The 108,843-nt window shown below is 38.2% G+C and carries 145 protein-coding genes and 4 tRNA genes; 42 read left to right on the forward strand and 107 right to left on the reverse strand.

The features are described from left to right. Positions 1–142 precede the first annotated feature (142 nt). The 4 genes from J2X77_RS04595 to J2X77_RS04610 are packed head-to-tail and all read right to left on the reverse strand — an operon-like array spanning position 143 to position 2,948. Positions 143–556 carry a YARHG domain-containing protein gene (locus J2X77_RS04595; RefSeq protein WP_310079335.1) on the reverse strand — a complete coding sequence of 138 codons (414 nt, stop codon included), beginning with the start codon at positions 554–556 and terminating at the stop codon, positions 143–145. Continuing rightward, positions 556–1,056 (reverse strand): hypothetical protein, encoded by a 501-nt coding sequence (locus J2X77_RS04600; protein WP_310079337.1) that lies wholly within the window; start codon positions 1,054–1,056, stop codon positions 556–558. The genes J2X77_RS04595 and J2X77_RS04600 overlap by 1 nt, the downstream gene beginning before the upstream one ends. Then, positions 1,053–1,694, reverse strand: a complete 642-nt coding sequence (locus J2X77_RS04605) for a DUF2306 domain-containing protein (RefSeq protein ID WP_209574627.1) — start codon at positions 1,692–1,694, stop codon at positions 1,053–1,055. Before J2X77_RS04605 ends, J2X77_RS04600 begins: the two co-directional genes overlap by 4 nt. 9 nt (positions 1,695–1,703) lie before the next feature. Next, a complete protein-coding gene (locus J2X77_RS04610; RefSeq protein ID WP_209574629.1) occupies positions 1,704–2,948 on the reverse strand; it encodes an ABC transporter permease in 1,245 nt (414 codons plus the stop codon). A gap of 185 nt (positions 2,949–3,133) precedes the next feature. Between J2X77_RS04610 and queA the strand changes: the two genes are divergently transcribed. Together queA and J2X77_RS04620 are read left to right on the forward strand one after the other, a co-directional pair. Beyond that, complete coding sequence (queA, locus tag J2X77_RS04615) at positions 3,134–4,183, forward strand: tRNA preQ1(34) S-adenosylmethionine ribosyltransferase-isomerase QueA (RefSeq protein WP_209574631.1); 1,050 nt, start codon at positions 3,134–3,136, stop codon at positions 4,181–4,183. Positions 4,184–4,262: 79 nt separating this feature from the next. Continuing rightward, positions 4,263–4,946, forward strand: a complete 684-nt coding sequence (locus J2X77_RS04620; protein WP_209574633.1) for a 2-C-methyl-D-erythritol 4-phosphate cytidylyltransferase — start codon at positions 4,263–4,265, stop codon at positions 4,944–4,946. Between the two features lie 6 nt (positions 4,947–4,952). Here the strand turns inward: J2X77_RS04620 and J2X77_RS04625 are convergent, their stop codons facing one another. From J2X77_RS04625 to J2X77_RS04665, 9 genes are all read right to left on the reverse strand, one after another. After that, a complete protein-coding gene (locus tag J2X77_RS04625; RefSeq protein WP_209574636.1) occupies positions 4,953–5,108 on the reverse strand; it encodes a lmo0937 family membrane protein in 156 nt (51 codons plus the stop codon). 80 nt (positions 5,109–5,188) lie between these two features. Beyond that, positions 5,189–5,956 (reverse strand): MBL fold metallo-hydrolase, encoded by a 768-nt coding sequence (locus J2X77_RS04630; RefSeq protein WP_209574637.1) that lies wholly within the window; start codon positions 5,954–5,956, stop codon positions 5,189–5,191. After that, a complete protein-coding gene (locus J2X77_RS04635) occupies positions 5,953–6,225 on the reverse strand; it encodes a hypothetical protein (protein ID WP_209574639.1) in 273 nt (90 codons plus the stop codon). Before J2X77_RS04635 ends, J2X77_RS04630 begins: the two co-directional genes overlap by 4 nt. 86 nt (positions 6,226–6,311) lie before the next feature. Then, entirely contained in the window at positions 6,312–7,439 is a 1,128-nt protein-coding gene (locus tag J2X77_RS04640; protein WP_209574641.1) for a glycosyltransferase, read from the reverse strand. Between the two features lie 6 nt (positions 7,440–7,445). Then, entirely contained in the window at positions 7,446–8,396 is a 951-nt protein-coding gene (locus J2X77_RS04645) for a glycosyltransferase family 2 protein (RefSeq protein ID WP_209575127.1), read from the reverse strand. A 98-nt stretch (positions 8,397–8,494) separates the two neighbouring features. Next, on the reverse strand, positions 8,495–9,097 hold the full coding sequence (locus tag J2X77_RS04650; protein ID WP_209574643.1) for a DUF4199 domain-containing protein: 603 nt from the start codon (positions 9,095–9,097) through the stop codon (positions 8,495–8,497). A gap of 4 nt (positions 9,098–9,101) precedes the next feature. Further along, positions 9,102–9,776 carry a hypothetical protein gene (locus J2X77_RS04655; protein WP_209574645.1) on the reverse strand — a complete coding sequence of 225 codons (675 nt, stop codon included), beginning with the start codon at positions 9,774–9,776 and terminating at the stop codon, positions 9,102–9,104. Positions 9,777–9,781: 5 nt separating this feature from the next. Beyond that, a complete protein-coding gene (locus J2X77_RS04660; protein ID WP_209574647.1) occupies positions 9,782–11,050 on the reverse strand; it encodes a dihydroorotase family protein in 1,269 nt (422 codons plus the stop codon). Positions 11,051–11,265: 215 nt separating this feature from the next. Beyond that, complete coding sequence (locus J2X77_RS04665; protein ID WP_209574649.1) at positions 11,266–11,835, reverse strand: UbiX family flavin prenyltransferase; 570 nt, start codon at positions 11,833–11,835, stop codon at positions 11,266–11,268. A gap of 316 nt (positions 11,836–12,151) precedes the next feature. Between J2X77_RS04665 and J2X77_RS04670 the strand changes: the two genes are divergently transcribed. The 17 genes from J2X77_RS04670 (at position 12,152) to J2X77_RS04750 (ending at position 18,611) form a co-directional block, all read left to right on the forward strand. Beyond that, entirely contained in the window at positions 12,152–12,343 is a 192-nt protein-coding gene (locus J2X77_RS04670) for a hypothetical protein (RefSeq protein WP_310079345.1), read from the forward strand. Between the two features lie 182 nt (positions 12,344–12,525). Beyond that, positions 12,526–12,831 (forward strand): hypothetical protein, encoded by a 306-nt coding sequence (locus J2X77_RS04675; RefSeq protein ID WP_310079347.1) that lies wholly within the window; start codon positions 12,526–12,528, stop codon positions 12,829–12,831. A 40-nt stretch (positions 12,832–12,871) separates the two neighbouring features. Further along, a complete protein-coding gene (locus tag J2X77_RS04680) occupies positions 12,872–13,102 on the forward strand; it encodes a hypothetical protein (protein ID WP_310079349.1) in 231 nt (76 codons plus the stop codon). Positions 13,103–13,105: 3 nt separating this feature from the next. Further along, positions 13,106–13,756, forward strand: a complete 651-nt coding sequence (locus J2X77_RS04685; protein WP_310079350.1) for a hypothetical protein — start codon at positions 13,106–13,108, stop codon at positions 13,754–13,756. A gap of 5 nt (positions 13,757–13,761) precedes the next feature. After that, complete coding sequence (locus J2X77_RS04690; protein ID WP_310079352.1) at positions 13,762–14,232, forward strand: ASCH domain-containing protein; 471 nt, start codon at positions 13,762–13,764, stop codon at positions 14,230–14,232. Further along, entirely contained in the window at positions 14,229–14,579 is a 351-nt protein-coding gene (locus tag J2X77_RS04695) for a hypothetical protein (RefSeq protein WP_310079354.1), read from the forward strand. Before J2X77_RS04690 ends, J2X77_RS04695 begins: the two co-directional genes overlap by 4 nt. A 284-nt stretch (positions 14,580–14,863) precedes the next feature. Next, on the forward strand, positions 14,864–15,310 hold the full coding sequence (locus tag J2X77_RS04700) for a hypothetical protein (RefSeq protein WP_310079356.1): 447 nt from the start codon (positions 14,864–14,866) through the stop codon (positions 15,308–15,310). Continuing rightward, a complete protein-coding gene (locus tag J2X77_RS04705) occupies positions 15,307–15,492 on the forward strand; it encodes a hypothetical protein (protein WP_310079358.1) in 186 nt (61 codons plus the stop codon). The genes J2X77_RS04700 and J2X77_RS04705 overlap by 4 nt, the downstream gene beginning before the upstream one ends. A gap of 14 nt (positions 15,493–15,506) precedes the next feature. Beyond that, positions 15,507–15,875, forward strand: a complete 369-nt coding sequence (locus J2X77_RS04710) for a hypothetical protein (protein ID WP_310079360.1) — start codon at positions 15,507–15,509, stop codon at positions 15,873–15,875. A 63-nt stretch (positions 15,876–15,938) separates the two neighbouring features. After that, on the forward strand, positions 15,939–16,424 hold the full coding sequence (locus J2X77_RS04715; RefSeq protein ID WP_310079362.1) for a hypothetical protein: 486 nt from the start codon (positions 15,939–15,941) through the stop codon (positions 16,422–16,424). Positions 16,425–16,481: 57 nt separating this feature from the next. Next, positions 16,482–16,751 carry a hypothetical protein gene (locus J2X77_RS04720; protein WP_310079364.1) on the forward strand — a complete coding sequence of 90 codons (270 nt, stop codon included), beginning with the start codon at positions 16,482–16,484 and terminating at the stop codon, positions 16,749–16,751. A gap of 1 nt (position 16,752) precedes the next feature. Then, positions 16,753–17,058 (forward strand): hypothetical protein, encoded by a 306-nt coding sequence (locus J2X77_RS04725; RefSeq protein WP_310079366.1) that lies wholly within the window; start codon positions 16,753–16,755, stop codon positions 17,056–17,058. After that, positions 17,055–17,450 (forward strand): hypothetical protein, encoded by a 396-nt coding sequence (locus J2X77_RS04730; RefSeq protein WP_310079368.1) that lies wholly within the window; start codon positions 17,055–17,057, stop codon positions 17,448–17,450. Before J2X77_RS04725 ends, J2X77_RS04730 begins: the two co-directional genes overlap by 4 nt. Then, positions 17,447–17,743 (forward strand): hypothetical protein, encoded by a 297-nt coding sequence (locus J2X77_RS04735; protein WP_310079369.1) that lies wholly within the window; start codon positions 17,447–17,449, stop codon positions 17,741–17,743. The genes J2X77_RS04730 and J2X77_RS04735 overlap by 4 nt, the downstream gene beginning before the upstream one ends. A 20-nt stretch (positions 17,744–17,763) precedes the next feature. Next, positions 17,764–17,958, forward strand: a complete 195-nt coding sequence (locus tag J2X77_RS04740) for a hypothetical protein (RefSeq protein WP_310079371.1) — start codon at positions 17,764–17,766, stop codon at positions 17,956–17,958. A gap of 57 nt (positions 17,959–18,015) precedes the next feature. Continuing rightward, entirely contained in the window at positions 18,016–18,246 is a 231-nt protein-coding gene (locus tag J2X77_RS04745; RefSeq protein ID WP_310079373.1) for a hypothetical protein, read from the forward strand. Then, entirely contained in the window at positions 18,243–18,611 is a 369-nt protein-coding gene (locus J2X77_RS04750) for an HNH endonuclease signature motif containing protein (protein WP_310079375.1), read from the forward strand. Before J2X77_RS04745 ends, J2X77_RS04750 begins: the two co-directional genes overlap by 4 nt. On the opposite strand, the gene J2X77_RS04755 is transcribed toward J2X77_RS04750, so the two are convergent. Genes J2X77_RS04755 through J2X77_RS04765 form a run of 3 tightly spaced genes read right to left on the reverse strand, consistent with a single transcriptional unit; the run spans position 18,599 to position 19,665 of the window. Next, the gene (locus tag J2X77_RS04755) at positions 18,599–18,910 is read right to left on the reverse strand and encodes a hypothetical protein (RefSeq protein ID WP_310079378.1); all 312 of its coding nucleotides are present in this window, start codon (positions 18,908–18,910) and stop codon (positions 18,599–18,601) included. The two genes, J2X77_RS04750 and J2X77_RS04755, sit on opposite strands and share 13 nt — an antisense overlap. A gap of 60 nt (positions 18,911–18,970) precedes the next feature. After that, the gene (locus J2X77_RS04760; protein WP_310079380.1) at positions 18,971–19,393 is read right to left on the reverse strand and encodes a hypothetical protein; all 423 of its coding nucleotides are present in this window, start codon (positions 19,391–19,393) and stop codon (positions 18,971–18,973) included. Positions 19,394–19,395: 2 nt separating this feature from the next. Then, the gene (locus tag J2X77_RS04765; RefSeq protein ID WP_310079382.1) at positions 19,396–19,665 is read right to left on the reverse strand and encodes a hypothetical protein; all 270 of its coding nucleotides are present in this window, start codon (positions 19,663–19,665) and stop codon (positions 19,396–19,398) included. A 34-nt stretch (positions 19,666–19,699) separates the two neighbouring features. Here J2X77_RS04765 and J2X77_RS04770 point away from each other — a divergent pair, with 34 nt between their 5' ends. Then, positions 19,700–20,386, forward strand: a complete 687-nt coding sequence (locus tag J2X77_RS04770) for an SOS response-associated peptidase family protein (RefSeq protein WP_310079384.1) — start codon at positions 19,700–19,702, stop codon at positions 20,384–20,386. On the opposite strand, the gene J2X77_RS04775 is transcribed toward J2X77_RS04770, so the two are convergent. Then, entirely contained in the window at positions 20,355–20,564 is a 210-nt protein-coding gene (locus J2X77_RS04775; RefSeq protein WP_310079385.1) for a hypothetical protein, read from the reverse strand. The two genes, J2X77_RS04770 and J2X77_RS04775, sit on opposite strands and share 32 nt — an antisense overlap. Positions 20,565–20,621: 57 nt before the next feature. Between J2X77_RS04775 and J2X77_RS04780 the strand changes: the two genes are divergently transcribed. Beyond that, positions 20,622–21,089, forward strand: a complete 468-nt coding sequence (locus tag J2X77_RS04780; RefSeq protein ID WP_310079387.1) for a hypothetical protein — start codon at positions 20,622–20,624, stop codon at positions 21,087–21,089. Further along, positions 21,076–21,300 carry a hypothetical protein gene (locus J2X77_RS04785; protein ID WP_310079389.1) on the forward strand — a complete coding sequence of 75 codons (225 nt, stop codon included), beginning with the start codon at positions 21,076–21,078 and terminating at the stop codon, positions 21,298–21,300. The genes J2X77_RS04780 and J2X77_RS04785 overlap by 14 nt, the downstream gene beginning before the upstream one ends. Positions 21,301–21,352: 52 nt before the next feature. Here the strand turns inward: J2X77_RS04785 and J2X77_RS04790 are convergent, their stop codons facing one another. The 11 genes from J2X77_RS04790 to J2X77_RS04840 all read right to left on the reverse strand — a co-directional run bounded on the left by J2X77_RS04790 (position 21,353) and on the right by J2X77_RS04840 (position 33,830). After that, entirely contained in the window at positions 21,353–21,589 is a 237-nt protein-coding gene (locus J2X77_RS04790) for a hypothetical protein (RefSeq protein ID WP_310079391.1), read from the reverse strand. Positions 21,590–21,756: 167 nt separating this feature from the next. Beyond that, complete coding sequence (locus tag J2X77_RS04795; protein ID WP_310079393.1) at positions 21,757–23,235, reverse strand: hypothetical protein; 1,479 nt, start codon at positions 23,233–23,235, stop codon at positions 21,757–21,759. A 112-nt stretch (positions 23,236–23,347) separates the two neighbouring features. Next, positions 23,348–23,974, reverse strand: coding sequence for a hypothetical protein (locus J2X77_RS04800; RefSeq protein ID WP_310079395.1), 627 nt, complete (start codon positions 23,972–23,974; stop codon positions 23,348–23,350). After that, positions 23,958–24,113, reverse strand: coding sequence for a hypothetical protein (locus tag J2X77_RS04805; protein WP_310079397.1), 156 nt, complete (start codon positions 24,111–24,113; stop codon positions 23,958–23,960). Before J2X77_RS04805 ends, J2X77_RS04800 begins: the two co-directional genes overlap by 17 nt. 5 nt (positions 24,114–24,118) lie before the next feature. After that, entirely contained in the window at positions 24,119–24,454 is a 336-nt protein-coding gene (locus J2X77_RS04810; RefSeq protein WP_310079399.1) for a hypothetical protein, read from the reverse strand. Continuing rightward, positions 24,454–25,137: an N-acetylmuramoyl-L-alanine amidase gene (locus J2X77_RS04815; RefSeq protein WP_310079401.1), complete on the reverse strand. Its 684-nt coding sequence runs from the start codon at positions 25,135–25,137 to the stop codon at positions 24,454–24,456. The genes J2X77_RS04810 and J2X77_RS04815 overlap by 1 nt, the downstream gene beginning before the upstream one ends. Before the next feature lie 11 nt (positions 25,138–25,148). Further along, on the reverse strand, positions 25,149–28,223 hold the full coding sequence (locus J2X77_RS04820) for a phage tail protein (RefSeq protein WP_310079402.1): 3,075 nt from the start codon (positions 28,221–28,223) through the stop codon (positions 25,149–25,151). A gap of 1 nt (position 28,224) precedes the next feature. Next, positions 28,225–32,157 carry a hypothetical protein gene (locus tag J2X77_RS04825; RefSeq protein WP_310079404.1) on the reverse strand — a complete coding sequence of 1,311 codons (3,933 nt, stop codon included), beginning with the start codon at positions 32,155–32,157 and terminating at the stop codon, positions 28,225–28,227. Further along, positions 32,150–32,662, reverse strand: coding sequence for a hypothetical protein (locus J2X77_RS04830; RefSeq protein WP_310079405.1), 513 nt, complete (start codon positions 32,660–32,662; stop codon positions 32,150–32,152). The genes J2X77_RS04825 and J2X77_RS04830 overlap by 8 nt, the downstream gene beginning before the upstream one ends. Further along, the gene (locus J2X77_RS04835) at positions 32,652–33,083 is read right to left on the reverse strand and encodes a hypothetical protein (protein WP_310079406.1); all 432 of its coding nucleotides are present in this window, start codon (positions 33,081–33,083) and stop codon (positions 32,652–32,654) included. The genes J2X77_RS04830 and J2X77_RS04835 overlap by 11 nt, the downstream gene beginning before the upstream one ends. 162 nt (positions 33,084–33,245) lie before the next feature. After that, the gene (locus J2X77_RS04840) at positions 33,246–33,830 is read right to left on the reverse strand and encodes a hypothetical protein (RefSeq protein WP_310079408.1); all 585 of its coding nucleotides are present in this window, start codon (positions 33,828–33,830) and stop codon (positions 33,246–33,248) included. Between the two features lie 563 nt (positions 33,831–34,393). Between J2X77_RS04840 and J2X77_RS04845 the strand changes: the two genes are divergently transcribed. The 3 genes from J2X77_RS04845 to J2X77_RS04855 are packed head-to-tail and all read left to right on the forward strand — an operon-like array spanning position 34,394 to position 35,758. After that, positions 34,394–34,735, forward strand: coding sequence for a hypothetical protein (locus J2X77_RS04845; RefSeq protein ID WP_310079409.1), 342 nt, complete (start codon positions 34,394–34,396; stop codon positions 34,733–34,735). A 25-nt stretch (positions 34,736–34,760) separates the two neighbouring features. After that, positions 34,761–35,264 carry a hypothetical protein gene (locus J2X77_RS04850; RefSeq protein ID WP_310079411.1) on the forward strand — a complete coding sequence of 168 codons (504 nt, stop codon included), beginning with the start codon at positions 34,761–34,763 and terminating at the stop codon, positions 35,262–35,264. Next, entirely contained in the window at positions 35,264–35,758 is a 495-nt protein-coding gene (locus J2X77_RS04855) for a hypothetical protein (RefSeq protein ID WP_310079413.1), read from the forward strand. Before J2X77_RS04850 ends, J2X77_RS04855 begins: the two co-directional genes overlap by 1 nt. A 30-nt stretch (positions 35,759–35,788) precedes the next feature. Here the strand turns inward: J2X77_RS04855 and J2X77_RS04860 are convergent, their stop codons facing one another. The 58 genes from J2X77_RS04860 to J2X77_RS05135 form a co-directional block, all read right to left on the reverse strand. Further along, positions 35,789–40,078: a tape measure protein gene (locus J2X77_RS04860; RefSeq protein WP_310079414.1), complete on the reverse strand. Its 4,290-nt coding sequence runs from the start codon at positions 40,076–40,078 to the stop codon at positions 35,789–35,791. 220 nt (positions 40,079–40,298) lie between these two features. After that, entirely contained in the window at positions 40,299–40,787 is a 489-nt protein-coding gene (locus tag J2X77_RS04865; RefSeq protein WP_310079416.1) for a hypothetical protein, read from the reverse strand. Between the two features lie 43 nt (positions 40,788–40,830). Beyond that, positions 40,831–41,352 (reverse strand): hypothetical protein, encoded by a 522-nt coding sequence (locus J2X77_RS04870; protein WP_310079418.1) that lies wholly within the window; start codon positions 41,350–41,352, stop codon positions 40,831–40,833. A gap of 8 nt (positions 41,353–41,360) precedes the next feature. Then, a complete protein-coding gene (locus J2X77_RS04875) occupies positions 41,361–41,792 on the reverse strand; it encodes a hypothetical protein (RefSeq protein ID WP_310079420.1) in 432 nt (143 codons plus the stop codon). Continuing rightward, complete coding sequence (locus tag J2X77_RS04880; protein ID WP_310079422.1) at positions 41,779–42,225, reverse strand: hypothetical protein; 447 nt, start codon at positions 42,223–42,225, stop codon at positions 41,779–41,781. The genes J2X77_RS04875 and J2X77_RS04880 overlap by 14 nt, the downstream gene beginning before the upstream one ends. Position 42,226: 1 nt before the next feature. Continuing rightward, positions 42,227–42,556 (reverse strand): hypothetical protein, encoded by a 330-nt coding sequence (locus J2X77_RS04885; protein WP_310079424.1) that lies wholly within the window; start codon positions 42,554–42,556, stop codon positions 42,227–42,229. Beyond that, positions 42,550–42,834: a DUF6706 family protein gene (locus J2X77_RS04890; RefSeq protein ID WP_310079779.1), complete on the reverse strand. Its 285-nt coding sequence runs from the start codon at positions 42,832–42,834 to the stop codon at positions 42,550–42,552. Before J2X77_RS04890 ends, J2X77_RS04885 begins: the two co-directional genes overlap by 7 nt. A 32-nt stretch (positions 42,835–42,866) precedes the next feature. After that, the gene (locus J2X77_RS04895) at positions 42,867–43,910 is read right to left on the reverse strand and encodes a major capsid protein (RefSeq protein WP_310079426.1); all 1,044 of its coding nucleotides are present in this window, start codon (positions 43,908–43,910) and stop codon (positions 42,867–42,869) included. Between the two features lie 63 nt (positions 43,911–43,973). Beyond that, positions 43,974–44,522 carry a hypothetical protein gene (locus tag J2X77_RS04900; RefSeq protein ID WP_310079427.1) on the reverse strand — a complete coding sequence of 183 codons (549 nt, stop codon included), beginning with the start codon at positions 44,520–44,522 and terminating at the stop codon, positions 43,974–43,976. Positions 44,523–44,524: 2 nt separating this feature from the next. Continuing rightward, positions 44,525–45,130 (reverse strand): hypothetical protein, encoded by a 606-nt coding sequence (locus tag J2X77_RS04905; RefSeq protein WP_310079429.1) that lies wholly within the window; start codon positions 45,128–45,130, stop codon positions 44,525–44,527. Positions 45,131–45,411: 281 nt separating this feature from the next. Beyond that, positions 45,412–45,744, reverse strand: coding sequence for a hypothetical protein (locus J2X77_RS04910; protein ID WP_310079431.1), 333 nt, complete (start codon positions 45,742–45,744; stop codon positions 45,412–45,414). Positions 45,745–45,827: 83 nt separating this feature from the next. After that, positions 45,828–46,109, reverse strand: a complete 282-nt coding sequence (locus J2X77_RS04915; RefSeq protein WP_310079433.1) for a hypothetical protein — start codon at positions 46,107–46,109, stop codon at positions 45,828–45,830. Positions 46,110–46,571: 462 nt separating this feature from the next. After that, complete coding sequence (locus J2X77_RS04920; protein ID WP_310079435.1) at positions 46,572–47,021, reverse strand: hypothetical protein; 450 nt, start codon at positions 47,019–47,021, stop codon at positions 46,572–46,574. Between the two features lie 225 nt (positions 47,022–47,246). Further along, positions 47,247–47,477, reverse strand: coding sequence for a hypothetical protein (locus J2X77_RS04925; protein WP_310079437.1), 231 nt, complete (start codon positions 47,475–47,477; stop codon positions 47,247–47,249). 14 nt (positions 47,478–47,491) lie between these two features. After that, positions 47,492–47,713, reverse strand: coding sequence for a hypothetical protein (locus J2X77_RS04930; protein ID WP_310079439.1), 222 nt, complete (start codon positions 47,711–47,713; stop codon positions 47,492–47,494). A 9-nt stretch (positions 47,714–47,722) separates the two neighbouring features. Beyond that, the gene (locus J2X77_RS04935) at positions 47,723–47,926 is read right to left on the reverse strand and encodes a hypothetical protein (RefSeq protein ID WP_310079440.1); all 204 of its coding nucleotides are present in this window, start codon (positions 47,924–47,926) and stop codon (positions 47,723–47,725) included. Further along, the gene (locus J2X77_RS04940; RefSeq protein WP_310079441.1) at positions 47,917–48,057 is read right to left on the reverse strand and encodes a hypothetical protein; all 141 of its coding nucleotides are present in this window, start codon (positions 48,055–48,057) and stop codon (positions 47,917–47,919) included. Before J2X77_RS04940 ends, J2X77_RS04935 begins: the two co-directional genes overlap by 10 nt. A gap of 206 nt (positions 48,058–48,263) precedes the next feature. Beyond that, the gene (locus tag J2X77_RS04945; RefSeq protein WP_310079443.1) at positions 48,264–48,776 is read right to left on the reverse strand and encodes a hypothetical protein; all 513 of its coding nucleotides are present in this window, start codon (positions 48,774–48,776) and stop codon (positions 48,264–48,266) included. Between the two features lie 158 nt (positions 48,777–48,934). Further along, the gene (locus J2X77_RS04950) at positions 48,935–49,801 is read right to left on the reverse strand and encodes a P63C domain-containing protein (protein ID WP_310079446.1); all 867 of its coding nucleotides are present in this window, start codon (positions 49,799–49,801) and stop codon (positions 48,935–48,937) included. A gap of 126 nt (positions 49,802–49,927) precedes the next feature. Beyond that, complete coding sequence (locus J2X77_RS04955; protein ID WP_310079447.1) at positions 49,928–50,164, reverse strand: hypothetical protein; 237 nt, start codon at positions 50,162–50,164, stop codon at positions 49,928–49,930. Positions 50,165–50,193: 29 nt separating this feature from the next. After that, positions 50,194–50,266 (reverse strand) — tRNA-Met (locus tag J2X77_RS04960). A gap of 122 nt (positions 50,267–50,388) precedes the next feature. Beyond that, positions 50,389–50,796, reverse strand: coding sequence for a hypothetical protein (locus J2X77_RS04965; RefSeq protein WP_310079449.1), 408 nt, complete (start codon positions 50,794–50,796; stop codon positions 50,389–50,391). 25 nt (positions 50,797–50,821) lie between these two features. Next, positions 50,822–50,942, reverse strand: a tRNA-OTHER gene (locus J2X77_RS04970). A 429-nt stretch (positions 50,943–51,371) separates the two neighbouring features. Then, positions 51,372–51,445: transfer RNA gene (locus J2X77_RS04975), tRNA-Asp, on the reverse strand. 158 nt (positions 51,446–51,603) lie between these two features. Then, positions 51,604–52,245, reverse strand: a complete 642-nt coding sequence (locus J2X77_RS04980; RefSeq protein ID WP_310079451.1) for a DUF3560 domain-containing protein — start codon at positions 52,243–52,245, stop codon at positions 51,604–51,606. 195 nt (positions 52,246–52,440) lie between these two features. Beyond that, on the reverse strand, positions 52,441–54,021 hold the full coding sequence (locus J2X77_RS04985) for a phage portal protein (RefSeq protein ID WP_310079453.1): 1,581 nt from the start codon (positions 54,019–54,021) through the stop codon (positions 52,441–52,443). Then, the gene (locus J2X77_RS04990) at positions 53,922–55,205 is read right to left on the reverse strand and encodes a PBSX family phage terminase large subunit (protein WP_310079455.1); all 1,284 of its coding nucleotides are present in this window, start codon (positions 55,203–55,205) and stop codon (positions 53,922–53,924) included. Before J2X77_RS04990 ends, J2X77_RS04985 begins: the two co-directional genes overlap by 100 nt. Next, positions 55,174–55,740, reverse strand: coding sequence for a hypothetical protein (locus tag J2X77_RS04995; RefSeq protein WP_310079457.1), 567 nt, complete (start codon positions 55,738–55,740; stop codon positions 55,174–55,176). The genes J2X77_RS04990 and J2X77_RS04995 overlap by 32 nt, the downstream gene beginning before the upstream one ends. A 2-nt stretch (positions 55,741–55,742) precedes the next feature. Continuing rightward, complete coding sequence (locus tag J2X77_RS05000) at positions 55,743–56,075, reverse strand: hypothetical protein (RefSeq protein ID WP_310079459.1); 333 nt, start codon at positions 56,073–56,075, stop codon at positions 55,743–55,745. A 15-nt stretch (positions 56,076–56,090) separates the two neighbouring features. Further along, positions 56,091–56,315: a hypothetical protein gene (locus J2X77_RS05005; RefSeq protein WP_310079461.1), complete on the reverse strand. Its 225-nt coding sequence runs from the start codon at positions 56,313–56,315 to the stop codon at positions 56,091–56,093. A 37-nt stretch (positions 56,316–56,352) separates the two neighbouring features. Further along, a complete protein-coding gene (locus tag J2X77_RS23680; RefSeq protein WP_409050299.1) occupies positions 56,353–56,550 on the reverse strand; it encodes a crAss001_48 related protein in 198 nt (65 codons plus the stop codon). A gap of 8 nt (positions 56,551–56,558) precedes the next feature. After that, the gene (locus tag J2X77_RS05010; protein ID WP_310079463.1) at positions 56,559–56,813 is read right to left on the reverse strand and encodes a hypothetical protein; all 255 of its coding nucleotides are present in this window, start codon (positions 56,811–56,813) and stop codon (positions 56,559–56,561) included. Between the two features lies 1 nt (position 56,814). Continuing rightward, positions 56,815–57,519 (reverse strand): ParB N-terminal domain-containing protein, encoded by a 705-nt coding sequence (locus J2X77_RS05015; protein ID WP_409050300.1) that lies wholly within the window; start codon positions 57,517–57,519, stop codon positions 56,815–56,817. Between the two features lie 53 nt (positions 57,520–57,572). Continuing rightward, the gene (locus tag J2X77_RS05020; RefSeq protein WP_310079467.1) at positions 57,573–57,941 is read right to left on the reverse strand and encodes a DUF2513 domain-containing protein; all 369 of its coding nucleotides are present in this window, start codon (positions 57,939–57,941) and stop codon (positions 57,573–57,575) included. A 19-nt stretch (positions 57,942–57,960) separates the two neighbouring features. Then, complete coding sequence (locus tag J2X77_RS05025; protein WP_310079469.1) at positions 57,961–58,653, reverse strand: phosphoadenosine phosphosulfate reductase family protein; 693 nt, start codon at positions 58,651–58,653, stop codon at positions 57,961–57,963. Next, positions 58,613–58,786 carry a hypothetical protein gene (locus J2X77_RS05030; protein WP_310079472.1) on the reverse strand — a complete coding sequence of 58 codons (174 nt, stop codon included), beginning with the start codon at positions 58,784–58,786 and terminating at the stop codon, positions 58,613–58,615. Before J2X77_RS05030 ends, J2X77_RS05025 begins: the two co-directional genes overlap by 41 nt. A gap of 10 nt (positions 58,787–58,796) precedes the next feature. Further along, positions 58,797–59,153: a hypothetical protein gene (locus tag J2X77_RS05035; RefSeq protein ID WP_310079474.1), complete on the reverse strand. Its 357-nt coding sequence runs from the start codon at positions 59,151–59,153 to the stop codon at positions 58,797–58,799. Between the two features lie 109 nt (positions 59,154–59,262). Continuing rightward, the gene (locus J2X77_RS05040; RefSeq protein WP_310079476.1) at positions 59,263–59,685 is read right to left on the reverse strand and encodes a YopX family protein; all 423 of its coding nucleotides are present in this window, start codon (positions 59,683–59,685) and stop codon (positions 59,263–59,265) included. Then, the gene (locus tag J2X77_RS05045) at positions 59,678–60,103 is read right to left on the reverse strand and encodes a hypothetical protein (RefSeq protein ID WP_310079479.1); all 426 of its coding nucleotides are present in this window, start codon (positions 60,101–60,103) and stop codon (positions 59,678–59,680) included. Before J2X77_RS05045 ends, J2X77_RS05040 begins: the two co-directional genes overlap by 8 nt. Before the next feature lie 6 nt (positions 60,104–60,109). Continuing rightward, positions 60,110–60,388 carry a hypothetical protein gene (locus J2X77_RS05050; RefSeq protein ID WP_310079481.1) on the reverse strand — a complete coding sequence of 93 codons (279 nt, stop codon included), beginning with the start codon at positions 60,386–60,388 and terminating at the stop codon, positions 60,110–60,112. 6 nt (positions 60,389–60,394) lie between these two features. Then, the gene (locus J2X77_RS05055) at positions 60,395–60,703 is read right to left on the reverse strand and encodes a hypothetical protein (RefSeq protein WP_310079482.1); all 309 of its coding nucleotides are present in this window, start codon (positions 60,701–60,703) and stop codon (positions 60,395–60,397) included. Between the two features lie 12 nt (positions 60,704–60,715). Next, the gene (locus tag J2X77_RS05060; protein WP_310079485.1) at positions 60,716–61,009 is read right to left on the reverse strand and encodes an SH3 beta-barrel fold-containing protein; all 294 of its coding nucleotides are present in this window, start codon (positions 61,007–61,009) and stop codon (positions 60,716–60,718) included. 118 nt (positions 61,010–61,127) lie between these two features. Continuing rightward, complete coding sequence (locus tag J2X77_RS05065; RefSeq protein ID WP_310079486.1) at positions 61,128–61,541, reverse strand: hypothetical protein; 414 nt, start codon at positions 61,539–61,541, stop codon at positions 61,128–61,130. Between the two features lie 5 nt (positions 61,542–61,546). Next, positions 61,547–61,984 carry a hypothetical protein gene (locus tag J2X77_RS05070; RefSeq protein WP_310079488.1) on the reverse strand — a complete coding sequence of 146 codons (438 nt, stop codon included), beginning with the start codon at positions 61,982–61,984 and terminating at the stop codon, positions 61,547–61,549. Beyond that, on the reverse strand, positions 61,977–62,399 hold the full coding sequence (locus J2X77_RS05075; RefSeq protein WP_310079490.1) for a hypothetical protein: 423 nt from the start codon (positions 62,397–62,399) through the stop codon (positions 61,977–61,979). Before J2X77_RS05075 ends, J2X77_RS05070 begins: the two co-directional genes overlap by 8 nt. 1 nt (position 62,400) lies before the next feature. Then, positions 62,401–62,874: a hypothetical protein gene (locus J2X77_RS05080; RefSeq protein ID WP_310079491.1), complete on the reverse strand. Its 474-nt coding sequence runs from the start codon at positions 62,872–62,874 to the stop codon at positions 62,401–62,403. 3 nt (positions 62,875–62,877) lie between these two features. Further along, the gene (locus J2X77_RS23685) at positions 62,878–63,105 is read right to left on the reverse strand and encodes a helix-turn-helix domain-containing protein (RefSeq protein ID WP_409050301.1); all 228 of its coding nucleotides are present in this window, start codon (positions 63,103–63,105) and stop codon (positions 62,878–62,880) included. Positions 63,106–63,210: 105 nt separating this feature from the next. After that, positions 63,211–63,882 (reverse strand): DUF6633 family protein, encoded by a 672-nt coding sequence (locus J2X77_RS05085; protein WP_310079493.1) that lies wholly within the window; start codon positions 63,880–63,882, stop codon positions 63,211–63,213. Further along, positions 63,848–64,828 (reverse strand): hypothetical protein, encoded by a 981-nt coding sequence (locus J2X77_RS05090; protein ID WP_310079495.1) that lies wholly within the window; start codon positions 64,826–64,828, stop codon positions 63,848–63,850. The genes J2X77_RS05085 and J2X77_RS05090 overlap by 35 nt, the downstream gene beginning before the upstream one ends. 45 nt (positions 64,829–64,873) lie before the next feature. After that, the gene (locus tag J2X77_RS05095) at positions 64,874–65,257 is read right to left on the reverse strand and encodes a single-stranded DNA-binding protein (RefSeq protein WP_310079497.1); all 384 of its coding nucleotides are present in this window, start codon (positions 65,255–65,257) and stop codon (positions 64,874–64,876) included. Further along, the gene (locus J2X77_RS05100; RefSeq protein ID WP_310079499.1) at positions 65,254–65,529 is read right to left on the reverse strand and encodes a helix-turn-helix domain-containing protein; all 276 of its coding nucleotides are present in this window, start codon (positions 65,527–65,529) and stop codon (positions 65,254–65,256) included. Before J2X77_RS05100 ends, J2X77_RS05095 begins: the two co-directional genes overlap by 4 nt. A gap of 30 nt (positions 65,530–65,559) precedes the next feature. Next, the gene (locus J2X77_RS05105) at positions 65,560–66,009 is read right to left on the reverse strand and encodes a hypothetical protein (RefSeq protein ID WP_310079502.1); all 450 of its coding nucleotides are present in this window, start codon (positions 66,007–66,009) and stop codon (positions 65,560–65,562) included. A gap of 2 nt (positions 66,010–66,011) precedes the next feature. Further along, positions 66,012–66,200 carry a hypothetical protein gene (locus J2X77_RS05110; protein ID WP_310079504.1) on the reverse strand — a complete coding sequence of 63 codons (189 nt, stop codon included), beginning with the start codon at positions 66,198–66,200 and terminating at the stop codon, positions 66,012–66,014. Positions 66,201–66,210: 10 nt separating this feature from the next. Further along, complete coding sequence (locus J2X77_RS05115; protein ID WP_310079506.1) at positions 66,211–66,708, reverse strand: siphovirus Gp157 family protein; 498 nt, start codon at positions 66,706–66,708, stop codon at positions 66,211–66,213. Beyond that, positions 66,708–67,370 (reverse strand): Rad52/Rad22 family DNA repair protein, encoded by a 663-nt coding sequence (locus J2X77_RS05120; protein ID WP_310079508.1) that lies wholly within the window; start codon positions 67,368–67,370, stop codon positions 66,708–66,710. Before J2X77_RS05120 ends, J2X77_RS05115 begins: the two co-directional genes overlap by 1 nt. Beyond that, positions 67,357–67,575 (reverse strand): hypothetical protein, encoded by a 219-nt coding sequence (locus J2X77_RS05125; protein WP_310079510.1) that lies wholly within the window; start codon positions 67,573–67,575, stop codon positions 67,357–67,359. The genes J2X77_RS05120 and J2X77_RS05125 overlap by 14 nt, the downstream gene beginning before the upstream one ends. Next, positions 67,565–67,801: a hypothetical protein gene (locus tag J2X77_RS05130; RefSeq protein WP_310079512.1), complete on the reverse strand. Its 237-nt coding sequence runs from the start codon at positions 67,799–67,801 to the stop codon at positions 67,565–67,567. Before J2X77_RS05130 ends, J2X77_RS05125 begins: the two co-directional genes overlap by 11 nt. Positions 67,802–67,850: 49 nt before the next feature. Beyond that, a complete protein-coding gene (locus tag J2X77_RS05135) occupies positions 67,851–68,255 on the reverse strand; it encodes a hypothetical protein (RefSeq protein WP_310079514.1) in 405 nt (134 codons plus the stop codon). 328 nt (positions 68,256–68,583) lie between these two features. Between J2X77_RS05135 and J2X77_RS05140 the strand changes: the two genes are divergently transcribed. Both J2X77_RS05140 and J2X77_RS05145 read left to right on the forward strand, forming a co-directional pair. After that, entirely contained in the window at positions 68,584–69,381 is a 798-nt protein-coding gene (locus tag J2X77_RS05140; RefSeq protein ID WP_310079516.1) for a helix-turn-helix domain-containing protein, read from the forward strand. 13 nt (positions 69,382–69,394) lie between these two features. After that, complete coding sequence (locus J2X77_RS05145) at positions 69,395–69,766, forward strand: helix-turn-helix domain-containing protein (protein ID WP_310079517.1); 372 nt, start codon at positions 69,395–69,397, stop codon at positions 69,764–69,766. On the opposite strand, the gene J2X77_RS05150 is transcribed toward J2X77_RS05145, so the two are convergent. Then, positions 69,755–71,059 carry a tyrosine-type recombinase/integrase gene (locus tag J2X77_RS05150; protein WP_310079519.1) on the reverse strand — a complete coding sequence of 435 codons (1,305 nt, stop codon included), beginning with the start codon at positions 71,057–71,059 and terminating at the stop codon, positions 69,755–69,757. The genes J2X77_RS05145 and J2X77_RS05150 overlap by 12 nt on opposite strands. A gap of 466 nt (positions 71,060–71,525) precedes the next feature. Here J2X77_RS05150 and J2X77_RS05155 point away from each other — a divergent pair, with 466 nt between their 5' ends. Then, entirely contained in the window at positions 71,526–72,176 is a 651-nt protein-coding gene (locus J2X77_RS05155) for an ankyrin repeat domain-containing protein (protein ID WP_209574651.1), read from the forward strand. On the opposite strand, the gene J2X77_RS05160 is transcribed toward J2X77_RS05155, so the two are convergent. Continuing rightward, positions 72,173–73,456: a DUF2851 family protein gene (locus J2X77_RS05160; protein ID WP_209574653.1), complete on the reverse strand. Its 1,284-nt coding sequence runs from the start codon at positions 73,454–73,456 to the stop codon at positions 72,173–72,175. The genes J2X77_RS05155 and J2X77_RS05160 overlap by 4 nt on opposite strands. A gap of 61 nt (positions 73,457–73,517) precedes the next feature. Further along, on the reverse strand, positions 73,518–74,564 hold the full coding sequence (ribD, locus tag J2X77_RS05165; protein ID WP_209574656.1) for a bifunctional diaminohydroxyphosphoribosylaminopyrimidine deaminase/5-amino-6-(5-phosphoribosylamino)uracil reductase RibD: 1,047 nt from the start codon (positions 74,562–74,564) through the stop codon (positions 73,518–73,520). Between the two features lie 34 nt (positions 74,565–74,598). On the opposite strand from ribD, the gene prmC reads away from it, so the two are divergent. From prmC to J2X77_RS05180, 3 genes are all read left to right on the forward strand, one after another. Continuing rightward, entirely contained in the window at positions 74,599–75,459 is an 861-nt protein-coding gene (prmC, locus tag J2X77_RS05170; protein WP_209574658.1) for a peptide chain release factor N(5)-glutamine methyltransferase, read from the forward strand. A 116-nt stretch (positions 75,460–75,575) separates the two neighbouring features. Continuing rightward, a tRNA-Lys gene (locus J2X77_RS05175) sits at positions 75,576–75,648 on the forward strand. 280 nt (positions 75,649–75,928) lie between these two features. Next, complete coding sequence (locus J2X77_RS05180) at positions 75,929–76,966, forward strand: LacI family DNA-binding transcriptional regulator (RefSeq protein WP_209574660.1); 1,038 nt, start codon at positions 75,929–75,931, stop codon at positions 76,964–76,966. A gap of 99 nt (positions 76,967–77,065) precedes the next feature. Here J2X77_RS05180 and J2X77_RS05185 read toward each other — a convergent pair whose 3' ends face one another. Genes J2X77_RS05185 through J2X77_RS05200 form a run of 4 tightly spaced genes read right to left on the reverse strand, consistent with a single transcriptional unit; the run spans position 77,066 to position 79,937 of the window. After that, positions 77,066–77,911, reverse strand: coding sequence for a hypothetical protein (locus tag J2X77_RS05185; RefSeq protein ID WP_209574661.1), 846 nt, complete (start codon positions 77,909–77,911; stop codon positions 77,066–77,068). Beyond that, positions 77,908–78,291 (reverse strand): GntR family transcriptional regulator, encoded by a 384-nt coding sequence (locus J2X77_RS05190; RefSeq protein ID WP_209574663.1) that lies wholly within the window; start codon positions 78,289–78,291, stop codon positions 77,908–77,910. Before J2X77_RS05190 ends, J2X77_RS05185 begins: the two co-directional genes overlap by 4 nt. 1 nt (position 78,292) lies before the next feature. Continuing rightward, entirely contained in the window at positions 78,293–79,102 is an 810-nt protein-coding gene (locus J2X77_RS05195) for a hypothetical protein (RefSeq protein ID WP_209574665.1), read from the reverse strand. Next, complete coding sequence (locus tag J2X77_RS05200) at positions 79,086–79,937, reverse strand: ATP-binding cassette domain-containing protein (RefSeq protein ID WP_209574667.1); 852 nt, start codon at positions 79,935–79,937, stop codon at positions 79,086–79,088. Before J2X77_RS05200 ends, J2X77_RS05195 begins: the two co-directional genes overlap by 17 nt. A gap of 838 nt (positions 79,938–80,775) precedes the next feature. On the opposite strand from J2X77_RS05200, the gene J2X77_RS05205 reads away from it, so the two are divergent. After that, positions 80,776–81,108 carry a hypothetical protein gene (locus J2X77_RS05205; protein ID WP_209574669.1) on the forward strand — a complete coding sequence of 111 codons (333 nt, stop codon included), beginning with the start codon at positions 80,776–80,778 and terminating at the stop codon, positions 81,106–81,108. A 21-nt stretch (positions 81,109–81,129) separates the two neighbouring features. Here J2X77_RS05205 and J2X77_RS05210 read toward each other — a convergent pair whose 3' ends face one another. The 3 genes from J2X77_RS05210 to J2X77_RS05220 are packed head-to-tail and all read right to left on the reverse strand — an operon-like array spanning position 81,130 to position 83,908. Continuing rightward, entirely contained in the window at positions 81,130–81,906 is a 777-nt protein-coding gene (locus J2X77_RS05210; protein WP_209574670.1) for an enoyl-CoA hydratase/isomerase family protein, read from the reverse strand. A gap of 9 nt (positions 81,907–81,915) precedes the next feature. Further along, positions 81,916–82,755 carry a hydroxymethylglutaryl-CoA lyase gene (locus J2X77_RS05215; protein ID WP_209574672.1) on the reverse strand — a complete coding sequence of 280 codons (840 nt, stop codon included), beginning with the start codon at positions 82,753–82,755 and terminating at the stop codon, positions 81,916–81,918. 4 nt (positions 82,756–82,759) lie between these two features. Continuing rightward, positions 82,760–83,908 carry an acyl-CoA dehydrogenase family protein gene (locus tag J2X77_RS05220; RefSeq protein ID WP_209574674.1) on the reverse strand — a complete coding sequence of 383 codons (1,149 nt, stop codon included), beginning with the start codon at positions 83,906–83,908 and terminating at the stop codon, positions 82,760–82,762. A 153-nt stretch (positions 83,909–84,061) separates the two neighbouring features. Between J2X77_RS05220 and J2X77_RS05225 the strand changes: the two genes are divergently transcribed. Continuing rightward, positions 84,062–85,669: an acyl-CoA carboxylase subunit beta gene (locus J2X77_RS05225; protein ID WP_310079526.1), complete on the forward strand. Its 1,608-nt coding sequence runs from the start codon at positions 84,062–84,064 to the stop codon at positions 85,667–85,669. Positions 85,670–85,751: 82 nt separating this feature from the next. Here the strand turns inward: J2X77_RS05225 and J2X77_RS05230 are convergent, their stop codons facing one another. Then, complete coding sequence (locus J2X77_RS05230; RefSeq protein ID WP_209574678.1) at positions 85,752–87,680, reverse strand: acetoacetate--CoA ligase; 1,929 nt, start codon at positions 87,678–87,680, stop codon at positions 85,752–85,754. A gap of 121 nt (positions 87,681–87,801) precedes the next feature. Further along, positions 87,802–88,848 (reverse strand): ferredoxin--NADP reductase, encoded by a 1,047-nt coding sequence (locus J2X77_RS05235; protein WP_209574680.1) that lies wholly within the window; start codon positions 88,846–88,848, stop codon positions 87,802–87,804. A gap of 456 nt (positions 88,849–89,304) precedes the next feature. Between J2X77_RS05235 and J2X77_RS05240 the strand changes: the two genes are divergently transcribed. Then, entirely contained in the window at positions 89,305–90,021 is a 717-nt protein-coding gene (locus J2X77_RS05240) for a superoxide dismutase (protein WP_209574683.1), read from the forward strand. Positions 90,022–90,075: 54 nt separating this feature from the next. On the opposite strand, the gene J2X77_RS05245 is transcribed toward J2X77_RS05240, so the two are convergent. Beyond that, on the reverse strand, positions 90,076–90,474 hold the full coding sequence (locus J2X77_RS05245) for an SRPBCC family protein (protein ID WP_209574684.1): 399 nt from the start codon (positions 90,472–90,474) through the stop codon (positions 90,076–90,078). 20 nt (positions 90,475–90,494) lie between these two features. Then, positions 90,495–91,145, reverse strand: coding sequence for an orotate phosphoribosyltransferase (gene pyrE, locus J2X77_RS05250; RefSeq protein WP_209574687.1), 651 nt, complete (start codon positions 91,143–91,145; stop codon positions 90,495–90,497). On the opposite strand from pyrE, the gene J2X77_RS05255 reads away from it, so the two are divergent. From J2X77_RS05255 to J2X77_RS05270, 4 genes are all read left to right on the forward strand, one after another. Beyond that, entirely contained in the window at positions 91,144–91,755 is a 612-nt protein-coding gene (locus J2X77_RS05255; RefSeq protein WP_209574689.1) for an NUDIX domain-containing protein, read from the forward strand. The two genes, pyrE and J2X77_RS05255, sit on opposite strands and share 2 nt — an antisense overlap. Before the next feature lie 59 nt (positions 91,756–91,814). After that, the gene (locus J2X77_RS05260; RefSeq protein ID WP_209574690.1) at positions 91,815–92,531 is read left to right on the forward strand and encodes a 3-ketoacyl-ACP reductase; all 717 of its coding nucleotides are present in this window, start codon (positions 91,815–91,817) and stop codon (positions 92,529–92,531) included. A gap of 118 nt (positions 92,532–92,649) precedes the next feature. Beyond that, entirely contained in the window at positions 92,650–93,711 is a 1,062-nt protein-coding gene (locus tag J2X77_RS05265) for an NADH:flavin oxidoreductase/NADH oxidase (RefSeq protein ID WP_209574694.1), read from the forward strand. Between the two features lie 80 nt (positions 93,712–93,791). Further along, positions 93,792–94,184 (forward strand): VOC family protein, encoded by a 393-nt coding sequence (locus J2X77_RS05270; protein WP_209574696.1) that lies wholly within the window; start codon positions 93,792–93,794, stop codon positions 94,182–94,184. A gap of 68 nt (positions 94,185–94,252) precedes the next feature. On the opposite strand, the gene infB is transcribed toward J2X77_RS05270, so the two are convergent. The 4 genes from infB to J2X77_RS05290 all read right to left on the reverse strand — a co-directional run bounded on the left by infB (position 94,253) and on the right by J2X77_RS05290 (position 100,126). Then, complete coding sequence (gene infB / locus J2X77_RS05275) at positions 94,253–97,399, reverse strand: translation initiation factor IF-2 (RefSeq protein ID WP_209574698.1); 3,147 nt, start codon at positions 97,397–97,399, stop codon at positions 94,253–94,255. A gap of 103 nt (positions 97,400–97,502) precedes the next feature. After that, positions 97,503–98,744, reverse strand: coding sequence for a transcription termination factor NusA (gene nusA, locus J2X77_RS05280; protein ID WP_046675481.1), 1,242 nt, complete (start codon positions 98,742–98,744; stop codon positions 97,503–97,505). 5 nt (positions 98,745–98,749) lie between these two features. Further along, the gene (gene rimP, locus J2X77_RS05285; protein WP_209574700.1) at positions 98,750–99,214 is read right to left on the reverse strand and encodes a ribosome assembly cofactor RimP; all 465 of its coding nucleotides are present in this window, start codon (positions 99,212–99,214) and stop codon (positions 98,750–98,752) included. A 135-nt stretch (positions 99,215–99,349) separates the two neighbouring features. After that, positions 99,350–100,126 carry a LexA family transcriptional regulator gene (locus J2X77_RS05290; RefSeq protein WP_209574703.1) on the reverse strand — a complete coding sequence of 259 codons (777 nt, stop codon included), beginning with the start codon at positions 100,124–100,126 and terminating at the stop codon, positions 99,350–99,352. Positions 100,127–100,228: 102 nt separating this feature from the next. On the opposite strand from J2X77_RS05290, the gene J2X77_RS05295 reads away from it, so the two are divergent. Next, the gene (locus tag J2X77_RS05295; protein ID WP_209574705.1) at positions 100,229–100,552 is read left to right on the forward strand and encodes a hypothetical protein; all 324 of its coding nucleotides are present in this window, start codon (positions 100,229–100,231) and stop codon (positions 100,550–100,552) included. 74 nt (positions 100,553–100,626) lie between these two features. Here J2X77_RS05295 and J2X77_RS05300 read toward each other — a convergent pair whose 3' ends face one another. Further along, positions 100,627–102,915 (reverse strand): transglycosylase domain-containing protein, encoded by a 2,289-nt coding sequence (locus tag J2X77_RS05300; RefSeq protein ID WP_310079538.1) that lies wholly within the window; start codon positions 102,913–102,915, stop codon positions 100,627–100,629. 448 nt (positions 102,916–103,363) lie between these two features. Here J2X77_RS05300 and rpoN point away from each other — a divergent pair, with 448 nt between their 5' ends. From rpoN to J2X77_RS05315, 3 genes are all read left to right on the forward strand, one after another. Continuing rightward, positions 103,364–104,830, forward strand: coding sequence for an RNA polymerase factor sigma-54 (gene rpoN, locus J2X77_RS05305; RefSeq protein WP_209574710.1), 1,467 nt, complete (start codon positions 103,364–103,366; stop codon positions 104,828–104,830). A gap of 81 nt (positions 104,831–104,911) precedes the next feature. Continuing rightward, the gene (locus tag J2X77_RS05310; RefSeq protein WP_209574712.1) at positions 104,912–105,787 is read left to right on the forward strand and encodes a carbon-nitrogen hydrolase; all 876 of its coding nucleotides are present in this window, start codon (positions 104,912–104,914) and stop codon (positions 105,785–105,787) included. A gap of 89 nt (positions 105,788–105,876) precedes the next feature. Beyond that, complete coding sequence (locus J2X77_RS05315; RefSeq protein WP_209574714.1) at positions 105,877–106,953, forward strand: agmatine/peptidylarginine deiminase; 1,077 nt, start codon at positions 105,877–105,879, stop codon at positions 106,951–106,953. Between the two features lie 96 nt (positions 106,954–107,049). On the opposite strand, the gene agaR is transcribed toward J2X77_RS05315, so the two are convergent. Both agaR and J2X77_RS05325 read right to left on the reverse strand, forming a co-directional pair. Continuing rightward, entirely contained in the window at positions 107,050–107,811 is a 762-nt protein-coding gene (gene agaR, locus J2X77_RS05320) for a transcriptional repressor AgaR (RefSeq protein ID WP_209574716.1), read from the reverse strand. Between the two features lie 237 nt (positions 107,812–108,048). After that, on the reverse strand, positions 108,049–108,837 hold the full coding sequence (locus tag J2X77_RS05325; RefSeq protein ID WP_209574718.1) for a GDP-L-fucose synthase: 789 nt from the start codon (positions 108,835–108,837) through the stop codon (positions 108,049–108,051). Positions 108,838–108,843 lie beyond the last annotated feature (6 nt).

Here is a 108,843-nt window from a genome sequence, read left to right on the forward strand (position 1 = left end):
GAACAGTTCTGTGAAATAATCAACAAACAACTCACAAATCTATCGCATAGCCATATTTAATAAAAAAGCTGCCTCAATAAATTTGAGACAGCTTCTTTTTGTGAAATTGATCTTTCGAATGTTTCGGAATGGATTTTATACCTTATCTTCCAAAGGTGTCATAATTATCCGTTGCATATTTTTCAAATCTCGTCAATAAAGCGATATTATCTTTTTCCAATGGACTCAAATCTGCATTCACATCTTTTGAAATAGGCACATACCAGTCTACAGGCTCAAAAAATTGGCGAATGCTTGGTTTAGTAAACGCATAGCCATGTCGGGCAAAAATCGTATTCCGAATAATCTCCAGATCCAATTTCTTAAGATTTTTCAGGTCTTTCTCGGTCAACTTTTGTTTAGATGCATTGACCGTAAAAACTGCAGGGGATGCCGACCTATAATATTGTATAACGTATGTATAAGTTGAATCTCCATCTACATCGGTTTCCTCTTTTCTCTTTTCGTTAATCCAGTCAACCAAAGTCCCATTTTCCTCATCCTGATTTTTCAGCATCAGATTAGGATTATATGCGAATTGCTTTTCAACAGTTTGAAACTTCGTTTTTTTATCTTTACCCCTGGATCGTAGGCAGTCCAACTGCCAATTAACGTATCATGATTAAGCTTAATTTCAAAACGGCCATCGGACTTTTTATCGCCGGGCTCATCCAACAATAGCCGAAAGTCACTACCGTTTTCTTCCAGCTTTCCCACAAAAGAACGCAGATTTCCTTTCACCACATTCTGTCCGAATACACGCCCCTTATCTGTGATTTTTTTTATGGTCAAATTTATCTTTGGAGAATAATCTGTAATTGGCAAACCGTCCCCTTCTTCCAGTGTATTTTCATCAACTACAAATTCTCCCACCCAGTTGCCGTATAGTTCCTGATGTGCCTCATGCTCAACAAAAACGCTATCTTTTGTTCCGGGGGCTTCATTCTTTCTGCCTCTCCCTTCCTTACATCCTACAATGACCACAAGCAATAACACTAAACAAATATTTCTCTTCATAATTTTTGATTTTTTTGATAAATAATAAATTCCGCCAATAACAAATTTGGTATCCATCCCAGCCATGCGATAATCTGGTAGACGTCCATTGGATTGGGCTGGAACAAATAGACTAAAGCCAGTTTCCAAAAACGTAGTGTCAGTGCAGAACAGGTTAATGCAAAGCTACGGATCATAAAATCGTGGTGTTTATTAAATTTTCTCTGACGCGCAAAATGAACTGCCTGGTAGGTAAAATAAAACCATCCCAATCCCAGTAATTCAAATGCAATAATAGATGTTATCCCACCATTCGCAACCAAACCAATCAGTAATCCTGAAGGAGCGGCGCAAACCAAAATGGCGTATACATACAAATATCCTATACTTCTATGTAATCGCGGATATTTATTCAATAGGTAATTACTAAACTGGGTGAAGCCAGCCGGCAGCGCGAAGATGGCAGTACAGACATGGACATAAAAGACGTAGCGATACCACCAAAGTTCTTCTATTTCAGTTTGCTTGATCAGTAATAAGTTAGCATCCAGCTCAAACCCACGGTAGCGCAGTGTAATCTCTACCATTAGCATACAGCTATAGGCAAAAGTTAAAAGCCAAAATCCCTGCAGTATCGAAAATTGAGCTTTTTTAAACATATCTTCTCTTTAATTGCTTCGGATAGCTTCCACGGGATCCAATCGAGAAGCCATTAAAGCAGGAACAATGCCGGATATTAGCCCGATAAAAGTAGAGAGTGAAATTGTCAGGATAACCATTTTCAAACTAACGACGATAGCAACACCAGTCGCAGCCTGCACAAGAAATGCTAAAAAATAAACAACGATCAGACCTATTCCTCCCCCCAAGAGGCAGAGCACGATAGATTCTATTAAAAACTGAGAAAGGATAAAGAAATTTTTGGCTCCCAGCGCCTTTTGAATTCCGATGATGTGTGTACGCTCCTTAACGCTGACAAACATGATATTGGCAATACCGAAACCACCGACTAGGATTGAAAAAATACCAATCGAAAAACCCGCAAGATTAATTATTCCAAAAAGCTGATCCAGTGCACCTGTAATCATTGTTGTCTGATTAATAGAAAAATTTTCCTCCCGTTGAGGAGATATACGACGAATTGAACGCATAAGTGTCTTTGCTTCACTCTCTGCTTCAGCCAGCGTATAGTTCGGTTTAATTACCATCGCTATACTTGGTGAAAAATTATCATAATTGACCAAATTCCTCGCGAGCTCAAATGGAATAAAGGCGGTATCATCAGGTGAGGTATTGATTAATACACCATTTCCTTCTTTCTTTAACACTCCAATAACTTGAATTTTTCGGCCTAGCATGTTGATATATTTACCAACCGGTTCATCATTAGGAAAAAGTCCTTCCGCTATATTGGCCCCCAATACAGTCACGAGGGCGCCCCCCCTCGATTCACTTTCGGCAAAGTAACGGCCATCTACGATATTTAAATTTTGAATATATAGGTTTTCATAGGTCGCGGCATTAACCGATGAGCCCTGTGCAGAATTACTTTTATATTTTATTGTCGTATTGCCAATATTGATCATATAAGCCATATATTCAGCAGTCGTCATTCGGCTTTTTAAATCCAAGTAATTATTATATGTGGGTTCCGGTCTATTCAAGTACTTCCACCAGGGGAAATTTGGTCCTCCATCCCAAGGCCATTTTTCTATGTAGAGAGTTTTGCTTCCTATCTTCTTTACTGACTCCTCGATATTATTTCGAAGTGTATCTACAGCGGAGAATACGCCAATAATCGTAAAAATACCAATGGTCACACCCAACAGCGACAGTAAGGTGCGTGTACGATTGTCTTTTAATGCCGAAAAAGCAAACTGACAACTCTCCAATATCAATCTAAAGAATAGCATAATTTGTATTCTAAAATACAATATAGTTTTGATTTAATGTCAAAATCGTTAAAAATATCTACATAAATTAGAATTACCGCCCTTCTATACCCAAAAAAGTTATAACTTTGTATGCTTTTTGCAACCTAATATTTGGTGCACTGTAATGCACTAAAAGGTAGACATTAAAATATATATCATTAAAGATGAAGTTATCTCAATTTAAATTCAACTTACCAGAATCATTACTTGCTTCTGAACCTTCTGAAAATCGTGACGAATCGCGCTTGATGGTCCTACACAGAGATAGTGGTAAAATTGAACACAAAATTTTCAAAGATGTATTGGATTATTTCGATGACAAAGATGTCATGATTTTAAACAATACTAAAGTTTTTCCAGCGCGTCTTTATGGGAATAAAGAGAAAACTGGAGCTACGATTGAAGTTTTCTTGCTGCGTGAATTGAACAATGAGCTTCGCCTTTGGGATGTATTGGTCGATCCTGCACGCAAAATACGTGTTGGCAATAAATTATATTTCGGCGATGAAGACTTATTGGTTGCTGAAGTAGTGGATAATACAACTTCTCGGGGCCGTACGATCCGGTTTTTATTTGATGGTACCGATGAAGAGTTCCGCCGTAATATCGAGATCTTAGGTGAAACACCACTACCTAAATACATCAAGCGTAAAGCTACACCAGAAGACAAATTCCGCTACCAAACTATTTATGCAAAAAATGAAGGGGCTGTTGCCGCTCCTACAGCGGGACTTCATTTCTCTAGAGAATTGATGAAACGCTTAGAATTGAAAGGCGTTGATTTTGCAGAGGTTACTCTTCACGTTGGTCTTGGAACTTTTCGTACTGTTGAAGTGGAAGATTTAACTAAACATAAAATGGATTCTGAACAGTTTATCATAACTGACGAAGCTGCAAAAGTTGTCAATAAAGCTATCGACAACAAACGTCGCGTATGTGCTGTAGGAACGACTTCTATGCGGGCAATAGAATCTTCTGTGTCTGCTGACCATCATTTAAAGGCGGCATCGGATTGGACAAGTAAGTTTATTTATCCGCCTTACGATTTCAGTATTGCAAATTCCATGATCACAAATTTCCATACACCGGAATCCACTTTGCTTGTGATGATTGCCGCGTTTGCAGGTTATGAAAATGTAATGAATGCATATGAAGTTGCTGTGAAGGAAAAATATAGATTCTATAGCTATGGCGATGCGATGTTAATCGTTTAATCCTATGTTTAATAATAAATAAAAAACGTGGATAGTCTCAAGCTATCCACGTTTTTTATAAATCTTAACTTTCAATAACATGAACTTTGTCATAATCGTTGCAGCCGGAACAGGAAGCAGAATGAATAGCGACCTTCCAAAGCAGTTTCTTTGCTTAAATGAACTGCCCATTGTCATGCATACAATTAATCGATTTTGTCAATGTAAGATTGTATCGGAAGTAATACTAGTGATCAGTGAGGTAATGGAGGAATTGTGGAATGAACTGTGTTCGGAACATGACTTTACTTTACCTATCCATCTCACTTATGGTGGTCGAACCCGATTCGAAAGTGTTAAAAATGGAATTAATTACATTGAGGAAAATTTCAAAATCCGTTCAGAAGATTATATTGCAGTACACGATGGCGCTCGTCCTATTATTACTGAAGAGCTAGTGAACAAAGCATTTCAAGGCGCTTATGCCCATCAGGCAATTGTTTTGGGACAAAAGAGTATTGAATCCGTCCGCATGGGAGATGTTTCCTTTAATTCTGCTTTAGATAGAAACCATACCTGGTTAATACAAACTCCGCAGGTATTTCATGGAGAGTTGCTACTAAAATCATATCAGCAAGTGGAAGACCCCCTTTTTACGGATGATGCGTCTGTGGTAGAGAAGATGGGCAACAGTATCGCTATTATTGAAGGTGATGCTAAAAATATAAAGATCACCTACCCTCAAGATCTACAAATTGCCCAGCTTTATTTAAATTTGATTTGAAATGTATTACGCGTTACCACGGATGACACGCAATAATACCACAATAATTGCAATCACCAAAAGGACGTGAATAATGTTATTGCCAGCTGCATAACCTCCAAAAAAACTTATCGCCCAAATGATGACCAAAATAACAGCGATGATATACAGTAAATTTCCCATTTTCTTTTAATAATTTAATACCTAAATCTATTTTATAGGTATAACAAAGAAAATGGAAATATAGTTTTATAATAAATAGATTAGCTGATCTCCAGCTGTAACCTATCGTAGGCTAGCAACATATTTTTCGGCAATTCTTTTGAAACAATTTCATGCAATCCCATTCGGTGCCCTATATGTGTAAAATAAGTTTTATCTGCCTGAATATCATAGGCAAATTCAATCGCTTCGTCCAATGTTAAATGGGAAATATGAGATTCTTTCTGAAGTGCATTTACAACAAGTACCTTAACACCTTTCAATAGCTGCCGCGATTCTTCACTGATAAATTTTGCATCAGTGATATATGCAAACTCTCCGATCCTGAAGCCCAAGACTGGCATTTTATAATGAAGCACCTCGATAGGCATAATTTCCGTACCGAACAAAGGCAAAGATACACCAGCCCTTATCTCCTCCAAATCCAATCTCGGCGCTCCTGGGTATTTTGTTTCAGTAAACGCATAATAAAATTCGCGCCTTAGCGCTTCGTGTAGATCAGCTGTACCGTAAATGGAAATAGAACTATGCTGCTGATAATTAAACGCTCTTACATCATCCAAACCAGCAATATGGTCTTTATGCGAGTGTGTCATTAACACAGCATCCAAGTGCATAACTTTCTCACGCAACATCTGATACCTAAAATCCGGACCAGTATCGACCACTACTGTATGTTGATTATATTCAATAAGGATAGAAGAACGTAATCTTTTATCACGCTGATCTTCAGATTGGCAGACCTGACATTGGCACGCTATGACAGGTACCCCCTGGGATGTTCCGGTTCCTAAAAATGTAACTCTCAAGCTATAATTTTTGATTTCAATACCTCTTCATAAATTGGAAGAAGCTTCTCAGAAATGGCTTCCGAATCAATTTCAATATCCAATAATATGTTCCACAATGACTGGATTTTTATTTCAAGATTCGAAAACTTATTGACTACTACAACTTTTGTCGTCTGCAACATACAAGCACCTGTACGGAATGACCCTTTTTCATACCTAACTTTATACCCCTGTTCCTTAAAAAATTCTTCTAGCTTAGTTAAGCTGCTTTGTGTAAACGGCAACAAAATCTCTCCTTCTTTTAAAATTCTACCTCAGTATTCCAAACTTAGATAAATTTGATTTTATATACAAATAAAATAACCCTTAGCGATCAATGCGCCAATTTAAGAAGTTCATTACCGAATGTTTCCCAGCTATATTTTCTTTTTTCGTCTATGATATTTGTTCTAAATTGTTCTTCTTTGTTGTAATGGTAAAAAGAAAAAATGCGTTCTGCGATTTCCTCTGCTTTGGGCTCGACAACATAACCAACATAACTATCTCGAACCAATTCGGGCAACCCACCGACATTACTTACAATCATTGGAAGATCGAAATGATAAGCAACTTGGGTGATTCCACTTTGCGTAGCGCTACGATAAGGTAACACGACACAATCCGCGGCTGAAAAATAACGCCCTACCTCCTGATTTGGAATAAAATCGGTATGCATAAAAATAAACTCTTCGAGTTTATACTTCTTTATAAGATCCAAGTATAACGCAGGGTCATCATAAAATTCCCCAGCAAGCAATAATTTAACCCCCATCTCACGTAGCCTGGTATCGTTTAAAGCTTGCAACAAGATATCTAAGCCTTTGTATTGACGAATAAATCCAAAGAACAAGATCACTTTACCCTCTTGATCAATGTTAAGTAGTCTACGAGCTTCCTTTTTACTTTGATGAGTGCCATAGTTATCGTAAAGGGGATGAGGGGTATACACTGCTGGCATTTTCGGGCTTAGCAATTTGAGGTCCAACAGAACGCTTTTACTCATGGTGAGACAAGCATCAACAGATTTCAAAAAGTACCGGATCAATAGCTTATCCCCTGGTCGCTGTTCATGGGGAATTATATTATCAGCGATACATACTATTTTAGTATGCCTATTCTTCCGAACCTGTCGCTGGATTGTACCCAAACACGGCCCGAAAAAGGGCATCCAAAATCGTACGATAAGAAGATCATATTTGGCATTTCTAAGTTCCTTGCCCACACTAATCCAATTAAATGGATTGATAGAATTTACTTTTGTTTTGATATTGAGTCCCTCTGGTGCAGGCTCATCCGAGTATTGTGACTTTCCAGGAAAAAGAAAATTTGGGTACTGCAGACTGAAGGAGTAGATATCCACTTCATGGCCCAACTGCTGAAATTGGGATGCTAACCGTTCATTAAAAGATGCTATCCCTCCACCCCTTAATGGGTAAGCAGATCCTAAAATCACAATGCGCATAACGACTTAAATGACTTTCTCAATTTGATAATCATTCCGATCGGAGCTGCTTCTAGAGACTAATTCTGCCAAGAAACCTGTCAGAAATAATTGCGTGCCCAAAATAATAGCGGTTAGCGCAAAGAAAAACAATGGTTGATCTGTTATATCTCTAAAAGGTGTTCCGCTGGCAATACTTATCAATTTATGGCAAATTAGATAAATAGATATAAATAAACCTGCCAGAAAACTAATAACGCCCATAACCCCAAAAAAATGCATCGGCCTCTTCGAAAACTTACCAACGAAAAATATGGACAATAAATCGAGGAAACCTTTCACAAAGCGGCCAGGACCGAATTTGGTTGTACCGTACTTACGTGGATAATGCTGTACGATCTGTTCTTGTATATTTGTAAATCCGGCCCATTTTGCAATTACAGGTATATAACGATGCATTTCACCATACACTTCGATATTTTTAACAACTTCCTTTTTGTAGGCTTTTAGACCACAGTTAAAATCATGCAGGTTGTGTATTCCAGACATCGACCTTGTCACCCCATTAAACAATTTGGTAGGTAGTGTTTTGGTTAATGGATCATATCGTTTTTGTTTCCATCCCGATACTAGGTCAGCCCCCTTATTTATGATTCGGTCGTACAATTCAGGAATCTCATCGGGACTATCCTGGAGATCCGCATCCATTGTAATAACGACATCACCTTGTGCAGCAGCAAAACCCACATTTAATGCTGCAGATTTTCCATAGTTACGTCGGAATTTGATAGCAGAAATATTCGTGTTGTTTAACTTTAACTCTTCGATAACCTTCCAGGAATGATCTTTACTTCCATCGTCAACTAAAATAATTTCGTATGAAAAATGATTGGCCGCCATAACACGGTCGATCCAAGCTGTCAATTCGGGTAAGGATTCTTCTTCATTAAACAAAGGAACAACAACAGAAATATCCATGTGAATGTTAATCATGCTAAAAGTATAGTGTTATAATACCAACAAAGGTATTACTTTTTCAGCAATACCTTGTAGGAACAGTTTTATTTTGTTAGGCACTAAATGGCGTCTTGTCTAATCGCTAATTTTTCTCGCTTTGTCAAAGCTGATAGTAACAATGCAAAAACAAATTGAAACATCAAGGTGATCGCCAACCCCTTCAACACTTGTCCTAAGGTAATTTTGCCGATAGAATCAACTTGTTTTTCAAGCTCCGCTATTTTTGAATCTATAACTTCGTCAGGAACATTATTCTTTTCCATATACTCAATGGTTACGTTAATGGTATGAGTCACAACCTTTTCTTGTAACGTTGGATTAACGAAGTTAACATAGAGCTGTGTACCGATCGTGGAAATAATAGTAGAAATAGCAAGCATCATAAAGATCGATTTTAATGCTATTGAAAAATTCCAGTAGCCACCATTTGTTTTCCGAAGAGCGAAAGCGAACAAGGCAGCGATGATAACAAAAACCGCTGTATTAACGATAAATGACATCGACATTACCCCCCAGAAGGAATTTAAGTCTTTGACAACAAACAGGACAATTAATCCTAGGATAAAAGAAATTATTCCCAATATGACACCATAGATAATACTTTTCTTTTTGTCGATTACCGCATCAAATCCTACATTACTTGGGTTGATTAAATCTGCCATAAAATTATTTATTATAGTAAGTACTCATTATTTGGTAAAGGGCAATATCAAAAGCCTTATTGGAAGACGCTTCAGCATATTCCTCAAATTGCTTTTCAGAGGGCTTGAATTCACTAAAGAAGCTCATAATAGGATAGAAAAGTTCATATACCTCGCTTTTCGGATTTATTCCTTTACCGACTTTCGCGATTTCAGCATATGGACTATCTACCACAATTTGGTTAGCAATGATATCTTCATAAATTTCATGCTCGTCTTGAAATTCGTCTTCATCAACCAGTAAAAACTCTTTTAAGAAGTCATCCAATTCAGGTTCAATCTCATCGTCTTTACATTCCCCTAAATAAAGAAAAATATTCAATAATTCAGTCCCACGATCTATGGTTTCATCTTCGATTGCTTCCCATTCTTCTGAATCCAAATAATCATCTTCCAGCTTCAATACGTCGTTGGAGAAAAAATTCATCAATAAAAGATCAACATATACTTCGCGAAGTTCGTCAAACAAAGGATAGTCATCGAAAGACTGGTCCAACAGTTCTAACTTTTCCAAATAGCTTACTTCCGTGTTGAATACGCGAATAATCTTTTCAAGGAATTCCGGGGCTGTCGAAATTCCATCAACCTTTCCATAATTTAATATACCTGCCTCAACGGCTGCTTTAATATTTGCTTCCATGGTTTTTAATCGTTTTTAATAATTTGACTATTATTGATGACCAATTCGACAGCACCGTTTAAGGTCTTTCCGAATAGAGGTGAATTTTTTGATTTGGATTTATTGGTTTTCTCATCGAAATTCCATGCTTTCGATGCGTCAAATAAAACAAGATTGGCTGCTGCTCCCTCTTCAATCTGAGGTACTTCAAGTCCTAAAATTTGCCTTGGTCTGACGGACAGACTATTTACAATTTGTTCTTCGTTCAATCCGGCACGAATCAACAGCGGCAGCACTGTCTGCAAACCAATAATGCCATTTTTGGCAATATGGAATTCGACATTCTTGAATTCTACTTCTTGCGGTGTATGTTGCGAGACAACAGCATCAATAGTTCCATCCTTGATTCCTTTAAGTAATACCTTAAGATCTGCTTTCGTTCTTAATGGGGGGCTAACCTTGTAATTGCTGTCGAAACCAACGATATCTTCGTCAGTAAACACCAATTGATGTGCGGCAACATCGCATGTGACTTGAAGACCTTTTGCTTTCGCTTTTTTTATCAGATCAACAGCTTCTGGTGTGCTTATGGAAGCAAAATGAATAGGAGCTCCTGTATATTCTGCTAGATAGAGATCGCGAGAAACCATTAATGATTCGGCAAGGTTTGGAATACCCTTCATACCTAAATAAGTACTCATAGCGCCTTCATTCATCTTGTTTCCTCCTGCCATCGACTCATCTTCCGCATTCGAAAAAATTAATCCATTAAACCCCTTAGCATACAACAATGCTCTGCTCATTAGTCCCGCTTGTTGAACACTCCGGTTTCCATCACTAAAAGCAACAGCCCCGGTTTGCTTCATATCAAATAATTCGGCCAGTTCTTTGCCTTCTCTCTTTTTGCTGATCGCACCAATTGGATGTACATCCACAATATTTCCTTTCGCAGTATTGACAATTAGAGCGACCTCTGAACGGCTTTGAATAGTTGGCTCAGTATTAGGCATCACGGCTACTCCAGTGAAGCCACCTGCAGCAGCTGCTGCTGTTCCGCTTAAGATATCTTCTTTGGTTTCTAGCCCAGGCTCTCCAAAATTGGCATGTAAGTCAAAAAAACCAGGCGCTAATATTTTTCCGGAGCCATCAATGGTCTCACTATCTTTATCCGCTAATTTGACAGATTTTCCAATCTGTGCAATCTTTCCATCTTCAATAAATACATCCACTTGCTGCTGATGAAATTTATTCCCAGGTAAAATTACTTTAACAGAAGTAATCAATAAGCTTTTCATATATGATTGTGATTGAAATTAAAAGGATACAAAGTTTTAATCGAAGCACGTAGCTTGTGCATTGTGAACAGATAGAATGGCGCTTTATCACTATAAATCATATAGCTATAAATAACTTTTTCGCTTGATGCTTGTGATTGCTTCATTTCGAGAAACAAAGTTACAAAATACAAATTTATTAAAGAACATTAAAAATAGATTTCGGCAACGATTACCTAGGAATTTTCCCCCCACTGATAATGCTTAAAGTCAAATCCAGCAAGACTCAAAATACGATCAACAACGGTTTCTGCTACCTCTTCAAACGTCTTTGGTAAGCTATAAAATGAAGGTGATGCCGGACAAATGATGCCACCTGCCTCTGTCACCAGTTTCATATTCTGAATGTGAATGATACTTAAAGGTGTCTCACGTGTAACCAAAATCAATCGTCGCCGCTCTTTTAAGATGACATCAGCAGCGCGTGTTGTCAGATCAGAAGATATGCCATGCGCTATTCGCGACAATGTACCCATCGAACAAGGACAGACAATCATGGTATCATAGCGAGCGGAGCCCGATGCAAAAGGAGCAAAAAAATCACCTTTATCATAAAATTTGAAAGGTACATCCTGGTAACTTTCATCGCCTAATTCCGCACGCCATACATCCTTCGCATTATTCGACATGACAATACCAACTTCAGCGATTTGTGTTTTTAACACCAAAAGCTTTTTAAGTAAAACTTTAGCATAAATTGAGCCGCTAGCTCCCGTAATAGCTATAACTATCTTTCTTTTAGACATCTCTTTTAAAATATAAAACAAAGCTATAAAAAAAGGGTCGTAGTGAGACTATTTTTACAACGTCCAAATATCTAAATTTCAGATATTTACATATTATTTAAAATTAACACACACCATATACACACAAATAATTAGGTTTTTGTGTCCGCCCTATTTTTTCGCTAAGACAAATATACCGAAATATCGGCTTTCAACCTTAAAAATGATAACTCTAAAAAAGTTAGAAAAAATGTTTAATTTTTGTTTGAATTTTAAATTAACATTGTTTAACTTTGTATAACAAATAAGAGATATTAAAATATTAAATCATTAGAGCATGAAAACAGTAACAGTTAATCACTCTGGAAAAAGAGCTTTCAATTTTATGGTTGAAAATGGGTTCATTACTTATGACTGGATCGATTATGTTGATCAGGATGGCAGCGAAGTTTTGAGCGATGTTAAGGCTAAGGAAATAGTCAAAATCGATAATTCCATTAAAGGACAAAAAACCATTTTTTACAACTAAAAATATGTGATCATCACATTAAATACATAAAATATGAAGACGCTATTATTTTTCTACAACATAATGAATGAAGCGGAAAAGCAAATCGTCAAAGAGACGGTTTGGGCTTATATTAAAGTTATTGGACTATTGCTTTCGCTAGCTTACCTAGCTTGTTCATTCATCTTAATTTTCGGTTAACCATGGGACAAAATTTTTCAGAAGAAAACCTATTGTCTTTAGGTTTTGAAGTCGACGCCCCTTGGGGCGATAATTCGCTGCCCGACTACTCTATGTTTTTAGGCCAAGGCATGACAATGCACATTGTAAACTTCACCGAAGCCTTTTTAGAGGTAGATGGGAAAATTAAAGAATTACAAGGCATAAGAAACGTTGCATCTCTCACAAGCGGATTATTGCTATTCGGGCAAAAGGTTGACTTAAGCAAAGCTCTATACGCCATGGACAGCCAACCTGCCAGTAAAAACGAGCTGGTTTTAAAACATTAACCAATGGCGCCTCACTGGCGCCTTTAAAAAAGAAAAGAACATGGAAAATCAAATAAAAGTAGGACAAAGCTGCAAGGTAGTGGTGATAACCGATAATAGCGAATATCCGTCCGTTTATAAAATTGGAAATACAGGCGTATTAATAGATGAATATCCTAGCGGAAATGCTAAAATATGTATAGGTAATACCAATGAATTTACAGGATCATGGCATGTATTACAAGGGTGTTTTAAAACATCAGGCAAGTTAACAGTAACTAAAGTAAAGTAGGTTATGAAAACATACGGAAGTGAACCAATCGAAATAGCAACAGATGTTGTTGTCGATAACGATCAAATGTATTTCTATCAGTACCTACCTCTAAAAATGAGAGGCGACTTAATAGATTTTACTCTGCCTGATCAATTGAAACCCTTAGTGGATATTATCGTAGAATGCTGCAATGACTTCTTTCATAATATATGCGAGGGATCATTGTCAATGTATGATGACCACTACATATATCTTACTGCAAAAAATCTATATATCAAAAGTGGCGAAAACCTTAATCGAATGGGGTGGCACTGTGATGGATTTATGAGTGAAGACATAAATTACATTTGGTGCGATTGCATACCCACAGAATACGTGACAGGAAATTTTGAATTGATCCAAGATCACAGAGAAAGCATTGAGCAGATGAATAGATTATTCTACAAGTCTGATCCACTTAAATGCAAACCAAACAGCATTTATAGGCTCGACGAAACAGTTATTCATCGTTGTGATTACAATCACTCAAACGATGCTGTATTACGGCATTTTGTTAAGGTGTCATTCAGCAAAGAGAAGTACAACCTTAAGGGAAATTCCCATAACTACCTTTTGGATTACAATTGGGAAATGAAAGACCGTGATTATAGTAGAAATCATCCAGTTAAATAGAAGCCATGAAAACAATAAGCATAAAACAACCATGGGCAAGCCTTATTGCTCATGGTATAAAGGATATTGAAAATCGAACCTGGGCGACTAAGTACCGTGGTACAATTTACATTCATGCAAGTGGTAAACCTGCGTTTACTGGAAGTTACAAAGACAATTTACCGAAAGGATTTTGGGATAATTTGCAAGAAAAAGAAAAACGAAATTTTATTGATTCCTTTCAACACAGAGGCGCTATCATCGGTAAAGTTGACATTGTTGACTGCGTTATCAACCATGGTAGCATTTGGGCTGAACGCACGCCGAGTTGCTCACCTCATTATCCAGAAGGCTTGCCTGCATACATGGGCAAAGGTCGTGAAGATGCTATCTACAATTGGGTATTAGCCAATCCAGTATTGTTTGACGAGCCTATTTTGAATGTAAAAGGCAAATTATCATTATGGGAATTTGACGGGAAGGAGTCGAACTCATGAGTGCTACACTAATTTCAGAAAACACATTCACCGCTAAGAAAAAGCATTTATGCGACCTATGCGGCCAGCATATCCAAGTTGGGGAAAAATATAAACGTCAATTCTGTGTCGACGGTAATGCCTATGCATTTAAAATGCATTTTGTATGTGAGGATATTTCAAAGGTTTACAGCAAAGAATATGATTCGGATGGCGAAGGATATGATCACAACTGTTTTTCACACGACGTATTCGAGAACTTCGAGGTAGTAGTCGGCTTTAAAAGTGATGGTTTGAAATACCAAGAAGCCTTAAAATTATTCAAACAAAAATGGATCGAAGGAAAGGAGACCAAAGGAATTGGATAACACAAGATATGAATGTACTGAATGCGGTTGGGTTGGTACTGATCAGGAAAAAGCCATAATCAATATTGATGGATGGGATTGTAGGGCATGTCCAAAATGTAAAAATGAGGAATTCTACATCGCTAAAAATAAAGAGTCAGAAAAAGGATAACCTATTTATCAAGCGACTTCCCTAATTCTTCGATCAGGTATGGAACTAAAAACAACGCATTCGCGATCATAACAATGGTTCCAAGTAGATAAATAATTGTGTGCCTTTTCATAGCACCAAAATAATAAAACAAATGGAAAACACATTAGAAAATAAAGCGAAGTTCTTCGCTCAGTATTGGGGACAAAATGTAAGATTCTGGACATTAAATGGGCCATCTATCTTATCCAAAGTCGGCCACACATATATGACCAAAGCTATTTTGGATAGTAGCACTCTTGAGCTAAAGCCAATTTCAACATTAAGTAATGAAGATGCAATTAGGCTTTTTGATCTAAGAAAGTATGATAAAATTGAGATTACAAGACACTTTTCAGGTAAAGACCATGTGGGCGTTGAATTTAAATGGGTCGATGATTTTATAAACAACGCTGACGGATTCTCTTATAGTTCGATAGGTCTGTCAATACCTGAAATAACCCACAAACAAGCAATGCTAGCCATTTCCATGGGCTATTACATTGGCGACAGAATTGAGATAGATTACGGCTGGGTAAAGCTTAAAGAACAAATAAAATGACACCCGAGGAAATAGGACAACTAATCGAATTAATTATAGGCAAAGAGATCAGCATCGAAGAAATATGTGCGATTGAATGTGTGAGCGTAGAAGATCTTTCCAAAGTAATAGATGAGGTGATGACCTTTCGATCTATGTACTCGAGAAAAAATTCGGTTGTTGTTCAGGCCTCATTAGTTTAGAAAGGAGAAAGGAAATGAAGCACATCGCACTATTATCCGGCGGCCACGCATCTGCAATAGTCGCCATTGAAATAACAAGGAAGTTTGGAAAAGAAAATGTCATTTTACTCAACCATAATATCAATCCAAATTATGAGGACAAAGATATAAAGCGTTTTAAAAAAGAGATTTCAGAATATCTTGGACTACCAATAACATATGCAAATTATGGGGATACAGATAACGAAAAAGAATTGCCCAGTCAATTTGATATAGCAATTATGAAGAAAGGCTTCAAAGCTTACAATAGCTCTGAATTCTGTACTTACGAATTGAAAACAAAGCCTTTTTATGAATACTTAAATCATAATTTCCCTAATAAGGATTGCATTGTTTATTACTGATTTGGTGAAGATGAATTACATCGTGTAGAGCGCCGGAAAACCATTTTAAATGACATTGAAATAATGTCAGATTACCCAACAGCGGTATGGGGCGGGCGGCAGTATACAGCGCTTATTGAATATTTTAACAAGCAAGGTAAGCAATTCAGTTCGATCGCTTTGGTCGAAAAATATAAGGATACTAGTGGATATCAACGAACTATCACTTCCACACTTGAAATAGGTATTCAGCCACCAAATACATATACTGTTTGGAAGCACGCAAATTGTGTAGGATGCCTCAAGGCAGGGAAACAACATTGGTATTGTGTCTATGTTCACCGTAGGGATATTTTCGAAGAGGCTAAAAATGCTGAATATCTAGTTGGTCACAGCATCATTGCCGAAGGTGTTTGGCTAAAAGATCTTGAAAAGGATTTTGAAAAAATGTTTGCTGCTGGCGTACCAGCTAATGAGCATGTAAAAGAAGGTAAATTTTGGAAAGCAGCGAGGCGATACACTAAAAAGGGTTTACAGGATATGTTCCCTTGTGAGTGTTGGTCTGCATAATGTTTAACCCCCTCCCCGATTAACTTATTCTAATCGTGGGGATAAAATAAAAGAAGAATGATAAAGAAATTTATAAAAAAAAGCAATAAACCATTAGATGGTATTCAGCTTACAGAATTTAATAGGAAAGAGGTTATGGAATGGCTTTCAGGAGCTGGTAAAGAAGGGCCTGATGGATCAATATTCCTTAAAACTCCTGAATCTGGCGAAGGAACACAAATTGTTCATACAGGTAAGTTTATCCTAAAAGGGTATACACAGCAATTAGGTTGGCACTTTTGGCCTGTTGATGAAAGTTACATGAACGAAAACTACATGGAGGTTTAATATGAAAAATTTCGAAGATGTCAGAAATGAATATTTTATAGAATTAGGATTCAAAAATCCCGAATCTGCGGTATTTGATATGTCATTAGGTCGCTCAAAATTGGAATCCGCGATTATGATTGAGAGGCACTACACTGAAATAGGAAAACGCTTTGCCCTCGAAGTAGCCAAAGAATCATTAAGTAATGCAGCGGATAATGTGTCTATGAAAATGAAAGACAATGCCTATGAACTTGATTTGATGGATGATATTTTAGAGGTTGACAAAGAATCTATTCTATCACATGATAACATACCAGAGCTATGATTTCAGCATCAGACCTTAGAATCGGGAACTACGTCGCTTCCGATCATTTTAAAGACCGTGACGTAATAGTCAAAGTAAGGCTAATTGGACAAGATCAGGCTATTGTAGAGCATCCTAACGGACTATCGGAGCCCATGCTTTACAAAGGGGAAATGAGGGGTATTACGCTAACAGAGGATCTGTTGCTGAAGTGTGGGTTTATAGATATATCTTCTTACAAAGACTTTCGACTCGTTATAAATGAAGATTTATATATTGAAGTTTCTCTTAGGAAAAATATCAATGCCTATGTAAGTGTATCCGACATAGATATTATCAATGTTATCTATCTCCACCAACTACAGAACCTGTACTTCGCGCTTACTGGAAAAGAATTGGAGGTTAAGCTATGACCAAACTAAGCGAAGACGATCGCATCCTAAAAGAATTCCTGGATAATCACATTGATTTCTACACCCTCCGAAAGGTTCGATTTTTTCCAAAGGAAATGAAGAAAACGGATATACACGGACAGGCAAAACGAATCTGTGAGTTCTTCGGATACAAAACCGTCTATGAGTATGGTGCAAAGGCTATCTATGCACACGTGTCCTATGCATATGGGCACCGTCCAAGTTGGGTGAATGAAAAAGGAGAATATGAACAAGCCCCATTCGTTGAGAAGTTCGGCGGATGGGCAGAGTAATAACATCAAATTTTAAAACTATGACAATAAAACAATTAAAACAGGCTATTTCCGATCTTCCTGATCACATGGATGTGTTTATCGGGGAGAAATCAACAGAATTTGGATACGGATTGGTAAACACTGCTAAAGTCAAGAAGATAAACTTCTTTGATTCTTCAAGCGATGAAACCCCTTTGGCTTCGGATGATGTATTTGTATTAGAGGAGGAATAAGATATGAAAATAATAGACAACAGAGAACTGTTTGAAGTAGAATTGAACAGTGAAGCCATGCAAGTTTTAGCACTGAATTTAAACCAAGCCATTGCTCATGTATTATCTGAACACCCTTTAGATGATAAAGACGATTACATCAGAGGTGAAAAGATGAGCGATGCTGAAGTGAAGAATGCTGTGGGATGGGACGAGGAAACTAGAACATCCTTTAATCTAGTTGAATGGATAAAAGAAGAGATAAACCCTGGCGATAAACCCATTATCTTGACGTACATCGAGGTATGAATTTAACCAAACCCCAAAGAGAAGCGCTCCGACTAAAGTATTCGGGGCGCTGCGCTTATTGCGGATGTGAACTTAGTGAACGATGGTGTGCGGACCATATAGAACCGATAGTTCGCGATTGGGTAAACGGTGGTTGCAAGTACCCCGAACGTGATATTTTTGAAAATCTAGCTCCAGCCTGTCCGTCCTGCAATACCATAAAAGGCAGCCTATCCTTAGAAAGCTTCCGAAAGGTCATTGGTGGCTTCATTACCTCACTCAATAGAGACAGCACACAATACAAGTTTGCAAAGCGTTATGGATTAATCCAGGAAAAACAGGTTGAAGTTAGGTTTTACTTTGAGGAGGTCGGTTACGACTTATGAGAATACATTAAAAATTTTGTATTCACAGTATGAATAGCTTCTAATGCATCATCTCGGAAAGATTTTAAATCTCTACTTCGCTCAATTGATTGCACATTTCTTTTGGTACTTAGTTTATCTAACACATTTGACATTTCCTTTTTCCAGTTCCCCGAATCAGGCATATCATTTGGCCAATGATCTAAGACTAAAGATCTGTAGGTTTCAAAGCTTATAAAAAGGTCTCCCCCTGTTTCAGCTTGTATCTTGATGTACTTCCTAATACCTTCAAGAGTTTCTAGTAATTTGATTATTACCATATCGCAAATATCAGCAATAAAACAACATGATTTCGGCAAAAGCGCTTTGCGCTCTGAAAATTATGATTTCACCACCGGATCAACCCAATAAACTTCATGATTCGTCAATGTCAGCACGTCGCTCGGAGATACATTGCATAGAATAATATCTTCTAATCCATCCCCTATGATAAATTGAAGATCAAAAGGAGGTACCACCGAGCCGTACAGTATACTGCCCTCATCAAGAACATATAGATCTGAAGTGATCATATTAACGCGGTTCTTTGTCACCCAATCGCTCAACTCTTGCTTATTCATCTGCTTAACACGGCCAGCCAAGTCGCGAGCTTCCTCCAGTTCTTTGACTGCAATATCCGGAAATTCTTTCTTTACAGTCGCTTCGTACAAATCCCAATTGCCTGTACGAATAGCTTCATTTCTCAGATATAGCTTGCGGCCGTATTCCCCGACTTCATTATAGTAATGTTGTAATGTTTTCATAATTATTCCTCTATAAATACACTTCCTTTTAGGTCTTCCTCATCGATATTAAGCAAAGCATCCTGAATGACCAATATATTAGGTTCCTGAAATGGAATCGTCGTAATTCCCTCGCAATCCAAAGCAACTAACCAATCAAACACATTCGGTACCGCGATCGCCTTCCATGTTATATTTTCGCTATCTTCACAATCATAAGGTGCAATAAGTACATTATACCCCTTGCTCTGAAGTTCTTTCAATACTGAGTGCGTAAGCTTTGCAAATCGCATTTTTCTTGCTACTTTTAATTAAATATACAAAATTATGTGTTACCATACTTCGACTCCAAGCACCAAGCAACTTGTAGACGCTCTACAGGGAAAGAACGTTCATTATCAGAAAGAAGAAATCTTTCATGTGAGCGGCTTCACTCGGCCATACCTTCCTGTTACTCTGAACGAGGATCAGGATAGCGTTGTGCCTGCTAGGTGGAAACTCATTCCATTTTGGGTAAAAACCGAAGATGATGCTGCCAAGTACGCTAACACACTTAACGCTGAATCAGAATCTATTTTTGAAAAGGCATCCTATAAACACTCCATCCTTAAAACTCGGGGCCTACTTTACGTAAATGGTTTTTACGAACCTCACAAAGTCGCTGGGCAAAAGGACACTGAAAACTATTACATCTACACACCGACAAAGGAAATTTTCACTATCGGTGTTGTCTATGCTAATTTCAAGGACTACGAAACTAACAACGTCTACCCTACTTTTTCAGTTATCACAACAGCGGCCAATCCTTTACTCGAGGAGATCCATAACGAAAAGAAACGCATGCCTTTGATCATTCCTCCCGATCGTCGTGATGCATGGTTGAATGCTTCCAGTAAAGAAGATGTGCAGCAGCTCATGATACCTTATGATGGTGAACTTGGAGCACACAAAGTATTTCGCGTGACTGGAGCTAAAGGCGATACTAATCGCCCTGATATTCAGGATGCGATTTAAATTTCCTTCTTTCCATTACTACCCATTTTATCGCGGCTTCTAGTTCGTCTGGCCACGCTTTTAGTCCTTCTTCCAATATCTTTGCACCTGCTTCAATTCCAACTTCCTGCGAAGCTGAAAGAGCCGTTTTTCTAATGTGATCAACGTACCCCGTTGGTGGTTCTTTACTTAGTTTCATAAAACAAATGTACAATTAGATTTGTTATTTTACTAAATTTGTTAGTAATTTTGATTTATGAAACCTCTCGAAGTCTATTGCCGCAATCGTGTTATGTACGTCCAGATGACTGTACACGATAAGAGCATGGGCATGAAAGATTACCATCTTTACAACAAAAATGGTCTTGCCTTTTATGTTTTCAGGAAATCCCAGGGTGTTTGGGAGCTTGCATATGGAGAGCTTGCGGATGACATTAAAGAAGCGTGCATTGATGCTCTTATTCTTCGCTTTGATGATGACGTACCGGAGCTATTCTATCATAAGGGTAAGCGCCAGGTAGTAGAGGTACGCGCAAAGAAATATAGCCTTTGGCATATCTATCTCAATAATGCCTATGTCGGTAGTATTGATCATGACAAGTATTCAAAAGCTTTTGACTATCATATTGAAGATGACGGCCTACTGACGGACGATCACGTTCAAAAATATATCGGAATGATCCAGCGAGGAGAATTAAAGTGGATAAAGGATGATATTCGATAATTTTGAAGTTGATGGCATTCCACAGGTTGTCAATATAACCCCGTTATTCGGCGGATATTTTCACGTATACATTAATAAAAGATTTGTTACAGATATATCTATGATGAAAGATGGATGGACGGTTCATTTCAACAATAATTCTTGGCTGACCAAAGATGAAGCTGATATAATAATCGAGATGATAGAATCTGGGGAAATTCCAACTGAATAAAAAAGGCTGATCATGCGACCAGCCTACACATCAACCATAAAAATAAAACCTATTAATCGTGTCCTTCAGTCTTAACGATTTTATTGTAAATTCCTAATAATAAAAACGGTGCCGCCCATTGACCGACGAACAAAGCTGTATTATCATCTTTTTTGTTGCAACATTTTAACGCTGCTGAAATTCCCATAGCTGCAAGTGAAGCTGCTAAGAATAAAATCGAGGGAACTTTCGATGTTTGCTGTTCTACCTCTTTAGTTACTTTGTCTTCATTTCCTGTTGTAAGTGCCATAATATTTATTCTTTGGTTTACCTATGAAGTAGTTTGGTAATGAAATAGTTCATTATTAAATAAAAAAGGCCGAGTTACTAGGCTCGAACCTTAACAAATGAAATGTTTTTATTATAATGGAGGCTTATAATTATAAATTTTCAGTTCTTCACTGTTGGCGCCTCTCTTTACTCTACACCGAGTGCACGAAGAAGGTTTTTCTTTCCATCAGAATCTTTTAGCGCATTGACATGATACTTTGCATCTAACTGGTTTGCAGCAGATTTTTTTGCGAGATAGCGATCTACATATTGTGTTGCATGTTGCAATATAAATCTGCGACAGTCTATATTAACGCTGATGCCCTTGTCAAAATTGCCATAGGTAAGGCCTGTTACGATTTCATTCGACGAGATTGATTTTATACTGTTCTTATTCAATCCACTGATATTAAAGGTGAGCGCCGGATAGTAGAAGTCCGATTGATTGGGAAATTTGATTTTCACGATTAACTTATTCCCTTCTATGCGGCTACTGATTATGCTATTTAGTCGGTTGTAATTGTATTCATAATACTCTTCTTGCGATGGAAACCACAAAATGTCTTCACCGTCTTTTCCATACGTATTGTTCAACCAGAGCAGGAGCTGCGCCCAGTCATGATCCGTTTCGTGTACGCCAATATGGACTGCTTCGCGGTGAGCGACATCTTTTGCTGCAGCATCGTTGACCAGTTTTTCTACCTCGGCGGCGCGATTGACAAATACCCTGGCCAAGGTCTTTTGCTGCAAGGTTGAATTGACCTGATACGGGATAAGCTTATCGGCACCAGTCTGCGCCGTCATGGTCTGGATCGCTGGAAACCCAAGCGCAGCCTGCAGGTATGATTTATTTCCATTGGGCTCGGCCAAAAACTTGATGTTTCGGCCATTCAATCTTTTTTTTGTGATTTGTTGTGCCAGGTCAAAATGCTTGATCAGCGAGTCGACATTGTTGACTGCGGTGGTATTGAGGTCGTGGAATGCAATGGCATTCCCATCGTTAAGCATTTCGATCACATTGTTCCATCGAAGGCCAGATTTCATGTAGAAGCGGAAGAAGTTTTCCGTAAAGCCTTTCTTTACGACAGTTGGGTCGTTCATAAACTCCCATTCCGGCGCCAGTGTGGAGGTAAAATGGAACCTGACCTCATTGCCAAAACCATCCGTACTACCCAGTGTTTTGCCCAGCAGGTAACTGTTTGGGGGCATATCATCAGCTACTAGGTGCTCAATGTCAAAATAATATTTCCGTTTAATGTCCGAGCGATCAATCGGTTTACCATTAATGGCTGCCCAGGTCATGCTGAATGCCGATTGCTTACAGTCATCCTGTGTGAGCATAAATAATAAGCTCTTGTTATATTTTAGTGGCGGAATGTTTACAATGGGCGTTTCTGTTATCCCGTGACCAGGTTGAAGTTCGATGATGATCTCCGCTTCTTGTCCAGTCTTTTCCTCACCAAAAGGATAGGCATACCGGGCTATATTTCCGCCAGTATCTGGCGGTGATACCTCTTTTCCGTCTCCGGTTTTACTTCCCGGGTAAAGATCTTTTTTTAGGCAAGAAGACAATAGGCCACATACTAACGTAAATAGTATAGCTTTTGTGTAAATAATTTGGCGCATACGCAAAGATAGACATTCTTATTGTATTAAGTATTTCGTTAAATAAAAAAATCGTTAAATTTAAACAGGCTCTAAGACTTATGTCCATATAACAGAAGTAAAGTAAAAATTTTTATATTACGCCCTTCTTTTTCGAAAAAAGTATTCCACAAATCAAAATCAGTAATCCAATTGCACTCCAAATCATCATTGATCCTTTCGGCTCCTTTTTCACATCTTCAATCTTTGCCGATTCTTTCTGCCTATGTTCAATTGAAGTTGCTACCTGTTTTTCTATTTTCTCGCTGCCCTGCTTTTCGCTTTTCTCGCTGAAATCTTTATTCTCGGTTACCGTCTGCTTAGTATGCTGGGTAATCTTTTCTCCGGGAGATTCCGACCGCACGCTGAATACCTGCCGCAAGGTATCGAGCTGTACTAATATCTTAAAACCAGCGCTGTCTTTAAGTAATATCTCCGCTCCTGACAGTACCTTATCTACGTTCACAGATCCGCTTACCTTACCGCCTGTTTTTTCGGTTGTGGTCGTTGTTTCAGTCTCAGTGACAATTGTGCCTTTGTCAACAGTGATCGTACGCTGTACGCTATCTTTCTGCACTTTATCTGTTAGCATACTATCACGCTTGGTGGAGACTTCTAAGGACGATTTTTCTATATGCTTCGTGGTTTTTCGGAATAAGCCGCAGGATGCAAAGGTGGCGACTATGACCACCGATGCTAAAATCTTAATTAACCTTTCCATCCAATACAGCGTTTACACTATCCAAATGATTATTCCACTTCACAACGAACTCAGGGGGCAATGCCTTCTTTCTCCCCTGGTTGTAGCTTGATGCTATTACACCGAATAACAACAGCAATATCATAATAAGTCTTTTCATAGCGACTATTCTTTGTTTATCACTTTATTCAATACGGTATCCAGCTTTTGCATACCTTGTTCAACTCCTTCTTTCATTGGCTGCACGGCATCTTCAACGGCTTTTGGTAATGCAGTCGAAACCTTTGAGTCTACCGCCGGGTTAACCTGCTTGCGGACCTCCTCTGTAATTCTCGCATTCAAGTCATTATTCTGTTTAATATATGCATACAGTAATAATCCCGTTGTAACCATAAAAAAAACAGCCACCATCGCAAGAATATCTCTATTGGCCCAGCCAGCCAACTTACCAACGTCATTTACTCTCTTTCCGACAAAATCGTCTTCTTTTTGCTCTGCCATTATTTTAAATACTGATTAGATACCCATCCTTTTACCCCCAAAGCTTCAACATTTGTCCAAGATCCTGAAACGGACAATACATTTACACTGGTACCGCGTGGCAGAACTTTCAATACGGCAAAGTTGGTACCCGGGCCTGATCGCAAATTCAAATCGCTAGTAGTACTTTTCACCACCATACCGAATACCTCCCTTCTCACCCGATCCATTGGGAATTTTGGCCCCGGGTCATCTTTGCGGCCAACTGGTGTTGCTACTTCCGAGTGAGCGAGTATTTCTGTGATTGAAGGGTATGCTGCTACCAACGCTCTGCAAACCTCAATACATTTTAGTAGCTGCGTTTCCGTCCAATCGCTCTGGGCATTTTCATTTTGCTGCTCGATTCCGATTGCATACTTGTTTAATCCGGTTAATCCTTTCCAAGCACTTGCGCCGACATGCCAGGTAATCTGATTGAACCTAGCCATTTGGACAACCTTGGCCGACTTAGCAATATGGAGGTCGCAGCTAACCTTCGATCTCGGATCGGTAAGCCAATTAACCGCTGATGTCTCATTACTTGCCCCATCATAGTGCAGGACAATAAATCGAATATCTTTAGTCCCCGAACTGATGTTAGGAGTTTGAAGGAACTCTACCTGAGTTCCGTCGTTATTGTATAAGAGATTGTTTTTTACTTGCATGAATTTTAATTTTAATAAACCACCCAGTTAGTGCCATCGTATACCAATTCTAATTTTAGATTTCTCCCCATTGAATATGTAGTGTAATTTTGCACTCCATCTCCCAAATAAATCAAAGCCCCACCCTGCGTCCTTAATGTCTTTGACCCGGTCGAATTATTTCGAACAGTCAATGTAAGTCCAGTTATTGGCTTATTGGGTAGATAGATATTATCGTGATAGATTTGATAATATCGACGATTCGAAGGAATCACATCACCATCATTATTACTACCTCCTTGACTTGATATAAGTGCACCGTTTAAGCAAACAGCTCCATGAAAATATCCAGCATATCCCTCACTATATGGCACATTGGAATTGCTTGTTTGATCTGCTCCATATATTGCAGCGTTAATGGAAGGCGCTCCTAAGCTTCCGCTAACTCTGCTTTGAAGAAGAGCAGCAATTGAAATAGCTGAACTTATGCCTGACGTAGCGGAAATAGCATTGATATTGCTCCCATTTGAAAATACACCCTCTGAAGTAATTTCACTATAACTATCGTCTCCATCTTTATCCCTAATAGATAAGCCAGGCTTATTGCTTCCATTGGATTGCATGTAGCCTACTTCCAATCCCATCCTTATCAGAGCATTGGAAACATTTGCTTCTGCATTTCTATTCTTATAAAATCCGATCTCTCCACTCTGTGCAAGTAATCGTGGCAAGACATCATCAACACCGGAGGAAAGCCGCTTCACTATTAAATTTTCTATAAATGCCGATTGAGCGAATAAGCTAATCACATCGATTAGTTCGGCTTTTATGTATCCACCCTGAATTATGGTTTCCCCTAGCTTTGCAAGCTCCACCAGATCTTCGTGAGCTAAATCGCCTAATGAACTAATTAAACCATCCGTGTAATTCTTAGAAGATTCTAGAGCGTTATTAGCTGCATTTTCTGCATGTTGTTTAGCCTCCATCAATTTTTGAGTTGCATCTTGTATACGTGCCTGCTCTTCACTGGAAACCACATCATCTGCATAAGCTTCCGCGATAACTTGAAGCAATTCGTCATTTGCATCCGCATAAGCTTTTGACGCCACTATTGCCTGCTGTTTAGCATCATCCATCTGAGTCACTGTTGCCCCTCCACCGTTTACTACAATTTCAGAAACATTAAGTCTATCAGCGGAAATCTTACCTGTCTTAATATTAGCGCCATTAATATAGGTCATACCGTTTGTGAAACTATAGTCCCTTTTACCTTGGAATTCGGAGTATATTACGCCTAAATTGAAATGATAAAACCCAACTTCACTTTCTGTACTAATTGGCTGTTCGGAAATTACCCATGTACCATTTAGAGCAGTACGGCTACACCTAGCTGCAACATAATAGTGTTTATCCGCTATAAGATCGGTTTTAAGTAATTGAGGTATAGTCCATATATAACCCAATCCTTCAATTTTAACTTCCAGATGAACCAATTGGCCTGCCGTTATCAAAACGTTTTTTGGGTCATCTCCATTATTGACGTTAATAGTAACACCGTTCAAAAGAAAGTTTTGAGATTTGGCCCCAACACTTAACATTAAAGTTTCAATGGACTCTGGCTTAATATGAGTGCTATCGAAATAACCATCAGGATCGAAAACAAGATTTTGTAACTGACGCATTCTAGCAGCTAAAATCCTATCTTCTTCAATACTCCTTCGAGTGGTTTGGGTGATGATCTGCTTATTCTCTTTAATATCGTTTTGAATTTTTTCAAAGAGGGTGTATGTTACATCATTTCCTATTACCGCATTATATGTCATTCCGTTCTCAAGCACATCAGGAAAATGTCCAGGATGACTAAGCTCTGTAACGCGTACTTGTTCATCAATCCCCTTCTGAGTATCGATCAGTCGAACAGTATCTCCGATATCTAACGTGATATTCTTTCGTTTGAGGTCCAAAATATCTAAATCTAGCTCATACACTACACGGGGCGAGCTATTACTTTCCAAATATTCCTGCCTTTTAGCGGTCAATTCGGCTACTGCAGCATCAATATAGGATTGTGGCATCCGTATACCGATAAGTGTGTATTTGTCTCCGACTTCAGCATGTACAGATTCAGTAGGAAAAAACGCTCCATTTCCCTCGTCGTTTGCCTTGAATACAATCTTTTTATCAGTATGATTATAGCTTGAAATCTCAAACTGATTCCCTTCCAAATAGCCTGATTTAAAAACTATGTAAGCCGACTCTCCATCGATCTTCTGATTATTCAAATCAAAATCAATAGAGCTGTCAATGATCGAGAATAATTGTTTATTTATCGTTGTAGCGCCCGTTACGGTACCAGTGCGTTTTGGATAAATATTTTCATCTACAAATTCGCCCTCACGTACTCTGTATAGATTTACGTTCTTTTCCACATACCCAGGAATCTTGAAATAATCCTTCATTCCTGTAGGTAGGTTTTTATCTCCTCCCCTAGCATACGCCCTGGTTACGATCTTCTTCTCATTAATCGATTTTCTTGAAAGACTATACAGACCATTTCCTTTTCCGTAGCTAAAGGATAAATCGCGTGCAGTTCCTATTGTTTTTTTCAAAGAAATGACTTTCCCTTTTATTCCCCATTCAGCTTTCATCGCTTGGGCAACCATAGTGAGGCAATCCAAAATGTATGTTGAATCAAATTCAACTGTAACACGTCCAAGATCTTCGAACTCCCCGACGGACCAACCCGAGGATTTGCTATTAGCACAATCGACAATGAGATGAAGCCATTCTTCAGCAGTCCCACTGAAGCTAAATTTACGGGCTCCTAAATGTTCTATAAAAAACTGTGACAGGCTATGTCTTGGACCTTCAAACACAAAATCATACTCAAAAAGAAATCTGCTAACTTTTTTGAAGTTAACGGTCTCATTTAAGGTAAGAACCTCCCCTTTGTAATTTAAAGTATCATTGACTTTTATATCCAAATCTAATGACGATTTAAAACTGAAGGCAAGAGAATGCTCCGCCATTATCTTGTTGGTAAATGTTGAAGAATTCAATGGGATTTCTGCTCCTTCATCTTGCCCTCTATACACCTGAATCTTCATATCAAGATATTTTAGTAATTTCAATTAAATTAAACCCAGGTCTATTATTAAGAGAAGTTGACCATGCACCAAAATCGACAGGAATTGCACCGTCAATTACCGTGAATGTCATCTCAGCATTGAAATCCTGATTGCCAAGCCCGTTAAACCCAGCAGTCTGACTACAGATCGTTCTGGCAAGTTCAGTTGTACCCTGAAACATTCCATAAAAACATTGAGATCTGGTGGTATCCGTAGTAAGGGTATAGTTTGTACTTCCAGTATTCCAGAGTATGCGAATCTTGTATTGCCCAGCAGGAAGCGAAAAGGAAATACGTGCTTTTTTTCCGGTATTTTCTGCTCCCGCAGAACTTGCGGTGTAGCATTTCGCCATTGTAGCAAGCGAATAATTTCCAGAAGCCTCCACCGCGTTTACATTTGGCGGATTACCGGTAAAGCTTCCATTAAACACGCTATTATTGGCGTAGAAATCAGATTGCAAATTCATAAACCATCCATTTACATTTGTTCCCTGTGTATTTACAAGCTGCTGTGCATTGTAACCGCTAAATGTTGCCAGATTGATCTGGTTAGTGGTCAGCCCAGCGGTAACAACCTTCAGGTTCGAATTATTGGCCGAGCCATTAAAGCCGATCAGTACAGCAACAGGAGGCTCGATTAAAGTAATCGTGTCATTGACAACCGATGATTCGCTCACCGCATTTTTCACCTGACCATAGAGGGTTTTAGCACCGATCGATGCAAATGTAAAGGTGATACTGTCAGACCAAGGCAACCATGCAGCTGTTGAAACTCCTGCCGATGTCTCAGCCAAACGATAATGAGTAGGTGTACCGGCTCCAATCGTAAATGATACTTTCGGATTAAATCCAGCAAAAGATGCCTGTCCATCCGCAAGGGCCATTGCGGTTGCCGTAACAGGTATAACCACATTGATCGATGAGGTTTTCACATCAGATTCGCTGGTTGAATTTTTGACCTGCGCATAAAGTGTCAATGTACCACTGTTCACTCCAGAATTGTAACTGACTGTATCTCCGGCATAAGCAACCCAAGCAACAGCAGACAAGTCTGTCTGTTGTCCGATCCGATAATGTGTTATGGTATTTACAGTAGTAAATTTCACGGTCACAATCCCAGAACCCGTAGCCTGATCACCATTGTTAATGGCTATTGCTGTTAATATCGCTGATACTGGATCAACATATTGAAACGTAGCACTTACAATGGTCGATGTTTTATCCTCAACCTCATCACGGATCTGCGCAAAGACAGTCTTTTGGCCATACGGTGCAGCGATAGTAAAATTCACCGGATTAGAACCAAAAGCAATCCATTGTACGCCGGTGAAATCATTTGCTGCCGCTAGACGGTAATGCGTAGGGATTCCAGTGTAATTAAGTGTCACTGGAACCGGAGAGCTGGAAACCTGTCCAGCAACTGTGATTGAAGTCAGTGCAAGGTCTGGTTTTGCTTTATATATCTGTGCGGATAGCACTAGGGATTCGCCATAGGTGTTTTTAAGCTTCACATAAACGGTTTTCGTGTCAAATCCTGCTGAAAGTTCATAGCTTGCTGGAGAGACGAAATTAATCCATTCAGCCCCCAAGAAATTGCTTGATTCACTGACCATATAATGTGTCGGTGATGTTCCGGTGAACAGCATCGTAAGAGCAACAATGCTCTTCTGTGTAGTTGTCGCTCCGTTTTCGATCTTAAAGTCAGCAAATGTCGGTGCCGAGGAGTAGACATTCAAACGGTCGATGAAAGGCTGTCTCAAAGAGGGCTTAAGCTGGCTGACCATATACATAGCATCGTCATATACATAGCTGGCATTTGGTGTCGCTTCAAAAGCTGCTGTATATTTTTCGGCCCTTGTGAGCAGATCTTTATTGAAATTTAGATTGACCAATAACTTGCCGCCATTTATTGCATAAGAAAGCCCGTCAGTATTGGAAGAGATCGAAAGACCCTCGAGAGCTGATACTCCGGACAACAGGCAAGAAACCTCGTTAAACCAGAATCGAGGCATCCTTGGAAAATACAGCTTAAAAGTAACCTGATTTGTTCCCAAACTTCTAATAACTGTTGCGTTTGTAGTTAAATACCAATATTCATATATCTCATCAACTGAAGCAAACCAGATTTTGTCAGAACCCATAGATCCAAATGCATCATTTATCCTTTTAAAAAGATTGTACTCCCACTCTGAACTTTTATGAGCAGCTCCAATGAGCCAATAAACATTTTCCAAGTCCGCAGTATCATTGAATTGTTGCAGTTTCGAGAACACATTGTTGTCGTAATTGTCTTCGCCAGCAAACCATCTTTCCACAGCGATTATGCTCTTATCAAGATTAAATCCCGATCTATATGGATATGCTTTTTTTATCAATGTATGTCCACTCTGAGCTGTATTCATCATTATATCGCTTACAGATTGGGACAGTGTTAAATATCTATGATCGCCATTTGGTTCCGCTATAATCTTTGGACTGTCATTTATGTATTCAATAAATTTAGCCTTGGTGTCAGCAAACCAATGGTTGAAATTTTCCTGAGTGACAGATGAACCGTCGTATCCATTGAAATCGTGGTACAATACAGTGAATCCAAAATCACGATATAATTTAAATTCCTTCTCACTCATCCAGGGCCAAAACATACCAACATCTCCGCCGATGCCTCTGCTTTCATCAACAAGTTTATCTGGCCAGACCGCTACCGATGTTGCAAAACGCCTGTTGTTCCCAGCCCCATCAGTGAAGGATAAAGGATAATTCGGAGTAAAACCTTCCGTGAAATTTGGAGATATCGGGAAATTCAGATGGAGGTAACGTGATGTATTGCCAGTTGCTACCCATCTTTTATTTATTCCAGAAAAAATGAATTGATAAATACTATAACTGTCATCTGTAATGTATGAGAATGCAAACTTTTTATTGAACTTTAATTTTGGAAAACTGAGTGTAATAGCGGACGGATCTGTCCCTGCTGGCAGATCGACGGTAAACTCAACAATGTTACCATCATATTTGAGATATTCGAGATTAAGCAGCATGTAAACAGGATCAACACTGATTATATTTTCCAGACACTTGATCTCTATGATAGTCTGAAACTCATTATTGACATGGATATTTTCAATACTATATTTGGTATTGTAATAACTTCCAAAAAGAGTTTTACCTGCGCTGACAGAAGTCTTGGCTATATTCAAAAACAAGCCATAGCCAAGCGGTTCATCACTTAAAATATATTCTTTGATTTCACCTTGTTGGACTGGTAACGCATTTAATTTGAAAGTTGTTGAATAGACTGGCATGTATTCACCACCTAAACTATAGGTGCCAATAGTGCGCTCCGACTCGGCAATATTTACAAGATTCTCATCGGGGACAATGATTGCAATCTGCCCTGCATCATTTGGGACAACCACCTCACCGTTGACAGTGATATTAAGCACATCGCTATTCTTTCCATTAGTTACGGAGAATAGCTGAGTTGTTCCATCGCTAAACGTAATTGTGTAGTTATCTTTTAATCCCGTTGATGAGGTCATCTCAATTTTTAAGATAGATCTAAACGATAAAGTTGCACTATCCGCGATTTCCCAGGTTTTTAAAATTCCATCCCAAAAGAGCTTTACTACACTATCTTTTTGAAGGATAAAGTCATTATCTCCATATACTAAAGTTCGGCCATTCGCTCCCCCATAAACTTCTACATACTTATTTGCTGTACCTAATGTTGGCAAGGTGTTACCAGTGATTTTTACAGCATCCCCAATTTTCTTACCAGCTTCGTTTACAATTAGGGCAAAATCAACATTCCCAACTTCGCCGGTTTCCGAATCAACACCCATAATTGAGCTTACCTTAGCTGCGTCCAATATCGGAGGTGTTTCACCATCATATTTTACATAATCACGCATTATATCTCGTTTTTACTAAAATCCTTTTGTTGTCATTAATGACGATATATCTCCCTAGATTATCTGCTAAATAGCGAAAGACATAAGTTGGCAAAACATAATTATTTTCAACTTGAAGTATTATTCTCACATAAATTGTATCCGAAAATGGCCTGTTTGCGTATTCCCATTTGGCAATTTTTTTTAGACGCAAACGAAAAGATTCTCCCCAATCAAGAACCTGAAAATCGAAATCCTTTTTTAATAAATCGAGGAAATCCCTTCTCTTTTTCTTGTAGTCTAAAATACCTTGGGCTTTCATCAAAAACGGAATATCAAAAACCTGAGGTTCGTAATTAATATTCGAAGTATCATCATAATCTTTTCCATTCTCGTCTATCCAATCATTGAAAAATACTTCTTTCGGTGTAGGTGGTTGCTCCAAAACTGATAGAGCTCCCCTACCTAAATGCAAACCAAAAACCTCTATGATGTCATAGCTATTTATAAAAACACTAACTGTCATTACGGTTATTATTTTGCAACCTCAATATAAATCTTCCTACGATCACGCGACTTGGACGGGGAACGGAATAAGAAACCAAATTCCAGTTCACAAAAGATTTAAAACGAAGTTTAAGATCTTCCCAACCACTAACTTTGAATGTAAACTGTCCTTTTCGAGAGACTAGATCAACAAATGCAGCCTTCTTTTCTTTGTAATCGTCAAGTCCGTTAGCTTTTATGAAAAATGGAATATCATAATCCTGTGACTGATAAACTAGATTTGTTGCATCATCGTAATCTAATCCATCCTCATCTTTCCAATCATTGTAGAATTTTTCCTTTGGTGACGCAGGTTGCTGCATTGAATTTAATGCTCCTTTAGCAAGATAAATTCCATAAGTAGCTATATCCACACCATTAATTTCTACTTTAAAAGCCATTTCAATAAAAATGTAAATTATGTTAAATTCACATAACAAAAGAATAAAATAATAATATATAAAGTGTTAATTATAGTGATGTTTCGTTTGATATGTTAGGTTTATTAAACAAAAAAAGCCTCACATGAGGCTCTTTATTTATTTCTGATTATTAGTAAAAAACTAAGTTGATTTCAATCCTTTTTTAATTTCTTTCAGCTCAATAGAACCTCTAATAGTAAAGATGATTTCTTTCTTAATCTTATCGCCATTCTCCTTTTTAATGACCAACACCATCGTGACCTTGTCTGACGCTTTATTATTTTTAAATACGTTGTTGGCTTTCTTGTTACTAAACATGTACCAAATCGTACCGTAATCTTCGGTACGCTCCTTGTTAATTAATTCCAATCTAACAGAAGTATTTGGAGCAATCTTCACGTCCTGGATAGGTTTGTCTTTATTAATCATCAACGTTTTCCTGGAAATAATCGTTTCAGTCTTACCATCCACGATGAAATAACTGTCATTGTAAGAAAAAGAAACCATGTCATCAGAGTTATTTGCTACCTCTACATTCACACCAACATCACTTATTGTTCCAACTCTAAAATTTATACCATCGACACTGTCTTTAAATCCTATGGGATTTTTGTCATTGATAGTAACCTTTGTGCCATTTATTGATGCCCCGACTTGAGTTATATCTTGTCCCTGGACAGTCCCTAATCCTCCTAACAACATAAAAACGAATAATATACTTTTCATATTTATTTTTTTCTCCCAAATATATAAAAATCTAAAATCCAATTTTACGGTTTCACGTAGTGTTTATATCGCGCCAGGTATTCTTTTTTTATTTTTTTAATGTCGATTTTATGAAAAAAACACTAATATTATCTCTATTAGTTTTATCTATAATAATATTATTCGGTAAAGATTTTTTACCCCCGGCCAAAAATTTAACACTTTTTCACACCTATTAAAATGAGGTTATTTTTAGGCGATTTAAGACATTTAGCTTAATTTTTATACATTTTGCCGCAGCAGCATTTTTAATACGCCATACAAACTAAAACATGCTAATTTTGACAACAAAAAACTAATAGTAATAATCGGAAGGACAAAAATGATTGAATAATTTTTTTAAAAATTTTTAAAAAAATTTTTTTTGGTAATTCAAGTAAACTGATTATGTTTGTGAAGCTATACTGTAAAACGGGGTGCAAAAGTAAGATAATAATAATGTAATGCAAATTATTTTTTACAGTATTTTTAAACCTTTTATCCACATTCGTGTTCAATAGTTTATAGAGAATATTATTTTTAAAATGTCAGAAAATAAAACAACGAAAAAGAAGTTGAGTCTTGTTAAAGGTCCTTCCTATGATGTTCACAATGTTACTGGTGCTTCATTGGCGGCATTTGGATTTGAAAGGTCTGTTTTAAATTTTTTTATTGAACGACCAACAATCTCTGAATATGCAGAGGTAGAGATTCAAAATGAGACTGGGATTCTGATTAATGAAAAGCCTAATATAAAGGAAGGTTTTCTTGATGTTGATCGTGTTTTTGTTACTGGAATAGAAATGGATTACAAAACATTAAAATCAATATCAACATTATTGTTAAACCATATCAACGCAATAGAAAACACCAAGGTAGCTAAATAATTTAAGGGTATTTAATTTTTATAATATGTTGGATGTAACTTGTACAATATCAGATAGTGCTTATGTTAGAAACGTAACACTTACTAAAGATGATAGACATGTTGTCAATATCTCTCATGGATCTAAAGACGTGCCTAAAACATTTTTTAAATACCAGAATTCCATTACGGGTATACTTGCTATCTATAAGCGAGAATTATACAATAAAGAATATGGTGATGACTTATTAGATATTCAATTTAAGGCTGCTAAAAATAATTTACCAAAGCCGTCGGATAACGTGATATCATCTTTTATTGGTCTTAAAACCTTATTATCAGATAGAAATATAAACTTTAAAAGCTTTACACCTATAGAAGAAGGAGGAGTACTTGTGGATTTCAATTCAGGCGAAAAATATTTCTCGATGGAACTTTATAATGATGATATTACATCAATTTATATCGAAGATCGCGACAGCGGTAATCCAATAATGATGGACGATATAGATATGTTTTTAACGAACGAAATTGTTACTTCCTATCTATAATGAGTTGTGATTCCTGTACTATATTAGGCGTTCCTGAACACTTATGTGCTTTTAACAAGGAAGTTGACGTTCCATTTGAAGAAAATGAGGTTCTTTATCGAAGGGTTCCAAATAGTTTACCTTCTGAAAATGATAAATTGACTGCAGAACATTTAAAACAAATATTTCCACTTCGTAGTGATTCTTATAATAGATCGTTATTTTCTGAACCTGGTGATGTTCTTATAGATCACTTGGGAAATCATTATCCAAATGAAGTATCAATATCTCTACCAATACAAGAAATAAATTCAATAAGCTTTTCTGTTAAAGACAGTAAGTTAGGTGAGAGAGTCTTTTCACTTGTAGTAAGAGGTGATATTCTAGATTGTAATTATTCCCATTGTGAAATAGATTGCTATCAAGACGGTGTAAAAATTGATCCTAATAGTAATCCTCGATCGTCAAAGCAGTTTATGAGAAATCAGTTGAAAAATCTTATAAGATTTAATTAATCCCCAACGTAAATGGGGATTTTTTATTTATTAATACCTACCCCCTATATTCTTATTCATTGTTTGCAATTCACTGACCGCGCTGTCTAATCTTTTAACTGTCTCAGCTGTATTGAACTGGATCGCGTTAAGAGCAGCCATTTTATTTCTTGAGATCTCAAGTCCCTGAATTAGTAAATTTGTACGCTTAGCTCCATCCTCAAACATTTTTTTCGTAAGTTCAAAACTTGATCGGTTGAGGCCTGTTAGCTCGCTGGCTGTAGCTTCTGTAAGATCACGCTGAATAGAACTTTTTAAGCCGGAAGATTTAGTATCCCCTTCATATCCTATAAGGTCCATTATTGCCTGGTAGCGTTTGTTACCCGCTTCCGCTATGGCCTTGTATTCTGCTTTAAGTGCGTCAGATTCGATTTTAGTTAAATCTCCATCTTCCATGGACTTCATGACATTATCATACCAACTCTGAATATTTTGAGTCATTTTACCATCCTGTACAAGACGAATTACAGCTTTCTGCATATGCTTGTAAAAGGAATCTGATATATCCCCAAATGTAAGGTCCGCCTGGGAAAACAAGTTTTCAAACTCTCCCTTGATATCATCCATGGAGATTCCGGACAAAGCCTCTTGCAACGCATCTTTCAAGTCTTTCGCCTGCTCCTTTGCATCAATCATACTTTGCCCATACTTACGGACTTCCTCGGGTAATCGAGCCCAAATTTCAGGTTGCTTCAAAAGGAGATTTTCCCACTCTTGACTTGTCATATTCAGGAGCTGTTGCCTGCTAATAACATCTCCAAGTTCTTTGTCGTAATTATACCAATTTGAGTGTTTGAATAAACTGGCACCTTGGGAAAACCAAGCTTCTAGGCTTTTGCGATTCGCAATCAATTTTGAGTTAACAAGATCAAGGGCTTCCTTATAAGCGTCCATTGACTCTTTGTTGGACTTTACGGCAAAAAGTTCCTTCTGCTTTTCAATAAGTATGTCAAAGGTTTCGGATAGGGTATTGTAATACTCTTGTTCCTTTTTAAGCTCCTCATTTCGCTTCTTTGAACCTCGATCCAAGATTGATGTAACAGCTTGCATTACGACCAATGCAGCTTTTATAATTGCCAATATAACAGAGGCTGCCTCGGCCTTTTGCATTGCAAGGGAAACAGCGTCTGCTGTAGCCGCAATAGCACTTAAACTACCCATAGCAACTTCGCCAATGTCCCCCAAAGCCTCGCGGAGAAATTCTGCTGAGTTCACAGCATCCGCAATGAAGTCAAAGCTTTTTGCTGTTGCTTTTGACAATGTTTTCCAATGATTTCGAATGTCTTCGGCAGTCTGGCCACTCTCTTCCGATGCTCCTTTGAATATACCACTTAATGCCCGGCCTAATTCCGCGAATGGATTTTTACCTATCAAGGTATCTTGTGCCTCTCTTAATTGCCTTTTTAAATTTTCGAGATCGATAGGATCGAACTTACCTTTGAGCTTTTCGAAGTTCTTTTGAATAATAGATATAAGTTTTTCGATCTGCTTCGCTCCCATCTCATCCATGCCTGAAAATAATTTTTCCCATTCAATTGAGCTGGTTAGTTCGTCTGTCGCGAGTTTGGAAACTTTGAGATCTTTATCTTTATTCAGAACTTTTTCACGTTCAGGCGTTAATTCTCCCTTATTTCGAAGTTCGTTCATCTTTTTTTGATGATCCTTTTCAATTTCGAGAATCTTGTCATTTAGAGTTTGAGCTGCTTTTAATGATTCAGTGTACTGCGTTGTGTCGTACTCCTTCAATCGCTTACCGTTGTCTTTAATGATCTCAAAAAGCCTATCGAGACGATCTTTTTCGAATACATTAAGACCAACAGTCTTTTGCTTGGTCAATAGACCGCCATATTCTCCCGCAATCTTCTCAAAAGTGCCTCTGTATTGACCTAATTGAGCGTCGGCAACCTTATCTCCATATTCTCTCTTCAGATCCTCATACTTTACATAATTGTCGTAATCGTTTTGATAAGCATTCAGCCTTTTTTCGGTTTGCTGCTTGTATATGGTATCCTGAATTTCCCTATCACGTAAGTCGTTGACCTCCTGGATTTGTCCTGCAGTTATTTTCTTTTTATTTTTCGGATTGCGATTGAATTTTGCTATTTCATCTTGCAACACCTTGTATCTCGCCTTTATGCCTGCGATCTCTTGTTGATCACGAGAAAGTTGGGAAGTGCTGTATTCCGCTTTAGTTTTTTCAATATCCTTTAAAATAGCCAAATAACGCTCTTGCGCATTATAGACTTGCGTAGCTTGACGAGCGCTAGTATTCTTTTCTTTACCTTGAGCTTTGGCCAATTCATCTTCAAGCTTTTTTATTTGCGCCAAATTAGCCTTGTATTCCGGGCTGTACACACTTAATGGAGCGTTAGCTTCTTTTAGCTTTTTGATTTCCTCATTAAACCAGTTTTCGGACCTTACACCTGCATTTGGGTCTCTTTTATTAGCATCTTCAATCCCTTTAATTTTTCCTAAAATATCTGTTAGCTCATTGTTGAAACGAACTAGATTCCAACTATTTAGATTTGACGCTATTGTAAGAGTTTTATCCTGGATGATGCCGAATATTGCGTTTTGATCATTGATCTGAGGATTGACTTTAAGTATTGCATCCCTTTGCTTTTCTATCTCCGATTTCTGAGCTTGAAGAAATTGCAACTTCTGATCGTCGTTCATTAACGAATAAGCGTATTCCTGTTGTTGCTTACGAAGTTCTTCACCTAACAATCCAGCCTCAATTTTTGCAGCTTCAAGCTCTTTGTACAGTTTCGAATATGCCGCGCCGGAACCTCCGCTACTATCGTTACGCATTGCAACTTTAAGGCCTACTAACTCTTTAGTCATGGCAGCTACTTTGTTCTTCGCTTCATCGTAACGATTTGAAAGAACAGAAAGGCTGGACTTATCATTTTCGTTGTTAAGCTCCTTTTGGAGCTTGGTCGATTCCTCTTTCAAAAAAGCTTCTTTGGACATATTAGCCAGCAAATTTGGATACAGTCGCTGCAGCTCCTCGTAAGCTTTATTCGTTTGAAATTCAGTGGCAGTTTTGTCTCGCACAATATTGGTTAATTCCGTCGCTTTTGTCTTCATAGCCTCCATTGACTCAATAGCCTTACGATTTCCTTCTGTGAAGTTTTGCTGTGCTTGTTGGGAAGCTGTCAAACTCTTTTCGAGCGAATACATTGTCACAATGAGACCTGCAACTACAGCCCCGACGGCAATATAAGGATTGGCCAACATCGTAGCGTTAAGAAGACGTTGAGCTTTCTCCGCAATGATTAGGGCGGTATAGTGTAATACCTCTACAGCGGTTAAGCTAGCAACACTGGTACCAAGTGCAAGGGCGGCAACACGTCTGGCAGTGGTTATGAGGGTCAAAGAGCTTTCCCACGCTGCAGTGGCAATAAGAGCCGCTTTGTAAACGCCGTAAGTTGTGACAAGGCCAAGCATGATGGAAAGTACCTTATCGTAGTTTTCAACTAGTGTGGATAGTCCCGAGATTGCCAAACCAATAACTCCCTCAGAATCCTTACCCATAGAGTTCAACATTTGATCGAACGCATCGCCAAGTCGTTCAAGGTTCCCTTGAATTGTATGCGATTGCGCCTCCATCAATCCGCCGAACATAGAGCCTTGAGACGTCATATTCTTAAAGGCTAATTCAACCTCTTTAAATCCAACTTTACCAGCAGTAACAAGGGCATTCACTTGATCTTTACTAACACCAAGGACTTTGGCAAGCTCCTGGTAAATTGGAATACCACGACCGGCAAATTGGCGGATATCCATCATATAGGCCCTGCCCTGCGTTCGCAAAGTTCCATAGAGATAGACAAGCTCCCCGATAGGTTGAGATACACCGGAAGCAACGTCTCCAAGCATCCGCAATTCATTCTTTACATTTCCAGCCTCAGAACCATAAGCAAGTAGTTGCTTTGTGGCGTCCGCGGTCTCCTTCATACCGAAAGGTGTTGTGCCTGCAAATTGAATTAGGTCTTGTGTCAGCTTGTCAGCCTTCTCCTTGCTACCAAGCATAGTAGTGAAGGCGATTTCGAGTTGTTGAAACTCAGAGCGAACGGAAATCATCTTCGAGATGAAGTTTTCCATCATATTTACAGAGAGAAATGCCGTTGCTGTTCTCGCTAAACGATCAAATACAGCCTCCATATCCCTCCCCCGATTATTTACATTACGAGAAAGGTCATTTACTCTTTGTTCGATACGGCGAATCGTCGCCATGAACTCCGTATCTCTTATGTATGCGTCCCAATCTAATCTCATTCGCTATAATGTAAAAAATGTGAAAATCACATTATCTGTTTCAAAAATTCGTCTTCTTCCTCTTGTGATTCCACCTCATTATTTTCTTCCGTAGATGGAATAGCAAGTAATTCCATTATCATATTATCCCAGCTAAGTTGCCATAGGACGTAATCTCTTTTCTCGCGGTAATATTTTCGATAATCGTGTATTCGGTACCATGGGCTATTATCCCCCAGGTTTACAGGCTCGTCAATTGGTTCTCCGTTTTCATCAACTTTGCCGTTCCGGAGATTACGACGATAGAGCTCAAAAAATTTTCTACATCAACAGAACTTACTGCCTGTTCAAGTATGTATGTAAATAACTTGTCATCAATCCATTTTACAGCGTCCAATAGCTGTTTTGACGGCTCATTCCTATCATTTTGCAAAGCCACAGCAACTACGTAATTCATTGTCTCTTGATGTTCGACAGTGAGTTGGAAAACACGCTTGTAAATGTATGTTTGGTCCCGCTCGAACTCAGGAAAATCAAATAGTTTCGCTGCAATACGTTCACGGTTACCAACACGGATCTTTCGAAGATTGAATTTTAGCTCCTTTTTCTTTAAACCTACTTTTTGAAGGAGCTTATCAAACCAATTTTTGGGCAAAAGAGGAATGATTATTTCCTCGCTCGCATCAATAAGTGTTTTGATTGCCTTTTTTTTGATGTCTTTTTCTTCCATTTAAAAGAGAAAATAAAACGGCTAGACATGCTAGCCGTTATTATTATGCTGCAGCATCGATCTTCGTGATTGTTGCTACTCCTGCCTTTGCTGGCTTCAATGGCGTCCCGGTAATGATTACTTTACCGAATTGCGCCTTCATAAAATCAAACTGTGGTTTAATACGAACTTTCATGCGAGGGATTTCAAATTTAGCTCCATTACGGGTTTCAATTTGAACGGATAATTCCACAGCCTCTGGGACATCCATTTCGATACTGTCCCCTGCGCCGGAAGCACCAGCGGTAAATTCACCACCACCTAACTCACTGAGCGCTTTTGCAGATACATTATACGATTCCAATTGAAAAACCCATTTTGCAGGGGCTGTGTCAACCTCATCAAACGCCTCATCATATTCTTCCACCTCCAAGGTTTCAGTCGTTCCTTCGTTAAGAATGAGGGATGCTGATCCCTTCACAGTATCGCCAAGGATTTCAGTGAGGGCAGTGCCCATACCTCCATCAGCGGCTATTGCGCCCATCAAAACGATTTTAAGGCCCAAAATATTCTTTTTTCTAGCCATCTTATTTCTTATTTAATTGTTGTAAACTCAATTTTAAAACTCGCATAGTGCATATCCCCGTCCTCTTCTATAGTATCAGACTCGATCTCGAAGCAGACATCTTGGTTGATCCACAATTCCCCATTATCACCCTCGAGGACTTTCTGTGCGAGTTTTGAAAGATATTTCAGCCTAGCAGTGTCTCTCATATTCTTGCCGGAGCCAATGTCAGGAACTCTTAAAGGATCAAGGTTTTTAACGTATAGGTTCAAATAGATAAATCCGCTTTGAACTGGACTACGATTTAGTCCCAATGTATTGATAACGACATCTTCAAGTTTTGAATTTTCTTTTCGGTCGCCTTTACATAGTTCTCCTGTAGGTTTCTTAGGATCAGAGAATAACTCCGAACCTTTTAAGTACAGATAGAGAATATCAACAGCTTCGCTACTTGTAATCATTTTTCAATCTATCTATTGCTGTTCTCAGCATTTCTTCCACTATGAGAGATGACCCGGAGATCACATCTTTCCCCTTGCTTTCGACCTTAGTCGCATAATCCATACCTGCCACCGCTAACAAAGCATACCCTTCGGAGAACTGTGATTTCATTTCGCTTATCAGTCTTTTGGCTTGGTTCTTCCCTTCGGCGGTTCCATTACTAGCATAATCGCTTGCCATGATTTTACCGCGATAGATGACCGCGAAAGCAATTGAACTTCTTAGATTGCCAGTAACATCATTGAACCCACCTTCGCTGGCGCGCTTTCCCCTTGCCAACCTAACAAACTTTTTGCCCGCCTTACTAAGCACCTTCACCACCGCACGATGAAACTTCATTTTCTCAATTTCGAGGTATTCTCGGACTTGCTTAGGTGTAAATCTTGCTCTCACGTTAAATCCAGACTCTACAATGTGTTTGATATTCGAAAGGCATAATCACTGATCCCGTTAAGATAACCTTGTCACCTTTCAAAATCTCAACCTCCACTCCCTTTCTCAAACTGTCAGGCATCTTATCAAGGAAGATCTCATAACTATAGACGAAATCCTGACCTTCATTATTCGGAACCGTTCGACCAGCTGTGTTGACATCGGCCCTGCAGCTTATTGTGATGGGCGTCTCCGTTACCTCTCCTTCAATCCAATCTCCATTTTCATCACGACCACCACCGACAACTGTTACTTCTTTGTACCGAATGAAATGAGCCCTTTTCCTTACCATTTTCTGATTCGCTTAATAGTTGGAGTCAATTCGGCCAAAGCTGCCTTATCCGAATACTTACGCGCTAAAAAAAGAAGCCTTTGTTTTATCCCCTCTACGTTTCGACCCTCAGACCATGCACCTTCGCTTTGCGAGGAGACAGGCAAAAGGGATTGAAGACACGGGATTGCACACTTTTCAAGCTCAGCAAGATCGCCCGTATATTCGTCGTCACCGTTTATCTTAGAGGCCAATAAGTACAGCTGGGCGGTGCTTTCATCTACCGACCCAACTTGCACTACATTCAAAAAGGCTTCTTTTTTTGTCATTGTTATACCGTTTCAGTTTGGAGAATCACCACGTTTTTAACTTGCGAGTGCCCAGGAATACCGATAAACTCAGCAGCTGTGTACTCTGTCATCGGACGACGTTGGAACCATTGCATAATCTGAACTCCCATGATACTGCCGTATTGGTAAACTGAAGGCTGTCCCATCAGAACTTCGTTATTGAAAGCACTATGAACCAAACCAAGATTACCAGCAGGAATAAATACCGCGTTGTCCACCGCCCAAGAGTTGACCAATGATTTAACGCCGTCTTTAGCGACCGGAGTAACTGCCTCCACAATCTCGAAGTATGGCAAACGCAATTGGCGCATCATTTTATTTACTGATTCCTCGGTAGTCAAAAAGTCCACGCTTACATCGTTTGCAAGCTTCATGATCTGCTTCAAACCGGCTTTGATCTCGTCGTTATCGAGAATGCGATCAAACAAAGTGTCGTGTACCAAGATCTTTTCGAGGAACTTACCTTTATCCCGGAACTCCTTGTTAGTTTTTTTGATTTCGGTCAAAATCTTTGATGTTGGATCACTCCATTTCTTAGCAACCTTGCGGATATTTGCCGCCGGAATACCAAGGTTCAAAGTCCACTTTACACCATTTGGGTTGTTGTTGGTATCAAGGATGATCGTACCCGTGGACACCGCCTGCAATGCCATTCCGTTGATACGACGTAAAACCGAGCTCGCAACCTTCTCCGCTTTCTCGTAGATCTTATCTAGGATAGCATTGAAAGTGGTTTGATCATTGACGTTTACCAACGCTTGCAACTGGATCAAATCACGATACTCTTTTGCCGTCATATCGATAGCAATAGCGATCGTAGGCATTTCCCCCTGTAGTTTACCAAGGGCATCTTTCCCCATCAAAGGGATTTCGGAGCCATCATGGATTACTGCAGCCATTTCCTCGATTGTTTCGTCACTGAAAATAGTGGCGAAGTCCAATGATACTTGCTTTGGCGCAAAAGCAAAGTATTTAGTAAACCATAATGGCGTTTTCAACTCCGCTTTCACTCGCTCGAGGATCACATCTAAGGGCACTTGCAATTGTGCCAGGAACCCATCTAATTTTTCTTGTTCTGCCATTTTCTATTAATAAGATTGTGAGCGGATAACACGAGGCATTTTAGCTCCTAGGACAGGGCCAATACCGGTGGTACGGCGTTCGTAAACTGTGCCCGACTGTACTAGAGTTACTTCGTTATCTCCGTCGTGTACTTTGAATTCTAAGTAGTTTAATGCAACAAATTCGTTGGTTGCATCTTCCACGATCACATCGCCCACCTTTTGAGCGGTACCGATAGAAGCATCAACATTAACCAAATCGAAATTGGCATCCGTCTTATCGACAGAGGCAATTGTTTTACCTCCGAACTTTCCGCCGACCGCGAATAAACTACCTTTAGCAACTTTATAAGCCGTTGCCGAGGCTGTGGCATTCTCAACCACTCGAGCCGTTTTAACGACTTTAGCTGATCGATTAGCCTCATCAAATTGGATGACTGTAGCACGCCCGATAATGTCTCCAACGGAAACATTTGATTTGTCCAAGGTAAAACCACCTTGTACGGAGCGAGTAGCGTCATCAATTTGGAAAACAGGGATGCTTCCCCCGTAAACAGTTGACGTAATTGATTTCATTTCTAACTTTCTTTTGCGGTTTCTTTCGTCCCCTTCCAACCATCAATTTTCGATTGAACTTCTTTGGAAACTTTATCAGATGAAGCGGAACCAGCAGGTCTACCAGTAGAATTGTTATTAGCCTCCTGAACTGAAATAGTCTTGTTGAACTCGACTAAATCATTCAAGCTGTCTTCAAACTCATCTTCTGATTTTGGGAGCCATTTATCACGAAGTTTATCATTTTTGATACCCTTGTCGGATACGGCTTTAGCCCATTTTTGAGCTAATGTTTCTTCATTCTTTTGGGTTTCAAGATTAGTCACTTTGGTGATTAATGCTTGTGCCCACGAAGGAACTTTCTCTTCATCGGTTTTTTCCGTTTTATCTGGTTGCGTTGAGTCGCCCCCTTTTTCTGCTTTGGCTTTTGCTACGGCCGTATTAACTCGATTGTCAATATCTCCCTGAAAAGCTTTCAGCAAATTTTCGACCCCACCAATGGCGGTTTCAATTTGATCTTCCTCCGTTACAGTTGCAGCCAAATAATCAGCCACCCCCGAAAAGGCTTTTTCCCCAAACCCTAGGTTTTTATACTTAGTTTTTAAGGCTGACAATATCTTTTCTTTCATATGAAAATTATGTGATTATAACATATTTACATACAAAAGAATGGTTTATAGGAGTGTATTATAAGTGATTTTAAGTTTTATTCATTGATAAATGGGAGTTATCAAATAGATGTGCAAATCGACATATTCTTTATACCATCGTAATACTTTATGACGCCATCGTTAAGAGATTTAAAACCAAACTCCATCAATTCAATTTTATTATGAAAACTGATTGCGCTTTCATTATTAATAGCTCCGATTGTTATATGCGGCAAATATTTAGGATATTCAACAACACATTAAAACTCATTTCTGATGATTTCATTAAGCTTAAATAGATTACCATTCAAATCAATAATGTCTATCTTTAATACCTGGGGGGTGTTGTGAAAGGTAGTGATTTGTTTTGCATTCAAGTTAAGAGGATTTTTTTCCAAGAATTTATTAGTATTATTATGGAGCTTTTCAATGTTTAATTTTGAATTATCAAATCCATATAGGATAGTAATGTGCGGTCTGAAATTAAAATCTATTTCGAGGGAGGGATCAAATAGTTGGGATATAGCTTTTCTCCATTTGATTTTATCTAAAAATGGAAAGTACATTAAGCTGCCGTATTTAATATTTGCCATAGGTCAAACTTAATAAAAAGTGATCACAATAAAAAAATCCCGTTATTGCGACGGGACTAATAGATTTTTTTGCAAAGTAAAAATTAACTTTCTATGAACTCGACTAGTTCCTCATTTTCAATCCCCCAGGCTTCTTTTAAAATCTTTAATAGATAATCTTTATATGCACTTCCAGCAAAGTTTACCGCCCTATCAAATTCTTCTTTATTTACTGTTACCTCCAATGTACCTTTGTGATCATTCATGCTTTCTATAAGCTTCAAGTCATAAGGTGATAACCTTGCAGCTAAAAATGCTCGTACAGGGATAAGACGATCACTGTTGCCCCTGCTTGAATTTAATTCAATGTGTTCAAATCTTTCCATAAAATATTTGTTTACCAACAAACTTAAGGAAAAAGTTTGGTGAAACAAAAATTCTTAAATTATCCTATTTAGTATTAATAAACTCATTTTACTTACACAAAATAATATCATAATATATGAAATGATAAAAATTCATAATAAGCACACTAATAAAATTATAAAATAATTTTCATTATATTTGTATTATATAAATATTTTTTGTATGCAATTTCTTAAATTCAAAACAGTAGGAAACTCATTGCCTACGAAAGTGTACAATACACAATCTGTAAAGTCACTTGAGCAACTAAAAAACTATTCAATCATCAGAATCGATGATGACCAGTATTTCAAAGTCAATGAATCTGTTGAAGAATTAATAGAGTTATTTAATAGCGAATCTTTAGTTCTAGAATTATCACAATACATTGAAAAAACTGAAATTGATTTGGAATTTATATAGGCAAAAAAATCCCCCAAACATCACACGATGCTGGGGGATTTCCTAAACGACCGCCTAAGAGCCGAATACATTATCCTATTTTCTAATGTAATATCACTTTCAAATCCATTGCGCCAAATATTGCCACCATTGGGGTTATATGGGTTGTGCACAACTGTACATTTACCTTTTGGACAAACTTCGATAAGGCCCCAATTTTCGGGCATCTCCTCTGCTTTCACCAATTCCTCAGGACAACAGTAAAAACGGTACTTACCCAATGCTTTACCTGTCCGGTGTGGCTTCTTGAAATCTCGGAGGAAATCACCCCTGGAGATCTTCACTTCAATAACAATACTTTCACCTGATCGGAATCCAATAACATCCGGAATCTCACTTGTAATGGATTTCATTTCCTTGTATGCCACAGGGAAACGTTTCAACGCCCATTTGTAGGCTATTTCTGTGAGCATGGTGTGGGTTAGTTGCATGGGGTTAAGCAGTTTCAACAACCAAATCGTGACCACTATCAAATCGTGCTTTCAATTTAACGTTACACTTTTCGCATTCAAATGTATGATTACCCTGCCTAACCTCGGAAAAATCAAACGAATAATCGGCACCTACATTGCCACAACTTGGACAGGTGTACTCCATATACTCTAATGAGCAGTTAGGATCGCCGCAATGTTCGATAATATGTGCAATATTCTTAATCATGGCTTAATTTCTGATTTACCATATTTCCAAACCTCAAAATCCTTGATGAAATTCATCGGCATTTCTGTCACTGTGAATACTGGCATTCCCCAACTACCTTCCTTCTTCATTTTCTTTTTCAGCTTTCTTGGTACTTTTATCAAATTTCCCCTTGTCTGCTCTGGTGGATCTAGGCATATCATTTTGCCTGGTGTACCTAAATCAACTGATGTCATCATATTTCCCATAATTTGAATACAATTTACTCCCCAATATAAAACTCAGGATAATCCCCGAGATCAATCCTTTCGTTATCAATATATGTGAACCACTTTAAGTTGTCGAAAGTGAATATCTCCTGAATGTGATGATCTAATACCAACCCATTTTCGTAAGGAACCAAAACTTTGTAGATACTATGCCGAGCCTTTTCCTTAATTAAAGCCACTTGGCATGCAGAGATTATTTCCCGTGTTGTTATCATATCATAGAATTAAACCTCCCAAACCTTCTCCTGGACCACACTTGCCCCATACTTCAAAAGCATTTCTTCCATCTTATCCAAGGAGATTGAACGCCCCTCTTTAAGATAGGTTTTCCAGTTTGCTACCGTAGATCGATCCACGCCCAGCTTCTTGTAAACGCCTCGCTCCGATAACATCTGGACAAATGCCTCTTTAGTTCCTTTTACTTCCATAAAATAAAACTAGCAATTCCTCCCAAGACAACAAAGGAAATCGCTAACAAATCATACCACTCCAAGGTGAGCTCGAATTCAAACTCCTCCCCAGCTTTCAATCGTCTAAACATCTCAAACAATTTTTTCATATCTTTGTAATAACGTTATCAAACCAAGGTTGGGGAAACCTAGTTCCCCCAAGGCTTTTTTAGAAGATTATCCACTTAAGGACTCTCTTCACCGCTCTGCTTGAAATCGTCACTTTCAAGCTAAAGCCCTTGATTTTGATTAACAATTTAACCATACACAAAGATACAAAATGTTTTGATATTTCAAAGCTTTTTGTATCTTTATTTTAATCTTTATTGTTCTTTAGAATGGGCTTTTGAATCGAGTCTAATCTTGACTTCAAATCTCTTATTTCCAATTCAGTTTTATCCTTTTCCATTTCAAATGTTCGCCATTGGATGAATAGACTCCCAATCGTCCCTACAGCGAGAATTGCGGTGATAATAAATTGTATCGTGTTTAATTTAAAACTCTGGTTTGTCTGTTGGAGTATTTTGAGTTCCAGTTGTTCCTTCGCTTCTATATCTTTAAAAAAATTTTCTATACCATCAAACAAAACCACTTGCCGGCCTTTTGCAGTAAGGAAAAATTGCCTTTCTGTTAAAACTACGTGCGAATCACTTTCAAGTAACCCATAATTCTTCATGTCCAACAAAATGCTTGAAATAGGTATTCCCTGGCTTTTTCCAGCGATCCTCCTGGAAAGTGAAATGGGTGTTTGGTAAATTCCTAAATCATTTGTTTTGTCAATAAAAGAATCTAAGACTATTTTAATCTTTTCAATATATGATCTTTCCATAAATGAATATCTGATCTCCCAATATACAGATATCCCCCAAGCATCACACGATGATGGAGGATTACAAAGGCGATGAGCAGCCTATTTCCCTAAAAACCTAAGCATCTTACCAAGAAACTAGCCAGTCAAATAAGCCTGCGTTCCATCACGACTATTAATTAATCTTCTAAATCTAAAGACGTCTGGCCGAAAATATCATTAAACTTTTTGTCAAAATCTTTCCAATTTTTTGACAACTTCATAATTGTTATGACAGAAACAATTTGGTTGTTTAAATTAGGGTGACCAACGTCAGGGGTTAATCTTCTGTGAAGATGTTCTGATAATCTACCTTTATCATCTTTTGGTGTTTGCTTCTTAAGTTCTTCCAACACGCCATTAGGAAGCTGTTTATAAATATACTTGTTAGTCCAAGTTCCAACCACCCCAGGCCTACTTTTTAAATTATCAACAGTATACTCCCATCCATTCAATCTAAATATTTGCCTATAGAACTCGTGCGGGAACCTTTGTTGCCACGGAAGAAGCTCTTCAGAGATATACTGTTTGAGTATTACCTGTAGTGCATCTCTTTCTCGCTCATACTGATATCCGGTAGCCTCATCAACTAAAGCAGCTATACCCACTTTAGCTAATGAACGCACAAGGATTTCAGCCTTATTTGCAGTATCGAATTGCGCCTTAGTTAGAGCTCCTGCTGATCTAGCTTGAAGATATAAATCAGCCACTAAAGGTAAAATGCTAGCATCATACCCTTCATTTACTTTCCCATCCTTACCTATAAACTCAACTTTATTGATCACAGATATTAAATCTTCATTTACAAAGGGTTGCAGACCTTTTGCGTCCATAAAAGTTGGTATTTGATCAATACGTGTTGTTCCCCTAACTGGCCTATCTAATGCCTTAAAGACACCTGTTTGAGTTATTATTCTTTTTCCATCTTCCAGCACTGCAACATCTACTACTACATTTCCAATCGTTAGTTGTCCTTCGTGCGTGGATTTAAGTTTATTCTTTGCCATAAATATTGGTTTTAGCAAATATACGAAAAAGCCCGATCACTTGGGAGGTGTCGGGCTTAGTAACCAATTATAAACCTAAATTATGAAAAGTGCTAAACAAGGCCGGAACTTCCCCGGCTGTCAATGTTAGTTTCCAGCTTCACTAAAGTCAACATAGTAAGATTTACCCGGTTGCAGGAATTCCAACGCATCAGGATTTGTAACCATCATTTCAATTGATCCGCTTGGTGTCGCTTGACTGAACTGGTTGTCCTCACTATTTCTGTCATGAGAATAAACCGCTGATAGTTTTACCCTTTTTGCTCCGTAACCATAATCAGTTACTTCATCGACTTTAAATTTTGCCCTTACTGTTTTAGACATAACATTTTTATTATTTGACTTCACCGTCGTGCGCCACGGCTGGACTCGAACCAACGACCCGAACATTATGAGTGTCCTGCTCCACCACTGAGCTACGGGCGCTTTTTAGATGGTCTTTCCGACCACCTATTTGTTTTTGAGGTATCGCCACAGTTCTCTATAGACAACAATACCAACTGGAACCACAACAACCAATGCCATTATCAAAAGAATTGTAGCTTTCATTATTTCCTCGCTTCTATGATGGGCAAACCTGCCTCCGTCGGTATGTAAATCTTTTCACCTTTGGAACCCCGTATCGCATCAATTTGCAAGTATCGGAGATATTCATTATTTCCTCGAAGCGATTCCCCAATGATCTTGTTTGCTTCAGCTACTCCTTTTGCTCGCTCAATCTCTGCCTGAGCTTCTGCCTTTGCAATTTTCACTTTAGCTTCCGCCTGAAGTGTTGCGCTTTCATTTTCAGCTTTTGCCTGTTCGATTAAAGCTTTCTTGGAGTTTTCAGATTCGACCAATGTGGCCTTTCCTTTGTTTTCCGCGTCTTTTAAAGCCTGTTCACGACTGAAATCATAGCAAGAAGTGAACGATAGCATAAGCGCGCATAGCGCGAATAGATAACCTAATTTTCTCATTTTAAAGAACAAATTTAATTGTGAGTGGAGGCGACAGGATTCGAACCTGTAATGGTTGTAATTTTATTACTGAGGTCGCTTGTCTATATTACACGCCACAACCTAGGTGCATGCCTGCACTGCGTCTACCCTTCCGCCACACCTCCAATTTTAAAGCAAGGGCAGGATTGGTTGCCTGCAAAGATGTTGTGCTTCTCATTTTTTACTTTTATCTTCGGAATTACACCGATCGCTGTTGCTAGTTTTTTTACATTCAGATCTCTTTTTCGCCTGACTACCCCAACTGGCATTTCCTACAGTCCTCAGCTTAGAGAATCATCCTACTGCTTAATAGCGTCTAATTCCGCCACACTGCTTTATGTTTTTAACATGCTCGAAGGTGTTTCAACCATAACCAATATTTTGGGACGAATCCCTCTAAAGGATTACTATTTTGCAGCATGTATATTTTCAAAGAACTAAAAAGGCGGGAGTTTCACCCAAACAGCATATCGCTAACCGGCACGCTTATACTGCCCACTTATTTGCCTTAATAACCTTGCCTCTAGGCTTACGGCACAACCGACGGGTTTCTGCGGTCTATACGGGATTCGAACCCGTGATCTCTCGGCTGACAACCGAGCACTTTAACCAACTGAGCCAATAGACCGTTTGCTCGTCTTTCCGAGCCGTCATTTTAAGACCTTTGTTTCATGTGGTATCCCGACCCGTTGCAAAATCTCTTTACACACCATACGGCCTATATTTTAGCCTTTCGGCTTCCCAACCGACTACGTGTCGTTTGCTTCTCGCTATTGGGGTTTTATATTACAACCAAAGCCTTTTTGCTAACTCAACTTTTTTAGTGAGTTCATTTACATCCTTTTTGGCATATGTTAAACTAAATGAATGTGAACGTTCGATAGTTCCATTTTTCAGCCCTTCATGACGATCTTTAGCTTCTTCAAGCTTGTATTCATAATACTCTAAGCTTTCAGGCATTGACAAATTAATATCGTTTGCTCTATTAGCCCAGTATTCCGATCTTGATTGATGGTCGCCTGCTTTTTCTTGCTGAGCAATACAATTCCTCATTCTACTATGATTACGCTCAATTAATGCCCTGTGTCTTTTTTCACTGTGGTGACCTATTTTAATTGGCTCGGCTAAAACAAGAAAGTCTTTCCCCTCTTGAGAAGCTTCATAATATGCATCGCTTTTTTTACTAGCAGAAGATGACCAGCTTGCATACTTTTCAGATTTTGCCTTAGCCCTCTCTTGCATATTGAAACCATCGGCGCGAATAACTGAATAATAGTAAAAACCTTCTTTAACATAAATCAGATTAAATACTATACTTTCATTTTCTTTTCCATACTTGGTTGCAACATTTATTACATCGCCTTTTTTGTGCTGCTCTGCACATTTGGCTAGAAATACATTCGGTATGTACTTACTGTATGTGTTCATAACTTCTAATTGTGTTTATTATTTTCCTCTTATTTGTTACACAAAGTTAAACACTGTTAACCTTATTTCAAAATATAAATCAAACTTTTTTTAAACTTTTTATTTTGATGATATAAAAAAGACCGCCCAAATAATTTCAGACGGCCTAAACACAAAAAATAACACATATCGTATTGGAACTCTAAAATATGTAAATTATGTTATATTCACATTATTTTGTTTAATATTTTTCTCTTTTGTTTCCAGATCACTTAAAACCTCCTTTAATTCTTCCTCAGCATTCCTTACTAATGTTGACATTTCGATCATGGTCTTCCTGGAGATCATCCCAGCATTAAAAGCATTTATCAACATAGTGTTATACTCAACTTCATTAACAGGCATGAAGCTTTTGAAAATCGGCTTAAGTTCAAGAACTACGTTCACAAACTCCATCGGTGATAGAGACATTACGATCTTCTTGATCAGATTTAAACGTCTCTGAATACACTTGCCAAAATACTCCTGCTTTTTGCTTGCTTTGATCTGAGCATCCATGAAAAGGAGCTTAAGCGCTATGCCGGATAGATTACCAAGTAAAGTTTTCATTGTACCAAAGGAGATGTCAGGCGTGTGCGTGTTCGCGAAGATCTCTTGATCCAACATTTCAAATTCCATCTTGGTAGACTCCGGAGCACTATCCCAAGTAAGATAGTTGATCTTACCACCATTCCTCACCTGGAACTGTTTGCCCACCTCACCTTTTGAAGGAAGGTTTTCGACTTCTCCCTCAGCGACAAGGGCAGGGTCAGCAAAATAATCGTTGGTATCAGCAAAGTCCGAGAATCGTGTCTCCTTTCTTTCGATCAATGGTTGGACATTGGCCCACTCTGGTCGATCTTGGGAATAGTAGACGACAGGAATAGCACCGTATGGGTTCTTTTGCTGTGTCGTTTTCCATTCGTTGCCCTCCATCACGCCTTTGATAATGACATCTTTAGTGTAGTAGTCGAAATGCTCAACCTCTTTGTGATCGACCTTAACCTTATATCCGCGACCAAACGCGACCAAATCTTGATATTCGTCGAATATGGGATAGAGTTTGTCTCCCTTGCTTTCAGCAAGTATCATCACACCGATTTTCTTTGTTGAAGCTTCCAGTATTGTACCTTTCCAATATTCGGTATCGATGTAATCGTACCAAAGCTCAGCGCAATGCGTCTCAGACATCATTAGCTCGGCTATGTTCTTCGATTCATAGTCAAGCTTATTGTCGTCCCATACTTTGCGGCAAGAGCGCTCTAAATCCTTTCCTTTCCCCTCTGCATTGGATTCAATATTGATTCTTTCGCCGACGAGAAAAGTAGCAGCAACGAGAACGATCCTTTGTTGGACCGGAAGAGGGAGACGGTTGACTAATGCGAGCGAATAATCTGTTGAGGTTTGTACACCATTGCGTGCAGCCATTTCAGCTTCCTCGTAATTTATAGCATTGACAAACTGTTCGCCATCTTCTGAGAGGATCTTATCGGGCCTAAAGCGCCTGTCTGTTACTTTATGTTGAAGAGGATCATATTCTTTTAGAATCTCCTCAATTTTATACTTCTTCTTATTGTATTCGACGATGCGCTCGTTCTTTTCAAAGTACTGCTTTGCCTCTTTGAAGTTGTCCTTTTTATTTAGCTCTTCTATTGTCATTATGCCGATCTCCTTATATTTCTTCGTCCGCCACGCCGTAAACTTGACATTGCTTTTGCTGTTTTTTCTCGTACTTCTGGTGTCATTTCTTGGCCCCATTCTGCCAAACCTATGTATCTGATCTCATCAATATGGTGGTCATTACCGGCGACAGGCTGATTAAGCCAAACACCGTTTTTATCCTGTGCCCAGGTGTACATTTTGAGTTCTTTGATAGTGTTTATGCTCCTTTCGGTGACATATAGCTTTTGTCGTTTCAGAATGTCTATACCGACAACGATACTACCCTGGAACTTCTGTGTTGGATGGAGATTCACCCCCATCAAATTAATTTCATCGATACTCTTTGGCTCCGCACTGTCCGCATAGCCTTTTACACGGCCGAGACCATTCAATTTGATTATTGTCGCGATCTCGGGATTGATCGTATTTGTTTGGTGACAGATTTCATTGATGAATCGAATATTACCATTACCCTCTCCCCAGTATGCTTCATCAATTGCCGTCGGGTCGTTGGTATATCCGAAATCCAAACCGAAGCGGTGATTCTTTTTGGCCCAATCTGGAATTTCTTTGATCATCTCCCAGTGTTTGCCTTGCTCAAATACAATTCCTTCTAAGCTTGCACGCTGGCCAAGTCCATAAATCTTCCACTTTCTTTCGTCCGCGGTACCGGCTATGAAATTTTCCTCGGTCGGTTCATACGACAAGATCTGTGCTTTGGCATTCGGAGAGATAAACTGATTCTTACGGAAAGTACTATGGCTGTACCATGTAGTCGGCCGTTTCAAAATACGGTCATAGATCCAGTGCTCAGTCTCCGATGGGTTATAATCAATAATTGCGAAGCCTTTACAGCGCTGCATCAATTGGGCGTAGTCGTCATATCCTGCTTCGATCCCCTCATTAATCCAAAATATGTCCGATTCAAAACCGTGCACCTTTTGCGGATCATCTAGGCCCATAAACCAAAATTCTGTATCAAAGAGCGTATAAATCTTACTGGTCTTATTGTGATCCCTTTTGTTATAAAGACCGTAAGCTGATAAGACATTTATAAAGTCATGGAGCACAGTTGCCGTTAACCATGTACCTTTCAAACGACAGATAGCAACACGTCTTCGGGTTCCCCTGTTAAGTGTTGCGTATTTGATAAGAAATTGGATAATGCTGTACGTTTTGGAGCTCCGGGAACTTCCCTCCATAACGAAGACATTATATTTTCTTTGGTTGTACGCTGCTACCAGTTCATCATGAACCTGTGTCGTTACTGCTATCGGCATTTATATCCTCTCCAATCTGCGCCTTTATCAATCCTTGTAACTGATCTTCCGACAATTCACTTGCGGACACAAACACTAAAGGGTTAGCATTGATCTCTTTTCCATCGGATGTAATATCCAGGCGCTTGCTGTCATTAATTGTTTTTCTCCAATCCTCATCATGGTTGTAAAGCCATCTTTCAAGCCCAGCTCTATCCGGAGGTAATTCTTCAATCGTTTCGTACACGACAAGACCATCAGGATCTATGTAAGAATCTTCTTCAAATTTGGAAGGGAGCTTACGGGTAACCGTTTTTTTCTTTAGAAGTCCCATGGAGAGAGCAAGGTATTTTTGACGGGCCGTCGCATTGACTTTTGCCCTCGCGCGCTTGAGTGGTTCAGATATACAGTCATTGTTATTCTTCAACTCACTAAAGTAATTCGGATTCAATTCAAGCTCGAGCGCTATCTCTTTATCGGTATACCCCCTCCGCGCAAGTTCCTCTATACGTTCTTTGAACTGATCGCTTTCGTAATCATACTTTGGCTTTGCCATACTTATTTCCTTCCTTTTAACGCCTTTGAAAACCTATTGATGCTTTCGACCATTTCGGGTACCGATTTCAATGACGCTTCCCTTGCCTCTGCGATTATCTTACTTACCCTATCAGACTTTTCCTTCGGTACTTTTAGAACAGTATCATAGTAATACCTACAACATTCTTTTGAACAGAAAGCCAATGGTGTGTTCTCCCCTGTGTATAGAAAAGCGTTCTTGTAAAGCCATCCTATTCCGTTAAGATGAGCACCAGTAGCGCCGGAACTTCCTTTCCATTCTAGCCCTGATTCTTTCTTACAGTAATCACAGATTGGCGATTTATCATTTTCCATAGTACTTCCTAAACATTAAATCCAAATGCTAGTAACAGGCAACTCAAAACCATTTTCTTTTAAGTAATCTAAAACAGCTTCTTTATAGCCTTCCTTTGGTCTTTCTAAAAACCAGTAATCTTGATCTGTTAGCATAGTTTTAACCTCAGCGGTTTTAAATCCTGGCGAATGGTTTGAGCTGAATGTAATTGCAAACAAATCAAACATTTGAATTTCTGTTAATTCTGATAGTTTTTTCATTAGTAAACCTCCTTCAATCTTTTCTTAACTACTCTCATTACTTTGAATTTAACTCAAGCCTGACAATAAGTATTTCTCTATAGTTTACCATATGATTAAGTTGCTGACTTAACAAGATCTTATTCGCTTTACTTAACTTATAGTAATCGTCAGTAGATATAAACGCACTAAGATCTTTAATCTTCTTATGTAGTTCGTCATGTTCAATTTTCAACCTGTCTAAAAATGTTTCCATGTCTTTTATTATTTTGTGTTTAAAACTTCGTATACCAGCCTCTTCACATCTGCGTACCGCATTGTAGTCAGAAAAGTATCACTGTTGGCGTGTATCATTGTCAAGTCGTGTCCGTTCTCATGGTGAGGGCTAACTGCGTTGATGTTGAAGAACGCCATCATACGAGTGTTATTGTAATCCGTTTTAACCTCAATGCCTAAATCTTGAAGCTGACATTCGTTATCATGTGTCCAAATAATTGGTAGTTCCAATATCCCGATCATATTAATAAATTCTTTCTATTTGTTCAGCGAACTCATCGCCAGATATTACATTTGCGTTTGGATCTAAATCAAACCGTTTCATGAACTCCTCTTTCCCCTGGTAATCATTGAATGAAAGCATAACATAGGTATTGCCTTCCCGGGCAGTGTTTACCGCCTTTTCTGTTGATGCCTCTTTCTTGGCCTTGATGTCTTCCTTCTTCTCCTCTTTGGATTTAGGTTTGATTTCCTCTAATGGTTCCGGCTCTACCTCATCAATCTCGAAGCTTGGCAGCTCAAAGCCTAGTAGGTTTAAATCGAAGTCATCTAACCCGGTATTCTTTACCTCAATATCGTTCAATAGAGTTGAAAGAATATCATTGTCGAACTCTCCTTGGGCATTCTTGTTGTTAAGGAAAATGTTTTGTTCGATCTCCTCCTGGTCCGATAGATCAACAGCTTCTACACGTATGGTGTAATCGTTCTCGTTAGTTTCTCGGTTATACTTCTGCAGCTCATCGAGAATCATTAGCTTTTGATGACCTCCAACAAGACGGCCAGACCGCTTATTCCAAACAATACCCCCCATCACTCCCATGCGCTTGATATTAGCCTTTAGCTTCTTCTTTGCCTCCTCTGATATCTTACGGGGATTATACTTCGCTGGCTCTATCTGAGAACGATTTATCTCTATAGATTCTGATGTTATAAATTTGCTTTTATTCATTATGTAAATAATGTTAAAATCACATATTATTTGCCAAATAAAAGGCACACCTATTATGGTGCACCAAAAATTGCTTTTATCGCCAGAGGTATTGCAAGCTTAACCGTGTCAAATGTTAAGTCAATTCCCTTTTTCTTAATTATCTCCTTGGTTTTCGACCAAATAGTGTTATCCATCATCTGCCGAAGAAACTCATGCCCGTAAAATGTGGCATCTACTTTAAAGTATTCGAATTGGTCATGAAGTCCTTTTCCATAAACTTTGTACGATACATATCCTGCTTCTTGCATTTTCTTGATCTGATAGAAAACTAAATTATCTTCTACATTTTCGATTCTAGGAAATTTCTGAAGTCCATTTTCACCACCTTCCTCCTCAATCTTTTTAAGAATTTGTCTGCATAAATCAATTTCTAATTTCATATAGCCTTTTCTTTTAAAGTTACTGAAATAAAATGACTCTGCTCATGGGAAAGGCCTCATAGATCTTCTCCAAATCATCCGGGTAATTCTTTTGCAGATATTGGAAGCAATCCTTTTCAAGCATCACGCCTGAACTTGCTTTTTTGTTGTAGGATATCGGCATCGGGAGTTTATTATCGCGGATAAACCGTAATACCTCTTTGTTTGTCCAAAGTGATAATGGGTATACTCGATTTGTCTTTTCGTTGATAGCTTCCATTTCATAACCTTGGAGCATTAGCCGGCGGTTGAGGCTATCGGCCTTTTTCATACCGAAGATTGAATACTCTATGCCCGTTTCAGCTCTTACTTCATCGTCAATGTCTTTTAACTTCTTAAGCTTCACTTTTGGATCGGCTATACAGTAATTACCTGACTTGCGGATATATGTCAATATCCAGTGAGGCTTTTGGATTAGCTTTACGTTAGGGTATCGGTTCAAGGCATCTTTTAAGTAAATATCGACGTGTCTAAGGTTCGGCACCAAATACATGAAAACAATCACTACCTCTTTGAATTTCGGCGCCACCTGGTTAAGCAGCATGATAGAGTCCTTACCCCCACTATAAAAAAGTATAACCCTATCAGTTTTTTGACTAATAAGGTTAATTACTTCTCTTGTATGGTTTAGCTTATCCACCTGCCATTCCAAATGCTCTGCGCATGTCACCATAACGCTGCCTACGATTACCGTACTGCTGTGCAGTACTACCTGCATTTCGACCCCGACGGGCTACCGTGTAGATATTACGGGCACCGTTGACGTTACTTGAAATACCGGTATTTCTGTTGATCCGATTTCTCATAATTGCAATTTTACTGTTCTAATATTTCACCCAACTCGTATCTAATGATCGATGCAATATATTCTTCCCCTTTATCCAGGTAAATAATGTCGTTACCTTCTTCATCTGTCAATATGATGACCGACTCATCTTTTACCTCAACTAGCATGCTCGGGCGTTTACCCTTATATGCCCCGGTCAAAAACTTAATAGCATCATACTTTACCGTGATCGGTTTGCCGTCTACCTCATCCACATACCCCTCATCATCTAAAACGCAATATTTGGTTACGTTATTAGGCCTGATTTCACGTTCTTCGAATGTCTTAGTACCTGCTTTGATCTGGTCAAAGAACTCTTGTTTGATGCTTAATGTTAATACTTTCATAATCAATTTTTTGATAGAAAGGCAGGCATTACCCTACCCTTCAAATGTAAATAATAGTCGAATTTTTATGCTTTTTAAGTTACTCTAATTGCTTGATAATAGTAAGTTATCAATTTGGCACTTCGCTCAATTCATGAATGTTGCCTATGACTTCCAATTCCATTGATGCTAGGTAATGCAACGATTTACCTTTAATATTAAAAGTGTCGAATACGTATAAGCTTTCTTCACGAACAGATATTCTGCTGAATTCAACAGGGCCAAGCGGACGGGATAAACCATCTTTCTCATGTCCGTATTTTCTTCGCATCATAATGCGACACATATCCCCCTCATACACCTCTTTACCATTCTTATCGAGTAGTCCAGTAAACTGGCCTAAAGTCGATTCATCAACAATAGCTGTGTCAATCCCATCTAAAGTGGTTATATACGCTGTACCAGTGGCATCTTTTGAAAAGTATCCATACCACCAAGCACCTTTTCTAACACCATGCAATTGCTTCGCCCGGAACTTTATTTGCCTATCCATTCTTCACCACCTTTCCCTCTAAAATATCCGACAATTGACCTCTAACGGCTTCGTACGACCTACCTGAAGCATGAGCGATTAGATAGATAACCTTTTTCATTTTAGACGCGCTCAGCCCCTTAAATGATGCGTTTTCTAAGATCGTTTCAAGATGATCAATATATCTTTGCTTACTCAATAAAAACCCGGTCAATTGCGCGATCTCTTTGTCCTTCTCGCAGATGATTATTGACTTGTTTTCTTCGATCTGGACATACTTACCAAATTCCTTTTGAATTGCCACATCGAAAAGTTTAGTGGCATATTCAAAGCCATCAGTGTAGCCCTTTTCGTAGCCTACGTATTCGCTTTCTATGTCAGGTATGACGAAGTTTTTCAAGCGATTGAGTATAGTGATTAATTTTGCTTTAATTTCCATTTCAAATTAGATTGTTGTAGCTGATTTGATTAGTTGCTCTATTTGAAAAGCGCTTACTTCGAAATTTTCGCCTTTCATGCCCGCCAAAATATCTTTTAACATATCGAGCATTTCTTTACTATGAGCCATAAGATTGAAATCATATGGTACTTCTGATAAATTGCTATCTGTAATTCGAACTTCGCAAATAGGCCCATTTTTAACCAAATTACTTTCAATAGTAGCTAGATCATGGAATTCGTCAATTTCGAAACTGAACTTTCCTTTTGTTCCTTTAAATTCCATCTCTATTTAGATTTTAGTAGCTGATTCAATTAATTCCTCAATTTTGTAGGCATCTACGATATTACCACACTGGGCAAGTGCCAATACATGTTTAAGCATCTCAAGCATCTGAGGGGCTTTACTATAAAGTGTCATGTCAGCCTCTAAAGTGCGCATGTACTTGTCTACTTCCTTGTCAGACATATCTTCACAATCCGGCAATATTGAATGTGCTGTCATTTCAAAATAGTTTGGCGATGTCTCAACACCAATCCCGATACATATATCACCTTGATATACCTTTTTATGCTGTCCTTTTGTTCCTTTGAATTTCATAATAACAGAGGGTTAAAAAATTAGGTTTTCGATCTTACAACATCTGTAATCGTTTACTTCAACATCGAAGTAGGTCATTACACTTGGACTAGATGATTTACCCTTCCCATTCGGTAGCATATCACTTTTAAGTGTACCAACAGCCGACCGGATAGATCCATCTACCTTTTTGTATTTGAATGAAACTATCTCTTTTGAAAGCTTAGATTTAAGCTTAATGATTTTCCAGGCATATTTCAACGCTTCTGAAAAGGTTGCAAAACTTGATTTTACCCGATGGGCAATAGTGAATAATAAAGTTTTCATGTTCTCTAACTTTGTGTTTATTAATACTGTTTCCTCTTATTTGTTAAACAAAGTTAAATAGTATTAAATTAATATCAAAGAAAAATCAAACATTTTTTAAACATTTATTAGACAAAAACTATTTAATAAGGCGGTAATTGTTGCAGAATTGGATCACATCTACTTTAAATTCAGTATAATAGAAAAGATTTACAGCACATTTAACGGCTGTGTTTAAATTTGGGGTGTTTAGTTCTAACAATTGTTTAAGTTCCGTTGCTAGAGTAATATCTAACCTTTCTTTACAATTGATCTTACCTGGCTGATAAAGCCATAATATGGCGCCGATTAGCTTATATCTTAAGTTGAGCATCTTACCATATCGGACATTGCGAAGGTCCTCTATAGAAATCCCCATATAGTCACAGTATCGGTCGGCGATACGCTGAATTTCCGACAGCTCTGGCATGTACGCCTTCTCAATTTCTTTGAAGATATTAAAGTGGTTTTCTTTCAAATATGCCAGGGCAAATGATGTGTATCGCTTTTCCATTGTGATTAGTGTTTATAAGCGAGCAATCCAGCTACTCGCTTCTCGGGGTTTGTAAGTTTTTTAATATCCCAATTGGTGATCTTGCAAAACATTTCATGTGTATACGAACTCAATCCACATGGTTTGACCAATTGATGTTTAATATCATTTTTTATCAAAAATCTTTCGATTTGAGCACCTATTTCGTTATTTCTTCCAACATCTTTAACAGCTCCTACAGTTCTCCTCCCCCACGTTTTCTTGACAATATGGCCTGATTCAAGGCGAACAATTAGCTCACTATTTATCGAGCTGCAGATCATTTTTTGTCGGAGGAGCTGAATGAACAAATCGGATAAATCATATTGGAAAATCTTAAGTGCATCGATTTGCCAAGAATATACTGCGTATCCCGATTTATCAACATCAGGATCTATTCCAATTGTGATTTTATCTTTATACATTCAATCTACTTTTTGAATAACCATGTTCTTTGGCCCAAATTGGATTCTCCTCAACACGATTATGGCAACCACGGCATAAGGCCACGAAATACGTTTTATCAGTCAATAGGGAACCAATACGCCCCTTTGCGTGATGAACATCAGTCGCACTGGCGCCACAACATTTACAATCAGGATTTTCATTTAAATACTCCAATTTCGCTTTGAGGTATAGAACGTTTTCCTTGGATCGTTTAGCACTCACCCGACGAATAGGCTTTTGCTCCGCCTTTTTGGGTGATTTTGATCTGCTTTGCCAGTAGTGAGAAGAACAAAATCCTCCAATAAGCGGCACTTTCTTCCCGTTATCACAAGTCGGACATGATCCAGTTTTGACCTTAATTGTTGAATTATGTAAAACATGTGATTTTAACATATTATTTTATAAAAAGAGTTTTAAAACGGTCATTAATTTGCCGGGAAATTTCATCTTGATCTTTTCCGGAGAGGCAGACTAATTGATTAATTGCTGCAATATTTGCATAAGCCATGTCGATCACCTCCGACTTGCCTTTACCCTTAACCAGAGTTTGCTCAAGTACAGAATTTAATTCTTCCATCTCGGCAGCTATAATGGCTAATTTCTTTTTCATAAACTCTTTAAGGTCGATAGGCCTTGGAGTGGAAATACCTCCATACGATGCAGTTTTTATCCCTATGGTAGTGAACGAGCTAAAACTACGGACATTCTCCTCAAAAAGGATAGCCGAATTGATCAAGCGGGTTCCTAATGCCAAATTAGATAGACCTCGTTCGCCAGGCAACATGTTTTTTATAAGCCCACTGTATTTACTTGCGCTTAATGCTTTTCGATCCGATTCAACTCGTTTTTTATCAAATACTACTTCCATTATTTAGTGTTTTAAAATGTATTTTGCGTATCTCTTACCTGTTTTGTTGTAGGTGGTTTCTATATTATAACCTTCTTTCCTCAAATCGGATATTCGCGCTCCCAAGCGTAGACAGTTGAACATGTTAAGAGCTTCAAGTGGTGACAAACTTCTGCCAGTTTGTAAGTAACTTAAAATTGAATCTTTTTGACTTTCGAGACTCAAATCATTTGATAACACGTTGTTCTCCATGATCTACCGAGTTAATTTTAAAGGATAAATCAAAATTAAACAATGTTAAACAATTATACAAATAAAAACGATTTATTGTTTAATAAATTCCAAACAATAAATTCCCTATTCGAATGACTGGGAATTTATCAGATTGTAAATTTTCCGCTCAATGAATTTATCAAGGGTATAACGTTCTTTCCCAAATACCAAAAATCGCACTGAAGAAACTTGCTCCCCGAATTTTCTGAAAAGATTATCAAATTGTCTCAATGCCCGTTGATGAAATATCTCAGCTTCAGTTTTGACCCTAGGCTTTTGAGGCTCAGGCGCAAACAGCTTCTTTTCTCCTACAGCACTTTTAAGGACCTTAATGACATCCGGATGAGCGCCAACAAAAAGAGATACGTTATTTCTTTCATCCCTTTTGGATTTGTAATGATCCCTTTGGTTTTGTTGCTCGAAAAGATCCATCCTTTCGCTATTGTAATTTGTGAAAGCTTCAATGATTACCTGCCCGTCTATTCGGTCAAAAAACTTCCCATATACTCCTTTTTTGAATCGTTTGAAGAAAAGTTTCAAATCGGCCAAGTTTACATTTGGATAATCTTCGATCAAATAAGTGACCGTTTGAGCTATTTGAACATCACTCATAGTTTTACCCAGATTGAGAAAAGATAAGGCATCTTCAATAAACTCTGTAATGTAAGCAGATAGAACGATTTTACTTTCTTCTCCAAGCTTACGTATAGTCGGTAATCCGCTATTTATAGCTTGCTGATGCGTTACTAATTGCATCGTTGATAATTTGTCGTGCCAAACTGCCCATTCTTTTGACACCATCAATCCGCTGTTGTCTGTCCTGACCTGCTGTAACTGGTTTATTTGTCCCATCTTTATTTTCGTTTAAATACCACTGATATTTGAAAGTTTGCCAACCTTTGCCGGCACACATCTTAATAGCCTCCTCAATCGGAAAATTGTGTTTATTGCACTCATCAAAAATGAGCTGCAATGCGGTCGCTGTGAAAACAGCTTTTTTTGACGTTCGAACAGAAATCCAGTCGTCCACATATTGCTTATCAACTCCCATTTCAAGCAAAGTTTGCCTAAATTCTTTTTTTCCAAATTCATTAACTTTTGGAATTACATTATTTAGCCATGCCTGGAAATAAATATTTTCTGCATTCAGGGCCTGCTCATATAATTTTTTAAAATCAATATCGATCGCCTCGGATTTTTTTTGAAAAATTTTAAAATCCTTTTCATAGGTACTCCTTTTTCCTTGGAATGCCCTCCAAACTTTTTCAAAGTCAAAAATTCCTTCTGAATTGTTTTCTTCAGCGTCAGCTGTAAAACAACTAGTATTATTTTTAGTATTATCTATAATAGTATTATTGTGTAAAGATTCTTTACTACCCCCCTGTAAAGTTTCTTTACTACCCCTGTAAAGATTTTTTACTACCCCTAAAGTTTCACTACCACTCATGAGTTTATCCAAAAAGTCGAAATTTACTTTATAATAATTGAAAGTAACACTATTGATAACTCTGCTCTTCTTGATGATTAGTTCTTTTTCAACAAGATCTTTTAGCACATCCGAAGCTGTGGGCCTAGAAACTTGCAAAACATCTTGAATGTATCTTAACGATCCTTTAAAATAGCTTTCCCTATCCTGTGAAAACCCAAATATTATTGCGAATACAATAAGTTGATTTGATTTCAGGGATAAACGTTTTATCATCCATCCCTGAATATTAATATAATTGGAGTCCTCCATCATCTAAAACTAAAAAGGTAAATCATCATCGTCTGCAGCCTCAATTTCCGGGGAAATATTTGAACCACTATTTGCACCACTCTTTGGCAAAAATTCAAAGGAGGAACACTGAATTTCTGTAATAAAACATCTTCGACCATCTTTCTCATATTCCCTATATGCAATTTTCCCCTCGACAAGGATCGAATCACCTTTCTTGAAATACTTTGCAACAATCTCTCCCTGTTTGCCCCAAAAAGATATATTGTGCCACTCTGTTTTCTCCTGCCTATTACCGGACCTGTCTTTATAAGTCTCACTTGTGGCTAAGGAAAATGTGGTTACACTACCATTTTCAAAGTTGCGTGTTTCAGGATCTTTTCCGATCCGTCCTATTAAAATTGATTTATTCATCGTCTTTTACTTACGTTTATTGATTTCAAAACTTCATTGAGACTATACAGATATTTAGCCCCTGCTCTTTTATGGGGAATTGTCTTTTCAGCTGTCATCTCCCTTATCTTCCATTGAGAAACTCCCAATTCGGCTGCTATCTCTTTTGTTGAAAGCAACCTGGTAGATGGCTCTTTTTGATTTTTTAAAAGCTCCAACTCCTTTTTCACCTCGCGAAGCTCAGAGAAAATCATCCCAATTGCCAGAGGCATTTCTTCCATTGTATACTCCATGATTTATGTATTTTATGTTATTTTCACATATTATTCAGCAAACAAAGAGGTTTGTTCGTTCGGATCAGGAATGTAAACTCCTATATTCTCAGCACACCACCGCTTTATATCTTCGAAATAATCCATCATCTGAGACGTAGAATTAGAAGTTGTCGTTGGTGGAAGAAACAGTATTTCCCCGGTATCTTCATTTATTAGCTCCTCTTTGGGACAAAACATACTTTTCAATAGTTCGTGAATAACTTCACTGTTATTTATTTTTTCACGAGAATATCCGGCATCAATCAAACCCTGTTTTACTATTGGAACGACCACGCCCCAGTAGTAACGATTTTGCTCATTAGAACGCGTTTTCTTCTTCTTTGAAATTCTGATTTCTATTTCTTTGCCTTCTAAAGATTGAAGATCTAAAACAAGAGCATTCTTATTTCTTATTTTGAGCGCTCCATCCTTGACAGAGCCAAAATATATCAATCCCATAATTATTGCCCCAAAGCTTCCAACACTTTTTTCAGATCGTAAAAATATCTCTTACCGACCTGAACGAATGGAATGAGATTCTTTTCACGATAGTAGAAAATGGCCTCTTTAGTTACTCCTAATTCATGGACTAATGCACTTGTTGGCACCAAACCTTTTTCTAACGCGATTTTTGCTAATCCTTTACTCATTTTGCTGTATTTACTTAATTAATAATGATTTCGATTCTTTTAACTCTGCTCCTTTAACTTTAGCCCCATTGTTCAAGGCTTCCTTGATCGCTTTTTTATCCGGCTGTACTTCGACCTTTTTGACCATAAACTTTCGCGGAATCAACTTCTCGTCGCTAATCGATAGTGCTGAAGCATTATTTCGAAGGGAAATCTTGATTGTTTCCCCTTCGATCTTTGTAATTCCGTAAATATTCATCGCATTGAGAATAGAATTTTTAAGACGATCAACGGTGCCTTGTTTGCTCTTTTTAAGCTTTGTTAAGCGATCTATTTCTTTATCGCACAATTCTGCATCGTAAAGCATTTTCTTTATTACATATGCGTAATTAACGCCTTTTACTTCAAGCTCACTCTTGTTTATAGTAAGTTGCTTTTCGATTTCTTCCGTTAGCTCGCCGCCATTATCCTCTAAGATCTCGGCGAGCTGTAAATACTCTTGGTTTATATGAAATAACGATTTGTTCATTATGCTACTTTTAGTTTTATTTCCTCTTTCCTGGCGGTTAGTGCATCCAAAAACTGCTTTACTTGCTGCAAATGCTGATTTGCATTAAAAATTGCTGTAAGTTGATTAACATTATTAGCTTTTTGCATTTCAGCAATGGCATCGTCAACGGATTTTAAAGTTTTACTTTCGAAACCTTTAGATCCTCGCTTACTCAGAATTTTGCAGAATGAGTTAAGATCATCAGCATTCCAAAGAATTTCGCCCTTATCGTTTACTGGATAGTCTTTCTTTTTGCCCCCTTTTGTAATATGTTCCTTGGTATTTAATGTGAGAATTGGCAAAGAATATAAAAATCGTCCTACACCCCACATAACACCGGCACGTTTAAAACTGTCTGACGCTTCACCTTTCTCCTTTTCTACATTGCTTTCGGTGCCACAATCGTATTTCCAAACCCATTCATCCTCTATCTTAATAGCTATACCAGCAAAAAGGTTACCTTTAATCTCTTTATAAGCAACTTGCCAGTTCTGAAAACCAACGACTTCATCTAGCCTATCTTGTAACTGCCGAGCATCAATATATGCCACTACAGTAGCTTTCCCAAACCCTATTGATTGAATTCTGAACTTGTAATCTATAGGTTCTAAAAGCATCTTATGAATTTCAATTGCTTCCATCTCTCAATATTTTTTTAGCCATTAATAATGTATTCAGTTTGCCTCTTGCATCCGATATTTGTCCTTCAAGTACCGGGTTAATATGGATGACTTTGGTTTTTTTGAGCTCATTTCTAATATATGAATGCCACTCATTAAATCCCTCCATGGGATTGCCAGGATCGCGCTCTAGCGGCCACAGTGATTTTTGAATTCTAATTCCCATCTGTAACAGACATTAGAAGATTTAAGAACTTACTAAAGGAAACTTCTGCAGGAGGAGCGAAAACCTGCACAGTATCACCTTGAATCATGAAATTACTGTCACCGACCATGACATTTACATAATTACGACCAGATAGATTTACAAAACTCATCGTAGAATTAATGTGACCTATATCCGAAAGGTCAGCTAGCACCAACGCTAGTTTTTGAATCTGTTGATTTCTCATTTCTGTATTTATTATTTAATTACTCTTATTTGTCAATTTTAAACAGGCTCTAACCCCTGTCAATAATATATTCCATTGCTTTATACTCTGCTTCTTGTAGCGCTTCGTCTAATCTAAATGCCTCATGGCTATTATCGATCAATTCGCAATTTTCCCTTATCAAAACACCTTTAGAAATATCAAATTCACTATTACCAATCACTTGCTTTTCGAACTCGATAAAAATCTCTTTCAAATCGACTTTTTCGTCCCAATCATCATTTTTCCATTTCTCTAAGGGGACGAAGAAAAAAATAGCACCACCGCCGACAACATCATAATCTATGTAAGCATACTGTTTAACAACAATTGTATCATTGTTTAACTCCATTTGGTCCCGAAGCACCCCTAGATGCTTATCATTTTTCAATGCAAGTGACTTGATTTCCATGGTTGAATTTTTTATATTTGTCATCTCTAACGGGTTTATTAATTTAAACTCTTATTTGTCAGGCTTTACTATTAATTTAGTAAAGCCTATTTTTTCAATCCCTTGGAATTGTTAAACAAAGTTAAGCATTAAAATCAAACTATCAAGTTTTTGTTTAACTTTTTTTCTAACTTTTTACAAACTTTTTGTCATAACATTTTTTAATGTTAAACTTTATTAAAGACAAAATAGCATCTAAAACCATAATTAACTGACATTTTTACGTTTGGAGCGACTATTGTTGTAAAAAATTAAACATTATTACATATAATTGTTTAAACACTACAGATAAAAACACAAAAGTTTAAACACAATGGAATATCCAAATAATAATTTTGAGGTGATCAGGAAAGAGATGGGATTAACGAATAGAGATTTCGCCAAACTTCTTGATATACCAGAACAAACGTATTCCCGTGTAAAACGAGGAGTCTATCCTTTGGGGATGAAAATGAAAAAACGCTTCGAAGAAGCATTGCCGACAGTAAATCTAAATTGGCTAATTTTCAATGAGGGTGACAGAGAAAAACCAAAAGAAGTAATAGATCATAATAAAGTATCATTGAGCTCAAACGCGAAATACATTGGCCAATTCTCCGACGATATTAAATACATGGATGAGGAGGGCAATAATATTTTCTTTGAGCTTAGTCCTGGCCGTTACCTAATGAAAACAAGATTAGTCACAGAGAAAGCAAAAGCCGGTTATCTACTGGGGTATGATAACCAAGAGTATTTAGAAGAATTGCCGTTCCACACTATTACCGTTAACGAATTCCATAAGGGACATTATGTTTCATTTGAAATTCACGGAGATAGCATGGATAATGGTAAAAGGAAAAGCCTAGGCCATGGAGATATTGTTACTGGGCGACGCATCGAAAGATTGTACTGGAAAAGCAAATTGCACACTCATACTTGGGACTATTTTGTATTTGTAACAAACACTGAAGGCATCATTGTAAAACAAGTGATAAAACATGATGTTGAAAACGGAGTTTTAACCCTACACTCCCTTAACGAAGACAAAAAGCTATATCCTGATTTTGATATTCACCTTGATGACGTTAGAGAAATATACAATGTCGTTGATGTAAGCATGAAATTATAATAACACCAAAAAGATGACGCAAGAAGCAAAACGTTTCAAGGATTTCCGCAAAACTATAGGTCTCACTCAATATCAGCTTGCGGATGCTTTGGGAATTAAACAAGATCTAATTTCTAGGTATGAGAGAGGAGTTTATACAATCCCTTTGGATATTGTAAAACAGCTTTATTTTAAGTATAAATTGAATTATACATGGTTCTTTCATGGTTTTGGAAAGCAACAAGTTGACGAGGTAGCTAAAGCTACAATCACAACAGATCTAAAAGAGGTACTCTTGGAGAACAATATTCTAAAGGAAAAATTGAGAGTTTTAGAAGATAGATTTGAACGTCTTGACGCGTCTATTGAGAAAAGATTAAGTAATTTGGAAAGACTAAAGTCCTAGTCTTTCCATTTCTTCTGCCATCATAAAAGCCTTATCTTCATTTGTGGCCCTTATATACTTTAAAAAACTAGCCTCCGTCTTATGGCCAGTAACCGCCATAATCAAAAGAGTAGGAACCCTAAGTTTGAACATAATTGTCGCATAGGTCCTCCGAGCAGTATGCGAACTAATTTTTGTAAATAGCTCTACTTCATATTTTTTAATTGTCCCCTTTTTCGAATCACTTGTTTCAATCATCGAATTAAACTTTGCTATTTTCATGATCTCCCTAACAGCGACATTATAATCATGAAGTTTGATTTTTAGTGTTGGAAAGGAATTTCCATACTTCTCCAAAATTGGATGGATCTTTTTTGACACCGGAATCGTAACGCGACTCCCGGTTTTAACCTGAGTCAGCCTAATTACATTATCCTCCAGTTTATCGATCGTCAAATTGGAAAGATCAGAAAACCTCAAAGCTGTATAACAACCGATTAAAAACATATCCCTTACCTGATCCAAAATTGTATCATCAATTTTAAGCTTGTAAATTATGTCCAACTGATCCAATGTAAGGGCGACAGCGTGCGATTCGTAACTCGGAGATACAAACTTATTTTCGGAATAATGCTTATCAAGATTAAACTTGTCTTTTCTAGCCTCTTCCATTACCGCTTTTATATCTTTTATGACACCACCAAAAGTGCTTATCTGCATCTCCTGGACCTCGTAGCAAAACTTTTTATAACGATCATAAAAAGCATCGTTAATGTCTTCAAATTTTAGATCCTTTTTTTTGATGTATTTCAAGTACCTTTCTAGGGACGACAACAACGATTTTAATTTTCTAATATTTGCCTTGCTGTACATCCCGCCATCTTTAGGTTTTGTCTTTTCGCCCGATTTACGTTGTGAGATCAGCAATTCCAAATAGTCGATAAATGTTGTATCGTCCTTAACCACCTCCGATCTCTTCGGCCGGTGAACAAGATCAAGATTTTCTTTAAACTCCTTTACCGACATAGGTATCTTTGATGCAGCAATTAAATTGCGAAGCCTGGAAGCCTCTGTTGTTAATGCTGAAAGTCGATCATTATTTTCACCAAAATTTGGAGCCTTTACACTGATGGGATCTTTCCCTTTTTTAAGATAGTCAGCAACAAAATGTTTTTCATCCACCCTTATCCCAGTTGAATATTCCACCCTTCCGTCCGGAATAGTGATATACATTCTTATAAGGCAATCTTTGATAATCGGATTTCCTTCCTTATCCTTTCTTTTCTCTAAATACAATTTTGGTGTGCTGCTCATACCCTATCCGTGTTTGTGTGTAAATATAATAAATCACACACTAGACACACACAGATTTATTAACAACACACAGCATTACACACTACTGGTTTATTTAACTTTCTTTATCTATTTATTATGAGGTTTGATTACGAAAAGTATGAAAAATAAAAAAGGGTCGTAGTGAGAAACACCCGACCCTACATCTACCTATGAAAAACATGCCCTTGGGAGGGGCTTAACAAAAGTACATCTACTTTTTAATTTACGGAAATATTATGTGCATTACTACACATTTGTGTATATAAAAAATCAAAAAACACGCCTTTTGGGCTTTTTCCATCTTAACAAACCTTTCAAAAACAGCTAACCGCTCACTTTTAATTCGGATATGGAGCTTCATAAAATATCAATAATCTCTCCCATTAAACATTTATTCTCATGAATAAAGTTTATTTTAGTAAAGAACTTAGACATTAACAAACACATGAATCTCTCTATTTTAGAACAATACATAGAACAAGGAAAAAGCCACGACATAGATCTGTTATTAATTGGAAATCCCGAACTTTTACAGGAAACAACAAGTCATGGGATTTCGCCCCTTCTATTAGCTTGCTATTACAACAAACCTCAGATCATACGGGTACTCTTACAACACACCAAGTCCATGACTATACATGAGGCTTGTGCAGCAGGATTAACATCCTATCTTGAGGCTATTATTTCGCAGGTACCTTCTGTTATCAATGAATGGTCATCGCAGGGTTTTACGCCATTAACCTTAGCTACATATTTCAACAAAGTAGACATTGTACGTCTATTGCTATCCAAACGAGCGAATCCAAACACCGTAACGAAAAATGAACAACTCACTACAGCATTGCATATTGCCGCCGCAAACAACAATGAAGAAATCGGGAAATTGCTTATCGATGCGGGCGCTAATGTCAATGCCATTCAGGCCACAGGCGAAACTCCACTCCATTTTGCGGCCCAATATGGTAACATCGATTTTATTGTTGCTTTACTTGAAAATGGAGCCGACACAAGAATAATCAATAGTGCCGGATTATCTCCAATGGATCTGGCGTATGAAAAAGGCCATAAAGAAATTGCAGAAATTTTAAAGAACTAGGTACTTTTTAAGATCTCCATACCGATTCTGCAATGAAGACAACGTTTCCTATCGCAGTAAAACTCCTTCAACTGCAACATTCCCTGCGTCTTGCCTGCATCTTTAACATCCCAATCATATTTAGCAAATTGCCGCACGATATTATTTTTTTCAGCAGGAAGCTCCTCCAATAACTGTAATGCCTTTTCGATATAGGACTGAATGCCAAAATATTTACCATATGAAAAAAGAAACACAACAACTACATTAATTACCAGAAGATCAACAGTTTCTTTCCCGATCCACGCACATTTTTTAACTTTTTCTTTTGTACTTAAGGAAAAATGTGATTCCCAAAAATCACCTGAAGGTTCTATTTTGAACAATTTTCTCGCCGCCTCCAAGCTATCTACGGCCAAAAGCTTTGCCACCCCCAACTCATTCTTACTGAATAAAACAACTAATTGAGCAATACGCCGTTCGGGGAAATTATAAGGTCTCATCCTCAACCTCTTCCATACACCAAAAACGATTTCTATCTTGTGAATGTGCTGTTGGTACTTAAATTCGTCGACTAATCGCTTCACATATCCACTAGTTGGTCTACCAAGCAATAAACCACTGATACCAAAAAAAATAGCTTCCGTTTTAAATAAGTTTGAACGGTATTTTTTTAGAACATGCAAAGGCAGTTTTTCGCCGAATTCCTGGAAAGTATCTGCGTTAACTTTTAAACCCATAGATCTACACATCCATATCCAGAAGGTTTTTTCCCAATCAGTATCAAAATGTTTCAGTATTTCGAAAATCCGCTGAACTTTCATTTCCAAACGCTCAATTGACAAGGTATTCAGCCACATTGATTTTTTAAAAATATTGATAGGCCCAAGCTGATATTCGCAGGGAATCCAGCTTTTGGTATTCATCATATCGGCATATTTTTCCAATAGATTTTTATCTACGTAGTCCGAAAGCACTAAAGTAGGAATAGACGTTCCATCACTTCGGTAGATAACTTTATCATTTTTCCAAACTACATGTAGGATCACGTTATTGTAAGCAACATCTTCTTGATGAGCATGTCGATCCCAATCTGAGGATTGAATATGCATTTCTACATGACCGAACCAATCCTTATCTCCATATCTAATGTGCGACATGAGAAAATCGGGGCCAGAATCTGTATTGTATCGCCCTACTTGAACAACGGCTAAGGCCCCACCATCAGTGGAATTTAACCCATTTGCACGGAATAGCCGAAGTTTCCAGATAAACTGCATTAAGTTTTCTGTAACTAACATAATTGTAATTTAAGAATTAAACTAACCGGCTATGGCTTATAATTCCCTAAATATACAAAAATTACTGTTTCTTATAGATCTTTAAAATATCATTGGAAACTAATTTACTTTCTAGTAATTGCCCCTTGAATAGAGGAGCCTTAATCCCGCTCAATAAATTCGCCTCAGACTCAAAGACTCTTGCCTCATCCCACAGGTTCGCATCTATAAACATCTGCAAGGTCGCACGCCCGCCTTCTATGATTATAGACTGAACATCCATTAAATAAAGTTGATAAAGGATATTTTGCGGTAGATATAATCCATAATTTTCAAGCTCAATATACTTAACATTTGCTGTCCACTCTGTCTTTTTAGCATTAAACACAATAGTATCGGCCTGATCATCGAGAATAGTGGCATCCATCGGAATGGCAAGGTCTCTGTCTAAAAGAATACGCAATGGATTTTTACCCTTCCACTTTCTTACGGTCAGACTGGGATTATCCACAATTGCAGTATTTGTACCAACCAAGATAGCATCCTCTTCTGCTCTCCAACGATGAACGAGCTGTTGGCTTGCAGCATTACTGATCCAAACCTGCTTATTTTTTTTTCCTATAAAACCATCCCTAGTTTGCGCCCATTTTAAAATAACATACGGGCGGTATTGACCAATACGGGTAAAAAAACGGCGGTTGAGCCAAATGGACTCTTTTTCGAGCAGACCAATTTCAACTTCAATACCAGCTTCTCGCAGTATCTGCGCTCCTCTACCATTGACTTTTCCGAAGGGATCCAAACATGCTATAAAAACTTTCAAAGGTTTTAGCTCAGCAATCATATTGGCACAGGGAGGTGTCTTCCCATAATGCGCGCAAGGCTCGAGGCTGACATAAAAATTACTTCCTTCGATAAGCTCCTTTGCTTTTTCACCGTACCTTTGCATAACCTGCTGTACAGCATTGACTTCAGCATGCGCTCCACCGTAAGGAGATGTATACCCTTCACCGATAATTTTACCATTAAAAACGATGACAGCGCCAACCATTGGGTTGGGACTTACTGAACCTGCACCGATTTGGGCTAGTTCCAAACAACGCTGCATATATTGGCTGTGCATATCCATAGATACAAATCTATGAAAATCGTACCTTTGCTGAATGAAAATACTTCAAGATTTCGAATTATTATTTCAACAAGAGCTTCATAAGTTATACGATAATGATGAAATAAAAGCAATATTCTTAGTCGTTATTGCTGAAAAATTAGGGTTAAATACCGCTAATTATCAGTTGAGCAAAAAAGATCCTGTAGATGATAAGAATAGCGCTGAAATACTTAGCATTCTTCGGGATTTAAAAAAGCATAAACCTATACAGTATATACTCAACAAAGCAGATTTTTATGGTGAAGTTTTTCAAGTCAACGAATCAGTTTTAATTCCTCGACAGGAAACTGAGGAGCTTGTTGATCTGATTATTAAGAACCACAAATTTTCTCAAAACCTCAATATTATTGATATAGGAACTGGTTCTGGCTGCATTCCAATCACTTTATCAAAACATCTCACGAATGCTAGAGTAACAACGATAGACATCTCAAAAGAAGCGATAAAAACCGCGCAGGAAAATGCTAATATCTTAAAAACTGCAGTTCAATTTATCAACGCAGATATCTTTGAGTGGGAATATATATTCTCCAATCAACACTATCATATCATTGTATCCAATCCGCCATATATTACTCCTGGAGAAAAAAAATATATGAATGAAAATGTATTGGCTTATGAACCCGAGCTAGCGCTATTCATTGAAGAAAGCACTCCATTGATTTTTTATGACGTTATTTCATCCTTTGCCCTTAAACATTTAGCTCCAGATGGAGATCTATATTTTGAGATCAATCAGTATCTGGGTGCAGAAATGAAAGATCTTATGATCAAAAAAGGATTTGAACAAGTCAAATTGATCAAAGATATCAATGGAGCAGACCGAATAATCCATGCAAAAAAAGCATGGTAAAAAAATAATCCTTTTATTTATTAAGCAGTTAAGTTGTTTCAATCAAAATTCACAACCAATTATTTGGCATATATCAAAAGAAATTCTACCTTTGCATCACTTTCAAAAACAGAAAGGATTCCGTAGCTCAGCTGGTAGAGCAATACACTTTTAATGTATGGGTCCTGGGTTCGAATCCCAGCGGGATCACAAAAGAAAAGCTAATCGCAAGATTAGCTTTTCTTGTTTAACACTCCCCTACATTCCGCAAACTGATTCGTCAAAATGAAAAGCTAAAAAAACAAACTTCTCGTTCATAATGGTTTTCTTGATCTTCATTTGAAAACATCTTTTTTATCTTATCTTTATAATTTCAAAATTTTACGGGCTTAAACATTAAAGATAGCAACCGATAATTCAACAATAATTCTAGTTATATTTTACCCTAGTGAATCTAGGATATTGTAATCAATGAAAGAAGATCGAGCACATGAAGAGATTTACGTTAAAAGAGATTGGCCAACAGTTAAACTTATCTCCGGGCACTATTTCTAAAGCACTCAACGATAGCCATGAAATAAGTGCAGAAACAAAAAAAATAATTTTAGATTTTACGAAGAAAATCAATTATATACCAAATTTCTCTGCCAAAAGCTTAAAGACAGGACGCTCAAATACTTTGGCCATCATTGTTCCATTTATTTCAAGCTCATTTTTCTTCGATTTCTATGAAGAGATCTCTCTTATTCTGTCGCAGACGAATTATAAACTCATCCTTTTACAGACCTTTAACGATGAGAAAAAAGAAAAAGAAGCACTAGAACTCTGCATACAAAGCAGTATTGAAGGAATAATCATTTCCCCTGTAAAAAATGATTCCAGCTTATCGCTCCTGTTCTATATAATGGATCAGATTTGCCCTGTTATTATTTTCGACCGAATAAACCATCAGCTTGACACTTTCAAAATCGGAATTCAAAACAATAAGGTGATCTATCAGGCAACGGAAGAAATGATCAAAAACAGAAGGGAAAATATCATTCTTTTATTATGTAAGGATATCGGCGGAAATGTAAGCAGAATAAAAGGATATAAAGATGCGCTCTTTAATGCCTCTATACCCTTCAAACAAGAGAATATGATAGAAATATCCTACTCTAGCCCTAAAGACAATATCGATGATGAGTTAGAACGCAAAATAAGTGACTTATTAAATCGCCAGATACCACCCAACGCGCTCCTGTCGACAACCGACACCTTGTCATTAAAAGTGTTGCATATACTAAACAAATTGAAGGTAAAAATTCCTGATGACATGAACTTAATAGGATTCAGCAATACCCCTTTTGCCAACAGTCTTAACCCTTCCTTGACAACAATCACTCAGCCAACAAAGCTTATGGCGGAAAAATCAGTAGAACTCCTATTAGAGATGTTAAAGAAAAGAAACAAAAAGAATTATTTCGAATTCGAGACGTATTTTTTGGACTGTAGCATTGAGCACCGAAAATCGACATCACCCATTTAATAGAAAAGGAACAAGTTCCGTACAGAATTTGTTCCTTTTCGGCGCATTCAGTCGATATGATATGTTTGGTAGCCAATAGCTGTATTTCGCAAAAAAAACTTATTTAATCAAGGTTCGCAATACATGTATAGGTAAATCTATCTTAGTATCATTAGATAAACTTCCATTCAATGTACCCCATTGCAAACTATCTAATCGAACAGATGACTTCCCTTCTGTTTTAATCTTTAGAAGGTCAACCTTAGCATTAGCCCCTTTACCATTGAAATATACCTCTGAATTGTTGGCAACGATATCTGCACTTTGATAATTAACACGTGGCAACCCCAAAACAGTATTCGTAGTGTTAACATATAAATGGCCCACAACAGCATTTCCCCGCGCATCTGCTCCACCGAGATCTTCAATAAAAGAATTTGTCAGACTCAAATTCAACGTATTTATAACAGATTTATCAGAAACGTTAAGCACCTTAACACTATCGCCTATAACGGTCAATTCATGCAGCTTGGCAGACAGCTCACTAACACCCACATTTTTTAATTTCAACAGTTTAAGATCAGGTGAAAAAATATAAATTGACTTATATCCACCCTCACCTCCCGGCAAAAGATTTAAGGTAAGACTTCCCGATTGATCAACATTCGCTTTCACAAAATCAGCTTGACTCTTATTAACTTTAACCGCAAACTTATCACTTTTCACCCAGTACAACCCAACATCACTAGCATTGTCTCCTACGATAAAAAGCTTATCAAAGGAAGTCAGCGTGAACGATCGGAAATAAACATCCTTACCACCTGGATTAGACACTTCGTGTTCAATATCAGCATTATATTGTTTTGCATCCACTCGATTTATACGAAAAAGGTAGGATGCGACAAGCATCGGAATTGCGAATAAGCCTATTGCTAATCCCATTGTTATTTTTGCACTTAGTTTCATGATTCATTTTGGTTAAAATTCTGACTAATAAATTGTTTATAACGCTTCTCTAGTTCATCCAGGCCAATTTCCAATAAATAAATATTACGGAAAAACAGCGGAAGATCTTCCTCTAGAAAAATCCCCTTTCTATACAACTTCACATTTTTCACCGATTCTTGCGTCAGAAAAAAGCCAATTCCACGTTTATTTGCTATAATTTCTCTCTGCTGCAGCATATCATAGGTTCGCATCACCGTATTGGGATTAACCTCCATTTGAACCGCCAACTCCCTTACAGAAGGAAGCTTTTCATCAACCTTCCAGGTTGCTAGCAAAATATGGTCACATACATATTCAGCAATCTGAAGGTAAATAGCTTTATTTGCATTGAATTCCATATTAAATCTCCTTTTCCTTTAATCTTAAAAAAGCAACGCACCATAATACCAATGTAAGGAATAACGCTCCAGCGCCGATCAGCGCAAAAATGTGATTTGAATCAGACCAATAATTATTGCCCATTACCCCGACTGTATCTTGGGTTTGCATTTTTATCAGATAAACAAAAAAACATATCCAAACAACGCAGTAAATCACTACGGAAATAGCTGTCTTTACATATTGATAGTTTTGAAAGACAATCCCGCCGAGCAAGAAAATAGCATTCAGAAGAATCGGCGCGAAATAAAAATAGTATGCCGAATGCGGATACTGAACCTTATAAAAGTATTGCCAAAGATCTATACTGCCCGCTTTTCCTGTGGACGCCGTTTGATTTAAAACCATCGAACCAAAACCCTTCAAATATGCTACAAATGCCAAGTCAATCAAGTAAAATACCAACAAATAAGAACCAATACTTACTACAACGGTATAGAATAGGCTAACCAGAAATTTTTCCAACTGTGAGGCTGGAATCATTAATTCAAAAATAGCACGTGTCTTCTTGCCTAGATCGGCAAAATAGCTGCTAGAAACAACTGTTACAAAGAATAGTCCCAAGATACAAAATAACGGGGTCCTGAAATTTAGCAGCGAGTAAGCAGTTTGATTTTTCATCCCGTCATAATTCGAAGCAAAGTTAACCGCGTAAAAGCCAAAAATCACACCTGCAATAATTCCTATTGACATTAGGTAAATTCTTCCAAAACCAATCCACTGTCTTCGAATCAGTCCTAAAAATCGCGTAGAATTAAAAATGTTTGACATCTTTATCAATTTTATTAAGGTTCGTAATTTTTTCTTTGCATTGTAAAACAGCATTAAATAGCAATTCTAAATCCAGCTTTGAATCTTCCATTGCTGTGTTTGGAAGAATGACATTGAAACCACCTACTCCCTCTTCGTGGTAAATCGCATCCAAAGGCAACTCTCTTACTCTTTTAAAGCATAGATGATCAGTAATAACATGCACCGGCGCGTTTAACGCAACCTTATGATCGTCAAGCAAAATAACGGCATCAATAAGATTATCGAGATCTCGCACTTGGTGTGTCGAAATGATTACACATCGCTCGTCCGTTATTGCTGACGCCATGATCTTACGGAACTGAGCTTTTGAAGGAATATCCAGACCATTCGTTGGCTCATCCATAACGATCAATTTTGTATTGGATGCTAAACCGAAAGAAATAATGTATTTCTTTTTCTGACCATAACTCATGTTTGCCAATTTTTGCTTAATAGGGATATCGAACTCATGGACGAGCTGATCAAAATACTTCTGATCGAAGTTGGGATAAAATCCCGCATTTGCCTTTAGAAACTGTTCAGATTTTACTGCTGGGAGATAAAATTCTTCTGGAATAAAACTAATCTCCCTTAACAATGAAGGCTCCCTTCGAGTTGGATTATGTCCAAGTACATCAACCTGCCCCGAAACAGGGTATACTAAGCCGGCGATATTCTTAAGCAAAGTCGATTTGCCAGCACCATTCTTCCCCAACAAGCCATAGATATGCCCCTGCTTCAATTCAAGATCCATATGCAGAAATAAGGGCCTTGATTTACTATAGCTAAAATTTAGATTTTGGATAGTAACCATACTACTGTATTATTTAATTAATACACTAATATAGAAAACAATTATTTACAATTCCAAAAATAATTTCAAAAGAATAGCGCTAGAACATTACTTCGACTCGCCCAGCTGCGAAAGAAAGCATGTAAACTTTACAACAGATTAACTTAAATATTAAATTCATATAAAACACAAAATACCATGAAAAATATACAGTTAATAAATAAAATTACGAAATTCATAATGACCAAAAGCGATATTATTCTACATTCAATACCTGCTCCGTTCATTGCTTAAATCACACCTCAGGTACAAACGCGCACAACTACATTTAAATCAAAACAGCCCATCAATTCTACATTGACTGATAAATAAAGTGGCAGAATGGCTAAAAGCAACTGAAAATAGCACCTGCGGTATATACATACTAAGCAAGATGGGCTCTTTATTACATCCTCGGCACGGTCATTCCTCCGAGTTATTCCTAATTGCCCACCTGTCAACAAACAATTAAATACGCTCGCGAGCAGTATTAACCGACAGTTAAACAAAATTTTAAAATACCTGTTAATCAACATAATATAAAAAACACCTCAACAATAAATACATATAAAATTTAACAAAAACAGCTTCGCAACTCGCAAAAGAACCGCTATTTTGTATGTTTTTTATCGCTTAAAATTGCTTTAGATCTATTTTATTCTCCATCTTTGTTTGTATGATGAATCACACATATCCTTTTATTTTAGCGTTCCATTCTTTATGGCGATGGGAAGTATTGATTATACTGGTATGTAGTCTTTCAATCTTTTTTTATAAAAGAAAGCGGAAGCTACCATTTTCATCTACCGATAAATTTCTATTGAAAGCAACGGCTATTTCTTTCTACATTCAGCTATTTTTAGGATTTATCCTCTATGTATCAAGCCCAATAACACAGTATTTTCTGCAACATTTCGGTGAATCCATTCACCTCAGGCAAATCCGCTTCTTTGGCATGGAACACAGCAGCATGATGATTATTGCTGCAATTTGTTTGACCGCAGGTATGCTTAAAAGCAAAAACGCCGATACAGACGATCGACGTTTTAAAATATTATTAATCTGGTTTGGTATCGCCGTAATGATTGTTCTTAGCTCTATCCCTTGGGAATTCTCCCCTTTGACCAGCAGGCCCAGCTTTAGATCATTTTAGTTAATTAAAAGGAATAAGTGATCAGCTATTTTTCCAATTGGCTTTTCGTTTATTATGCATTGCGTCCATTCCCTCTTTGAAATCACTGGTTTTCCGCAACGCTGCTAAGCTCTGTAAGAGAAAGGTATACTTATCATTAAAATCTTGCTCTTTTAATTGTCTAAGCGCAGCAAAACCTCTTGAAATAGCCAAGGGAGCATTCTCCAGAATTGTTGTTTTCAATTCCACCAACCCTGTCTCTTCTTTATCGAGAATTTCATACAAGATTCCCTTTTTTAAAGCCTCTTGAGCAGAAAAAGAACTTCCTCTGATACAAAGGTCCATTGCCTTTCTCTCCGGCATAAATTCTATTAGCAAAGCCAGTACCTGAAATGGGAAAAGTCCAATTTTCACTTCTGGCAAAGAAAAACGCACATTTGGGAGAGCAAACAAATACGTACAGGATAATGCAATTAAAAAACCACCTGCAATAACATCACCTCTCACCACACAAATTGATGGTTTGTCTAGACAGGAAAATATTTCCGCCAATGATTTTTCAACCTTGGGAATTGCCGAATTTCCGGTATCCGAGGTTGGATCCGCAAAAGCTTTTAGATCCATACCAGCACAAAAGACATGCCCCTCAGCTTCTATCTGCACTAAATAAATATTTGGATCATTATTCGCAAGATTCAATGCATACGCAATTTCGCTCACCATAGTCGGACTAAAAGCATTTCTCTTTTCCGATCGCGCTAGCGTCAGGTTGAACACATGCCCTTCAATGTGCACTTTTATAAAATTCAGTCTTTCCATTAAAAAATATTACAAAATCAACTGCCTAAAACTATGCTCCAATGTATCTATTTCAGCATCTGTTCCTCGTCTAAAATAGTGTAATAAAAGTTCGGAAGGTATATTACCAACTAAATCATTTTTCGCAAATGGACAGCCGCCATAGCCAAGTAATGCACCTTCAAATTTACGACAGCCCGCAATATAGGCAGCTTCAATCTTTGCGAGACTTTCTGCTCTACTTGCATGAAAATGCGCACCAATCTCGAATGTTGGAAAACGGGCATTAACAGCGTTGAATAATTCGGCAATTTGATTCGCATCGGCTTCTGATGTGGTGTCTGCCAAAGCAAACTCCCGAATGCCAAGATCGATTAACTTTTCAATCCACTCTTTCACTAACACCGGTGACCAAGGATCGTTGTAAGGGTTCCCAAAGGCCATGCTAATATAGACAACCAGCGATTTATGGTACGCCGCAGCCAAAGCTGTCATTTCTTTTACCTGTTGGTAAGATGCAGCTAAGTCCATATTCGTATTTCGCAATTGGAATGTTTCTGAAATTGAAAATGGGTACCCTAAATAGTCGATTTTTTCCTCTTGAACCGCTTCTATCACCCCTCGTAGATTAGCAACAATGGCTAAAAGCTTTACCCTCTCACTCTTCCGGATTCCTTTTAGCACCGCTTTTGTATCGGCTAACTGTGGAATAGCCTTCGGAGAGACAAAAGATCCAAAATCAATAATATCGAACAGTCCACTATCGATTAACGTATTAATATGTTTAATTTTTTTATCTGTATCGATAAAGCTGTGAAGCCCTTGAATAGCATCCCTTGGGCAATCAACCAATACAACTTGACCCCTCATAACACTATAAAATATTTTTCTGGATCTCTCTGGCGATCACCATTTTTTGAATACTTGAAGTCCCCTCCCCTATTGTGCATAGCTTAGCATCTCTAAAAAACTTCTCCGCGGGATAGTCCTTAGTAAACCCATATCCGCCAAAAATCTGAACGGATTCGTTGGCAACGTTGACAGCAGCCTCTGAAGCATAAAGCTTAGCCATCGCTCCTATTTTAGAAACACGTTGCCCATGATCCTTCAAATAGCCGGCTTGTCTTGTTAACAATTCGCTAGCTTCAACTTGGGTAGCCATATCTGCAAGTGAAAATGAAACTGCTTGAAAGTCGTAAATCTTTTTTCCAAACTGCTCTCGCTCGTGTGCATATTTTAGCGCACACTCATAAGCTCCTCGGGCAATACCTAACGAAAGTGCCGCAATAGAAATACGCCCCCCATCCAATAACTTCAAGGCCTGTACAAAACCTTGTCCTTCTTCTCCAATAAGTTGATCGCGATGTATCCGACAGTTATCAAAAAACAGACAAGCTGTTTCCGAAGCTCGCATCCCCAATTTATTCTCCTTCTTGCCAGCGGTAAATCCGGGAACTCCTTTCTCAACAATGAAGGCTGACATTCCTTTTTTATCACCTTTGGTCCCCGTTCGCGCGATAACTACCGCTACGCTCGAACTGATAGCATGGGTTATAAAATTCTTGGAACCATTTAAAATATAATAATCACCATCCCTTTCAGCAAACGTCGTCATTCCGCCTGCATCCGAACCTGACCCTGTTTCGGTGAGCCCCCAAGCGCCTATCCATTCGGCTGTCGCTAGTTTCGGAAGATAATGCTTCTTTTGCCTTTCACTGGCAAAGCTCAAGATATGATTTGTACATAAGGAATTATGCGCCGCTACAGAAAGTCCTATAGAACCACATACTTTAGAAATCTCATCCAAAACGGTAATATATTCCTGGTATCCGAGCCCAGACCCACCATATTCTTCGGGAACAATCACGCCCATGAAGCCGTGTTCGCCTAACTTTTTAAAAACTTCTATTGGAAAAATTTGGGCTTCGTCCCATTCCATCACATAAGGTTTGATATGATACTGTGCAAAATCTCGCGCACTTGCTCTGATCATATCCATTTGTTGTTTATTTTCAATAAACATAAGCATGAATATTAAATTTACAATCGGTAATTCTATTCAAATATATCAAAATATTTAGGAATAAAATTGCAAATATTTTAAAATTTTATTTTAAATTTATCTAAAAATAAGAAATCCTTAATTCAACAGCTTTTTAAACCAAGATTATAAATTATGAAGGAGCTACTTGCATTACTTCGCAAAAAAAGAGAAAATCTAAAATTCGGTGGTGGTATAGATAAAGTCAAAAAACTTAAAGAAAAAGGGAAAATGTCGGCTTGGGAAAGAATAGAATATCTACTCGACCCAGATCGGGAATATATCGAAATAGGAATGTTTGCCGGCGAAGGGATGTATAAAGAATATGGTGGCTGCACAAACGCAGGCTGTGCAGCTGTACTGGGCTACGTAAAATCGAAACTATGCGTTATTGTCTCTAACGACGCAACGGTAAAGGCTGGAGCCTGGTTCCCTATTTCTGCTAAAAAAAATCTACGCGCGCAAGAAATTGCTATGGAAAACAATCTGCCGATTATTTATTTGGTAGATTCTGCCGGTGTTTTTCTACCCATGCAAGATGAAATATTTCCCGATAAAGAACATTTTGGACGCATATTCCGTAATAATGCACGCATGTCTTCGATGGGTATCCCTCAAATTGCAGCAATCATGGGAAGCTGTGTCGCTGGTGGAGCTTATCTTCCAATTATGTCTGACTACGCCTTTATCGTGGAGGGGACTGGGTCTGTATTTTTAGCAGGTCCTTATCTAGTTAAATCCGCGATCGGTGAAACCGTAGATGCCGAAACACTAGGTGGAGCTTCTACACATTCGGAGATATCTGGTGTAACAGATAATAAATTCCCCGACGACCAGAGTTGCTTGGAAGCAATAAAAAATGTTATTGATAAAATCGGAGGACATGCCCAAGCTAATTTCAATAGAACGATAAGCCAGCCCCCAAAAACAGATCCGGGTAAAATAGCGGATATTCTCCCCGAAGACAGAACCAAACCGTATCGTATGCAAGATATCTTACATGCAATCGTCGACGCAGAAACATTAGAGGAATACAAACCAGATTATGGGAAAACAATTGTATGCGCCCTTGCACGTGTAGATGGTTGGGCTGTTGGAATCGTTGCCAATCAACGTGAAATTATCAAAGCCAAAAAACCAGGTAACGCTATGGAAATGCAAATGGGAGGAGTTATTTACAGTGACTCTGCAGACAAAGCTGCACGTTTCATTATGAATTGCAACCAGCAACGCATTCCACTTGTATTTTTCCAGGATGTCACTGGGTTTATGGTAGGAAGCCGCTCCGAACAAGGCGGAATCATCAAAGACGGAGCAAAAATGGTAAATGCAATGGCTAATTCTGTAGTTCCGAAGTTTACTTTTATTGTCGGGAATAGTTATGGTGCCGGAAACTATGCTATGTGCGGCAAAGCGTATGACCCACGATTAATCTACGCATGGCCTACTGCCCAAATGGCTGTTATGAGTGGTGCTGCTGCTGGCAAAACTCTCTTCCAAATACAAGAATCAGCTTTAAAATCCAAAGGTCAGGAAATAACCGAAGAAGAGAAAAATAGTCTTCTCAAATCAATTGAAAATCGCTATAACGAACAACTCAGCCCCTATTATGCCGCAGCGAGATTATGGGTTGATGGAATAATATCACCCGAAGAAACTAGAAAAGTCATTAGCATGGGTATAGAAGCGGCCAACGAAAAGCCTATCCTAGAGCGATATAATGTAGGCGTTATACAGGTTTAATGGTAACAATCGTAAATTCCCCTCACCCAGAAGAGCCGAGGAAATGTGAGGGGAATCTATAATAAATGATAATACGGTACATTTAATGTTGTTTCCAAATTTTGCTAAGTTCTTCAAAATCGGACAAGCACTCTGGATTTCGCATAATATCTACTGAAACCGCTTTCTCTATAGCCATCCCTGAAAAAATCTTCTTGACCGGTAACTCCAGCTTCTTTCCGCTTAACGTGTAGGGGATAGCTGCTACCTGAAAAATATAGTCAGGTACGTGACGTGGACTATACTGCTGCCTAAGTGCTCGCTTAATATCTCCTTTTAATGCATCGCTCAATAGACTATCGTTCAATTGTACAAAAAGTAACATGTCAGAAGATCCATTTTCGTGATCTACACAAACAACCAGACTATCCAAGACTCCTTCGGTTTTATTTAACACATTATAGATTTCTGCTGTACCAATACGTACGCCACCTCGGTTCAACGTGGCATCTGAACGCCCATACATAATGACTCCATCGTGTGATGTAATCTGAATCCAATCACCGTGATTCCACACCCCTGGGTATTTATCAAAGTAACTATTAAAGTATTTTTTATTAGCTGGATCATTCCAAAAATAAATAGGCATGCATGGAATAGGTGCTAAGATAACAAGTTCTCCTACCTCTTTATAAACATTATGACCATCGACATCAAAGGCTTCAATCTTAGCTCCTAATGTGCGGCATTGAATTTCTCCGGCATACACATCGCGCAATGCACAGCCAGAGAGAAAGGCACTGCAAACATCCGTTCCACCACTCAACGAAATAATTTGACTCTTCGGAAACTGTTCATTTAGCCACTCAAAAACGTCAGGTGGAAGCGGTGAACCAGTTGATCCTATTGTTTTGGGCTGATAAGACAGCGACCTTAAATCTTGATCCTGACACGATATGAGATAAGCTGCGCCAACACCAAAGTGATCCACCTTATTTTCCTGCGCAAATTTCCATAAACTAAGTTTATCAGGATAATTTGTTGCTCCGTCATATATACACAATGTATTTCCCATTAAGAGGGCCGAAAGTGCGTAATTCCACATCATCCATCCGGTAGTTGAATACCACATAAAACGTTCGCCATCTTGTACATTTTGATGCAACCCGACTGCTTTCATATGCTCTAGTAGCATGCCTCCAACTCCGTGTGTAATGGCTTTAGGTTTTCCTGTCGTTCCGGAAGAATACAAAATCCATATTGGAGAATCAAAGGGCACTGCTGTGAACTGAAGCTTATGTTGGTTAACATCTTTTCCCATAATCCCTTCCCATATATTGTCATCAATAAAAACGAAGGCCAATAACGAAGGTAACTGTTCTGCGAGTTGTTTGATATTTTCAGACTTCTCAAAATGACGACCATTATAGGAATAACTACTGTTAGCGAACAGAACTTTGGGTTCAATCTGCTCAAAACGATCCTGAATACTTGCTTCCCCAAAGTCGGGAGAACAACAGGACCAAACAGCTCCGATGGAATTTGTAGCCAAAAATAATGCGACCGCTTCAATACCATTAATTAGCACACCTGCTACACGATCTCCGCTTTGAACACCTATTTCTTTCAGATAGATCTGAAGCTTGAGCACGATACGTTCTAATTCAAGCCAAGAAACCTCTCTCCTAACTTGCTGTTCCGATTGAAAGATTAACGCCGGACGCTGCTCTGAAGCTTTGCGAAATACGTGTTCGGCATAGTTCAAGGTCGCTCCAGCAAACCACTTTGTACCAATAAAGCTTGTTGAATCTGCAGGCAGCTCGATAATATTTGTAAAATCTGAATGAAACGCCAAATTGAAATAGGTCGCTATACTCTTCCAAAAATTGGATAGATCTGTCGTTGACCACGCCCAAAGTTCCTGATAGGAACTGAAGCACAAACCATACTCCTTTTCAATATATTGTTTAAACTTATTGATCTCAGATTGAGATTTCTGCTCTTCTGTTGGGCTCCAGAGTAATTTCCCCATAATAGTTAGATATAAAACGGTTATATCCAAACATAAATAAATTTACTTGTATGTGCAATTTTAATTATTACCAGTAAACATAAAGAACAACCATATCGCTACTTTAAATACTAGGCTTAGTTTACAACACTTCAATCTGTGTATCCATCTCTAACGGGTGACTAGTACACAATAGTATTCTTCCCTGCTCTACCTCTCGATCTGTTAGTACTTCATTATAATCCATCTTCACCTTTCCTTTAATACACTGCGCAATACAAGTACTACACATGCCGGATTTACAGGAATAAGGTAATTTGATTTTATGTTCCAGAGCTACATCTAAAATAGATTTATTGTAGGGAACTTCAAGATTATAAGTCTCCCCTTGAAAATATAATTTTATAACATAGACGGCTTTGTCGACTTTCTTTTCAGTTTCATCATCATCATCCTCTTCATTTTCAGGCAACAAAAATGTCTCCCTTTTTATCTGATCAAAACCAAATCCCATCCCCAAAAGTGTAAAACGGCATAGATCCATGTAAATCACAGGACCACAGGTATAGAATAGGGCCTCCTCTCTACTTCCAAACAAATGATTTTTGACAATATCATAAATATAATCTCTGTTTAATCTAGCTTTCATCAAGTTTTTACTATCGGAGTAAATCCATATAATTGTTAAACGATCAGGAAATTGATCCGCCCAATGTTCCAATTCCGATCGAAATGGGGTTGATTCCAATGTACTATTGCTATAGACTAATACGACTTTAGATTTAGATTCTGCAACAAGTGCTGTTTTTAAAATAGCATATAATGGTGTGATACCAATTCCTGCGGCAAACAGAAATAGTGTTCGAACCTTTTCCAGTTCAGGTTCATATACAAATAAACCTTGAGGCTCCATGGCATTGACAACATCTCCCTCTACAATAGTATGATGGAGCAATCTAGATATTTCGCCATTTTCGACACGCTTCACAGTGATACTGAGGGGCTCATTATTATCTGGCGAACTATTAAAAGAATAAGAACGACGTACCTCCCGCTCACCAAACACAAAAGAAAGAGTAATGAACTGCCCAGCTTTATAAGGAGGATAGGCTCCTGCTACTGGCTCAAGCTGAAAGGTTATATTATTGTTGGGTTGAGGGATAATTTTTGAGATCCTTAATGTATACATAGCTCAAAATTACATAAAAATCAGAAATTATAAGTGCTTTGATAGAATGGAGACGACCAGAATACCTAAGCTCTACCTAAGCTTATCCAAAAAAATCATTCAAGCATAATGAACAATATATTAGACTGCCACCCCCCGTCAATGCGACATGAATCAGTGTTCTATCAGTGTTCAATCAGTCTTGAGAGCGAATACATTACTTCCTCAAGTTGGTGTAAGCTTCTAAGCACCACGAAAGCGCCTCCATTGTTAAAATACAATCTATACTATATCTCAATCCAAACTATAATGACCATTATTCATCTCTTAACAATGGTACTAATCTCAAAGACTATGGCAAGGGAAAAAGTCGAATTGACAACAATTTTATTGTATTACAATTAACAGACAATTGGAGAACAATAATTGCAAAATTTCACGTTATATTTATATCAAAACTAATCACAATAAGATTATATGCAAACACGCAGAAACTTCCTTCAAAATGCAGCAAAAGCAACACTTGGCATTGCTGTATCTGGATCAATATTACAAGATATTGCTTCCGCGAAAGCAACGGAATTAAATGCCGCTACATTAAAGTTTTCCCAAGTCAAATTACCGTTCACTTATGCCGCTTTGGAGCCTAATATTGATGCGTTGACCATGGAAATCCATTATACAAAGCATCATATAGCATATATTAATGCTATTAATGAAGCTATCCTTGCTGAAAATATCAAAGAAGCATCAGAGGAACAACTTTTAGCAAACATATCCAAGTATTCTCCCAAAGCAAGAAATAATGCGGGTGGGGCTTGGAACCACAATTTCTTTTGGGAAAGTATATCTGATAAACCGAGCGAGCCTTCCGAGAAATTATTGAAGATGATCAATAGCACATTTGGCTCATTAGACAAATTTAAAGAGCTATTTGCGGCTGCAGCAACCTCAAGATTCGGTTCGGGATGGGCATGGTTAATTTTGGATGATTCTGGTAACTTGAAAATTACCTCTACCCCAAATCAAGATAATCCTTTGATGGACGTTGTTGAGGTGACAGGAATTCCTATTTTAGGTCTTGATGTATGGGAACATGCTTATTACTTACACTATCAAAATAAAAGAGCTGATTATATCAAAAATTGGTGGAATATTGTGAACTGGAAAAAAGTTAACGAAAGGTTAGCATAAAGAAAAGCTCGATTAGTACTAATCGAGCTTTTTCATATATCCGTTATAAACAACCTACCCAAACACTTCTTTTAACTTGCTGATCTGAAAATCAACTAATTTTTGAAGGGGGCCAGAAGCGATCATTTTCATCATCATATTCAGCTCCGCATCAATTATAAAGGTTGCTTTTGTCACTGTAGCTGTAACATCTTGCAATTCCCAGCGGAGCGTAACTTCGAAAGGTGCTTTCTCCAAAGGAACCAACTTAATGATGTGATTTTCAATACGATCTTCAACTTTGAGAGCCAGTTTTGCCATATTCTGTATCGTAAATCGAGCTTCGTCCGAAGTAGAAGACCAATTATAAATATTTTCGGGCATCAACTGTTCATGATTGTTGAGGTCTGCCAAAAATTTATACACCTCAGCTACATTTTTATTGATCTCAGTTGTGTTCTTAATAGTCGTCATAACGATAAATTAATGCTTTTTTATTGAAAATTTTCTCCCCAAGCAGCGGGGTTCAAGCGCCACTTCTTCAAGATTTCGATATCCTCTTCCAATACATAACTATTTTCTGCTGCTACCTGAATCAGCGCATCATAATTACATAAGCTAAAATAAGGACACTTTGCTTCCGCAAAATTATCAACTGCTTGCTGTAGCCCATAAGTAAAGATAGATACCAATCCAACAACATTACAGCCAGCCTCACGTAACGCTTTTACCGCAATTAGGCTACTTTTACCCGTCGAAATTAGATCTTCAATTACAACGACACGTTGACCGCTAACCACTTCACCTTCAATTAAATTTTGACGACCATGATCCTTAGCTGAGCTTCTAACATAAGAAAATGGCAGTCCCAAATCCTGTGCTACCAAAACTCCTTGTGGAATACCTGCCGTAGCAACTCCAGAAATCATATCCACTGATCCAAACTCCTCTTGTATAAGCTTAGAAAGCTTCTGACGAATGTATGTACGAATCGACGGATGAGATAAAGTGATACGGTTATCACAGTAAATTGGAGACTTCCAACCTGATGCCCATGTAAAAGGACTTTTAGGTTGCAATTTTATTGCTTTAATTTGCAATAAGGATTCAGCAACTTTTTGTTCAACCTCATTTAAATTATTCATGGCGCAAATTTATAAAATTTATATGAACGAAACCCTGCTAATTTTAGCAGATTTCGTTCCATCGAAAACTAAAAACCCACAAACAATTAGTTTTCAAGAGATTGACCTCCAAAAACTTTTCAAACAATCTGAAATTGATAAGGTTCCAAAAACATATCTCTACATCAACAAAGATTTTGAAACAGTGTTTCAAAACTTAAAAAACAAAATGAAGATTATTAAGGCAGCCGGGGGGCTGGTTAAAAATGGTGATGGAGATTATTTATTTATCTACCGCCTCGGCAAATGGGATCTTCCTAAAGGTAAAGTGGAAGATAATGAAAAAATGCGAGAAGCGGCAGTACGTGAAGTCGAAGAAGAATGTGGTATAAAAATTGACTATTTAGGGAAGAAAATTACTACGTCATATCATACTTATTTTTTGCGTAACGGTGAATTCGTTCTAAAAACAACAAATTGGTATGAAATGGGTGTTAACAAAGTCCCTAAATTAATACCGCAAACAGCGGAAGATATTACAAAGGCAGAGTGGCGTCATGCAGACCAATTTGAAGAAATACGGGCAAATACCTACCCAATTATCGAAAACATTATAAAAAAAGTAAAGTAACTTACCTTTTTTGAGTTTTATTTGACACGAGTAAAAATGTTCATACTTAATTTTATGTTATGGAAAATATAACAGGAAAAAGAGCCTTAATTACAGGAGGAGCTCGAGGATTGGGAAAAGCGATTGCTTTTGCGTTGGCCAAGGAAGGTGTTCATATCGCCATTACAGGAAGAAATGAATCTAGTTTAAAGTTTACCGCTGCTGAGTTGGCTGAGCTGGGTACTGAGGTTACTTATGCTGTTTTTGATGTGTCCGACTATTCAGCCGTACAACAGGAAATTCAGCGACTTACAGAAAGTTTTGGAAAATTTGATATTCTAATTAACAACGCAGGTGTGTCATCTTTTTCCACTGTACTTGACATGGATATTGCTGAATGGACATCTATCATTCATGTCAATCTATTGGGTACATATTTTGTTACAAAAGCAATTCTCCCACAATTGATTGAGAAAAATCAAGGTGATATTGTTATGGTCTCTTCTACTGCTGGATTAAATGGATCGGCAACCACCTCTGCTTATAGTGCTTCAAAATTTGGCGTGATAGGCTTTGCGGATTCCTTAATGCGCGAAGTAAGGAAAAACAATATTCGTGTCTGTACGCTAATGCCAAGTACTTTTGCTTCGGATATGTCCAAAGACCTTGGCCTAACAGATGGCAATCCAGAAAAAGTTCTACAGCCTGAAGATTTCGCAGAGTTGGTCGTAGCCAACTTAAAACTACCTAGACGGGCGATGCTGAAATCGGCTTCTTTATGGTCTACAAATCCGTAATGATCGAAAAAAGATGGGATGGGCTAAATAAAAGCCTTTCAAAGGCTGCTTTTAATGAGGTATTATATGTATTAAGGCAGGAGCGTTCTTTACTCCTGCCTCATTTAAACAAGGAATTATGAGTCAATTATTTTCACCAATAAATATCGGAAATATACTATTAAAAAATCGCCTGGTTGTGTCTCCGATGTGTCAGTACTCGGCAACAGATGGGTTTGCGAATAATTGGCACTTAGTACACTTGGGCCAGTTTGCAGTCGGTGGTGCTGCCGCAATAATACAAGAAGCAACGGCTATTACTGCTGAAGGCCGAATCAGTGAGGGAGACCTTGGTATATGGGACGATCGCCACATCGACAAATTAAAAGAAATAACCACGTTCATCAAAGAAAATGGCTCTGTTCCGGGGATACAGCTAGCGCACGCCGGCCGCAAAGCCAGCAATAATAAACCTTGGATAGGCCGAAAACAACTTTCGCCAACCGATCCTCAGGGCTGGCAAACAGTGGCTCCATCTCCCATCGCTTTCCATGCGGGAGACCATGAACCACAAGAGCTCAGTATTGCCGCTATTGAAATATTGATTGAACAATTCAGAGCAGCAACGAGAAGAGCGATACAAGCCGGTTATGAAATTATTGAACTTCATGCTGCACATGGATACCTGATCCATCAATTTCTTTCCCCATTGAGCAATTTACGGAGGGATAGTTATGGTGGTACATTCGAAAATAGAATCCGTTTTCTTGTTGAAATCGTGAAAAAAGTAAAACAGGAAATAACAACTCAAAATTTATGGATACGTATTTCTGCGACAGATTGGGCTGAGAATGGCTGGGATCTACAACAGTCTATCTCTTTATCAAAACTATTGTACACATTGGGCGTAGATCTCATTGATGTGTCAAGCGGAGGCTTAGTCTCGCATCAAAAAATAGCTATCAAACCTGCATATCAGCTCCCTTTTGCCACAGCGATTAAAGAGAATACTGAGAATAAGGTGGGCACTGTAGGTTTGATCAAAACAGCTATTCAGGCCTCCGAGATCATTGAAAAAAAACAAGCTGACTTAATTTTAATCGCTAGGGGATTTCTTGACGACCCTCACCTTCCTTTACATTTTGCGAAAGAATTAGCTGCTGACATTCCATGGCCTAAACAATATGAAAGAGCAAAATAACTTTCAACATAATATCATATGTTGTTTTACCATATAAAGGCAGAACTGTATAAACAGCTCAAAGCTATAATTATCTATAGATGAAATTAAACCTAAATAAAATACATCATATTGCCATTATATGCAGCAATTATGAGCGTTCAAAAGAATTTTATACCGACGTACTGGGCTTGGAGATTATACAAGAATACTATCGCAAAGAACGCGATTCGTATAAACTGGATCTCAGACTAAATGATCACTATATTATCGAACTGTTCTCTTTTCCTTCGCCACACAAAAGGCTTAGCTTCCCAGAAGCTGCAGGTTTAAGACATCTTGCGTTCGAAGTAGATAATCTCGACTTGGAATTAAATAAGCTTGAAAAAGCAGGAATATCACACGAAGGAATCAGAATAGATGAGCTAACAAATAAACGCTTTACATTCTTTTTTGATCCTGACCAGCTCCCGATTGAATTATATGAAGGGTAAAAACAAAGTGGCATTGATTTTATTTAATCAATGCCGCTTTCTATTTTATACGTATATCACCTCAATGATTACAATTTACGTTTCACTTCAACTTGTTCGTAAGCTTCAACAATGTCTCCCACTTGAATATCATTGAAACGGTCAATATTTAAACCACATTCGTAACCCTGTGAAACTTCTTTCACGTCATCTTTGAAACGCTTCAAAGATGCCAGTTTACCAGTATGGATCACAACACCCTCTCTAATTACACGGATATCATTGTTTCTATTAATTTTACCCTCGCGAACCATACATCCCGCGATGGTACCAACTTTAGAAATTTTGAATGTTTCTCTGATTTCAACCTCAGCAACAATTTTCTCTTCAAATTTCGGAGCTAACATACCTTCCATCGCAGACTTAATTTCATCAATCGCATCATAGATGATCGAATATAAACGTACATCAATTTGCTCGTTCTCAGCTAACTTACGTGCGTTTTGTGTTGGGCGTACTTGGAAACCTATGATGATCGCATCGGAAGCAGAAGCTAACAATACATCCGATTCAGAGATCGCACCCACTGATTTATGAATGATATTAACTTGAATCTCGTCAGTAGACAATTTCAATAATGAATCTGATAATGCTTCGATAGAACCGTCCACATCACCTTTAACGATAATATTAAGTTCTTTGAAGTTACCAATAGCTAAACGACGACCGATTTCATCCAAGGTGATATGCTTAGTAGCACGCATGCCTTGCTCGCGTTGTAACTGAAGACGTTTGTTGGCTACAGTTCTAGCTTCAGACTCGCTTTCAAGAACATAAAGCTTATCCCCTGCTGTCGGCGCTCCTGCCATTCCCAAGATCTGTACTGGAACAGACGGTCCCGCCTCTTTAACACGTTCACCTCTCTCATTAGTCAACGCTTTAACTTTACCGGAATGCGATCCCGCTAAAATAGGATCTCCAACACGTAATGTACCACTTTGTATCAATACCGTTGTCACAATACCACGACCTTTATCCAAAGCTGCTTCAATTACTGAACCAACAGCTCGTTTTTTCGGATCAGCTTTTAGATCTAACATCTCAGCTTCCAATAAAACTTTCTCTAATAATAGGTCGACATTTTCTCCAGTTTTTGCTGAAATCTCTTGCGCCTGAAATTTACCACCCCAGTCTTCAACTAAGATATTCATCGCAGAAAGCTGCTCGCGGATTCTATCAGGATTTGCTCCAGGTTTATCCACTTTAGTAAATGCAAATACGATTGGCACACCTGCCGCTTGCGCGTGGTTGATTGCTTCTTTTGTTTGTGGCATGACAGCATCGTCCGCTGCAATAACGATAATAACAATATCAGTAACTTTGGCACCGCGGGCACGCATAGCCGTAAAAGCTTCGTGACCAGGCGTATCCAAGAATGTTATTTTACGGTCATCTTCCAATTTCACCGCGTATGCACCGATATGTTGGGTGATACCACCGGCCTCACCAGAAGTAACGTTTGCCTTACGAATGTAATCCAGTAATGAAGTTTTACCATGATCGACGTGTCCCATTACCGTTACAATAGGCGCTCTCGAAATCAAGTTTTGTTCAGTATCGGATTCTTCAAGCTCAGCAGTTTCTTCATCCTCAGGTTTGATAAACTCTACCTGATACCCAAATTCATCCGCTACTATTGCTAAAGTTTCAGCATCTAGACGTTGATTAATTGACACAAACATACCCAAACTCATACAAGTTGCAATAATCTGAGTTACTTGAACGTCCATCAAGTTAGCTAATTCGTTTGCAGTTACAAACTCTGTAACACGCAATACTTTCGCCATCATCTCTTGTTCCATTGCAGCTTCTTCTGCATGTTGGGCAACATCATCACGTTTCTGTCGTCTCAATTTGGCGCGCTGCGCAAATTTCCCCGACTTACCTGCACCACTTAGACGAGCAAGTGTTGCTTTGATTTGGTCTTGTATTTCCTTTTCTGTAGGCTCTTCCTTATTCTCAACAGGTCTTCCTTTTCCTCTATTATCAAAACGATTTCCGTATTGCGGTCTGGTCCCTTGCCCTGGTCTGCCTGGGTGTTGGTTATTGCCACCACCTTGCCCTGGCCTACCTTGTTGGTTTCCGGTTTGCCCTTGACGATTGTTAGGATTATTGTTATTACCATGATTCCCACCACGATTACCTTGTTGGTCTCGATTGTTGGGATTATTACCATCACGTGGCCCACGGTTTTGATTATTATTACCATGACCTTGACCCGCATTCGGATTAACTGGACCATTTGGATTCGTACGTTTACGCTTACGTTTCTCGTTGTTGTTTCCAGCATTTGAAGATGAAGCCACAGGTTTGTGGGAAGGTCTCGCTGTTGGCAATTCAATTTTACCAACGACTTTAGGACCTGTCAATCTCTCTGCGCGAGCAGAGAAAATATCATCACCTTGTTTTTTTACAGGCTCCACTATTGGAGTTACTGGTACAGCTTTTGGCGCTGTTTCTTCTTTTTTCTTCTCTTCTACCTTCACAGGTTCAGTTTTTGTCTCTACAACCGGAGTTGCTTTTACTTCAGTTTTATCTACTTCCGGTTTTTGAATCTCCGCTTTGGGCACTATAGCTTCTTGCTTATTCTCAGTAACCTTTGGTTCTTCTTTTTTTGCTTCAACATTAGGCGCTTTCACTTCGGCATCCTTCTTTTCTTCCGCCTTAACTTCTGCTTTTACCTCCGCTGGTGCTTCCTTGATAGTATTAGGCTCTTCCTTAACAGGTTCTTCCTTCTTAACCTTATTTCCGCCTCTACGTAAAGCGTCAAGATCAATTTTACCAACAACCTTCATACCACCTTGGTGTGTAGGTTCCTCTACCTTTTCAGGAGTAGCTTCTTTAGCTGATGGAATTTCTACCGTATTCTTGACCAAGATTTCCTTAGACTCATCACGATCTTCGTTATCCTCATTCTTAGATGATTCCTTAGGAGAAGTGGACGGCGACTCCTCACGACGAATTTTGCCAATAACGATTTGTTTAGCTTCATCTTTCAGTGATTTGTCTCCCTGAAACTCTTTTAACAGCACACCATACATCTCTCCGTTCAATTTAGTGTTAGGCTTTGCTTCTACATCATATCCTTTTTTCACTAAACATTCGACGGCGGTATGTATCCCGATGTTGAGTTCCTTTGCTGCTTTAAGCAAGTTTGTTCCTTTTCCTTCAGTCATCTATAATATAAACTATTTTAATATAATTACAAAAATATGTTTTTTTCCATCCATAAACAATTTATTCCGAATGTTAGATAGAAAAAAATTAATGAGCTGAATTTTATTCAAATTCAGCTTGCAAAATACGTACAATCTCGCGAATTGTATCTTCTTCTAGATCTGTACGTCTCACTAACTCTTCCTCACTAAGAGATAGCACAGACTTCGCTGAATCCAAACCAACACGTTTTAATTCATCGATTACCCAGCTTTCAATCTCATCGCTGAACTCTTCGATATCAACATCCTCATCGAACTCATCATTCTCGCGATAAACGTCAATTTCATATCCAGTCAATTTTCCTGCCAATTTAATATTGTGCCCACCACGTCCAATTGCCAACGAAACTTGATCGGATTTTAGGTATACAGCTGCAGTTTTATTTTCTTCATCAATTTTGATTGAACTAATCCTTGCAGGACTCAGAGCACGAGCGATATACAAGGAATGGTTTGTCGTAAAGTTAATAACGTCGATATTCTCATTACGCAGTTCACGTACGATACCATGAATACGGGACCCTTTCATACCCACACAAGCTCCTACCGGATCAATACGGTCGTCATACGATTCAACAGCAACTTTCGCTCTTTCTCCAGGTTCGCGAACGATTTTTTTGATTGTAATTAAACCATCAAAAATTTCAGGGACCTCCAGTTCAAACAAACGTTGTAAAAACGCTGGTGCGGTACGTGAAATAATAATCTTTGGATTATTATTCATCATATCAACTTTATGCACGACTGCACGTATACCATCGCCCTTTTTGAAGTAGTCGGCAGGAATTTGTTCAGACTTCGGAAGAATTAATTCATTACCATCCTCATCTAATACCAAGATCTCTTTCTTCCAAATCTGATACACTTCACCAATAACCAACTCTCCTTCTCTATCCTTATATTTTTTAAAGACCTCATCTTTTTCTAATTCCAAAACTTTCGACACAAGCGTTTGGCGAGCCGCTAGGATTGCACGGCGACCAAAACTTTCTAAGGTGATCTGCTCAATAAAATCATCACCCACTTCTAAGTCTTCGTCATGTTTTCTAGCTTCAGCTAATTCGATTTCAAGATCATCATCCTCTGAAAATTCATCTTCAACAACGACACGAGTCCTCCAAATCTCCAAATCCCCGTTATCTGGATTCACGATAACATCCACATTTTCATCCGTACCAAAACGACGACGGATCATACTACGAAAAACCTCTTCCAATACTGTGATAACGGTAGGTCTATCGATATTCTTAAACTCCTTAAACTCTTGAAAAGAGTCTATCAGATTGATGTTGCTGTTACTCATTATTATTAAAATGAAATTACCACTTTTGTTGCTTTTATTTGATCAAAAGGAAGTTCTTTTTCTACCTCTTGCGCTTTTTTACCTTTTTCTTTAATCTTCTGAAGAACATTGATCTTCATATCATCCAGCGTCACCAATGTACCTTCAATTTTAGTATTATCGATCAACTTAACCTGAATCGTACGACCTATATTCTTTTGATACTGTCGGATATTCACAAAATTAGCATCGATCCCTGGCGAGGAAACCTCTAAACGATAGGCATTATCAATTACATTTTCTTCTTCCAGATGAAAACCCACATGACGGCTAACCTGAGCACAATCGTCAATATTAATACCATTATCCCCATCCAAAAGAATCTCTAGAATTTTATTTGGATGCATCTTAACGCTGACAATAAATAAGTCATCGCGATCCGCTATTTTCTCTTCTATGAGTTCAACAACTCGTTTCTCTATATGCTGCATTGTTCTTTCTGTAGAAATGCTATTTAATTGAATTAAAAAAAGGGGGCAATACGAGCCCCCTTCCTTTCAGATATGCAAATATAGCACTTTATAAAATAAAAAACAAATATCGCTCAAAATGCTAAAAATATTTCACTACTTTGAATTGTCGACAACTGCATTAATGGTTTTCTGCATTTGTGCCATCATACTCGTCAATGTTTCCATTGTCGGCTCAGGCGTCGGCTCAGGCAGCTGCGTACTTATAAAAGCCTTCGCCTTCCACACTTCAAGGATATCCGACGTCTCAACCCAATAAGGCACATAAGTTTTGTTGTCAGAAACGAGTTTCAAGCCTTTATCCTCTTTAAATTTAAAAGCGATACGTTTATACACCACGCCATCTTCCTTCGACACGACTACGTACGTGCTTCCAGGTTTAATATCATGCCAGTTTTCCACATACTCCGCCACGACAATAGATCCTGACGGCAAAGGCAACATCGAGTCTCCTTTAATTTCAAAAGCGCGAAATGTGCCCTGACCAAACATTGGAAGTGAAAACTTAGGTAATTCTGCGACATACTCCGGATCACCATACCCATTTAAATACCCAGCACTAGCCTTTACAGGCACCAGTTCAATATTCTCACGGTTATCCGTATCTACAGTAACACTTAGCACCCTTAAATTGGATGCATTACTTTTGGGAACTGGCTTCCACTTGTCGTCAATAACATCGTTTGCCAGTTCATCCATAGTCAACCCATAGAATTCAGCAATCTTCTTCAACAACTCATATTTAGGCTCAGCCCTATCTTCCTCATACGCCCCGACAGACGCTCGCTTAATTTCCATGATATCAGCAAATTGTTGCTGTGTAATTTTCTTTCCTTTTCTAAGGAATTTCAGATTGGACGAAATATTTGACATGTTATTTTTTCAAAAAAATATTTTGCAAAAACTAATTTTATTAGTAATATTGTGCCAATAAAATTAGTAAATATATTTTAAACGTCCAAATAATTTAGCATTATGAGCAATTTTATTCTATATATAGTGACAGATAGCAATCGGAAACGCTTCGAAATTGGTCTCAGCACCAACATATTCAATACAGTAAAGAAGCTACAGCAATCCAACAGTTTTATCTTCAATCAAGGCCCAAGCCTAAATAGAATAATCTATACGGAAGATTTTACAAGTTTAGAGACAGCAAACAAAAAGATAGACGAACTACAGCATTTTACAGCCATGCAGATTGAAAGACTCATCCGTAAATCTAATCCAAACTGGAATAATCTTTTCCCGCAGTCACACCGAGATTTTGCCAAAAGTGGCACAAGCTACGCCGCTTAGCAAAAAAAAAGCCACCTGTATAAAAACTAGGCGGCCATTTCATATTTTTGAAGACAAGTATTAAAAGCAGTTATTTAATTCTGAACAGGCCCATCTTCAGACGAGGATAATTTTTCACTTTGCAAACTATCCGCACTACCTTCAGTATTGCTACGCTCAAGTTGATCCGTATTATTGCGTTCAAGTTGACTTTCTTCACCACCCTCTTCTTCCGGCCCGATAAATCCTTCATCAGTAGGTACCTCTAACTGAGTAGAATCCATCTGCTCTGGTTCCGGATCACTGTAACGCGGCGTTTCACATTTGTATGATTTTGTAATTTCAACAGTAGGGCTTGGAAACTTACCCATGGTGTACCCTAAATTTTTATCTTTATAAACGGATTCCAGATAAATTCCAAAAATCGGCAATGCAGTACGAGAACCTTCTCCCGTATGCGAGTTCTTAAAGTGAATGCTCCGCTCGTCACACCCTACCCAAATACCTGTAACCAGATCTTTTGTCACCCCCATATACCAGCCATCTACATATTCAGAAGAAGTACCTGTTTTCCCTCCTATTTCATTTTCCTTTTTAAATAAATCCCACTCCCACAATCCTTGAGACGTACCACCTGGCTCTTCCATCCCACCACGGAGCATATACGTCATTAACCACGCATCTTGCTTATCAACGACCTGTTTACGTTCAGCCTGAAACGTTGCAATCACGTTACCATCATGATCTTCAATCTTAGAAACCAGCAAAGGTGTCACGCGCTCACCATGGTTCATCATTGTTGAGTACCCATTCACCATTTCAAAAACAGAAACATCATTAGGTCCAAGCCCCACGGAAGCAACCGGATTTAATTTACTCGTAATACCACAACGGTGAGCCGCATCAACAACTTTCGAAGGCGTGACCATATCAGTTAACTGAACTGTAACCGAATTGATGGAGCGGGCCATCGCATGCCGCAAAGACATTTCACGATAGGAGAAATTCCAGTCAGCATTTTTCGGTTCCCATATCTCAACAGAATCACCTTTATCAATCTTGATGGTAACAGGCTTATCTGTAATTTTATCACAAGGCGACATTCCCGATTCTAAGGCTGCTAAGTATACGAAAGGCTTAAACGTAGATCCCGCTTGTCGTTTCGCTTGCATCACGTGATCATACTTAAAATATTGATGATTTATTCCACCAATCCATGCTTTAATTTCACCTGAATAGGGATCCATTGACATCATCCCTGCATTCAGCATCATCGCATAATATTTCAAAGAGTCCATTGTAGACATCTCCCTTTCGATCTTGCCTCCATCCTTCCAGTTATAGACTTCCATCTTCTTCTTGTTGTTGAGGAAATAAGAGATACTATCAGGAGTATTGGCGTACTTTTTACTCAAAAAAGCATAATACGGGGTCTTCTTAGCCAAATTATCCAAAAAATTAGGAATAACTTTACCTGACAAATCGCGCCATGGCTCCTGTCCATCCCAAGTATTATTTAAACGTTGCTGCAATTCTACCATTTGCTTGGCGACCGCTTCTTCAGCATGCTTTTGAAGTTTAGAATTTATAGTGGTATAAATTTTCAGCCCGTCAGTGTAGATGTCATAATTATTTTCCTCTGACCATTTCTCCAACCACTTCGCTACAGCAGTACGTAAATAAGAGTCTCCACCAGCATTTATATCTTGACTATTCGTATTCAAAACAATCTTTTCTTTAATCAGACCATCATACTCTTCTTTTTTTAAAAAGCCACTTTTATACATTTGACTTAATACGATATTTTTTCGTACAAATGCATTTTCAGGATTTCGAATTGGATTATACAATGTAGTACCTTTTAGCATCCCTATTAAAACAGCCGCTTGGTTTTGAGTCAACTGATTCGCTCCCTTTGAAAAATATCGTTTTGCAGCCGTTTCAATTCCATAAGCGTTATTACTGAACGAGACAGTATTCAAATACATTTCCAATATCTGGTTTTTGGAGTAACGCTGCTCCAGTTTGTAAGCTGTCATCCACTCCTTAAATTTAGTCACCACTAATCCGGCAACAGGAAGACGTGTCAACAAACCACCCGACTTATTATAGCGAGTACGATAAAGATTTTTAGCTAATTGCTGCGTAATTGTACTTGCACCCCGCTTATCTCCTTTTAAAGTCGATAAAATTCCCGATCCTAATCCAAAAAAGTCAACACCCTTATGACTATAAAAACGTACATCCTCGGTTGCTATCAAAGCATTCGTTACTGTTTTAGGGATACTGTCAAACGGAATTGGATTTCTATCCTCATCGAAATACCGGCCAATTAAAACACTGTCTGCGGTATATAACTCCGTTGAGATATTAACACTAGGCATAACAATATCCTTTTTAGTCGGAGAATAACCGAAAAGCCAAAGAAAATTCAATTGTATAGCACAAACCAATATAATGACAAAGTATATTGCTATAACGAAATAACGAAGAATTCTATTCTTAATACGTTTAAACATAAATGGAAATTTACCTTATATTCAACACATCCGACCAGCAAAAGGTTTTAACCCCGCCTGACATGCCTTTCTATCTATTTTCAGGGGCTAAATATACAACTAAATAAATCGCTGTAATCAACTATTTACATTTTTTAACAATAAATGGTGTACGCAAAACAACCTAAAAATTGAGCATAATTCGATAGGTCTAATTTCCCTTTTTTAGCTGCCTTCCACAAATATTATACCCCTTTTTTATTTATTATCGATTTTATTTTAAAATAATAATGATATTTGTTTAAATTTAGATGTAAAAAAGTCAACTATTAGCATGTTAAAACAAACATTACAACAAAAGCTATTACAGAAATTGTCTCCGCAACAGATACAATTTATAAAATTGTTGCAGGTTCCGACTGTTTCATTAGATGCAAGAATCAAGGAAGAATTAGAGGAAAACCCTGCGTTAGAAGATGGTAGCTTGACTAATATGACCGATCCTATAGAAGAATATCCTGACAAAGATCCCGATGATAATTTTGACAATGAAGATGGATTCGACTCAGACGACTTTAGCTTGGAAGACTATATTCAGGAGGACGATTTCAAAGATTATGGTAACGGCTATGAGTATGGCGATGATGATGATGATCGGAAAGAAATGCCTGTTGCAATCCAGCATTCCTTTTATGAGCAGTTACAACAGCAATTAGACCTGTTGGCTTTAGATGACAAGCACTTTCTAATTGGCCAACAAATTATTGGCAGTCTTGATGACGACGGGTACTTACGCCGTCCTATTATCAATCTTGTAGACGATCTAGCGTTTGGGCAAAACGTAATGACTGAAGAAAATGAAGTACTTGATATGTTGAAAGTCATTCAAGATTTTGAGCCGGCCGGAATTGGCGCCCGGGATTTACAAGAATGTCTTTTGATCCAGCTGCAAAAAAAAGACACTCAAAATCCTACAATTAAACTTGCTATTAAAGTAGTAGCGAACTACCTCGAAGAATTTACCAAAAAGCATTATGATAAATTAGAAAAATCATTGGGTATTTCATCCGAGGATTTAAAAAATGTAGTGAATGAGATCCTAAAACTTAATCCAAAGCCTGGAGACTCTGGCGCGGTCGCTGGTAAACAGCTTCATATTATCCCGGATTTCCATATTAGCAACAATGATGGTATTCTACATTTGACTTTAAATGGCCGAAACGCGCCCGAGCTCCGTATAAGCCGTGATTACCAGCACATGTTCGAGCACTATGAAAAATCGGATCAAAAGGATAAAAAAATGAAAGAAGCTGTACAATTCGTCAAGCAAAAGCTTGACTCAGCAAAATGGTTTATTGATGCCATAAAACAACGTCAGCAAACCTTACTCAAAACAATGAATGCGATCATGGAATACCAATATGATTATTTCCTGACAGGTGATGATCGAAAGCTAAAACCCATGATATTGAAAGATATTGCGGATAGAATTGACATGGATATATCGACAGTATCGCGGGTGGCAAATTCAAAATATGTACAGACAGAATTCGGCACTTTTCTCCTAAAATCATTTTTCTCCGAAGCTATTCAAACAGATTCTGGGGAAGAGGTATCCAACAAAGAGGTTAAAAAAATATTGGAGGAGTGTATTTCAAAAGAAAATAAACGGAAACCGCTAGCTGATGAAAAGCTTACTGAGATCCTGAAAGAAAAAGGCTATAATATTGCACGACGAACAGTAGCAAAATATCGGGAGGCATTGAACATCCCTGTAGCAAGATTACGAAAAGAGCTCTAAGAGCTCTTTTTGTTTTTACCTAAAGACCAAATCCAAATTAAGAATAGTATCTTTGTGCTTGAATTAAATAAGCATTAAAGAATGAGCAAAGTAAAAGTTGGAGTTGTACAGATGAGCTGTACCGCAAGCAAACAAGAGAATCTCGAAAAAGCTATCGCTAAAGTAAAAGAGGCCGCTGCAAAAGGTGCGCAAATTGTGTGTCTGCAAGAACTATTTACCTCTTTATATTTCTGCGATGTAGAAGATTATGACAATTTCGCATTGGCTGAATCCATCCCCGGTCCATCCACCGATGCGCTATCGGCTATCGCCAAGGAAGCTGGAGTCGTCATTATCGCTTCATTATTTGAAAAAAGAGCCGAAGGACTTTACCATAATACAACCGCTGTACTAGATGCGGATGGCTCATATTTAGGAAAATATCGGAAAATGCATATTCCAGATGACCCCGCTTTTTATGAAAAATTCTATTTTACGCCGGGTGATCTAGGCTACAAAGTATTCAAAACACAATTTGGCAAAATAGGAATTTTAATCTGTTGGGATCAATGGTACCCTGAAGCATCTCGGATCACCGCCTTAATGGGCGCTGAAATTTTATTTTATCCTACGGCTATCGGATGGGCAACTGATCAGGACGAAGAAACCAACAAAGATCAATATAACGCATGGCAAACCATACAACGCTCCCATGCAGTTGCTAACGGCGTTCCAGTGGTATCTGTTAACCGGGTTGGATATGAACAAAATGGTGCCATGAAATTCTGGGGCGGAAGTTTCGTAACAAATGGACAGGGGAAATTGCTTTACCTTGCTTCTCATGACAAGGAGGAAATTGAGGTCGTCGAATTAGACTTAAATGAATCGGATTATTTTAGAAAACACTGGCCATTTCTGAGAGATCGAAGAATTGAAACATACTCCCCAATCACCAAACGTTTTATTGACGAAGACTAATATTGCATATACTTGCCATTTCGGTTGCGAAGGTACATAGCTGTGCTGAGTTGAACTGAAATGGCTTTTTTAATCCCCTTAAAATAAGTATGGAACAGAAAAATACATTTATACAGACCTATTTTGACAATTCCCCAAAAAAACAGGGATTCTCATTTCCGCCAGAATGGGCTAAGCAAGAGGCCTTATGGCTGAGCTGGCCACACAAAGAGGAATCGTGGCCTGGAAAAATCGAAACGATATACGAACCTTATTGTCAATTTATTAAAGTCGTATCCGAAGGCCAAAAGGTAAGAATTAACGTCGCTAATGAGGAAATGCAAAATTTTGCTATACAGGCCCTGAAAGACGTGACGACAGATTTTAGCAATATCGAATTCTATTTTAATCCAACCAATGATGCTTGGTGTAGAGACCACGGCCCTGCTTTTATCATTAATCCGTCGACAAATCAAAAAGCAGTTGTTGACTGGGGGTACAACGCGTGGGGTGGTAAATATCCTCCATTTGAACTTGACGATATCGTCCCAACTCGCATTGCCCAAAAATTGGGTCTTCCTTTATTTACCCCTGACATCGTCATGGAGGGAGGATCAGTTGAATTTAATGGTGCAGGAACAATTATGACAACAACGGCGTGCCTGTTGAATAAAAACCGAAATCCGCACTTAACGAAAGAACAAATAGAAATCTATTTAAAAGAGTTTTACGGTCAAGAACAAGTGTTATGGCTTGGTGATGGTATAGTTGGAGACGATACAGACGGCCACATTGATGATATTACACGCTTCGTTAATGAAAATACAGTACTAACTGTTGTAGAAGAAGATCCTTCAGATGAGAATTACCAGATTCTTCAGGAAAATCTGGAAATGCTTCGTTCATTTAAACTCTTAAACGGAGAACCCCTGCATATCATTGAGCTCCCAATGCCGGCCCCTGTTATTTATGATGGTACCAGATTACCCGCTTCTTATGCTAATTTCTACATTGCCAATGATGTTGTTGTTGTGCCAGTCTTCAACGACAAAAACGACCAAAGAGCACTGGACATCATCCAAAGCTGCTTTCCTAAACGTAAAGTCATTGGAATAAATTCGGTCGACATCATTTGGGGACTGGGAAGTTTCCACTGCCTGAGCCAGCAGGAACCAGCGATTATTTAAACGAACTATTCAAAAATAGAAATTCCCCCATAAAGTCATTCAGTTATTGGGGGAATTTTAATTAAAAAATCAGAATGGTCTTGAACTTAATTCTTATTAAACAACAATCACGTTTACACCAGCTTTTTCCAATGATTCTACAAAGCTTGCATTAACCTTATCATCTGTAATTAACATATCAATTTTTTCAAAACCACAAATTCTCCCAAAGCTTCGCCGGCCAAATTTAGAAGAATCTGCAAGCACCACCACTTTTTGAGCAGTATCGATCATAATCCGATTTAATTGTGCTTCCTGGGCGCTTGAAGTTGACACACCATATTCCAAATCGATACCATCCACTCCCAAAAACAATTTACTGCAATAAAAATCTTTTAACAAATTTTCCGCATATTTCCCTGTGACGGAAGTAGATGTCTTGCGAAGCGTCCCTCCCAGCTGCATAATTTCAACAGAAGGATATTTTATTAACTCCATAGCAACATTCAATGCCGAAGTTACTACAGTGATATTGCCTTTTGGAACAATCTGCTTGGCAAGCGACTGCATCGTTGTGCCAGAAGCTATAATGATAGAGTCGTTTTCCTCGATCAGCTCAGCTGCTTTCTTTCCAATCCTACTTTTATCATCCGAACGAAGTTTCTCTTTTTCGAATACAGTACGGTCAGTCGTATATGGATTATATTGTGTCGCCCCGCCATGCGTTCTAAACAACAATCCACTATCTTCCAACAAAGTCAAATCCTTCCGAATAGTTACAGAAGAAACTCCCAATTCTTCACACAGATCAATTACTTGAACTACGCCGACTTCTTTTAATTGTTTTAAGATATATTGATGTCTCTCTACATTTGTCATGGCTTTATATAATAAGCTGTTAAAATAATAATCTATTACTCGGTTTGTTTAAAGGAAATCCTGATGTCTGGAAATGATCCGTGGCTATCGAGAAATTTCAGCGTATAAGACCTTTTAAGTGAATTTAACTTAACTAAATTTACCGCGCAAGAACTAAGGTTAAATTAATCAATTTATTTAATTTTCTCCACCCAGACAATCAAAATTTCTTTTTCATTTTAAAAAAGAAAAATAAGACTAAAACTGCAATGGGTCAGGTAAAACAAATTGATAGTCGAGCTCTTCTTGCAGTAATTCTCCGCTCACTATTTTCTGAGTCGTTTCCGCTGCTTCGAACGCTAGAGGCAAAGCATAACCATATTTTTTTGCAGAAGCAAGAATGACATCTTTTTTCTTAGGATGTAAGGGAGCAACAACATTATAAATGGTATGTTTGAGTGTGCGGTTAGTGGTCGCTTCCAGCAGAGCGACAACATCCTCAATATGAACAAAATTAGCAGGCTGCTCTCCAGTGGTACAGATACGCTCAGAGAAATATTTTGCAAAGACACGATTCTTACCAAATAGGCCGCCTAAACGATAAACAATGGTATTGGCCAATTCCAACATAGACTCTTCAGCCATCAAGAGCTTTGGTGCAAGCTCAGCCCTATTCGTAAAAGATTCATCAAACACCACATCTTTAGAGGGATAAATTCCGGTAGAACTTAAAAACACATGCGCTTGCCAACTAATCCGGCTAAAAAATTGCTTGATATTAGAAAATCTGTTATATAGCATTTCTACGCTATTTTTCTGACTTGCTGGTATACTATTTAACACGAAGTCAAATTGAATGGGTATATCAACCTTTTCCGGAAAGCTTTCTCCATCAAAATCAAGCATAAACGAAAAAATACCCTCAGCTTTTAGCCGATGGTATTTTTCATATGTTGTTGTACTTGCCCAGACTTCATGGTCTTGATGCTTCATGTATACCGCAAAAGACTCTCCAAGCCAACCACATCCTAAAATGAGTATCCTCATATTGCA

The sequence above is a fragment of the Sphingobacterium sp. 2149 genome (assembly GCF_031455655.1).
Lineage (GTDB): Bacteria > Bacteroidota > Bacteroidia > Sphingobacteriales > Sphingobacteriaceae > Sphingobacterium.

Excerpts from the sequence above, each read along its gene's own strand:
- J2X77_RS04595 (WP_310079335.1), bottom strand. The coding sequence starts at position 556 with ATGCTGAAAAATCAGGATGAGGAAAATGGGACTTTGGTTGACTGGATT.
- J2X77_RS04600 (WP_310079337.1), bottom strand. The coding sequence starts at position 1,056 with ATGAAGAGAAATATTTGTTTAGTGTTATTGCTTGTGGTCATTGTAGGA.
- J2X77_RS04605 (WP_209574627.1), bottom strand. The coding sequence starts at position 1,694 with ATGTTTAAAAAAGCTCAATTTTCGATACTGCAGGGATTTTGGCTTTTA.
- J2X77_RS04610 (WP_209574629.1), bottom strand. The coding sequence starts at position 2,948 with ATGCTATTCTTTAGATTGATATTGGAGAGTTGTCAGTTTGCTTTTTCG.
- queA (WP_209574631.1), top strand. The coding sequence starts at position 3,134 with ATGAAGTTATCTCAATTTAAATTCAACTTACCAGAATCATTACTTGCT.
- J2X77_RS04620 (WP_209574633.1), top strand. The coding sequence starts at position 4,263 with ATGAACTTTGTCATAATCGTTGCAGCCGGAACAGGAAGCAGAATGAAT.
- J2X77_RS04625 (WP_209574636.1), bottom strand. The coding sequence starts at position 5,108 with ATGGGAAATTTACTGTATATCATCGCTGTTATTTTGGTCATCATTTGG.
- J2X77_RS04640 (WP_209574641.1), bottom strand. The coding sequence starts at position 7,439 with ATGCGCATTGTGATTTTAGGATCTGCTTACCCATTAAGGGGTGGAGGG.
- J2X77_RS04645 (WP_209575127.1), bottom strand. The coding sequence starts at position 8,396 with ATGGATATTTCTGTTGTTGTTCCTTTGTTTAATGAAGAAGAATCCTTA.
- J2X77_RS04650 (WP_209574643.1), bottom strand. The coding sequence starts at position 9,097 with ATGGCAGATTTAATCAACCCAAGTAATGTAGGATTTGATGCGGTAATC.
- J2X77_RS04655 (WP_209574645.1), bottom strand. The coding sequence starts at position 9,776 with ATGGAAGCAAATATTAAAGCAGCCGTTGAGGCAGGTATATTAAATTAT.
- J2X77_RS04660 (WP_209574647.1), bottom strand. The coding sequence starts at position 11,050 with ATGAAAAGCTTATTGATTACTTCTGTTAAAGTAATTTTACCTGGGAAT.
- J2X77_RS04665 (WP_209574649.1), bottom strand. The coding sequence starts at position 11,835 with ATGTCTAAAAGAAAGATAGTTATAGCTATTACGGGAGCTAGCGGCTCA.
- J2X77_RS04670 (WP_310079345.1), top strand. The coding sequence starts at position 12,152 with ATGAAAACAGTAACAGTTAATCACTCTGGAAAAAGAGCTTTCAATTTT.
- J2X77_RS04675 (WP_310079347.1), top strand. The coding sequence starts at position 12,526 with ATGGGACAAAATTTTTCAGAAGAAAACCTATTGTCTTTAGGTTTTGAA.
- J2X77_RS04680 (WP_310079349.1), top strand. The coding sequence starts at position 12,872 with ATGGAAAATCAAATAAAAGTAGGACAAAGCTGCAAGGTAGTGGTGATA.
- J2X77_RS04685 (WP_310079350.1), top strand. The coding sequence starts at position 13,106 with ATGAAAACATACGGAAGTGAACCAATCGAAATAGCAACAGATGTTGTT.
- J2X77_RS04690 (WP_310079352.1), top strand. The coding sequence starts at position 13,762 with ATGAAAACAATAAGCATAAAACAACCATGGGCAAGCCTTATTGCTCAT.
- J2X77_RS04695 (WP_310079354.1), top strand. The coding sequence starts at position 14,229 with ATGAGTGCTACACTAATTTCAGAAAACACATTCACCGCTAAGAAAAAG.
- J2X77_RS04700 (WP_310079356.1), top strand. The coding sequence starts at position 14,864 with ATGGAAAACACATTAGAAAATAAAGCGAAGTTCTTCGCTCAGTATTGG.
- J2X77_RS04705 (WP_310079358.1), top strand. The coding sequence starts at position 15,307 with ATGACACCCGAGGAAATAGGACAACTAATCGAATTAATTATAGGCAAA.
- J2X77_RS04710 (WP_310079360.1), top strand. The coding sequence starts at position 15,507 with ATGAAGCACATCGCACTATTATCCGGCGGCCACGCATCTGCAATAGTC.
- J2X77_RS04715 (WP_310079362.1), top strand. The coding sequence starts at position 15,939 with ATGTCAGATTACCCAACAGCGGTATGGGGCGGGCGGCAGTATACAGCG.
- J2X77_RS04720 (WP_310079364.1), top strand. The coding sequence starts at position 16,482 with ATGATAAAGAAATTTATAAAAAAAAGCAATAAACCATTAGATGGTATT.
- J2X77_RS04725 (WP_310079366.1), top strand. The coding sequence starts at position 16,753 with ATGAAAAATTTCGAAGATGTCAGAAATGAATATTTTATAGAATTAGGA.
- J2X77_RS04730 (WP_310079368.1), top strand. The coding sequence starts at position 17,055 with ATGATTTCAGCATCAGACCTTAGAATCGGGAACTACGTCGCTTCCGAT.
- J2X77_RS04735 (WP_310079369.1), top strand. The coding sequence starts at position 17,447 with ATGACCAAACTAAGCGAAGACGATCGCATCCTAAAAGAATTCCTGGAT.
- J2X77_RS04740 (WP_310079371.1), top strand. The coding sequence starts at position 17,764 with ATGACAATAAAACAATTAAAACAGGCTATTTCCGATCTTCCTGATCAC.
- J2X77_RS04745 (WP_310079373.1), top strand. The coding sequence starts at position 18,016 with ATGCAAGTTTTAGCACTGAATTTAAACCAAGCCATTGCTCATGTATTA.
- J2X77_RS04750 (WP_310079375.1), top strand. The coding sequence starts at position 18,243 with ATGAATTTAACCAAACCCCAAAGAGAAGCGCTCCGACTAAAGTATTCG.
- J2X77_RS04755 (WP_310079378.1), bottom strand. The coding sequence starts at position 18,910 with ATGGTAATAATCAAATTACTAGAAACTCTTGAAGGTATTAGGAAGTAC.
- J2X77_RS04760 (WP_310079380.1), bottom strand. The coding sequence starts at position 19,393 with ATGAAAACATTACAACATTACTATAATGAAGTCGGGGAATACGGCCGC.
- J2X77_RS04765 (WP_310079382.1), bottom strand. The coding sequence starts at position 19,665 with ATGCGATTTGCAAAGCTTACGCACTCAGTATTGAAAGAACTTCAGAGC.
- J2X77_RS04770 (WP_310079384.1), top strand. The coding sequence starts at position 19,700 with ATGTGTTACCATACTTCGACTCCAAGCACCAAGCAACTTGTAGACGCT.
- J2X77_RS04775 (WP_310079385.1), bottom strand. The coding sequence starts at position 20,564 with ATGAAACTAAGTAAAGAACCACCAACGGGGTACGTTGATCACATTAGA.
- J2X77_RS04780 (WP_310079387.1), top strand. The coding sequence starts at position 20,622 with ATGAAACCTCTCGAAGTCTATTGCCGCAATCGTGTTATGTACGTCCAG.
- J2X77_RS04785 (WP_310079389.1), top strand. The coding sequence starts at position 21,076 with ATGATATTCGATAATTTTGAAGTTGATGGCATTCCACAGGTTGTCAAT.
- J2X77_RS04790 (WP_310079391.1), bottom strand. The coding sequence starts at position 21,589 with ATGGCACTTACAACAGGAAATGAAGACAAAGTAACTAAAGAGGTAGAA.
- J2X77_RS04795 (WP_310079393.1), bottom strand. The coding sequence starts at position 23,235 with ATGCGCCAAATTATTTACACAAAAGCTATACTATTTACGTTAGTATGT.
- J2X77_RS04800 (WP_310079395.1), bottom strand. The coding sequence starts at position 23,974 with ATGGAAAGGTTAATTAAGATTTTAGCATCGGTGGTCATAGTCGCCACC.
- J2X77_RS04805 (WP_310079397.1), bottom strand. The coding sequence starts at position 24,113 with ATGAAAAGACTTATTATGATATTGCTGTTGTTATTCGGTGTAATAGCA.
- J2X77_RS04810 (WP_310079399.1), bottom strand. The coding sequence starts at position 24,454 with ATGGCAGAGCAAAAAGAAGACGATTTTGTCGGAAAGAGAGTAAATGAC.
- J2X77_RS04815 (WP_310079401.1), bottom strand. The coding sequence starts at position 25,137 with ATGCAAGTAAAAAACAATCTCTTATACAATAACGACGGAACTCAGGTA.
- J2X77_RS04820 (WP_310079402.1), bottom strand. The coding sequence starts at position 28,223 with ATGAAGATTCAGGTGTATAGAGGGCAAGATGAAGGAGCAGAAATCCCA.
- J2X77_RS04825 (WP_310079404.1), bottom strand. The coding sequence starts at position 32,157 with ATGCGTGATTATGTAAAATATGATGGTGAAACACCTCCGATATTGGAC.
- J2X77_RS04830 (WP_310079405.1), bottom strand. The coding sequence starts at position 32,662 with ATGACAGTTAGTGTTTTTATAAATAGCTATGACATCATAGAGGTTTTT.
- J2X77_RS04835 (WP_310079406.1), bottom strand. The coding sequence starts at position 33,083 with ATGGCTTTTAAAGTAGAAATTAATGGTGTGGATATAGCTACTTATGGA.
- J2X77_RS04840 (WP_310079408.1), bottom strand. The coding sequence starts at position 33,830 with ATGAAAAGTATATTATTCGTTTTTATGTTGTTAGGAGGATTAGGGACT.
- J2X77_RS04845 (WP_310079409.1), top strand. The coding sequence starts at position 34,394 with ATGTCAGAAAATAAAACAACGAAAAAGAAGTTGAGTCTTGTTAAAGGT.
- J2X77_RS04850 (WP_310079411.1), top strand. The coding sequence starts at position 34,761 with ATGTTGGATGTAACTTGTACAATATCAGATAGTGCTTATGTTAGAAAC.
- J2X77_RS04855 (WP_310079413.1), top strand. The coding sequence starts at position 35,264 with ATGAGTTGTGATTCCTGTACTATATTAGGCGTTCCTGAACACTTATGT.
- J2X77_RS04860 (WP_310079414.1), bottom strand. The coding sequence starts at position 40,078 with ATGAGATTAGATTGGGACGCATACATAAGAGATACGGAGTTCATGGCG.
- J2X77_RS04865 (WP_310079416.1), bottom strand. The coding sequence starts at position 40,787 with ATGGAAGAAAAAGACATCAAAAAAAAGGCAATCAAAACACTTATTGAT.
- J2X77_RS04870 (WP_310079418.1), bottom strand. The coding sequence starts at position 41,352 with ATGGCTAGAAAAAAGAATATTTTGGGCCTTAAAATCGTTTTGATGGGC.
- J2X77_RS04875 (WP_310079420.1), bottom strand. The coding sequence starts at position 41,792 with ATGATTACAAGTAGCGAAGCTGTTGATATTCTCTATCTGTACTTAAAA.
- J2X77_RS04885 (WP_310079424.1), bottom strand. The coding sequence starts at position 42,556 with ATGGTAAGGAAAAGGGCTCATTTCATTCGGTACAAAGAAGTAACAGTT.
- J2X77_RS04900 (WP_310079427.1), bottom strand. The coding sequence starts at position 44,522 with ATGAAATCAATTACGTCAACTGTTTACGGGGGAAGCATCCCTGTTTTC.
- J2X77_RS04905 (WP_310079429.1), bottom strand. The coding sequence starts at position 45,130 with ATGAAAGAAAAGATATTGTCAGCCTTAAAAACTAAGTATAAAAACCTA.
- J2X77_RS04910 (WP_310079431.1), bottom strand. The coding sequence starts at position 45,744 with ATGGCAAATATTAAATACGGCAGCTTAATGTACTTTCCATTTTTAGAT.
- J2X77_RS04915 (WP_310079433.1), bottom strand. The coding sequence starts at position 46,109 with ATGGAAAGATTTGAACACATTGAATTAAATTCAAGCAGGGGCAACAGT.
- J2X77_RS04920 (WP_310079435.1), bottom strand. The coding sequence starts at position 47,021 with ATGCAACTAACCCACACCATGCTCACAGAAATAGCCTACAAATGGGCG.
- J2X77_RS04925 (WP_310079437.1), bottom strand. The coding sequence starts at position 47,477 with ATGGGAAATATGATGACATCAGTTGATTTAGGTACACCAGGCAAAATG.
- J2X77_RS04930 (WP_310079439.1), bottom strand. The coding sequence starts at position 47,713 with ATGATAACAACACGGGAAATAATCTCTGCATGCCAAGTGGCTTTAATT.
- J2X77_RS04935 (WP_310079440.1), bottom strand. The coding sequence starts at position 47,926 with ATGGAAGTAAAAGGAACTAAAGAGGCATTTGTCCAGATGTTATCGGAG.
- J2X77_RS04940 (WP_310079441.1), bottom strand. The coding sequence starts at position 48,057 with ATGAAAAAATTGTTTGAGATGTTTAGACGATTGAAAGCTGGGGAGGAG.
- J2X77_RS04945 (WP_310079443.1), bottom strand. The coding sequence starts at position 48,776 with ATGGAAAGATCATATATTGAAAAGATTAAAATAGTCTTAGATTCTTTT.
- J2X77_RS04950 (WP_310079446.1), bottom strand. The coding sequence starts at position 49,801 with ATGGCAAAGAATAAACTTAAATCCACGCACGAAGGACAACTAACGATT.
- J2X77_RS04955 (WP_310079447.1), bottom strand. The coding sequence starts at position 50,164 with ATGTCTAAAACAGTAAGGGCAAAATTTAAAGTCGATGAAGTAACTGAT.
- J2X77_RS04965 (WP_310079449.1), bottom strand. The coding sequence starts at position 50,796 with ATGAGAAAATTAGGTTATCTATTCGCGCTATGCGCGCTTATGCTATCG.
- J2X77_RS04980 (WP_310079451.1), bottom strand. The coding sequence starts at position 52,245 with ATGAACACATACAGTAAGTACATACCGAATGTATTTCTAGCCAAATGT.
- J2X77_RS04985 (WP_310079453.1), bottom strand. The coding sequence starts at position 54,021 with ATGGGGCCAAGAAATGACACCAGAAGTACGAGAAAAAACAGCAAAAGC.
- J2X77_RS04990 (WP_310079455.1), bottom strand. The coding sequence starts at position 55,205 with ATGCCGATAGCAGTAACGACACAGGTTCATGATGAACTGGTAGCAGCG.
- J2X77_RS04995 (WP_310079457.1), bottom strand. The coding sequence starts at position 55,740 with ATGGCAAAGCCAAAGTATGATTACGAAAGCGATCAGTTCAAAGAACGT.
- J2X77_RS05000 (WP_310079459.1), bottom strand. The coding sequence starts at position 56,075 with ATGGAAAATGATAAATCGCCAATCTGTGATTACTGTAAGAAAGAATCA.
- J2X77_RS05005 (WP_310079461.1), bottom strand. The coding sequence starts at position 56,315 with ATGAAAAAACTATCAGAATTAACAGAAATTCAAATGTTTGATTTGTTT.
- J2X77_RS23680 (WP_409050299.1), bottom strand. The coding sequence starts at position 56,550 with ATGGAAACATTTTTAGACAGGTTGAAAATTGAACATGACGAACTACAT.
- J2X77_RS05010 (WP_310079463.1), bottom strand. The coding sequence starts at position 56,813 with ATGATCGGGATATTGGAACTACCAATTATTTGGACACATGATAACGAA.
- J2X77_RS05015 (WP_409050300.1), bottom strand. The coding sequence starts at position 57,519 with ATGAATAAAAGCAAATTTATAACATCAGAATCTATAGAGATAAATCGT.
- J2X77_RS05020 (WP_310079467.1), bottom strand. The coding sequence starts at position 57,941 with ATGAAATTAGAAATTGATTTATGCAGACAAATTCTTAAAAAGATTGAG.
- J2X77_RS05025 (WP_310079469.1), bottom strand. The coding sequence starts at position 58,653 with ATGGTGACATGCGCAGAGCATTTGGAATGGCAGGTGGATAAGCTAAAC.
- J2X77_RS05030 (WP_310079472.1), bottom strand. The coding sequence starts at position 58,786 with ATGAGAAATCGGATCAACAGAAATACCGGTATTTCAAGTAACGTCAAC.
- J2X77_RS05035 (WP_310079474.1), bottom strand. The coding sequence starts at position 59,153 with ATGAAAGTATTAACATTAAGCATCAAACAAGAGTTCTTTGACCAGATC.
- J2X77_RS05040 (WP_310079476.1), bottom strand. The coding sequence starts at position 59,685 with ATGGATAGGCAAATAAAGTTCCGGGCGAAGCAATTGCATGGTGTTAGA.
- J2X77_RS05045 (WP_310079479.1), bottom strand. The coding sequence starts at position 60,103 with ATGGAAATTAAAGCAAAATTAATCACTATACTCAATCGCTTGAAAAAC.
- J2X77_RS05050 (WP_310079481.1), bottom strand. The coding sequence starts at position 60,388 with ATGGAATTTAAAGGAACAAAAGGAAAGTTCAGTTTCGAAATTGACGAA.
- J2X77_RS05055 (WP_310079482.1), bottom strand. The coding sequence starts at position 60,703 with ATGAAATTCAAAGGAACAAAAGGACAGCATAAAAAGGTATATCAAGGT.
- J2X77_RS05060 (WP_310079485.1), bottom strand. The coding sequence starts at position 61,009 with ATGAAAACTTTATTATTCACTATTGCCCATCGGGTAAAATCAAGTTTT.
- J2X77_RS05065 (WP_310079486.1), bottom strand. The coding sequence starts at position 61,541 with ATGGAAAAGCGATACACATCATTTGCCCTGGCATATTTGAAAGAAAAC.
- J2X77_RS05070 (WP_310079488.1), bottom strand. The coding sequence starts at position 61,984 with ATGTATAAAGATAAAATCACAATTGGAATAGATCCTGATGTTGATAAA.
- J2X77_RS05075 (WP_310079490.1), bottom strand. The coding sequence starts at position 62,399 with ATGTTAAAATCACATGTTTTACATAATTCAACAATTAAGGTCAAAACT.
- J2X77_RS05080 (WP_310079491.1), bottom strand. The coding sequence starts at position 62,874 with ATGGAAGTAGTATTTGATAAAAAACGAGTTGAATCGGATCGAAAAGCA.
- J2X77_RS23685 (WP_409050301.1), bottom strand. The coding sequence starts at position 63,105 with ATGGAGAACAACGTGTTATCAAATGATTTGAGTCTCGAAAGTCAAAAA.
- J2X77_RS05085 (WP_310079493.1), bottom strand. The coding sequence starts at position 63,882 with ATGCAATTAGTAACGCATCAGCAAGCTATAAATAGCGGATTACCGACT.
- J2X77_RS05090 (WP_310079495.1), bottom strand. The coding sequence starts at position 64,828 with ATGATAAAACGTTTATCCCTGAAATCAAATCAACTTATTGTATTCGCA.
- J2X77_RS05095 (WP_310079497.1), bottom strand. The coding sequence starts at position 65,257 with ATGAATAAATCAATTTTAATAGGACGGATCGGAAAAGATCCTGAAACA.
- J2X77_RS05100 (WP_310079499.1), bottom strand. The coding sequence starts at position 65,529 with ATGGAGTATACAATGGAAGAAATGCCTCTGGCAATTGGGATGATTTTC.
- J2X77_RS05105 (WP_310079502.1), bottom strand. The coding sequence starts at position 66,009 with ATGGGATTGATATATTTTGGCTCTGTCAAGGATGGAGCGCTCAAAATA.
- J2X77_RS05110 (WP_310079504.1), bottom strand. The coding sequence starts at position 66,200 with ATGAGTAAAGGATTAGCAAAAATCGCGTTAGAAAAAGGTTTGGTGCCA.
- J2X77_RS05115 (WP_310079506.1), bottom strand. The coding sequence starts at position 66,708 with ATGAACAAATCGTTATTTCATATAAACCAAGAGTATTTACAGCTCGCC.
- J2X77_RS05120 (WP_310079508.1), bottom strand. The coding sequence starts at position 67,370 with ATGGAAGCAATTGAAATTCATAAGATGCTTTTAGAACCTATAGATTAC.
- J2X77_RS05125 (WP_310079510.1), bottom strand. The coding sequence starts at position 67,575 with ATGGGAATTAGAATTCAAAAATCACTGTGGCCGCTAGAGCGCGATCCT.
- J2X77_RS05130 (WP_310079512.1), bottom strand. The coding sequence starts at position 67,801 with ATGAGAAATCAACAGATTCAAAAACTAGCGTTGGTGCTAGCTGACCTT.
- J2X77_RS05135 (WP_310079514.1), bottom strand. The coding sequence starts at position 68,255 with ATGACAAATATAAAAAATTCAACCATGGAAATCAAGTCACTTGCATTG.
- J2X77_RS05140 (WP_310079516.1), top strand. The coding sequence starts at position 68,584 with ATGGAATATCCAAATAATAATTTTGAGGTGATCAGGAAAGAGATGGGA.
- J2X77_RS05145 (WP_310079517.1), top strand. The coding sequence starts at position 69,395 with ATGACGCAAGAAGCAAAACGTTTCAAGGATTTCCGCAAAACTATAGGT.
- J2X77_RS05150 (WP_310079519.1), bottom strand. The coding sequence starts at position 71,059 with ATGAGCAGCACACCAAAATTGTATTTAGAGAAAAGAAAGGATAAGGAA.
- J2X77_RS05155 (WP_209574651.1), top strand. The coding sequence starts at position 71,526 with ATGAATCTCTCTATTTTAGAACAATACATAGAACAAGGAAAAAGCCAC.
- J2X77_RS05160 (WP_209574653.1), bottom strand. The coding sequence starts at position 73,456 with ATGTTAGTTACAGAAAACTTAATGCAGTTTATCTGGAAACTTCGGCTA.
- ribD (WP_209574656.1), bottom strand. The coding sequence starts at position 74,564 with ATGGATATGCACAGCCAATATATGCAGCGTTGTTTGGAACTAGCCCAA.
- prmC (WP_209574658.1), top strand. The coding sequence starts at position 74,599 with ATGAAAATACTTCAAGATTTCGAATTATTATTTCAACAAGAGCTTCAT.
- J2X77_RS05180 (WP_209574660.1), top strand. The coding sequence starts at position 75,929 with ATGAAGAGATTTACGTTAAAAGAGATTGGCCAACAGTTAAACTTATCT.
- J2X77_RS05185 (WP_209574661.1), bottom strand. The coding sequence starts at position 77,911 with ATGAAACTAAGTGCAAAAATAACAATGGGATTAGCAATAGGCTTATTC.
- J2X77_RS05190 (WP_209574663.1), bottom strand. The coding sequence starts at position 78,291 with ATGGAATTCAATGCAAATAAAGCTATTTACCTTCAGATTGCTGAATAT.
- J2X77_RS05195 (WP_209574665.1), bottom strand. The coding sequence starts at position 79,102 with ATGTCAAACATTTTTAATTCTACGCGATTTTTAGGACTGATTCGAAGA.
- J2X77_RS05200 (WP_209574667.1), bottom strand. The coding sequence starts at position 79,937 with ATGGTTACTATCCAAAATCTAAATTTTAGCTATAGTAAATCAAGGCCC.
- J2X77_RS05210 (WP_209574670.1), bottom strand. The coding sequence starts at position 81,906 with ATGGAAAGACTGAATTTTATAAAAGTGCACATTGAAGGGCATGTGTTC.
- J2X77_RS05215 (WP_209574672.1), bottom strand. The coding sequence starts at position 82,755 with ATGAGGGGTCAAGTTGTATTGGTTGATTGCCCAAGGGATGCTATTCAA.
- J2X77_RS05220 (WP_209574674.1), bottom strand. The coding sequence starts at position 83,908 with ATGTTTATTGAAAATAAACAACAAATGGATATGATCAGAGCAAGTGCG.
- J2X77_RS05225 (WP_310079526.1), top strand. The coding sequence starts at position 84,062 with ATGAAGGAGCTACTTGCATTACTTCGCAAAAAAAGAGAAAATCTAAAA.
- J2X77_RS05230 (WP_209574678.1), bottom strand. The coding sequence starts at position 87,680 with ATGGGGAAATTACTCTGGAGCCCAACAGAAGAGCAGAAATCTCAATCT.
- J2X77_RS05235 (WP_209574680.1), bottom strand. The coding sequence starts at position 88,848 with ATGTATACATTAAGGATCTCAAAAATTATCCCTCAACCCAACAATAAT.
- J2X77_RS05240 (WP_209574683.1), top strand. The coding sequence starts at position 89,305 with ATGCAAACACGCAGAAACTTCCTTCAAAATGCAGCAAAAGCAACACTT.
- J2X77_RS05245 (WP_209574684.1), bottom strand. The coding sequence starts at position 90,474 with ATGACGACTATTAAGAACACAACTGAGATCAATAAAAATGTAGCTGAG.
- J2X77_RS05255 (WP_209574689.1), top strand. The coding sequence starts at position 91,144 with ATGGCGCAAATTTATAAAATTTATATGAACGAAACCCTGCTAATTTTA.
- pyrE (WP_209574687.1), bottom strand. The coding sequence starts at position 91,145 with ATGAATAATTTAAATGAGGTTGAACAAAAAGTTGCTGAATCCTTATTG.
- J2X77_RS05260 (WP_209574690.1), top strand. The coding sequence starts at position 91,815 with ATGGAAAATATAACAGGAAAAAGAGCCTTAATTACAGGAGGAGCTCGA.
- J2X77_RS05265 (WP_209574694.1), top strand. The coding sequence starts at position 92,650 with ATGAGTCAATTATTTTCACCAATAAATATCGGAAATATACTATTAAAA.
- J2X77_RS05270 (WP_209574696.1), top strand. The coding sequence starts at position 93,792 with ATGAAATTAAACCTAAATAAAATACATCATATTGCCATTATATGCAGC.
- infB (WP_209574698.1), bottom strand. The coding sequence starts at position 97,399 with ATGACTGAAGGAAAAGGAACAAACTTGCTTAAAGCAGCAAAGGAACTC.
- nusA (WP_046675481.1), bottom strand. The coding sequence starts at position 98,744 with ATGAGTAACAGCAACATCAATCTGATAGACTCTTTTCAAGAGTTTAAG.
- rimP (WP_209574700.1), bottom strand. The coding sequence starts at position 99,214 with ATGCAGCATATAGAGAAACGAGTTGTTGAACTCATAGAAGAGAAAATA.
- J2X77_RS05290 (WP_209574703.1), bottom strand. The coding sequence starts at position 100,126 with ATGTCAAATATTTCGTCCAATCTGAAATTCCTTAGAAAAGGAAAGAAA.
- J2X77_RS05295 (WP_209574705.1), top strand. The coding sequence starts at position 100,229 with ATGAGCAATTTTATTCTATATATAGTGACAGATAGCAATCGGAAACGC.
- J2X77_RS05300 (WP_310079538.1), bottom strand. The coding sequence starts at position 102,915 with ATGCCTAGTGTTAATATCTCAACGGAGTTATATACCGCAGACAGTGTT.
- rpoN (WP_209574710.1), top strand. The coding sequence starts at position 103,364 with ATGTTAAAACAAACATTACAACAAAAGCTATTACAGAAATTGTCTCCG.
- J2X77_RS05310 (WP_209574712.1), top strand. The coding sequence starts at position 104,912 with ATGAGCAAAGTAAAAGTTGGAGTTGTACAGATGAGCTGTACCGCAAGC.
- J2X77_RS05315 (WP_209574714.1), top strand. The coding sequence starts at position 105,877 with ATGGAACAGAAAAATACATTTATACAGACCTATTTTGACAATTCCCCA.
- agaR (WP_209574716.1), bottom strand. The coding sequence starts at position 107,811 with ATGACAAATGTAGAGAGACATCAATATATCTTAAAACAATTAAAAGAA.
- J2X77_RS05325 (WP_209574718.1), bottom strand. The coding sequence starts at position 108,837 with ATGAGGATACTCATTTTAGGATGTGGTTGGCTTGGAGAGTCTTTTGCG.